Origin of the sequence: Rhizobium sp. AG207R (assembly GCF_027109195.1) — a bacterium.
Lineage (GTDB): Bacteria > Pseudomonadota > Alphaproteobacteria > Rhizobiales > Rhizobiaceae > Rhizobium > Rhizobium dioscoreae.
In genome coordinates this window covers 110739-222086 of the sequence record NZ_JAEPVT010000013.1, presented here as the reverse complement: position 1 = coordinate 222086, position 111348 = coordinate 110739, and the positions used below count along the sequence as shown (strand labels likewise).

The 111348-nt window shown below is 60.8% G+C and carries 114 protein-coding genes and 1 pseudogene (2 of these 115 running past the window's edge); 54 read left to right on the top strand and 61 right to left on the bottom strand.

Translation table 11 applies throughout. The features are described 5' to 3' along the window. Positions 1 to 738, top strand: the 3' portion of a protein-coding gene (argB, locus tag JJQ51_RS28020) for an acetylglutamate kinase (RefSeq protein ID WP_015338657.1). 150 nt of this gene lie to the left of the window's left edge; only the last 738 of its 888 coding nucleotides appear in the window; the start codon falls outside the window, past its left edge; the stop codon is at positions 736 to 738. Between the two features lie 66 nt (positions 739 to 804). Here the strand turns inward: argB and JJQ51_RS28015 are convergent, their stop codons facing one another. Next, complete coding sequence (locus JJQ51_RS28015) at positions 805 to 1575, bottom strand: isocitrate lyase/PEP mutase family protein (protein ID WP_095433830.1); 771 nt, start codon at positions 1573 to 1575, stop codon at positions 805 to 807. Positions 1576 to 1792: 217 nt separating this feature from the next. On the opposite strand from JJQ51_RS28015, the gene JJQ51_RS28010 reads away from it, so the two are divergent. After that, positions 1793 to 2497 carry a pyrimidine 5'-nucleotidase gene (locus tag JJQ51_RS28010; RefSeq protein WP_269245553.1) on the top strand — a complete coding sequence of 235 codons (705 nt, stop codon included), beginning with the start codon at positions 1793 to 1795 and terminating at the stop codon, positions 2495 to 2497. Between the two features lie 113 nt (positions 2498 to 2610). After that, a complete protein-coding gene (locus JJQ51_RS28005) occupies positions 2611 to 3276 on the top strand; it encodes a calcium-binding protein (RefSeq protein WP_269245552.1) in 666 nt (221 codons plus the stop codon). Between the two features lie 71 nt (positions 3277 to 3347). Here the strand turns inward: JJQ51_RS28005 and JJQ51_RS28000 are convergent, their stop codons facing one another. Beyond that, complete coding sequence (locus JJQ51_RS28000) at positions 3348 to 4220, bottom strand: LOG family protein (RefSeq protein ID WP_113351299.1); 873 nt, start codon at positions 4218 to 4220, stop codon at positions 3348 to 3350. Between the two features lie 215 nt (positions 4221 to 4435). Between JJQ51_RS28000 and dapD the strand changes: the two genes are divergently transcribed. The 3 genes from dapD (at position 4436) to JJQ51_RS27985 (ending at position 7232) form a co-directional block, all read left to right on the top strand. Further along, positions 4436 to 5293 carry a 2,3,4,5-tetrahydropyridine-2,6-dicarboxylate N-succinyltransferase gene (gene dapD / locus JJQ51_RS27995; protein ID WP_113351300.1) on the top strand — a complete coding sequence of 286 codons (858 nt, stop codon included), beginning with the start codon at positions 4436 to 4438 and terminating at the stop codon, positions 5291 to 5293. A 159-nt stretch (positions 5294 to 5452) separates the two neighbouring features. Beyond that, the gene (gene dapE, locus JJQ51_RS27990) at positions 5453 to 6646 is read left to right on the top strand and encodes a succinyl-diaminopimelate desuccinylase (RefSeq protein ID WP_113351301.1); all 1194 of its coding nucleotides are present in this window, start codon (positions 5453 to 5455) and stop codon (positions 6644 to 6646) included. Beyond that, on the top strand, positions 6633 to 7232 hold the full coding sequence (locus JJQ51_RS27985) for a hypothetical protein (RefSeq protein WP_113330009.1): 600 nt from the start codon (positions 6633 to 6635) through the stop codon (positions 7230 to 7232). Before dapE ends, JJQ51_RS27985 begins: the two co-directional genes overlap by 14 nt. A 12-nt stretch (positions 7233 to 7244) precedes the next feature. Here the strand turns inward: JJQ51_RS27985 and arsC are convergent, their stop codons facing one another. The 6 genes from arsC to def all read right to left on the bottom strand — a co-directional run bounded on the left by arsC (position 7245) and on the right by def (position 10726). Beyond that, positions 7245 to 7646: an arsenate reductase (glutaredoxin) gene (gene arsC / locus JJQ51_RS27980; protein ID WP_113330008.1), complete on the bottom strand. Its 402-nt coding sequence runs from the start codon at positions 7644 to 7646 to the stop codon at positions 7245 to 7247. After that, a complete protein-coding gene (gene truA / locus JJQ51_RS27975; protein ID WP_113351302.1) occupies positions 7624 to 8430 on the bottom strand; it encodes a tRNA pseudouridine(38-40) synthase TruA in 807 nt (268 codons plus the stop codon). The genes arsC and truA overlap by 23 nt, the downstream gene beginning before the upstream one ends. Continuing rightward, positions 8430 to 9377, bottom strand: coding sequence for a methionyl-tRNA formyltransferase (gene fmt, locus JJQ51_RS27970; protein WP_113351517.1), 948 nt, complete (start codon positions 9375 to 9377; stop codon positions 8430 to 8432). The genes truA and fmt overlap by 1 nt, the downstream gene beginning before the upstream one ends. 72 nt (positions 9378 to 9449) lie before the next feature. Next, a complete protein-coding gene (locus JJQ51_RS27965; protein ID WP_113330006.1) occupies positions 9450 to 9869 on the bottom strand; it encodes a type II toxin-antitoxin system VapC family toxin in 420 nt (139 codons plus the stop codon). Positions 9870 to 9884: 15 nt separating this feature from the next. Then, complete coding sequence (locus JJQ51_RS27960) at positions 9885 to 10145, bottom strand: FitA-like ribbon-helix-helix domain-containing protein (protein ID WP_113351303.1); 261 nt, start codon at positions 10143 to 10145, stop codon at positions 9885 to 9887. A 65-nt stretch (positions 10146 to 10210) separates the two neighbouring features. Then, on the bottom strand, positions 10211 to 10726 hold the full coding sequence (def, locus tag JJQ51_RS27955) for a peptide deformylase (protein ID WP_095433821.1): 516 nt from the start codon (positions 10724 to 10726) through the stop codon (positions 10211 to 10213). Positions 10727 to 10912: 186 nt separating this feature from the next. On the opposite strand from def, the gene JJQ51_RS27950 reads away from it, so the two are divergent. The 3 genes from JJQ51_RS27950 (at position 10913) to JJQ51_RS27940 (ending at position 15632) form a co-directional block, all read left to right on the top strand. Further along, positions 10913 to 12091, top strand: a complete 1179-nt coding sequence (locus JJQ51_RS27950; RefSeq protein ID WP_113351304.1) for a DNA recombination protein RmuC — start codon at positions 10913 to 10915, stop codon at positions 12089 to 12091. 101 nt (positions 12092 to 12192) lie between these two features. Then, positions 12193 to 13092 (top strand): ribokinase, encoded by a 900-nt coding sequence (locus tag JJQ51_RS27945; protein ID WP_152093765.1) that lies wholly within the window; start codon positions 12193 to 12195, stop codon positions 13090 to 13092. A gap of 194 nt (positions 13093 to 13286) precedes the next feature. Beyond that, positions 13287 to 15632, top strand: coding sequence for a methyl-accepting chemotaxis protein (locus tag JJQ51_RS27940; protein WP_269245551.1), 2346 nt, complete (start codon positions 13287 to 13289; stop codon positions 15630 to 15632). A 66-nt stretch (positions 15633 to 15698) separates the two neighbouring features. Here JJQ51_RS27940 and JJQ51_RS27935 read toward each other — a convergent pair whose 3' ends face one another. After that, positions 15699 to 16643, bottom strand: coding sequence for a nucleoside hydrolase (locus tag JJQ51_RS27935; protein WP_152093767.1), 945 nt, complete (start codon positions 16641 to 16643; stop codon positions 15699 to 15701). Positions 16644 to 16874: 231 nt separating this feature from the next. On the opposite strand from JJQ51_RS27935, the gene JJQ51_RS27930 reads away from it, so the two are divergent. Next, the gene (locus tag JJQ51_RS27930; RefSeq protein WP_113351307.1) at positions 16875 to 17306 is read left to right on the top strand and encodes an Hsp20 family protein; all 432 of its coding nucleotides are present in this window, start codon (positions 16875 to 16877) and stop codon (positions 17304 to 17306) included. Between the two features lie 157 nt (positions 17307 to 17463). Further along, positions 17464 to 17721 carry a DUF1150 family protein gene (locus tag JJQ51_RS27925; protein ID WP_069611167.1) on the top strand — a complete coding sequence of 86 codons (258 nt, stop codon included), beginning with the start codon at positions 17464 to 17466 and terminating at the stop codon, positions 17719 to 17721. A gap of 160 nt (positions 17722 to 17881) precedes the next feature. On the opposite strand, the gene trmB is transcribed toward JJQ51_RS27925, so the two are convergent. The 20 genes from trmB to mutS all read right to left on the bottom strand — a co-directional run bounded on the left by trmB (position 17882) and on the right by mutS (position 39610). After that, entirely contained in the window at positions 17882 to 18583 is a 702-nt protein-coding gene (gene trmB, locus JJQ51_RS27920) for a tRNA (guanine(46)-N(7))-methyltransferase TrmB (protein ID WP_113330001.1), read from the bottom strand. Then, entirely contained in the window at positions 18580 to 19833 is a 1254-nt protein-coding gene (gene metK, locus JJQ51_RS27915; RefSeq protein WP_269245550.1) for a methionine adenosyltransferase, read from the bottom strand. The genes trmB and metK overlap by 4 nt, the downstream gene beginning before the upstream one ends. A 187-nt stretch (positions 19834 to 20020) precedes the next feature. Continuing rightward, on the bottom strand, positions 20021 to 20440 hold the full coding sequence (locus JJQ51_RS27910; protein ID WP_041677790.1) for a helix-turn-helix domain-containing protein: 420 nt from the start codon (positions 20438 to 20440) through the stop codon (positions 20021 to 20023). 151 nt (positions 20441 to 20591) lie between these two features. Continuing rightward, on the bottom strand, positions 20592 to 22193 hold the full coding sequence (gene lnt / locus JJQ51_RS27905) for an apolipoprotein N-acyltransferase (protein ID WP_269245549.1): 1602 nt from the start codon (positions 22191 to 22193) through the stop codon (positions 20592 to 20594). A 78-nt stretch (positions 22194 to 22271) separates the two neighbouring features. Further along, positions 22272 to 23444: a hemolysin family protein gene (locus tag JJQ51_RS27900; RefSeq protein ID WP_269245548.1), complete on the bottom strand. Its 1173-nt coding sequence runs from the start codon at positions 23442 to 23444 to the stop codon at positions 22272 to 22274. A gap of 25 nt (positions 23445 to 23469) precedes the next feature. Next, positions 23470 to 23976: an rRNA maturation RNase YbeY gene (ybeY, locus tag JJQ51_RS27895; protein ID WP_269245547.1), complete on the bottom strand. Its 507-nt coding sequence runs from the start codon at positions 23974 to 23976 to the stop codon at positions 23470 to 23472. Positions 23977 to 23995: 19 nt separating this feature from the next. Further along, complete coding sequence (locus JJQ51_RS27890; RefSeq protein WP_069611161.1) at positions 23996 to 25048, bottom strand: PhoH family protein; 1053 nt, start codon at positions 25046 to 25048, stop codon at positions 23996 to 23998. A gap of 30 nt (positions 25049 to 25078) precedes the next feature. After that, entirely contained in the window at positions 25079 to 26491 is a 1413-nt protein-coding gene (gene miaB / locus JJQ51_RS27885) for a tRNA (N6-isopentenyl adenosine(37)-C2)-methylthiotransferase MiaB (protein WP_113351312.1), read from the bottom strand. Between the two features lie 61 nt (positions 26492 to 26552). Then, complete coding sequence (locus JJQ51_RS27880) at positions 26553 to 27350, bottom strand: lysophospholipid acyltransferase family protein (RefSeq protein WP_113351313.1); 798 nt, start codon at positions 27348 to 27350, stop codon at positions 26553 to 26555. Between the two features lie 30 nt (positions 27351 to 27380). Beyond that, the gene (locus tag JJQ51_RS27875; protein ID WP_095433808.1) at positions 27381 to 27809 is read right to left on the bottom strand and encodes a Fur family transcriptional regulator; all 429 of its coding nucleotides are present in this window, start codon (positions 27807 to 27809) and stop codon (positions 27381 to 27383) included. Positions 27810 to 27848: 39 nt separating this feature from the next. Continuing rightward, positions 27849 to 28343 (bottom strand): GNAT family N-acetyltransferase, encoded by a 495-nt coding sequence (locus tag JJQ51_RS27870; protein WP_113329994.1) that lies wholly within the window; start codon positions 28341 to 28343, stop codon positions 27849 to 27851. 2 nt (positions 28344 to 28345) lie between these two features. Continuing rightward, positions 28346 to 29002 (bottom strand): tRNA (adenosine(37)-N6)-threonylcarbamoyltransferase complex dimerization subunit type 1 TsaB, encoded by a 657-nt coding sequence (tsaB, locus tag JJQ51_RS27865; protein WP_113351314.1) that lies wholly within the window; start codon positions 29000 to 29002, stop codon positions 28346 to 28348. 24 nt (positions 29003 to 29026) lie between these two features. Then, positions 29027 to 29593: a NifU family protein gene (locus JJQ51_RS27860; RefSeq protein WP_069611377.1), complete on the bottom strand. Its 567-nt coding sequence runs from the start codon at positions 29591 to 29593 to the stop codon at positions 29027 to 29029. A gap of 116 nt (positions 29594 to 29709) precedes the next feature. Beyond that, positions 29710 to 30201 carry a universal stress protein gene (locus JJQ51_RS27855; protein ID WP_095433804.1) on the bottom strand — a complete coding sequence of 164 codons (492 nt, stop codon included), beginning with the start codon at positions 30199 to 30201 and terminating at the stop codon, positions 29710 to 29712. Positions 30202 to 30276: 75 nt separating this feature from the next. Then, the gene (gene trpS / locus JJQ51_RS27850; protein WP_112722011.1) at positions 30277 to 31341 is read right to left on the bottom strand and encodes a tryptophan--tRNA ligase; all 1065 of its coding nucleotides are present in this window, start codon (positions 31339 to 31341) and stop codon (positions 30277 to 30279) included. Positions 31342 to 31451: 110 nt separating this feature from the next. Then, positions 31452 to 31844 carry a VOC family protein gene (locus JJQ51_RS27845; RefSeq protein ID WP_113351315.1) on the bottom strand — a complete coding sequence of 131 codons (393 nt, stop codon included), beginning with the start codon at positions 31842 to 31844 and terminating at the stop codon, positions 31452 to 31454. A gap of 114 nt (positions 31845 to 31958) precedes the next feature. After that, complete coding sequence (murJ, locus tag JJQ51_RS27840) at positions 31959 to 33560, bottom strand: murein biosynthesis integral membrane protein MurJ (protein WP_113329991.1); 1602 nt, start codon at positions 33558 to 33560, stop codon at positions 31959 to 31961. Continuing rightward, positions 33557 to 36472, bottom strand: a complete 2916-nt coding sequence (locus JJQ51_RS27835) for a [protein-PII] uridylyltransferase (protein ID WP_113351316.1) — start codon at positions 36470 to 36472, stop codon at positions 33557 to 33559. The genes murJ and JJQ51_RS27835 overlap by 4 nt, the downstream gene beginning before the upstream one ends. A 158-nt stretch (positions 36473 to 36630) precedes the next feature. After that, positions 36631 to 36927 carry a hypothetical protein gene (locus JJQ51_RS27830; RefSeq protein ID WP_244575268.1) on the bottom strand — a complete coding sequence of 99 codons (297 nt, stop codon included), beginning with the start codon at positions 36925 to 36927 and terminating at the stop codon, positions 36631 to 36633. A 25-nt stretch (positions 36928 to 36952) separates the two neighbouring features. Further along, positions 36953 to 39610 (bottom strand): DNA mismatch repair protein MutS, encoded by a 2658-nt coding sequence (gene mutS / locus JJQ51_RS27825; protein ID WP_371864872.1) that lies wholly within the window; start codon positions 39608 to 39610, stop codon positions 36953 to 36955. Between the two features lie 197 nt (positions 39611 to 39807). Here mutS and JJQ51_RS27820 point away from each other — a divergent pair, with 197 nt between their 5' ends. Then, a complete protein-coding gene (locus tag JJQ51_RS27820) occupies positions 39808 to 42096 on the top strand; it encodes an NADP-dependent malic enzyme (protein WP_113351318.1) in 2289 nt (762 codons plus the stop codon). A gap of 77 nt (positions 42097 to 42173) precedes the next feature. Continuing rightward, positions 42174 to 43583: an adenylate/guanylate cyclase domain-containing protein gene (locus tag JJQ51_RS27815; protein ID WP_152093773.1), complete on the top strand. Its 1410-nt coding sequence runs from the start codon at positions 42174 to 42176 to the stop codon at positions 43581 to 43583. 6 nt (positions 43584 to 43589) lie between these two features. Here the strand turns inward: JJQ51_RS27815 and JJQ51_RS27810 are convergent, their stop codons facing one another. The 5 genes from JJQ51_RS27810 to JJQ51_RS27790 form a co-directional block, all read right to left on the bottom strand. Further along, on the bottom strand, positions 43590 to 44468 hold the full coding sequence (locus JJQ51_RS27810; protein WP_113329985.1) for a GNAT family N-acetyltransferase: 879 nt from the start codon (positions 44466 to 44468) through the stop codon (positions 43590 to 43592). A gap of 231 nt (positions 44469 to 44699) precedes the next feature. Further along, positions 44700 to 46985: a hybrid sensor histidine kinase/response regulator gene (locus tag JJQ51_RS27805; protein WP_269245546.1), complete on the bottom strand. Its 2286-nt coding sequence runs from the start codon at positions 46983 to 46985 to the stop codon at positions 44700 to 44702. Positions 46986 to 47040: 55 nt separating this feature from the next. Further along, positions 47041 to 47559 carry a signal peptidase II gene (gene lspA / locus JJQ51_RS27800; RefSeq protein WP_069611144.1) on the bottom strand — a complete coding sequence of 173 codons (519 nt, stop codon included), beginning with the start codon at positions 47557 to 47559 and terminating at the stop codon, positions 47041 to 47043. Continuing rightward, positions 47556 to 48416 carry a TrmH family RNA methyltransferase gene (locus JJQ51_RS27795; RefSeq protein ID WP_113351321.1) on the bottom strand — a complete coding sequence of 287 codons (861 nt, stop codon included), beginning with the start codon at positions 48414 to 48416 and terminating at the stop codon, positions 47556 to 47558. Before JJQ51_RS27795 ends, lspA begins: the two co-directional genes overlap by 4 nt. Next, complete coding sequence (locus JJQ51_RS27790) at positions 48413 to 49540, bottom strand: class I SAM-dependent methyltransferase (protein ID WP_269245559.1); 1128 nt, start codon at positions 49538 to 49540, stop codon at positions 48413 to 48415. Before JJQ51_RS27790 ends, JJQ51_RS27795 begins: the two co-directional genes overlap by 4 nt. A gap of 115 nt (positions 49541 to 49655) precedes the next feature. Here JJQ51_RS27790 and JJQ51_RS27785 point away from each other — a divergent pair, with 115 nt between their 5' ends. Together JJQ51_RS27785 and JJQ51_RS27780 are read left to right on the top strand one after the other, a co-directional pair. Next, on the top strand, positions 49656 to 50108 hold the full coding sequence (locus JJQ51_RS27785; protein ID WP_113329981.1) for an SRPBCC family protein: 453 nt from the start codon (positions 49656 to 49658) through the stop codon (positions 50106 to 50108). 36 nt (positions 50109 to 50144) lie between these two features. Continuing rightward, positions 50145 to 50603, top strand: coding sequence for a GNAT family N-acetyltransferase (locus JJQ51_RS27780; protein WP_113351323.1), 459 nt, complete (start codon positions 50145 to 50147; stop codon positions 50601 to 50603). Here JJQ51_RS27780 and JJQ51_RS27775 read toward each other — a convergent pair. From JJQ51_RS27775 to sppA, 3 genes are all read right to left on the bottom strand, one after another. Continuing rightward, entirely contained in the window at positions 50595 to 50927 is a 333-nt protein-coding gene (locus tag JJQ51_RS27775; protein ID WP_069611376.1) for a LapA family protein, read from the bottom strand. The genes JJQ51_RS27780 and JJQ51_RS27775 overlap by 9 nt on opposite strands. A 167-nt stretch (positions 50928 to 51094) precedes the next feature. Continuing rightward, the gene (locus JJQ51_RS27770; RefSeq protein ID WP_015338608.1) at positions 51095 to 51403 is read right to left on the bottom strand and encodes an integration host factor subunit beta; all 309 of its coding nucleotides are present in this window, start codon (positions 51401 to 51403) and stop codon (positions 51095 to 51097) included. A 26-nt stretch (positions 51404 to 51429) separates the two neighbouring features. Continuing rightward, positions 51430 to 52386 (bottom strand): signal peptide peptidase SppA, encoded by a 957-nt coding sequence (gene sppA, locus JJQ51_RS27765; RefSeq protein WP_113351324.1) that lies wholly within the window; start codon positions 52384 to 52386, stop codon positions 51430 to 51432. A gap of 324 nt (positions 52387 to 52710) precedes the next feature. Between sppA and lptC the strand changes: the two genes are divergently transcribed. The 6 genes from lptC (at position 52711) to ptsN (ending at position 58007) form a co-directional block, all read left to right on the top strand. After that, positions 52711 to 53397: an LPS export ABC transporter periplasmic protein LptC gene (gene lptC / locus JJQ51_RS27760; RefSeq protein ID WP_113329978.1), complete on the top strand. Its 687-nt coding sequence runs from the start codon at positions 52711 to 52713 to the stop codon at positions 53395 to 53397. Then, on the top strand, positions 53394 to 54047 hold the full coding sequence (locus tag JJQ51_RS27755) for an LptA/OstA family protein (protein WP_113351325.1): 654 nt from the start codon (positions 53394 to 53396) through the stop codon (positions 54045 to 54047). Before lptC ends, JJQ51_RS27755 begins: the two co-directional genes overlap by 4 nt. A gap of 37 nt (positions 54048 to 54084) precedes the next feature. Next, positions 54085 to 54873, top strand: coding sequence for an LPS export ABC transporter ATP-binding protein (gene lptB, locus JJQ51_RS27750; RefSeq protein ID WP_208409503.1), 789 nt, complete (start codon positions 54085 to 54087; stop codon positions 54871 to 54873). A gap of 195 nt (positions 54874 to 55068) precedes the next feature. Continuing rightward, positions 55069 to 56628, top strand: coding sequence for an RNA polymerase factor sigma-54 (rpoN, locus tag JJQ51_RS27745; protein WP_113351326.1), 1560 nt, complete (start codon positions 55069 to 55071; stop codon positions 56626 to 56628). A 250-nt stretch (positions 56629 to 56878) separates the two neighbouring features. Next, on the top strand, positions 56879 to 57454 hold the full coding sequence (hpf, locus tag JJQ51_RS27740; RefSeq protein ID WP_095433787.1) for a ribosome hibernation-promoting factor, HPF/YfiA family: 576 nt from the start codon (positions 56879 to 56881) through the stop codon (positions 57452 to 57454). Between the two features lie 88 nt (positions 57455 to 57542). Then, the gene (gene ptsN / locus JJQ51_RS27735) at positions 57543 to 58007 is read left to right on the top strand and encodes a PTS IIA-like nitrogen regulatory protein PtsN (RefSeq protein WP_113329975.1); all 465 of its coding nucleotides are present in this window, start codon (positions 57543 to 57545) and stop codon (positions 58005 to 58007) included. 92 nt (positions 58008 to 58099) lie between these two features. Here the strand turns inward: ptsN and grpE are convergent, their stop codons facing one another. After that, the gene (gene grpE / locus JJQ51_RS27730; RefSeq protein WP_112722001.1) at positions 58100 to 58741 is read right to left on the bottom strand and encodes a nucleotide exchange factor GrpE; all 642 of its coding nucleotides are present in this window, start codon (positions 58739 to 58741) and stop codon (positions 58100 to 58102) included. A 215-nt stretch (positions 58742 to 58956) separates the two neighbouring features. Between grpE and JJQ51_RS27725 the strand changes: the two genes are divergently transcribed. Beyond that, positions 58957 to 59391 carry a GFA family protein gene (locus JJQ51_RS27725; RefSeq protein ID WP_113351327.1) on the top strand — a complete coding sequence of 145 codons (435 nt, stop codon included), beginning with the start codon at positions 58957 to 58959 and terminating at the stop codon, positions 59389 to 59391. Between the two features lie 22 nt (positions 59392 to 59413). Here the strand turns inward: JJQ51_RS27725 and hrcA are convergent, their stop codons facing one another. Further along, positions 59414 to 60502 (bottom strand): heat-inducible transcriptional repressor HrcA, encoded by a 1089-nt coding sequence (hrcA, locus tag JJQ51_RS27720; RefSeq protein WP_069611131.1) that lies wholly within the window; start codon positions 60500 to 60502, stop codon positions 59414 to 59416. 172 nt (positions 60503 to 60674) lie between these two features. Here hrcA and rph point away from each other — a divergent pair, with 172 nt between their 5' ends. The 4 genes from rph to hemW all read left to right on the top strand — a co-directional run bounded on the left by rph (position 60675) and on the right by hemW (position 63885). Then, positions 60675 to 61391, top strand: a complete 717-nt coding sequence (gene rph, locus JJQ51_RS27715) for a ribonuclease PH (RefSeq protein WP_015338597.1) — start codon at positions 60675 to 60677, stop codon at positions 61389 to 61391. A gap of 209 nt (positions 61392 to 61600) precedes the next feature. Next, positions 61601 to 62017 carry a VOC family protein gene (locus JJQ51_RS27710; protein ID WP_113351328.1) on the top strand — a complete coding sequence of 139 codons (417 nt, stop codon included), beginning with the start codon at positions 61601 to 61603 and terminating at the stop codon, positions 62015 to 62017. 11 nt (positions 62018 to 62028) lie between these two features. Continuing rightward, positions 62029 to 62673 (top strand): RdgB/HAM1 family non-canonical purine NTP pyrophosphatase, encoded by a 645-nt coding sequence (rdgB, locus tag JJQ51_RS27705; protein WP_152095586.1) that lies wholly within the window; start codon positions 62029 to 62031, stop codon positions 62671 to 62673. A gap of 36 nt (positions 62674 to 62709) precedes the next feature. Next, positions 62710 to 63885: a radical SAM family heme chaperone HemW gene (gene hemW, locus JJQ51_RS27700; RefSeq protein ID WP_113351330.1), complete on the top strand. Its 1176-nt coding sequence runs from the start codon at positions 62710 to 62712 to the stop codon at positions 63883 to 63885. Positions 63886 to 64177: 292 nt separating this feature from the next. Here hemW and JJQ51_RS27695 read toward each other — a convergent pair whose 3' ends face one another. Beyond that, entirely contained in the window at positions 64178 to 65107 is a 930-nt protein-coding gene (locus tag JJQ51_RS27695; protein WP_152095587.1) for a DMT family transporter, read from the bottom strand. Positions 65108 to 65262: 155 nt separating this feature from the next. Here JJQ51_RS27695 and gcvA point away from each other — a divergent pair, with 155 nt between their 5' ends. Continuing rightward, positions 65263 to 66159, top strand: a complete 897-nt coding sequence (gcvA, locus tag JJQ51_RS27690) for a transcriptional regulator GcvA (RefSeq protein WP_173004585.1) — start codon at positions 65263 to 65265, stop codon at positions 66157 to 66159. Positions 66160 to 66237: 78 nt separating this feature from the next. On the opposite strand, the gene dnaA is transcribed toward gcvA, so the two are convergent. The 4 genes from dnaA to mutM form a co-directional block, all read right to left on the bottom strand. Beyond that, entirely contained in the window at positions 66238 to 67788 is a 1551-nt protein-coding gene (gene dnaA, locus JJQ51_RS27685; protein WP_069611125.1) for a chromosomal replication initiator protein DnaA, read from the bottom strand. 871 nt (positions 67789 to 68659) lie between these two features. Then, positions 68660 to 68935, bottom strand: a complete 276-nt coding sequence (rpsT, locus tag JJQ51_RS27680) for a 30S ribosomal protein S20 (RefSeq protein ID WP_004108374.1) — start codon at positions 68933 to 68935, stop codon at positions 68660 to 68662. Between the two features lie 193 nt (positions 68936 to 69128). Further along, positions 69129 to 69902 (bottom strand): enoyl-CoA hydratase, encoded by a 774-nt coding sequence (locus tag JJQ51_RS27675; RefSeq protein ID WP_145322240.1) that lies wholly within the window; start codon positions 69900 to 69902, stop codon positions 69129 to 69131. 34 nt (positions 69903 to 69936) lie between these two features. After that, positions 69937 to 70827 (bottom strand): bifunctional DNA-formamidopyrimidine glycosylase/DNA-(apurinic or apyrimidinic site) lyase, encoded by an 891-nt coding sequence (mutM, locus tag JJQ51_RS27670; protein ID WP_152093785.1) that lies wholly within the window; start codon positions 70825 to 70827, stop codon positions 69937 to 69939. A 246-nt stretch (positions 70828 to 71073) separates the two neighbouring features. Between mutM and ubiE the strand changes: the two genes are divergently transcribed. The 11 genes and pseudogenes from ubiE to JJQ51_RS27615 all read left to right on the top strand — a co-directional run bounded on the left by ubiE (position 71074) and on the right by JJQ51_RS27615 (position 82782). After that, positions 71074 to 71850: a bifunctional demethylmenaquinone methyltransferase/2-methoxy-6-polyprenyl-1,4-benzoquinol methylase UbiE gene (gene ubiE / locus JJQ51_RS27665; RefSeq protein WP_113329967.1), complete on the top strand. Its 777-nt coding sequence runs from the start codon at positions 71074 to 71076 to the stop codon at positions 71848 to 71850. 62 nt (positions 71851 to 71912) lie between these two features. Beyond that, entirely contained in the window at positions 71913 to 73487 is a 1575-nt protein-coding gene (ubiB, locus tag JJQ51_RS27660) for a 2-polyprenylphenol 6-hydroxylase (protein ID WP_152095588.1), read from the top strand. 209 nt (positions 73488 to 73696) lie between these two features. Continuing rightward, on the top strand, positions 73697 to 75280 hold the full coding sequence (locus tag JJQ51_RS27655; RefSeq protein ID WP_152093787.1) for an aromatic amino acid lyase: 1584 nt from the start codon (positions 73697 to 73699) through the stop codon (positions 75278 to 75280). Between the two features lie 26 nt (positions 75281 to 75306). Further along, positions 75307 to 76689 carry a dihydroorotase gene (locus JJQ51_RS27650; RefSeq protein ID WP_152093788.1) on the top strand — a complete coding sequence of 461 codons (1383 nt, stop codon included), beginning with the start codon at positions 75307 to 75309 and terminating at the stop codon, positions 76687 to 76689. Further along, entirely contained in the window at positions 76689 to 77963 is a 1275-nt protein-coding gene (locus JJQ51_RS27645; protein ID WP_442967349.1) for a Zn-dependent hydrolase, read from the top strand. The genes JJQ51_RS27650 and JJQ51_RS27645 overlap by 1 nt, the downstream gene beginning before the upstream one ends. A 3-nt stretch (positions 77964 to 77966) precedes the next feature. Next, entirely contained in the window at positions 77967 to 79067 is a 1101-nt protein-coding gene (locus JJQ51_RS27640) for a DUF917 domain-containing protein (RefSeq protein ID WP_152093790.1), read from the top strand. 30 nt (positions 79068 to 79097) lie between these two features. Next, positions 79098 to 79426: pseudogene (locus tag JJQ51_RS27635) on the top strand (TfoX/Sxy family protein). 241 nt (positions 79427 to 79667) lie between these two features. Continuing rightward, entirely contained in the window at positions 79668 to 81329 is a 1662-nt protein-coding gene (locus JJQ51_RS27630; RefSeq protein ID WP_113351340.1) for a urocanate hydratase, read from the top strand. 69 nt (positions 81330 to 81398) lie between these two features. After that, positions 81399 to 82073: a spermidine synthase gene (locus JJQ51_RS27625; RefSeq protein WP_113351341.1), complete on the top strand. Its 675-nt coding sequence runs from the start codon at positions 81399 to 81401 to the stop codon at positions 82071 to 82073. Between the two features lie 65 nt (positions 82074 to 82138). After that, entirely contained in the window at positions 82139 to 82381 is a 243-nt protein-coding gene (gene vapB, locus JJQ51_RS27620; protein ID WP_113351342.1) for a type II toxin-antitoxin system antitoxin VapB, read from the top strand. Beyond that, positions 82378 to 82782 carry a type II toxin-antitoxin system VapC family toxin gene (locus JJQ51_RS27615; RefSeq protein WP_113351343.1) on the top strand — a complete coding sequence of 135 codons (405 nt, stop codon included), beginning with the start codon at positions 82378 to 82380 and terminating at the stop codon, positions 82780 to 82782. The genes vapB and JJQ51_RS27615 overlap by 4 nt, the downstream gene beginning before the upstream one ends. On the opposite strand, the gene JJQ51_RS27610 is transcribed toward JJQ51_RS27615, so the two are convergent. The 5 genes from JJQ51_RS27610 to JJQ51_RS27590 form a co-directional block, all read right to left on the bottom strand. Beyond that, positions 82779 to 83183: a GFA family protein gene (locus JJQ51_RS27610; RefSeq protein WP_113329957.1), complete on the bottom strand. Its 405-nt coding sequence runs from the start codon at positions 83181 to 83183 to the stop codon at positions 82779 to 82781. The genes JJQ51_RS27615 and JJQ51_RS27610 overlap by 4 nt on opposite strands. 5 nt (positions 83184 to 83188) lie before the next feature. After that, positions 83189 to 83671 (bottom strand): SRPBCC family protein, encoded by a 483-nt coding sequence (locus tag JJQ51_RS27605; protein ID WP_113351344.1) that lies wholly within the window; start codon positions 83669 to 83671, stop codon positions 83189 to 83191. Continuing rightward, entirely contained in the window at positions 83655 to 83996 is a 342-nt protein-coding gene (locus JJQ51_RS27600) for an ArsR/SmtB family transcription factor (RefSeq protein WP_145322215.1), read from the bottom strand. Before JJQ51_RS27600 ends, JJQ51_RS27605 begins: the two co-directional genes overlap by 17 nt. A gap of 91 nt (positions 83997 to 84087) precedes the next feature. Beyond that, positions 84088 to 84474, bottom strand: coding sequence for a VOC family protein (locus JJQ51_RS27595; protein ID WP_113351346.1), 387 nt, complete (start codon positions 84472 to 84474; stop codon positions 84088 to 84090). Positions 84475 to 84488: 14 nt separating this feature from the next. Then, entirely contained in the window at positions 84489 to 85772 is a 1284-nt protein-coding gene (locus JJQ51_RS27590) for an MFS transporter (RefSeq protein WP_113351347.1), read from the bottom strand. Between the two features lie 98 nt (positions 85773 to 85870). On the opposite strand from JJQ51_RS27590, the gene JJQ51_RS27585 reads away from it, so the two are divergent. Further along, positions 85871 to 86746 carry a LysR family transcriptional regulator gene (locus JJQ51_RS27585; RefSeq protein ID WP_113351348.1) on the top strand — a complete coding sequence of 292 codons (876 nt, stop codon included), beginning with the start codon at positions 85871 to 85873 and terminating at the stop codon, positions 86744 to 86746. Between the two features lie 45 nt (positions 86747 to 86791). Here the strand turns inward: JJQ51_RS27585 and JJQ51_RS27580 are convergent, their stop codons facing one another. Further along, positions 86792 to 87703 (bottom strand): LysR family transcriptional regulator, encoded by a 912-nt coding sequence (locus JJQ51_RS27580; RefSeq protein ID WP_113351349.1) that lies wholly within the window; start codon positions 87701 to 87703, stop codon positions 86792 to 86794. A 119-nt stretch (positions 87704 to 87822) separates the two neighbouring features. On the opposite strand from JJQ51_RS27580, the gene JJQ51_RS27575 reads away from it, so the two are divergent. Beyond that, positions 87823 to 88587 carry an SDR family oxidoreductase gene (locus JJQ51_RS27575; protein WP_113351350.1) on the top strand — a complete coding sequence of 255 codons (765 nt, stop codon included), beginning with the start codon at positions 87823 to 87825 and terminating at the stop codon, positions 88585 to 88587. Positions 88588 to 88726: 139 nt separating this feature from the next. On the opposite strand, the gene JJQ51_RS27570 is transcribed toward JJQ51_RS27575, so the two are convergent. Continuing rightward, a complete protein-coding gene (locus JJQ51_RS27570; protein WP_173002510.1) occupies positions 88727 to 89173 on the bottom strand; it encodes a nuclear transport factor 2 family protein in 447 nt (148 codons plus the stop codon). Between the two features lie 236 nt (positions 89174 to 89409). On the opposite strand from JJQ51_RS27570, the gene coaBC reads away from it, so the two are divergent. Further along, positions 89410 to 90621: a bifunctional phosphopantothenoylcysteine decarboxylase/phosphopantothenate--cysteine ligase CoaBC gene (gene coaBC, locus JJQ51_RS27565; protein WP_113351352.1), complete on the top strand. Its 1212-nt coding sequence runs from the start codon at positions 89410 to 89412 to the stop codon at positions 90619 to 90621. Here coaBC and JJQ51_RS27560 read toward each other — a convergent pair. After that, positions 90608 to 91423, bottom strand: a complete 816-nt coding sequence (locus JJQ51_RS27560; RefSeq protein ID WP_113351353.1) for a class II glutamine amidotransferase — start codon at positions 91421 to 91423, stop codon at positions 90608 to 90610. The genes coaBC and JJQ51_RS27560 overlap by 14 nt on opposite strands. A 659-nt stretch (positions 91424 to 92082) precedes the next feature. Between JJQ51_RS27560 and otsB the strand changes: the two genes are divergently transcribed. After that, on the top strand, positions 92083 to 92877 hold the full coding sequence (otsB, locus tag JJQ51_RS27555; protein WP_113351354.1) for a trehalose-phosphatase: 795 nt from the start codon (positions 92083 to 92085) through the stop codon (positions 92875 to 92877). A gap of 51 nt (positions 92878 to 92928) precedes the next feature. Continuing rightward, positions 92929 to 94305: an alpha,alpha-trehalose-phosphate synthase (UDP-forming) gene (otsA, locus tag JJQ51_RS27550; protein WP_113329945.1), complete on the top strand. Its 1377-nt coding sequence runs from the start codon at positions 92929 to 92931 to the stop codon at positions 94303 to 94305. A 10-nt stretch (positions 94306 to 94315) separates the two neighbouring features. Here otsA and JJQ51_RS27545 read toward each other — a convergent pair whose 3' ends face one another. After that, positions 94316 to 95218: a choline sulfate utilization transcriptional regulator gene (locus JJQ51_RS27545; protein ID WP_113351355.1), complete on the bottom strand. Its 903-nt coding sequence runs from the start codon at positions 95216 to 95218 to the stop codon at positions 94316 to 94318. A gap of 99 nt (positions 95219 to 95317) precedes the next feature. Between JJQ51_RS27545 and JJQ51_RS27540 the strand changes: the two genes are divergently transcribed. The 3 genes from JJQ51_RS27540 to JJQ51_RS27530 all read left to right on the top strand — a co-directional run bounded on the left by JJQ51_RS27540 (position 95318) and on the right by JJQ51_RS27530 (position 98074). Further along, positions 95318 to 96265 (top strand): choline ABC transporter substrate-binding protein, encoded by a 948-nt coding sequence (locus JJQ51_RS27540; protein WP_269245545.1) that lies wholly within the window; start codon positions 95318 to 95320, stop codon positions 96263 to 96265. A gap of 20 nt (positions 96266 to 96285) precedes the next feature. Further along, positions 96286 to 97800, top strand: a complete 1515-nt coding sequence (gene betC / locus JJQ51_RS27535) for a choline-sulfatase (protein WP_113389996.1) — start codon at positions 96286 to 96288, stop codon at positions 97798 to 97800. 64 nt (positions 97801 to 97864) lie between these two features. After that, on the top strand, positions 97865 to 98074 hold the full coding sequence (locus JJQ51_RS27530; protein WP_113351357.1) for a TOBE domain-containing protein: 210 nt from the start codon (positions 97865 to 97867) through the stop codon (positions 98072 to 98074). 54 nt (positions 98075 to 98128) lie between these two features. Here JJQ51_RS27530 and tsaA read toward each other — a convergent pair whose 3' ends face one another. Then, complete coding sequence (gene tsaA, locus JJQ51_RS27525; protein WP_113351358.1) at positions 98129 to 98659, bottom strand: tRNA (N6-threonylcarbamoyladenosine(37)-N6)-methyltransferase TrmO; 531 nt, start codon at positions 98657 to 98659, stop codon at positions 98129 to 98131. Between the two features lie 23 nt (positions 98660 to 98682). Next, positions 98683 to 99708 carry an iron ABC transporter substrate-binding protein gene (locus tag JJQ51_RS27520; protein ID WP_113329939.1) on the bottom strand — a complete coding sequence of 342 codons (1026 nt, stop codon included), beginning with the start codon at positions 99706 to 99708 and terminating at the stop codon, positions 98683 to 98685. Between the two features lie 302 nt (positions 99709 to 100010). Here JJQ51_RS27520 and JJQ51_RS27515 point away from each other — a divergent pair, with 302 nt between their 5' ends. Continuing rightward, positions 100011 to 100403 (top strand): nuclear transport factor 2 family protein, encoded by a 393-nt coding sequence (locus JJQ51_RS27515; protein WP_113351359.1) that lies wholly within the window; start codon positions 100011 to 100013, stop codon positions 100401 to 100403. Between the two features lie 69 nt (positions 100404 to 100472). After that, on the top strand, positions 100473 to 101300 hold the full coding sequence (locus tag JJQ51_RS27510; protein ID WP_269245544.1) for a helix-turn-helix domain-containing protein: 828 nt from the start codon (positions 100473 to 100475) through the stop codon (positions 101298 to 101300). A 39-nt stretch (positions 101301 to 101339) separates the two neighbouring features. On the opposite strand, the gene JJQ51_RS27505 is transcribed toward JJQ51_RS27510, so the two are convergent. Further along, the gene (locus tag JJQ51_RS27505; protein ID WP_113329936.1) at positions 101340 to 102923 is read right to left on the bottom strand and encodes a peptide chain release factor 3; all 1584 of its coding nucleotides are present in this window, start codon (positions 102921 to 102923) and stop codon (positions 101340 to 101342) included. Positions 102924 to 103014: 91 nt separating this feature from the next. On the opposite strand from JJQ51_RS27505, the gene dut reads away from it, so the two are divergent. Further along, positions 103015 to 103485: a dUTP diphosphatase gene (gene dut, locus JJQ51_RS27500; protein ID WP_152095603.1), complete on the top strand. Its 471-nt coding sequence runs from the start codon at positions 103015 to 103017 to the stop codon at positions 103483 to 103485. After that, positions 103485 to 104378, top strand: a complete 894-nt coding sequence (locus JJQ51_RS27495; protein ID WP_152095604.1) for a GNAT family N-acetyltransferase — start codon at positions 103485 to 103487, stop codon at positions 104376 to 104378. The genes dut and JJQ51_RS27495 overlap by 1 nt, the downstream gene beginning before the upstream one ends. 77 nt (positions 104379 to 104455) lie before the next feature. Here the strand turns inward: JJQ51_RS27495 and JJQ51_RS27490 are convergent, their stop codons facing one another. Further along, positions 104456 to 104920, bottom strand: a complete 465-nt coding sequence (locus JJQ51_RS27490) for an Lrp/AsnC family transcriptional regulator (RefSeq protein WP_113351363.1) — start codon at positions 104918 to 104920, stop codon at positions 104456 to 104458. Between the two features lie 108 nt (positions 104921 to 105028). Here JJQ51_RS27490 and JJQ51_RS27485 point away from each other — a divergent pair, with 108 nt between their 5' ends. Then, the gene (locus tag JJQ51_RS27485; RefSeq protein ID WP_152095605.1) at positions 105029 to 105943 is read left to right on the top strand and encodes a DMT family transporter; all 915 of its coding nucleotides are present in this window, start codon (positions 105029 to 105031) and stop codon (positions 105941 to 105943) included. Further along, on the top strand, positions 105940 to 106242 hold the full coding sequence (locus JJQ51_RS27480; RefSeq protein ID WP_113329931.1) for an NIPSNAP family protein: 303 nt from the start codon (positions 105940 to 105942) through the stop codon (positions 106240 to 106242). The genes JJQ51_RS27485 and JJQ51_RS27480 overlap by 4 nt, the downstream gene beginning before the upstream one ends. 2 nt (positions 106243 to 106244) lie before the next feature. Here JJQ51_RS27480 and JJQ51_RS27475 read toward each other — a convergent pair whose 3' ends face one another. Genes JJQ51_RS27475 through JJQ51_RS27465 form a run of 3 tightly spaced genes read right to left on the bottom strand, consistent with a single transcriptional unit; the run spans position 106245 to position 108083 of the window. Then, the gene (locus JJQ51_RS27475) at positions 106245 to 106871 is read right to left on the bottom strand and encodes a hypothetical protein (protein ID WP_152093810.1); all 627 of its coding nucleotides are present in this window, start codon (positions 106869 to 106871) and stop codon (positions 106245 to 106247) included. Then, positions 106871 to 107503, bottom strand: a complete 633-nt coding sequence (locus tag JJQ51_RS27470) for a LysE family translocator (RefSeq protein ID WP_113329929.1) — start codon at positions 107501 to 107503, stop codon at positions 106871 to 106873. Before JJQ51_RS27470 ends, JJQ51_RS27475 begins: the two co-directional genes overlap by 1 nt. 22 nt (positions 107504 to 107525) lie before the next feature. Beyond that, a complete protein-coding gene (locus JJQ51_RS27465) occupies positions 107526 to 108083 on the bottom strand; it encodes a cysteine hydrolase family protein (RefSeq protein WP_145322182.1) in 558 nt (185 codons plus the stop codon). A 129-nt stretch (positions 108084 to 108212) separates the two neighbouring features. On the opposite strand from JJQ51_RS27465, the gene JJQ51_RS27460 reads away from it, so the two are divergent. Then, complete coding sequence (locus JJQ51_RS27460) at positions 108213 to 108830, top strand: LysE family translocator (RefSeq protein ID WP_152095606.1); 618 nt, start codon at positions 108213 to 108215, stop codon at positions 108828 to 108830. A 136-nt stretch (positions 108831 to 108966) separates the two neighbouring features. Then, positions 108967 to 109935 carry a cysteine synthase A gene (gene cysK, locus JJQ51_RS27455; protein WP_145322177.1) on the top strand — a complete coding sequence of 323 codons (969 nt, stop codon included), beginning with the start codon at positions 108967 to 108969 and terminating at the stop codon, positions 109933 to 109935. Between the two features lie 100 nt (positions 109936 to 110035). Here the strand turns inward: cysK and JJQ51_RS27450 are convergent, their stop codons facing one another. Further along, on the bottom strand, positions 110036 to 111348 hold the 3' portion of the coding sequence (locus JJQ51_RS27450) for a YifB family Mg chelatase-like AAA ATPase (protein WP_069611083.1). The gene runs 220 nt beyond the window's last position; the window shows 1313 of its 1533 coding nt (coding positions 221–1533); the start codon falls outside the window, past its right edge; its stop codon occupies positions 110036 to 110038.

Below are 111348 nucleotides of genomic sequence, written 5' to 3'. Positions count from 1 at the left end.
GCGCTCCTGAAGCAGTCCGGCGTCAATCCGATCGTCGTCCATGGCGGCGGCCCGCAGATCGGCGCCATGCTGACGAAGATGGGCATCGAATCGAAGTTCGAAGGCGGCTTGCGGGTCACCGACCAGAAGACGGTCGAGATCGTCGAAATGGTGCTCGCCGGCTCGATCAACAAGGAAATCGTCGCGCTGATCAACCAAACCGGTGAATGGGCGATCGGCCTTTGCGGCAAGGACGGCAACATGGTCTTCGCCGAAAAAGCGCGCAAGACTATCAAGGACCCCGATTCCAACATCGAACGCGTACTCGATCTCGGTTTCGTCGGCGAAGTGGTCGAAGTCGATCGCACGCTGCTCGATCTGCTTGCCAAGTCCGAGATGATTCCGGTCATTGCCCCGGTCGCCCCCGGCCGCGACGGCGCGACCTATAACATCAACGCCGATACCTTTGCCGGCGCGATCGCCGGTGCGCTCAGTGCCACGCGCCTGCTTTTCCTCACGGATGTTCCCGGCGTCCTCGACAAGCAGGGCCAGCTCATCAAGGAATTGTCCGTCGCCCAGGCCCATGCGCTGATTGCCGACGGCACGATTTCCGGCGGCATGATTCCGAAGGTCGAAACCTGCATCGACGCCATCAAGGCCGGTGTTCAGGGCGTCGTTATCCTCAACGGCAAGACGGCCCATTCCGTGCTGCTCGAGATCTTCACCGAGCGCGGTGCGGGCACGTTGATCGTTCCCTGATAGGGCACACTCATTGAGAAAATTCAGGCGCTCCGCAAACGAGATTGCGAAGCGCCGAGGGGCTCGTCAGGACGGCCGATAGATCGCTTCAGCCTCGCTTTTCAGCATTCCCATGACCGAACGATAGGGAGCCGGCCCATAGCTGATGCGGCTGACACCCAGCCTTGCCATGGTCTCATTGTCCGGCGTGGTCGGCCGCACCATGATGTTAACAGGCAAAGGCGAGCGTTCGCAGAGGGCGCCGATCAGATCCGGTTCGACCAGGCCCGGCGCGAAGAAACCGCTGGCACCGGCCTCGGCAAAAGCATCGGCGCGCTGAAAGGCATCGTCCAGCAGGAGCTGATGATGCGCCGTATCGCTTTCCTGCAGGAAAAGATCGGTGCGGGCGTTGATGAACAAGGGCATTTCCCGGCGATCGGCCATCTCGCGGATGGCGCGGATGCGTGCTGCCTGCGTTTCGATAGGATGAACGCCCTGGCCGCCGATCACCTGATCTTCGAAATTGATGCCGATGGCGCCGTGATCCATGATCTTTTCGACATTGGCGGCGACTTCCTCAGGCTCGACGGCATAACCGCCCTCGAAATCGACCGACAGAGGCAACGGGCTCGTCACCGAAATCAGCCTGGCGGTCACCGCCAGCAGCGATAGCGGGATTGCCTGGCCGTCCCCGAAACCATTAGCAGCGGCGACCGACCAACTCCCCGTTGCCAGCGCCTTAGCGCCCGCCTCCGTGACAGCCTTGGCAGAGCCCGCATCCCAAATATTGAAAAGGATCAGCGGCTCACCCTTCTTGTGCAGCCGCGCGAATTCCTGCGCCTTTTCCACCTGACTCATCGCATCCCCTCCGAAAAGCCCGGCCGGGTGATTTCTCCTCCGCGACCCAAAAGAGCGTAAGCTCTCCCTCACATGGCAAATAGAGTAAAACCCCGGAAATCAATGGTAAAATCATAGCCGGCATTAGATCGCACGGCAATCTCCCCAAAATGGTTGAGATGCGGCAGCATGAATATTTCCCTTCCCCCGTCCGGAGCGGGCGTGCCATAAGACAGGCATGAGCCAGACAAAAACGCTATCCGAGCCAGCCGATTTCTCCCACATCCGTGATTGGGTATTCGATCTCGACAACACGCTTTATCCGCATCATGTCGATCTCTTCGCGCAGATCGATAAGAACATGACGGCTTACGTCTCCGCCCTTCTGCACATGGAGCGCGAAGAGGCCCGCAAGCTGCAGAAACAATATTATCTCGATCACGGCACGACGCTGCAGGGTTTGATGATCCATCATGGCATCGACCCCAACGACTTCCTGGAGAAAGCGCACGCGATCGACTATTCGGCGCTGACGCCGCAGCCGGAGCTCGCCGCCGCTATCAAGGCACTGCCGGGACGCAAGTTCATCTTCACCAATGGCAGCGTCAAACATGCCCAGGCGACGGCCGGCGCACTCGGCATCCTCGATGGCTTCGACGATATTTTCGATATCGTCGCGGCTGACTATGTGCCGAAGCCTGCCGGCAGCACTTACGACAAATTCATGAGCCTTCATCGAGTGGATACGGAGAGGGCGGCCATGTTCGAGGACCTGCCGCGTAATCTTGCCGTACCGAAGGCGCTCGGCATGAAGACGGTGCTTCTTGTGCCGCAAAATCTCGAGACGGCCATCGTCGAATGGTGGGAGCGAACGACCGGCGAGGACGACCACATCGACTATGTGACCGACGACCTCACCGCCTTCCTGAAAGCACTGGTTTAACTGTTCATCAGGACGTGGTTACCAAAGTTTCATGCGCCTTACAGAGGTTTAATTGGTCGTTTTTGACCGCCAACCGTATCGTTTGATCATTCCTCGACACGAAAGGAAAAGCGATGAACGGGAAAAAACTTCTTCTGGCTGGACTTTCCGCAACCCTGCTTCTCGGCGGTGCCGCACAGGTGGCGCTCGCCGCTTCGCATGATGGCGACCGTGGGGGCAGGCATCATCACGGCCGCTGGCACAGACCTCATATTTCGCCCGAAGTCCTTTACGTGCGCATGCTGAAGGAATTCGGCAATCCCGGTGACACGAAGCTCACCAAGGATGAGGTCAAGGCTGGCGTCGACAAGATCTTCGACCAGATCGACGTGAACCACGACGGTGAGATCACCCCCGGCGAATATCGCGCCTACCGCCAGGAGCAGATGAAGCAGTGGCGAGCCGAACATGCCAAAGCTGAGGGCGACAAGGCTCAAGATGGCCAGGCTCAGGGCGGCGATCAGACTCAAAGCAATCAGGCTCCGGCCGACCAGTCCAAGAGCGATCAGGCTCAAAACGACAATGACAACGACAAGGGTGGCGAAGCCCATCGCCATCACAGACCGCATGGCCGCTTCATGCACGAAGCTATGGTCTTCCGCTTTGCCGATACCGATCAAAGCGGCCAGATCAGCAAGAAGGAGGCCGAAGACGCCATGAACAAGCTCTTCGACCGGCTGGATCGCAATCATGATGGCGTCGTCAACCTTGACGACATGCCGGGCCGCCCGCTGCTCTAAGCCGATCGCTCCGGCAACAAACCCATGAACAAAGGCCCGCCCTCGCCCAAGCGACGGCGGGCTTTTCGTTATCAGTGCCCGTTGTCGTGCTCGTAGAAATCGGCGACGATCTTCCAGGCCTCGTCGGCGGTATCGACGAAGCTGATAAGGTTCACATCGTCCGGCGCGATGGTGCCGAACTCCGCCAGCGCATCGAAATTGATGATGCTGCGCCAGAACTTTTCACCAAAGAGAATGAGCGGCAGGCGCTCCATACGGCCGGTCTGGATGAGCGTCAGGCATTCGAACAGTTCGTCGAGCGTGCCGAAGCCGCCCGGGAACACCGCGATCGCCTTAGCTCGCACCATGAAGTGCATCTTGCGGATCGCGAAATAATGGAAGTTGAAGCTGAGTTCCGGCGTCACATAGGCGTTCGGCGCCTGCTCGTGCGGCAACACAATGTTGAGGCCGATCGAGGGCGCGCCTTCTTCTGCCGCGCCGCGATTGCCCGCTTCCATCACGCCAGGGCCGCCGCCGGTGACGACGACGTACTCATGGAAGTCGAAGCCGGCGGAATAGCGCGAGCAGAGTCGGGCGAACTTGCGCGCCTCCTCGTAATAGACCGATGCGGCTTCGAGATTGGCGCGCTGCACGTCATTGCGAGCAGCCCAGGCATTGGTGCCGGGGGCGGGAATACGTGCGCCGCCGAACATCACGACAGTCGACTTGATGCCGCGCTCGGTCAGCGACATTTCGGTCTTCAGCAATTCCAGCTGCAGGCGGATGGGCCGCAATTCCTCACGGCAGAGGAAATCCTCATCGGCATAGGCAAGCCGGTAGGATGGCGACATCGACTGCGGCGTGCGCGGCACCGACTCGGCCCGCTGCTTGTCCGCCGAGCTCGTCTTCAACGGGTCCCAAACCCCGTCCTTGCGCCTCAGCCTGCCGTTCTTCCCCTTGCTCATCTACTCATGCCTTTCAAATCGATCATGACGGGCAGTTTCCGTCCGCGAACGGAAATAGCCAAGCTCTTGCATATGCCCCTACAACGCCTTGAATCCAAGCTCAATCGGCGCGGAAAAGACATTCCATTTTCGGCATGCATGCTATAGGACCAATCGACCGCATCCGGAGCTTTATCCGGAAAACACGATAGGCCCTGACGTTGTAAGGAATTCCCATGAGCGCTACCGATCTCGCCTCCCTCGAAAAGTCCATCGAGGCTGCCTTCGACAATCGCGACAATGTGAACACGTCGACGCGCGGCGAAGTCCGCGATGCCGTCGAAACGGCGCTCAATCTCCTCGATAGCGGCAAGGTTCGCGTGGCCGAACGTGGTGCCGATGGCAACTGGACCGTCAACCAGTGGCTCAAGAAAGCGGTTCTGCTCTCCTTCCGCCTCAACGACATGAAGATCGTCGAAGGTGGCTCCGGCGGCGCCACCTGGTGGGACAAGGTTCCCTCGAAGTTCGAAGGCTGGGGTGAGAACCGCTTCCGCGAAGCGGGTTTCCGCGCCGTGCCGAACGCAGTCGTACGTCATTCCGCCTATATCGCCCCCAACGCCATCCTGATGCCGTCCTTCGTCAATCTCGGCGCTTATGTCGGCGAAGGCACCATGGTCGACACCTGGGCGACGGTCGGCTCCTGCGCTCAGATCGGCAAACATGTGCATCTTTCCGGCGGCGTCGGCATCGGCGGTGTGCTGGAGCCGATGCAGGCCGGCCCGACCATCATCGAAGACAATTGCTTCATCGGCGCCCGCTCCGAAGTCGTCGAAGGCTGCATCATCCGTGAAGGCTCCGTGCTTGGCATGGGCGTGTTCATCGGCAAGTCCACCAAGATCGTCGATCGCGCCACCGGCGAGATCACCTATGGCGAAGTTCCGCCATATTCGGTCGTCGTCGCCGGCTCTCTGCCGAGCGGCAACGCCATGGCAAACGGCCAGCCGGCCCCGAGCCTCTATTGCGCCGTCATCGTCAAGCGCGTTGATGAAAAGACCCGCTCGAAGACCGGCATCAACGAGCTGCTGCGCGACTAATCTCGCAAAATTTGGGAAGCGCGGTTGCCATATCGCGCTTCCCTCATGCTTGCCGGGTGAGCATGCCTGTGCGATTGCTGGAATCGCGGCAAAGATTTTCGAGTCGTCACCGATCCTTTGCCATCGCTTTGCCATTTCCCGCCGGATAAGTTGCCTCCGATGACTGTTACCAATCCCATTACGAACCTGCAGACTCTGATCCGCTGCGCCTCCGTCACCCCGGCCGAAGGCGGCGCGCTGACCGCGCTTGCCGATATGCTGCAGCCACTCGGCTTCAAGATCGATCGCATGACGGCGAGCGAGGCGGGAACGCCCGATATAGAAAATCTCTATGCGCGGCTCGGCACGGACGGACCGCATCTGATGTTTGCCGGGCATACGGATGTGGTGCCGGTCGGCGATGCCGCTTCGTGGAGCCACCCGCCCTTTGCCGCCGAGATCGCCGATGGCGAGCTTTTCGGCCGTGGCGCCGTCGACATGAAGGGCGGCATCGCCTGCTTCGTGGCAGCGGTTGCGCGTCACATCGAGAAGCATGGCAGACCCGCCGGCTCAATCTCCTTCCTGATTACCGGTGACGAAGAAGGACCCGCGATCAACGGCACCGTGAAGCTGCTGCAATGGGCGGCCGAGCGCGGCGAGACATGGGATGCCTCCCTCGTCGGCGAACCGACCAATCCTGACCGGCTCGGCGACATGATCAAGATCGGTCGCCGCGGCTCGATTTCCGGCACCATCACCGTCCACGGCGTTCAGGGCCATGCCGCCTATCCGCACCTTGCCGACAATCCCGTGCGAAGCCTTATCAAGCTGACGGAATCGCTGCTCGATCCCCCCTTCGATGCCGGCACGGACAATTTCCAGCCGTCGAACCTCGAAGTGACGACGATCGACGTCGGCAATACCGCCACCAATGTCATTCCCGCCAAGGCGACTGCTACCTTCAACATCCGTTTCAACGACACCTGGACCGCCGATACGCTGAAGGCGGAAATCCTGGCGCGCCTGGATGCGGCCGCCGCCGACCAGACGTTGCGGCCCGGGCGTCCGCCGGCGAAATACGACATCGTCTGGTCGGAGCGCCCGAGCCAAGTCTTCCTGACGCGAAACAATGCGCTGATCGCCTCGCTCTCCTCTGCCATCGAAAACATCACCGGTCAAAGGCCGGCGCTGTCGACCACCGGCGGCACGTCCGATGCCCGCTTCATCAAGGACTACTGCCCCGTCGTGGAATTCGGGCTTGTCGGCCAGACCATGCATATGATCGACGAGCGTGTGGCGCTCTCGGATCTCGAAACGCTGACCGGGATCTACCAGACCTTCATCCAGCGCTGGTTCGAGAATGCCGAGCTTTAAGGAAGTCCAATACTACCTGTCCGGCCTGTGGCTGCTGATCCGGATGGATGCACGCGGCTTCCAGTATCTGGACATATCGGACCGCGGCATGATGCGCTCCTTCTGGGCAATTCTCTGGTGCTTGCCGTCGATCGGCATTTCATGGCTGTGGTGGCAAAGGGCCTATCTGACCGCCATGCCGCCGGAGACATCGACGGGCCTTGCTTTCTTTCTGCGCCTGGCCTTGGTCGAATTTGCGAACTGGTTGATCCCGCTCGTGCTTGCTGGCGTGTTGCTGCTGATTTTTCGCTTCGGCGACAAGTTCACGCCGATCGTTGTCGTCGTGAACTGGCTTGGCGTGCCGACATCCTATCTCAATGCGCTGCTCATCGCCTTGATCGCCTTCGTTCCCGGATCCAGCGGGTTGGCGGCGCTGCTGTGGCTGGCACTGATGATGGCGATCATCTTTTCGCTGGCGCGCATGCTCAGAATGATCTGCGGTACGCATCCGCTCTTCATCGGCACGCTGACGCTGGTGCTGCTCATTCCGACCATGCTGCTGACGGACTTCCTGCAGCGCTTCCTCGGCGTCTATCCGCCGGGCTGAGGCAATCGCGTTCTAACGGTTGACGACCTCACCATCTTCCTTGATAAAAGGGCCGATGCCCGGGTTCGGCAGGATATCGAGCACGAGTTCGGAGGGGCGGCAGAGGCGCGCGCCTTTCTCCGTCACCACGATCGGGCGGTTGATGAGGATCGGGTGTTCCATCATCCGGTCAAGCAGCTGATCGTCGGTGAGATCGGGATTGCCGAGACCGAGTTCGTCATAGGGCGTTCCCTTTTGGCGGAGAAGATCACGAACCGTCAGGCCCATGGCGGCAATGAGCTCCACCAGCCGTTCGCGGCTGGGCGGCGTTTTCAGATATTCGATAACGACGGGTTCTTCGCCGGACTGGCGGATCATCGCCAGCGTATTGCGAGAGGTGCCGCAGGCGGGATTATGATAGATCGTCACCGTCATCGATATCCTCCCCTTCACTGCCGGCCGAACCGGCACCGTCACGATAATCCACCTGCATGAAATAGAGCCCATCTGGTGGGGCGACAGGGCCACAGGCCTTGCGATCCTTGGCTTCCAGTGCCGCGCGCACATCCTCGGGTGTCCATTTGCCCTCGCCCGCGAGCTTCAACGTGCCGGCGAAGGAGCGGATCTGATTGTGCAGGAAGCTCTGCGCCGTGGCACGGATCTCGATCAGTTCGCCGCTGCGCATCACGTCCAGCCGGTCGAGCGTACGCACCGGGCTGTTTGCCTGGCAATGCGCGGAGCGAAAGGTGGTGAAATCATGCCGTCCCACAAGGGTCTGCGCCGCGGCGTGCATGACCTCATGATCCATATCCTTCGGCACCCACCATGCACGCCCGGCTTCCAAAGCCAAAGGTGCGCGGCGGGCGACGATACGGTAAAGATAGTGGCGGCGGATGGCCGAGAAGCGTGCATCGAAGCTTTGGTCGACCTCGACGATATCGAGAATGGCGATGCGGTCACCGGCCATCCTCAGATGGGCATTGAGCGCATTGCGCAGGGTGTAAATCTTCCATTCCTTGGAGAGGTCGGCATGCATGACCTGACCCATGGCATGCACGCCGGAATCGGTACGTCCCGCCCCGCGGATCGAAACGGTTTCGCCGGTCAAGGACAGGATGGCGCCTTCGATCGCACCCTGCACGGAGGGACCGTTTTCCTGGCGCTGCCAGCCGACATAGGGAACGCCGTCATATTCGACGGTCATTTTGTAACGCGGCATCAGGCTTGCTCCGAGGCGAGCACGGTGCCCAGCGAGATCGGCGTGCCGCGCAGGAAATCCGCCGCCGCCAAAGGCTTGCCGCCGGCCTTCTGCAACTTCGTGAGCCTGATGGCGCCGGAGGCGCAGGCAATGACGAGATCCTCTGTCAGCACCTGGCCAGGCGCTCCATTACCATCGGCCAATTCCGAACCCAGCACCTTGATGCGCTCGGGACGACCGGCGATTTCGGCCTCGAACCAGGCGCCGGGAAAAGGCGACAGGCCGCGAATATGATTGTGAACATCGGCTGCCGACTTGCCGAAATCGATGCGCGTTTCACCCTTGTCGATCTTTGCGGCATAAAGAACACCCTCGGATGGCTGCGCGGTCAATGGCAGCTCATCGTGCTCCAGCTTGTTCATGGCCTCGGCCATGGCTTTTGCGCCGACGAGCATCAGCTTGTCATGCAGTTCACCCGCGGTCATGGCGTCACCGATCTCGACTTCGCGTGTCAGCGCGACCGGGCCGGTATCCAGCCCCTTGTCCATCTTCATCACCATCATGCCGGTCTTGGCGTCGCCAGCCATGATCGCCCGTTGGATAGGGGCTGCCCCGCGCCAGCGCGGCAGTAGGGAGGCATGGCCGTTGTAGCAGCCGAGACGCGTGCCCGACAGAATTGCCTCCGGCAGCAGCAGGCCATAGGCGACGACGACGGCGACATCGGCATGCAGATCGCGAAAACGCTGGCGTTCGTCGGGATCTTTGAAATTGACCGGCGTGAACACTGGCAGCCCCAACAGCTCAGCCGCTTGATGCACCGGCGATTTCTGCAGATCCAGCCCTCGCCGGCCGCCGGGGCGCGGCGGTTGCGTATAAACGGCACGAATCTTATGTCCGGCATCGATCAGGGACCGCAATGTCGGCACGGAGAATTCGGGCGTTCCCATAAAGATGATATTGAGCGACATGCGATCCATCCGGCTAAGATATCAGGTTTCGAATGACCCCGCGGTGATGGCACGCGCCATCGGGGTCCGACGCTAGCCGCCTTCAAACGGGTTTATGAGCTTGAGATCAAGCCCCTCGAAGTCTTTTGTGTTGCGCGTCGCCAATGTCGCGCCGTTCGCAAGGCAGATGGCGGCGATCATGGCGTCCTTCGTTTCCATCCTTCGCCCAATCTTGTGGCGCTGAGCGGAGATTACTCCGTATTGATGGGCAGCATTGCTCGAAAATCCCAGAACGCGGCCCGAAAACTCTGCCTCTATCGCGTCCAGCTCCGCAATCAACGCCGCCTTGCGCTTCCCGTCAGCCAGGAGCTCCAGTCCGAACCTGATCTCGCCGATGGTGATGGTTGTCAGAAAAACGGCCTCGATGGCGACGCTATCAAGCCAGGACAATATGCGTTCACTATGCAGCCGCCCTTGCAGCTCCGATACGACATTCGTGTCCAGAACGATCATGCGCACGCCACGGGGCTAGTCGAAATGGGGCGGTTCGCGATCCGGCGCATTTCGAAACGTGTTGATCGCCTCAATTTCTTCTTCGCTCAGCTTTTCTACGCCGAGAACAACTCTCAATCGCTGCCCCGCCGACTCGCTTCCATCCCGCTCGCGCCCGAGCGACTGACGCAGCAGTTCGATCGCCTCATCCGAGAGGCTGCGGCCATGCCTGCTGGCATTGGCCTGCAACTGCTTCTTCAAGCTGTCCTCGATGCCGCGCAACAACAGATCGCCCATTCGCGCCTCCATTTGATATCAATGATATCATAGGCATCTCAGGCCGATCTTTCAATGGCCGGGGACTATAGAGCCTTCGACTTGGCGGCCTTGGTGAACTTCTTGATGACCATGTCGCGCTTCAGGCGGGAAATATAGTCGATGAAAAGCACGCCGTTCAGGTGGTCGATCTCATGCTGCACGCAGGTCGCCAGCAGACCATCGGCCTCGGTGAGCTGCTCCTTGCCGTCGCGGTCCAGATGCTTGACGGTGACGCGTGCGGGGCGCTCCACCTCGGCGTAGTAATCCGGAATCGAGAGGCAGCCTTCCTCATAGACCGAGCGCTCATCCGAAGACGCGACGATCTCCGGATTGATGAACACCAGCGGCTTCTTCTCTTCGCCTTCGCGCGCGACATCGATGACGAGCATGCGGCGGGGAACGCCGATCTGGATCGCCGCAAGGCCGATGCCCGGCGCGTCATACATGGTTTCCAGCATGTCGTCGGCGAGGCGCTGAATTTCGGTATCGATCTGCTCGATGGGCTTCGAAGCCTGGCGGAGCAGCGGGTCGGGCAAAATGATAAGTGGCTTGATCGTCATGACGTTTCCCATAACGCATCTTGTTGTGCGATGGAATCGCCAAGATGGCGGTGAGGCAGTGTTTTTTCAACGGCAGCGATCCAAACGGCCACGGATGGCCTCGAAATTTTGTTCACGGTTTGATCTGGATATTCACAACGATTTTGCTATGCTTGCGCGAAGAACTTCATCAGCGCGCCAGGTTTCATGTCTTTCATCATCTTCGGCCAAGCCATTTCCACGGTCCAGCTTCTGACCGGCCTCGTTTTCCTGCTTGCGATCGCAGTCATCGTCCTTTTCGTCCGCGGCAGGGCGCAGGCGGAGGACGATGAGCTCGATGCCGAGCATACGATGGCGGCGCTGCTGCGGTCGCAGGCGGAGATGCAGGGACGGCTTGCCACCATGGCGGAAGTCTTCGGCTCCAGACAGGCCGAGCTCAATCAGGCCATCGGCCAGCGTCTCGACGGGATGTCGCAGCGGATGACGGCGACCATCGGCGAGCAGACGCGCTCGACCCATGAGAATCTGCGTCGCCTGCAGGAAAGGCTTGCCGTCATCGATGCCGCGCAGACCAATATCCAGACGCTGGCAAAGGATGTCGTCGGCCTGCAGGCCATCCTTTCCAACAAGCAGACGCGTGGCGCCTTCGGCCAGGCACGCATGGAAACCATCATCGCCGATGGACTGCCGATGGGCGCCTATGCATTCCAGGCGACGCTATCGAACGGCTCGCGGCCGGACTGCACTGTTCGCATGCCCAATGGCTCGCCGCCGCTCGTCATCGATGCCAAGTTCCCGCTGGAGGCCTGGAACGCCATTCGTGCTGCCGCCAATCCCGATCAAGGCCGGATCGCGGCCCAGCAATTCCGTAGGGATTTGGAGCTGCATATTCGCGACATTGCCGAGAAATACCTCATTCCCGGCGAGACGCAGGATACGGCCTTTCTCTTCGTGCCGTCCGAGTCGATCTTCGCCGAGATCCACGAGAATTTCGAGGCGATCGTGCAGAAGGCCCAGCGCGCCCGCATCGTCATCGTCTCGCCCTCGCTGCTGATGCTGTCGATCCAGGTCATTCAAGCCGTGCTGAAGGATCAGCGCATGCGCGAGCAGGCTCATGTCATCCAGAGCGAAGTCGCGCATCTGATGGACGACCTCTCGCGCCTGGATGAACGCGTGCGCAAGCTGCAGGGTCATTTCGCCATGGCGCAGAAGGATGTCGACATGATCGTCACCTCGGCCGACAAGCTGGCAAGGCGCGGAGAGCGCATAGAAGCGCTGGAATTCGAGACGGCGAAAGAGCCCGCCAAGACACGCGCGGAAGAGCGGCCCAAGCCGGTCGACAACCGCACGAGCCAACTCAAGCTCAGGGTGGTTGACGAAGACTGATCGCTTCGGCAGTGTCGCGCCCAATCGATGCATGATCCGAAAAGACAAAGGCAGCCTTCGGGCAGGATCATGCAGACGCAACACCCAGGGCAGGATATCGCATGATCACTATTTTCGGCTCCATCAACATGGACCTCATCGCCACCACGGATCGTTTGCCGAAGCCGGGCGAAACGGTTGCCGGCAACGGCTTTTCCACGGCCGCCGGCGGCAAGGGCGCCAATCAGGCGCTGGCTGCCCGGCGGGCCGGCGCGACAGTGCGCATGAGCGGTGCCGTCGGCAATGACGGCTTTGCGGAACCCGCGCTGGACCTGCTTCAGACGGCAGGCACGGATCTTTCCACTGTCCGGCGGGTGTCCGAGCCGACCGGTACCGCTCTCATTCTCGTCGGCGGCGACGGCGAGAACATGATCGCAGTCGTTCCCGGTGCCAACGGCACGAACACGGCCGAAGACGCAACAGCCGCCGTGGCGGCCCTGAACCCCGGCGATACGTTGATGCTGCAGTTTGAGATCCCGGTCGCAGCCGTCGAAACCGCGCTCAACGCCGCGAAGGCAAAGGGCGTGCGCACAGTGCTCAATCTTGCTCCTCTGATCCCGGAGGCTGCCCGCCTCGGCCGCCTTGCCGATATCGTCATCGCCAACGAGACCGAATTCGAGAGACTGGCCGGCCAGGACAACATGTCGGCATCCGAGCGCGAGGCTGCCCTCGTTCGCCTGCACGGCGAAACCGGCCAGACGCTAATCGTCACGCTCGGCGGCGACGGCGTCATCGCCATCCGCGACGGCGAGCTTTCTCGCGCCAAGGGTCTCGTGATCGAGCCGGTGGACACCGTCGGTGCCGGCGACACCTTTTGCGGCTATTTTGCCGCAAGCCTCGATCAGGGCCTGGATTTCCACGCCAGCCTGCGCCGTGCCGCCGTTGCCGGTTCGCTGGCCTGCCTGAAGTCGGGCGCACAGCCTTCCATACCGGTTGCCAGCGAAGTCGCCGAAAAGCTTTAAAGCTAAAATTCCATAAGCATTGCGAAGCGCAATTAATTAAATTTTTGCGCTTCCGCATCATTCTCCTCTGGCCTGGCGCGCATGACCTTCCACACGCGGCAGGAATTCTCACGGCGGCTCCATGACAGGGCCATCCTGCGCCGACCTTGCATTCGGATAATGTGTATCCGACGCATCGCTTTTTCGAGGAAATGATGTTCATCTTTCGTATGAAGTCGCTTGCGGCCAAACTCATCTTGGTCACTGGACTGGCGATCGCACTCGTTCTGCTGATTTCCAATTTTCTGCTGATTTCTCAAACCCGCGATCGCGTCGAGACGCTGACGATGGATCAGGCGAATACCGAGGCCAAGTCCATTTCCAATGAGATTGCGGCAAATGTCGGCGAACTGGCGAGCGCCGCCCGCTCCATGGCTGGTATCCTCGGCCGCGGTCACGAAGGTCACACCTTCGATCGCAAAGGCATCATCAATATCCTCAAGGCGAATGTCGAACAGAATGCTTTTGCCTTCGGCAGCTGGTTCTGCGAACAGCTCGGCACCTTCGACGGTAAAACGACGGAGCTTGCCAACAACAAGGATCAGGGTGTCAACGACAAAGGCGCCTTTACACCCTATTGGTCAAAGACCAAGGATGGCGGCATCCAATTCTCCACGTTCGATAACGATTATACCGCTGCCTGGTGGAAGCTCGCCGCCACGAGCGGCAAGGGCGCAATCACCCCGCCCTATATGGCCGAAGGCACAGACGTTCCGACGACCATGAGCTCGATCGCCTACCCCGTCATGTCGGGCGGCAAGCTGATCGGCGTCGCAGGTGTCGACATCTCCCTTGCTTCGCTTTCCACTAAGCTTCAGAAGCTGCAGCCGTTCGGCACCGGCCGCGTGCTGCTCGTTTCGCAGGATAACAAGTGGTTGGTCGCGCCGAACGCGAACCTGCTGATGAAGGACTATAATGGTTCCGGCGCCGACACCATCAAGGCCGCGCTGACCTCCTCGTCCGCAAGCATCCTCAGAAACCTCTCCGAAGACGGTAGCGAAGAATTCGACCGTGTCGTCTATCCCTTCGCCGTTCCCGGCCTGAACGCCACCTGGGTCGTTCTGATCGACGTTCCGCACAGCGCAATTGCAGCGCCGGTCCGGGATCAGACCTATATGATGATCGTCTCCGGCTTCATCGTGCTGGCTGCAGTCATGTTGGCGCTCTATGCCGCCGTGCGCGGCTTCGTTCAGAAGCCACTTGCCGGTCTTGTCGCAAGCGTCAATCGCCTCAGCACCGGCAATTATGCCGAACCGGTCGCCGGCCAGGCCGGCGCAGACGAAGTTGGCTCGGTCGCCAAGGCTCTGGAAGGTTTCCGCTTTGCGCTTGCCGACACCAAGCGTCTCGAAAGTGAAGCCAACGACCAGCGCCTGGCTGCCGAGGGCGAACGCCGCCGCTCGGAGAGCGAACGCAACGAGAGCGTCGCCCTGCAGCGCCATATCGTCAGCATTCTCGGCCAAAGCCTCGCTGAGCTCTCCAAGGGCAACCTCACTCAACGGATCACGGACGATTTCCCCGGCGAATATGCCCAGCTCAAGCAGGACTTCAATGCCGCGCTGGCGAGCCTCGAGGAGACGGTTCATACCGTCAATGTCAGCGTCGGCAATATCGGCAGTGGCACGGGCGAAATCAGCAACAGTGCCTCGGACCTCGCCCGCCGCACCGAACAGCAGGCGGCAAGCCTGGAAGAGACTGCGGCAGCCCTCAACGAGCTGACCGCGCAGGTCAATTCCAGCGCCGAAAATGCACGCACGGCGGCCAGCAGCGTCAATGCCGCATCAGAGGATGCCGAGCATTCCGGCGAGATCGTGCAAAAGGCTATCGCCTCCATGCACGGCATCGAGCAATCGTCGCAGGAGGTGTCGCGCATTATCGGCGTTATCGACGAAATCGCCTTCCAGACCAACCTTCTGGCACTCAATGCCGGCGTGGAAGCGGCCCGTGCCGGAGAGGCCGGCAAAGGCTTTGCCGTTGTCGCGCAGGAAGTGCGCGAGCTGGCCCAGCGCTCGGCCAATGCCGCCAAGGAGATCAAGACTTTGATCAACGCCTCGGCGGGACAGGTCAAGGAAGGCGTCGATCTTGTCGGCCGCACGGGCGATGCCCTTCACAAGATTGCCCAGCAGGTCATGGAGATCAACGGCTTGATCCGTCAGATCTCCGCTTCCGCGAGCGAGCAGGCGATCGGCCTGAAGGAAATCAACTCGGCCATGAACCAGATGGATCAGGTCACTCAGCAGAATGCCGCAATGGTCGAGGAAACCACCGCTTCGAGCGTCGCGCTTGCCGAGGAAGCCCAATCGCTCAGAGCGCTCGTTGCACGCTTCCGCACCGGCCGTGCTGCCCAGGACAACGCCAGCGCATTGCGGGGGACTGCTCAGCAGATGCGGGCTCCGGTTACACCGCGCAGACCGGCAGCGGCCGTTAGTGCACCGGCACGTAAAGCAATTCCGCAGACCCAGGGCGCCAATGCACTCGCCCAGGACGAATGGGAAGAGTTTTGAACTATCGACTAAATGAGATGCAAAAGGCCGCCGGATCGCTCCGGCGGCCTTTTGCATAGATCTTGATCAGATGCGAGCGAAGCGCTCCGTCAGAAGCGCGAAGAAGCCATCGGCATCGACATCGCGCATGACCTTGGCGTTGCGCTTGCGGTCGGTAACGTGCCACCAGTCGACGACGGTCATGCCGACGGTCAGTTCCGATGTCACCTCGATCTCGACATTGCATTCGCGACCCTTGAAGAGCTCAGGCTTCAGAAGGTAGGCGATGACGGTCGGGTCATGCAGCGGACCGCCGTCCGAACCGTATTTCTCGATATCGAAGCGCTCGAAGAATTGCAGCATTTCGACCATGGCGTTGGCAGGCGGCGTGCCGACGGCGGCGATGCGCTCGACGCGATCTTTTCGCGTCAGCAGCTTATGGGTGACATCGAGTGGCATCATGACGATGGGAACGCCCGAACGGAACACGACATCTGCCGCCTCCGGATCGACATAGATGTTGAACTCGGCGGCCGGCGTGATGTTGCCGCCCTCGAAGAAGCCGCCGCCCATCATCACGAGCTCGCGCACGCGGCCGACGATGTCAGGCGCTTTTTGGAAAGCCATTGCGATATTGGTCAGCGGCCCGAGCGTGCAAAGGGTCACGGCGCCTTCCGGTTCCTTGCGCAGCGTGTCGATGATGAAATCGACGGCGTGGCCCGGCTGCAGTTCCATTGTCGGCTCGGACAGTTCGGGGCCATCGAGGCCGGTCTTGCCATGCACATGTTCGGCCGTGACCAGTTTGCGCTTCAGCGGCGCATCAGCGCCGGCAAACACCTTGACGTCGCGGCGATTGCAGAGCTCGCAGACGATGCGGGCGTTGCGGCTGGTCAGCGGCAGCGGCACGTTGCCGGCAACCGTCGTGATGCCGAGCACCTCGATCTCCTCGCGGCTGCCGAAGGCGAGAAAGATCGCCGCAGCGTCATCCTGACCGGGGTCGGTATCGATGATGATTTTTCTAGGTTCGGTCATGTCTTCAACTTTCCTCCGGTGCAGATCGACAGGCTTTGTCGCGGGTCCGGTCCGGCTTTGTCAAGCGCTCGCTCGTCATGTCACAAAACGATTTTTCACCACGGAATTCGATCTCGCAAATGCGAAGACCTCATGGCTTGCACTCGCAGGCGCGTACTCCCATATTAGGGACAACCGGGTGCTGAAGATCAGGTCCGGAACGGTCGCTTGACACCCAGGGACTTTGAGACGATGAGCCGGACGACTCCCTTTGCCAGCCCGCTGCTTCTGGGCTTCGACACTATGGAAAAGACGCTTGAGCGGATTGCCAAGGTCAGCGACGGTTACCCTCCCTATAATATCGAAAGAATGCGCGCGGACCGCCTGTCGGGCGAGCCGGAACGTCTGCGCATCACGCTGGCGGTCGCCGGCTTTTCCGAGGATGAGCTTGATGTCACCACGGAAGAGAACCAGCTGCTGATCCGCGGACGTCAGATGGAGCAGGGCGAGCGCGACTATCTCTACCGGGGCATCGCTGCCCGGCAATTCCAACGTGTTTTCGTCCTTGCCGATGGCATGCAGGTGCTCGGCGCCACGCTGAAGAACGGTCTGCTCTCCGTCGATCTCATTCGGCCGGAACCGGACCGCGTGGTAAAGAAAATTAACATTTCGGTCTCACAGTAGAACAACGGCCTAGAGCCGCATGATTCAGGCCGAATCGGTCTGAAGTCTGAATCGGCTCTAGAATCAAAGAACTAGAGCACGACGTCACCTAAAAGCCGCTCACACTTTTGGTCATCATGCTCTGGAGCCGTTGGTCCCTCATACTGGAGGTACGAGCATGTTGTTAAAAGAAGCCACCGCCCGCCTGACCCAATCCGAACTTGCCAATATCGGCACCGGTGAGGTCGCCTACATCAGAAAAATGGATTGGTCCGAAGTATCCCGCTGCTTCCCGGAAGCGCCCGATATAGATCCAGATGTGGATCTCTGGGCGCTTTTTGGCGCCGACGGCACCCCGATCCTCTTGACGGATAATCGTTCCAGCACCTTCTATCGTGCTGCCGAGGACGAATTGAAGACGGTCAGCTTGCACTGACCATGAGCGTCGCCCGACGGTGAACGTCACCGTCCGCAAGGACCGCATCGAACCGGCCCCACCTGGCAACGCGCGCGCATGATCCAGACCGCCCAACGGCGGTCGTCACGCAGGATAGTGTGAATATTTCAATCTGAAATTCTCGCCCGTCATTGGGCGATCAGACCCTCTTGAAGGTCAGATAGGCCGACGAGCGCCCTTCGCGCCTGGCCTTCGCTTCGTAGCGCGTGCTCGGCCAGCCCTCATAGGGCGTCAGCCAGTCGGCGGCGTTCTGCGCGGTCCACTCGAAGCCGCCATGCGCCTGGCAATGCTGCAGCGTCCAATTGACGTAGGTGTCGATATCGGAGGCGAAGCAGAAGAGCGCGCCGGGCTTCAGGACGCGATGGAAGCGGGCAAGATTCACCCGAGAGACGAAACGGCGCTTCCAGTGCTTCTTCTTCGGCCAGGGATCAGGATAGAGCAGATCGATCTGATCTAGGCAGCCGTCAGGCAGCCAATCCAGTACCTGCGTCGCGTCGTCATTGTAGACGCGAATATTGCGTGCACCGGCGTCGTCGACGCTAGCAAGCAACTTCTGCATCGAGTTGACGAAAGGTTCCACGCCGATGAAGCCGGTCTTTGGCTGCTCCAGCGCCCGGTGAATCAGATGCTCTCCACCGCCGAAACCGATTTCAAGGCGCAGACGCTCGGTCGGCACCGGGAAAAGGTCGTTCAGCGGCTGCGGCGCCGGGGCGGAAAGGTCGACGATGAACTGCGGCAGCAATGCTTCCAGCTTTTCAGCCTGCTGGCCGCGCAAGGCTTTACCCTTGCGCCGGCCGAAGAATGCTTCCGTCGCCCGCGACCGGCGCTCGGTATCGATCATGCGGCTTCCCGAAGCTTTACGGCGTCCTTGAGAGCCTTCACCAGGTCCGTACGCTCCCAGGAGAAGGAACCGTCACGGCCAGCCTTGCGGCCGAAGTGACCGTAAGCCGAAGTCTTGGCGTAGATCGGCTTGTTGAGGTCGAGGTGGCGGCGGATGCCGGTCGGCGAAAGATCCATGTTCTTGCGGATGGCCGCTTCGACCTGGTCCTCGGTGACGCCTTTGCCCGTGCCGTGCAGATCGACATAGATCGACAGCGGCTGTGCCACGCCGATGGCGTAGGACAGCTGGATCGTGCAGCGGTCGGAAAGACCGGCGGCAACGACGTTCTTTGCGAGGTAGCGCGCAGCATAGGCCGCGGAACGGTCGACCTTGGTCGTGTCCTTGCCCGAGAAGGCACCGCCGCCATGCGGGGCTGCGCCGCCGTAGGTGTCGACGATGATCTTGCGGCCGGTGAGGCCGGCGTCGCCGTCCGGACCGCCGATGACGAACTTGCCCGTGGGATTGATGTACCACTTGCAATCGGAGGCGATCTTCAGGTCGCCGAGCGCTTCGATGATGTAGGGCTCGACGACGGAGCGAACTTTCTTCGAATCCCAGCTGTCGTCGAGATGCTGGGTGGACAGCACGATCGAAGTGACTTCGGAGGGCTTGCCGTCGACGTAACGGACCGTCACCTGGCTCTTGGCGTCCGGGCCGAGCTTGGCAACTTCACCATCGCCCTTCTTGCGGGCGGTAGCGAGCAGCTGCAGAATCTTGTGCGAATAGTAGATCGGCGCCGGCATGAGATCAGGCGTTTCCTTGCAGGCGTAGCCGAACATGATGCCCTGGTCGCCAGCACCTTCGTCGCCCTGCTGGTCGGCGGCATTGTCGACGCCCTGGGCGATATCGGCAGATTGCGAATGCAGGAGCACGTCGATGCGGGCCTTCTTCCAGTGGAAGCCGTCCTGCTCGTAGCCGATATCCTTAATGGCGCGGCGTGCGGCAGCCTTGAACTTCGAAGGATTGATGACGTCGTTGCCATCCTTGTCCTTCTTCATCAGGCTCGGCGGCAAACGCACTTCACCGGCGATGACGACGCGATTGGTGGTGGCAAGGGTCTCGCATGCAATGCGCACGGTCCATGGGTTTACGCCGGTCTTTGCAGCCTCGCGGTAAACCAGATCGACGATTTCATCGGAAATGCGGTCACAAACTTTATCCGGGTGACCTTCGGCAACAGACTCACTCGTAAACAGATAATTCGCGCGCATGCGGGATTCCCCTCAAAGAACAAATCTCTGCTTTTGATATTCGTCTCCGCCTCGAAAAACAAGCCGCACAAGGACATAAATATATCTTTATATCCCCGTTCAAGTGATAAAATTTTGCCGTAAATAGCGAAAAGGCGGCCAAAATGACCGCCTCTCGACTTTGTCGGTTTAACCCCGCTTCGAAGGGTTATTCGGCATCCGCCTCGGCCGCGAGCGCCTTGACCAGCTCGACAACCTTGCGTCGGACCTTGCCATCGGAAATTTTCACGAAGGCGCGGTTGAGCTGCAATCCTTCGGAAGACGACAGAAAGTCGACGACGTAGTTGGAGCTGGACGCCTCTGCCATGCCGCCCGCACCGGCCGCGTGTTCGCCCGGCGCATCCTCGAAAAAGAAGGAAACCGGGACATTGAGGATGCTGGAGATATTCTGGAGGCGGCTGGCGCCAACGCGGTTGGTGCCTTTTTCGTATTTCTGGATTTGTTGAAACGTGATTCCGAGGCTTTCGCCGAGCTTCTCCTGGCTCATGCCAAGCATCGTGCGGCGGAGGCGTATGCGGCTACCGACATGAATGTCGATGGGGTTCGGCTTCTTTTTATTCTCAATCATCATTTTACCCTAACATAGGTTGAATTCAGGACCTGCCACCCGGTACCCTTCACCACCCCTATAACGCCACGTTGCAGCCGACGCCCCCAAGGCCTCCAGTCTACGTTCGAAAGGCGGACATCTAGCACTATGCAATTTTAGGGTTTTTTGGTCAATTCACCCTGAAAATAAAACCCATGCGCGAAATCACGGCAATCATGCCGACTGCTCCGATGATCAACCAAAAGTATGTTTTTCTGGCTTTATCGTCGATGCGCGATACGGTTGCGCCACCCAAAGTAGTATCTATAAAGCCTTGCTGATTATAATCGATACCGGAAAGCACCCGTCCGTGTGCATCAACAAATGCTGAAATGCCGGTATTGGCGCTTCGAATCAACGGCAGCCCCTGCTCCACCGCCCTCACCCTTGCCTGCTGGAAATGCTGGTATGGGCCAGGCGTATCGCCGAACCAGCCGTCGTTCGTGACGTTCAAGATGGCGTCGGCCTGCTGGATCTCCGGAGTCATCTCGTTCGGAAAAATGATCTCGTAACAGATCAGCGGATAGAATTTCAGGCCATCCGGCATGCTCAGCAATTCCCGTTTGGCGGCCGCTGAAAACCCTCCCGGCAGTTCCACGACGTTCTCGATGCCGAGATAGCTCAGAATGTGCTCGAAGGGCACGTATTCGCCGAAGGGGACGAGATGGGTCTTGTCGGACGCACCGATGATCTGTCCGCGACCGTCGATGACATAGATCGAATTGTAATAGCGCGGCTCGACTCCCGGCCCCATGTCTTCGACGCGGACGGCGCCGGTGATCAGGATCTGATCGTCTTCGAGCTGATCGGCAATCCGCGCCAGCGCATCGCGGTTATCGGTGAGGATGAAGGGCACGGCCGTTTCCGGCCAGACAATGATGTCGGGCCGTTTGCCGCCATTGGCAGGCGGCTGGACCGAGAGCGCCAAATGCTTGTCGAAGATGGCGGCACGGTCGGCGGCCGTATCCATCTTGGTTTCCTGGTCGATGGACGGCTGAACGATACGTACCACAGGTGCCGTCTTGGCATCGGCCAACGGCGCTTCCGGCTGGCCCAATGCGTAATAACCATAACCGAAATGAGCGGCGGCGATGAGGACAGCAAGGCCGATCGCCGGCACCCGCCCCTGGCGCGTGCCGAGCAGCGCAGGTGTCGCAAAGACGAAGACGGCAAGCACGGTCACTCCGAGCACGCCGACGACATGCGCCGACTGCATCATCAGCGGAATGGGCATGGCGCCATAGCCGATTGCATTCCAGGGAAAGCCGGTGAAAAGAAAGCTGCGCAGCCATTCCAGGATACCGAAACTGAAGGCAAGCGCGGCGATACGCCCCATGCCGTCGGACCAGAGAACCCGTGCAAGCACGGTCGCGACGCCGTAAAAGACGGCCAGAAAGGCCGGCAGGCCGAGGATTGCCAGCGGCAGCGCCCAGGCGAACTCATCGGCATCGATCAGCAGCGCATGGCCGAGCCACCAGAGGCCGGCGACAAAATAGCCGAAGCCGAACAGCCAGCCGGTGAAGAAAGCCGGCCAGAGGCGCCCGAGCAGACCGCTATCCGGGCCGGCAGCAACGCCATCCAGCAGCCAGACGAGCAGCGTGAACGAGACGAACATTGCCGCGAAGAAGCCGAAAGGCGGCAGCGCCAGCACGCCGATGGCACCGGCCAAGACCGTAAGCAACGCACGTTTGAAACCCCAGACGAGGATCACCCTGCCCGAAAGCCATTCCATGCGTCAGCTCCGTCCAATCGCGAATCAATTGGGCGCAGTCTTTCAAAAATGCAGCGATTTGTCCCGCTCTCACGCCATTTATTGGCGGGCGGCGTCACGCTCGGCCCGCGTTTCTTCGGCGATCGTTTCCGGTGCCGGCAAATCGCGCTCCGGCGTACCGGCATCGCCTTCCAGCTTGACGGTCGGGCGGCGGCGGGCGGCGTGACGCTTACGCGTGATGCGCACCCGCTTGATGCGGCGCGGATCGGCATCGAGAATATGGAATTCGAAACCGGGAAGCGCCTGCACCAGCTCGCCACGCACCGGAATGCGGCCCAGCGCGGAGAAGATCAGGCCGCCGAGCGTGTCCACCTCGTCCACCTGCTCGGCGATGTCGAAATCCGGACCGATCGCGGCTGCGATCTCCTCCAGCTCGACACGGGCGTCGGCTACGAAGACATCCTCGGAGACGCGCTTGAACATCACTTCTTCGTCGTCGTGCTCGTCATCGATATCGCCGACGACCATTTCGACGATGTCCTCATGCGACGCCAGGCCGTCCGTGCCACCGTATTCATCGATGACGAGGGCCATCTGCGTTCGGTTGACCTGCATGCGGCGCAGGAGATCGGAGGCAAGCATCGAAGGCGGCACGAACAGGATCTTGCGGATGATACCAGCCTCGACCAGCGTCTTCTGCAGATCGACCCGCGACAGATCGAAGTTCGGCTTGGCCGAGCGTGCCGGCTTTTCGGCTGCAGGTGCAGCCGTTGCAGCAGCCGCCGACTTAGCACTGCCGCTGCGGCGCTTGTTGCGGGCCTGTTTGGCGACATAGGACAGCAGGTCGCGGATATGCACCATGCCGCGCGGATCATCGAGCGTGTCGGCATAGACGGGCATGCGCGAGCGGCCGCTTTCCTCGAAGAGGATCATCAGCTCGCCGATGGTGATGTTCTGATCCACGGCCTCGATATCGGCGCGCGGCACCATGACATCCTCGACGCGCACCTCGCGGAAGCGCAGGATGTTGTGCAGCATTGCACGCTCATCGGGCGAAAAGGCATCATCACCGGCAGCGTTGGTCATCAACGCGTCGGCAAGGTCCTCGCGCAAGCGGGCGGCGTCCTGCGCCGGGCGCAGAATCCGCGCGGCACGTGCCCAGAATGAAGAGTGGGATCGCTTGCCGTTGCTACTACTGCCTACCTCGTCGGAGGAGGCTGCGTCGGCTCCGTCTTTGGCCTCGGGGGCCGATCTTGTCGTAAAGTCGCTCATTGTTCCTGGTCAGACAGGGTTCAGATCAAATGGGGTCTTGTCCCGCATAGGGATCAGATAGGCCAAGACTAGCCAAAATGCGAGTCTCCAGCCCCTCCATTCTTTCGGCTTCGCTATTATTCATATGGTCGTAGCCGAAGAGATGCAAGAAACCATGCACCATCAAATGCGTCAGATGGTCGTCAAAACTCTTTTCGAGATCCACCGCCTCACGCTCCACCGTCTCCCTAGCGATGATGATATCGCCCAGCATCGGGCCGGGCTTACCGCCCGGTTCGAGCGGAAAAGCTGGAAAGGACAGAACGTTCGTCGCCTTGTCCTGAGAGCGCCATTCCGCATTGATCTCGCGGATCGAAGCGTCGTCAGTAAAGACCAGCGACAATTCAGGGGCCATTTTTGGAAATGGCTGCTTCTCGTGCTTCTTGAGATAATTTGCAGCTTCGCCCAGCACCCGCTCGGCAAGCGACTGCAACATCTCTTCGGAGGGCCAATCGCCCTCCTCCACGCTGATCTGTATATCGAGTTCGGCCATGAGCTTTCGTAACCGCAGATCAGATCTGCGGATCGCTTTCCTCTGCCTTTGCGGCATAGGTGGAATCGTAGGCCCGGACAATGCGCGCCACCAGCGGATGGCGGACGACGTCCGTATCCTTGAAGCGGACGATGGTGATGCCCTCGACGCCATCCAGCAGCTGCAGCGCTTCCACGAGGCCGGATTTGACGCCGCGCGGCAAGTCGATCTGGCTTGGGTCGCCCGTCACAATCATCCGCGAGTTCTCGCCGAGACGCGTCAGAAACATCTTCATCTGCATGGATGTCGTGTTCTGCGCCTCATCGAGGATAACGGCGGCATTGGAGAGCGTGCGGCCACGCATGAAGGCGAGCGGCGCGATCTCAATGACGCCTGCCGTGATAGCACGCTCGACCTTGTCGCCGGGCATCATGTCGTAAAGCGCGTCATAGAGCGGGCGCAGGTATGGATCGACCTTTTCCTTCATGTCGCCAGGCAGGAAGCCGAGCCGCTCGCCGGCTTCGACGGCCGGGCGCGACAGGATGATCTTTTCAACGGCACCGCGCTCCAGAAGCTGGGCGGCGTGCGCGACGGCGAGATAGGTCTTGCCCGTACCGGCAGGTCCGACACCGAGGACGAGCTCGGACCGCTCCAGCGCCCGCATATAGGCATCCTGGGTCGGCGTCCGCGCAATGATCGTCTTCTTGCGCGTTGAAATCTGCGCCATCGTCAACTTGGCTTTTCTCTCCATGGTCGGCAGCGTCAATTGGTCGTCGGCGGCAACCGCCATGCGGATTGCCCCTTCCACATCGGAACGCTCCACATTGCCGCCTTTTTGCAGCTTGTCATAGAGATAATCGAGCGTGCGGCGTGCCTGATTGGTGGCCAGCACATCGCCTGTGATGACGACGGAATTGCCGCGAGCACGCGCATCAATGCCGAGGCGCTCCTCAAGCAGCTTCAAATTCTGGTCGAACTGCCCGAAAAGCTCACTGGCGAACCGATTATTCTCGAACGTCAGGGTGAAGTGATTGGCGTCGCTCGCGGTGCGGGGCTGGCGCGATGAAGAAGAAACCAATTCCTGTCCGTTCAAGCGGTGCGGCTCCTTGTGCCCGTCCGGAACCTAGAGCAATTCAGCAAAAAGGCTGTTGGTGCTGGTTCCGGTGATTCGTACGTTAATAATGTCACCGATTTGCGATGCTTTTGCATCAACATTCACAGACTGCAGCCAGGGAGAGCGTCCAATCAACTGGCCCGGCATCCGGCCCGGCTTTTCCAGAAGGATATCCACTGTTTTGCCCACACAGGCCTCGGCAAACGCATGCTGCTGCTTCAGCAACAATGCCTGCAAACGCTCCAGCCGCTCGGTCTTGACCTCTTCGGGCACCTGATCCTTCAATTCCGCGCCGGGTGTGCCCGGCCGCGTGGAATATTTGAACGAGAAGGCCTGTGCATAATTCACCTCCTCGATAAGCTTCAGTGTATCCTCAAAATCCTGGTCTGTCTCCCCCGGGAAGCCGACGATGAAATCGCCCGAAAGAGCGATATCCGGGCGTGCAGTGCGGATCTTCTCGATGAGCGTCAGATATTCCGCGGCCGTATGCCGCCTGTTCATCGCCTTCAGGATGCGGTCGGAGCCCGCCTGAACGGGCAGATGCAGATAGGGCATCAGCGTGCGCAGGTCGCGATGGGCGCCGATGAGGCGGTCGTCCATGTCGCGCGGGTGGCTGGTCGTGTAGCGCAGGCGTGCGAGGCCGGGGATCTCTGCCAGGCGATAAAGGAGATCGCCGAGGCTCCAGGCTTCGCCCTTTGGGCCGATGCCGTGCCATGCGTTGACGTTCTGGCCGAGCAGCGTGATTTCGCGCACGCCGCCATCGACCAGCTTCTCGGCCTCTTCGACGATCTGCGCGACCGGGCGGGAGACTTCGGAGCCGCGGGTATAGGGAACGACACAGAAGGTGCAGAACTTGTCGCAGCCTTCCTGCACCGTCAGAAAGGCAGTGACGCCGCGGGCACGTATCTTCGTCTTCTCTGCGATCGGCAGGTGTTCGAACTTGTCCTCGATCGCGTATTCGGTATCGACGACGCGCTGGCCTTCCTTGGCGCGACGCAGCGCGTCCGGCAGGCGATGATACGTTTGCGGGCCGATGACGACATCGACGGCAGGCGCGCGGCGCAGGATTTCCTCGCCCTCGGCTTGCGCGACGCAGCCAGTGACGCCGATCATCATCTCGCGGCCGTCGGCGGCCTTGCGCTTCTTCATTTCGCGTAGGCGGCCAAGCGCGGAATAGACCTTTTCGGCCGCCTTCTCGCGGATGTGGCAGGTGTTCAAAAGGACGAGATCGGCCTCCTCCATGTCCTCGGTCGGCTCATAGCCGTCGCGGGAAAGGGCATCGCTCATCCGCGTGGAATCATAGACGTTCATCTGGCAGCCGTAGGTCTTGATGAAAACCTTGCGGCTGTTGGAGCCATCGCGGGGACCGAGCTGCAAAGCGTCGGCCGCCGGGGCGTCGAGGGTTAGGCTGTCCTTGGTCATGGGCCGCTATGTAGTGGCTTTTGCTTTCGGAGAAAATGGAAAAGTTGGAATCACCTGGAAATCAGGCGATCTCGCGCCCGAGCAGGCGGCTTGCGAGCATATTGCGGATACGCCGCGCAATGGTGGCGCTCACTTCCTTGCGATTGGTGCCGGCGCGATAATCTACCGCCTCGCCAAAGCAGACGTCGACATCGATGGCACCGCACTGGATGATGCCTTTCAGATGCGGCACGAGCTCGATATCGCCAGGCCATGCCGTCAGCGGGCGATAATAGCGGCCCATGGGCGTTCCATGGACGTGGGTATAGGCGACCGCGACCGGCTGGACATGTACGACGCCGTCGGGCGCTTTCGGCAGGGCGGCAGCGGCCGCGCCGAACAGCGAGGACTTGACTTCGAGCAGGCGATTGCCATCCGAAGTCGTGCCTTCGGGGAAAAGCACCATGATCTCGCCGTCTGCCATACGGTCGGCGATTTCGTTCACCTGCGCGCCGGTCTTGCGCTTTTGCTCGCGCTCGACGAAGACGCTTTTCTGCCACTGCGCGAAAAGCCCGAAGATCGGCCAGTCCCGCACTTCCGACTTGGCGATGAAGGAGACATCGGCCACTGCTGAAAGCACGAGAATATCGAGCCAGGACGAATGGTTGGAGGCCAGCATGAGAGGCCGGCTCGTCTCCATCTTGCCGATCACATGGATGCGGACACCAAGCCAATAGCATACGATGCGATGCCAGTAGCGCGGCAGATAGCGCCGGAGCTTCCAGTCAAAGCGCAGACAGAGGATCTGCAGCGGCAGCATCACCGCGCTGACGACACAAATAACCACGGCGGCACAGCCGATGCGCAGCCAGGTCATCAAATCGCTCGCTCCTGCATGAAAGCCTTCACGTCAACCTTCGTCCTTCTTCAGCGGGATGCCGTAAAGCTCCAGCCGGTGGTCGACGAGTTTGAAGCCGTGTTCGCGGGCGATGCGCTCCTGGAGCGCCTCGATCTCCGGCGAGTGGAATTCGATCACTTGACCGCTCTTCAGGTCGATCAGATGGTCGTGGTGCTCTTCCGGCACGGTCTCGTAGCGGGAGCGCCCATCGCGGAAATCGTGGCGGGCAAGAAGGCCGGCGTCCTCGAACAGCTTGACGGTGCGGTAGACCGTGGAGATCGAGATTTTCGCATCCACTTCCACCGAGCGGCGATAGAGCTCCTCGACATCCGGGTGATCGCCGGAGCTCTCGATGATGCGCGCAATGACCCGGCGCTGCTCCGTCATGCGCATGCCGCGCTCGGCGCAAAGCTCCTCCAGGGATTTTACGGCGTCTTCCATCAATCGCTGTCTTCGGTCCAAATGAACTGTGACAAGGGACTAGCGAAGAACGCGGCGCATGACAAGCGCCGTCGATTTCTGTCCGTTTTCGCCGGCATAATAGGCCTTGCGCTCGCCGACCGTCTCGAAACCGAGCTTGCGATAGAGGCCGAGGGCCGGCTGATTGCTGCCGTCGACTTCGAGAAACATAGTTTCGCCGCCGCGATTGCGAGTTTCACGCAACGCCGCCTGCATGAGGCGCCAGCCAAGGCCGGAGCGTCCGAGTTTGGCATTGACGGCGATTGTCAGGATTTCGCCCTCGCCCGCCACATGCCGGGCCAGCACGAAGCCGGGAAGCGCCTTTTTAAGGATGGCATTGGTCTGGCGGGCAACGAAGCCGAAGGTGGTCTCCTGCGAAAGGAGACCCTGAAATTCAGTTTCGTCCCATACCCGCGGGAAGCGTTCGCCATGCAGGAGCGCCACTTCGGCGCAATCCTTCAGTTCCATCGGGACGATTTCGTATTCGGCTTTCAAGGTCAGATAGGATTCGAGCATGTCTATTGCCTGGCAACTGCGTATCCGGCCTGCGGTCTGGCATCGGGTCCGCGAAGATAAAGCGGCTTCGGCTTTTCGCCGGCAGGCTTGCCAGCGCCCAGCCGGGCGACGATGGCAATCGGAAATGCGTCTGGCCGCTCCGCAGGCGGCGCGTCGCTCAACCGGGCGACGGCCGTTCCGGTGACGATGCCATCGAATGCGCCGGCGATTGCCCGCGCTTCATCGATCGTCACGGCTCGAGCCTCGTCCAGCGGGTTGCCATCGGCAGCGAAGCTCTGGAGATAGATCTCCTCGCGCTTGGCATCGATGGCAGCCAGAACCGACTTGCCCGGATTCTGCGCTCTGGCGGTCGCGGCCATGACCTCGAGGGTCGTGACGCCAACCGCTGGAACATTGAGGGAAAGTGCAAAACCACGCGCGGCTGCAACGCCAATGCGGATGCCGGTGAAGGAACCGGGGCCGACGGTCACGACAACACGCTCAATGGCCGAAAGCGTCACACCGGCTTTCGCCAGCGCCTCGTCGACAACGTGCATCAGATGCTCGGCATGCCCCCGTCCGATCGTTTCCGTGACCTCCCCCATCACAGAATCACTGCCGCTATCATACACAGCGGCAGCGCAATCCACACCTGCCGTGTCGAGCGCCAGTACGATCATGTCAATTTTTCCGCTAGGCCGGGATTAGACGGCTTCGACTTCCTGCACTTCCGGAACGAAATGGCGCAGCAGGTTCTGCACGCCATGCTTCAGAGTTGCCGTGGAAGACGGGCAGCCCGAGCACGATCCCTTCATGTTGAGGTAGACCTTGCCGTCACGGAAGCCGCGGAAGGTGATGTCGCCGCCATCCTGGGCAACGGCGGGACGAACGCGGGTATCGAGCAGCTCCTTGATGGTCAGCACGATGGCCTCGTCACCTTCATCGAAGAATTCGCCACCGGCATCCTGCACTTCGGAGAGAACGGATGCCGAGCCCATGACCGGCTTGCCGGACATGAAGTGCTCCATGATCGAACCGAGGATGGCGGGCTTCAGATGCTGCCATTCCTGATTTTCCTTGGAGACGGAAATGAAGTCATAGCCGAAGTAAACGCCGATCACGCCCGGGATTTCGAAGAGGCGAGCAGCGAGCGGCGAAGCTTCGGCTTCCTCGGCGCTGCGGAACTCGGCCGTGCCGTTTTCCATCACCACTTTGCCCGGCAGGAACTTGAGGGTCGCGGGGTTCGGCGTCGCTTCGGTCTGAATGAACATCTTGATCTCCATGCGGCGGGCAGACGCCCGATCCCGACTTTAGAATATTTCAAAAGAAAATAGGCCTTTTGGCCATTCTATTCAAGAGAGTGTTTCTCAAGAAATGGCACACGCGATCAACTCAGCGCGTCGATTTCCTCATTGCTCAGCGTATCCGGGAGCACCGTCACCGGGATCGGGAAAGCAGCGGCACGACCGGCGATCGACGAGACGAGCGGGCCTGGGCCTTCCTTGGCGGAACCGGCGGCAAGCACGAGAAGAGCGATATCTCGATCCTCTTCAATCACGGCATTGATCTGCTCGGCGGCAGCACCCTCGCGGATGACGATTTCAGCGTCGATACCGATGTTTTCGCGCACGGTTTGCGCAGCCTTTGCGGTTGCGGCCTCGGCCTCCTCGCGCGCTTCCGCCCGCATGATCTCCTCGACCCCAAGCCATTGCTGGAAGTCGCCCTCGGGGATCACATAGAGCAGCACGAGGCCGCCATTGGAATTCTTGGCGCGCCGGCCGGCATAATGGACGGCGCGCTGGCATTCAGGCGTGCCGTCGATGACCGCCATGAACTTGCGGCGATGACCTTCGAGCCGTGAGAGACGTTTTGAAACCATGCGGCGACTCTGACACCCGAAGGCGGCGTTTTGCAAGCCCCCGTTTGGGACCGAGAGGCTTGCATGACGATATCATCAATAGAGAAAGCCGATAATGTCGCGAATCTGCTTCATGGTCACGTCGGCGCGGGCGCGGGCACGGGCGCTGCCATCGCGCAGAACGGCGTCGATATGGCCAGGGTCGGCCATCAGGCGGCGCATTTCCATCGTGATCGGCGAGAGCACATGCACGGCGAGATCGACTAGCGCCGGCTTGAAGACCGAGAATTGCTGACCGCCGAATTCCGAGAGAACGTCAGCCTTCGACTTGTCGGCAAGCGCCGCATAGATGCCGACCAGATTGTCGGCTTCAGGCCGGCCGGCAAGACCGGCGATTTCGCTCGGCAAGCCATCCGGATCGGTCTTGGCCTTGCGGATCTTCTTCGAGATGTTTTCCTCGTCGTCGAGCAGGTTGATGCGCGAGAGGTCCGATGCGTCGGATTTCGACATCTTCTTCGTGCCGTCACGCAGCGACATGACGCGCGGCGCCGGGCCATCGATCAGCGGCTCGACCATCGGGAAATAGGCATGCACCGGCTCGTCGCCGACGGTGATGTCGATGCCGTAGCCCGTGCGGCGAATATGCTCCATGTAGTCCAGATTGAATTTCATGGCGATGTCGCGGGTCAGCTCCAGATGCTGCTTCTGGTCGTCGCCGACCGGGACATGGGTGGCGCGATAGAGCAGAATGTCCGCGGCCATCAGGCTCGGATAGGCGTAAAGGCCAAGCGATGCCTGTTCGCGGTCCTTGCCCGCCTTGTCCTTGAACTGCGTCATGCGGTTCATCCAGCCGATGCGCGCGACGCAGTTAAAGATCCAGGCAAGCTCAGCATGGCCGGGCACGGCCGACTGATTGAAGACGATGTGCTTTTCCGGATCGATGCCGGCGGCAAGGAAGGCCGCGGTGATCGAACGCGTCTGGTTCGGCATGTCCTCATGGACCAGCTGCGCCGTCAGCGCATGCATGTCGACGACGCAGTAGATGCAGTCGTTATTGGCCTGCAGGGCCACGAACTTGCGGATTGCGCCGAGATAGTTGCCGAGGTGGAGGTTGCCGGTGGGCTGAACGCCCGAGAATACGAGCGGCTTGAATTCGGTCATGTCGTCCTCAAAAGGCTTGTGGAGGGCCTGGGCGAGTGGCTCTCGACCCCTGGTTTCGAGCGGCTTATGCACGGCGGATAGGTTGGGATCAAGAGGTTATATGGGCAGTCTCAGGAAGAATGCTGGATCAGGTCCCAGGTGTTGCCGTAGGGATCGGCAAAGACCGCGACCGTACCATAGACTTCATGGCGCGGTTCCTCCAGAAAATGCACGCCCTTTGCCTTCATAGCTGCATGATCGCGGGCGAAATCATCGGTCTTGAGGAAGAAGCCGACGCGGCCACCGGTCTGGTTGCCGATCGCCGCGCGCTGGCTGTCGCTGGCGGCCTGGGCGAGCAATAGCGCGGCGCCCTCGGTGCCTTTCGGTCTGACCACGACCCAGCGCTTGCCCTCCGGCTGCACCTCGTCGGCCAAGCACTCGAAGCCGAGGGCATCGCAATAGAAGGCTTTCGCGCGATCATAGTCATCGACGACGAGGGCGACGAGGAAGAGAGATTGGGGCATGGGGACTCCGTGTTATTTCCTGGCGCGCAGCATTAACTACGATTCTCGGCTCGAAATAAAAACCTATAAAACGGATTCAATCTCGCACCGTTCGATCAGGCGAAGGAGCCTTTGTTATTCCCCGTTCGCCACCTCGGCATCTGGAGCGGTCGCGGCCCGCTTGCGCTTCAAATTGCGGCGTACCATGCCCAAATCCACGCCGCCGATCAGGAAGGCGACAATGAAATACACCGCCATCGCAATCAATATGAGCAAGCCCAGGATGCCGGTTTTGATGAGCAGCGACGAGCTCCCCCCCAGAAGCGGCTCCCAGCGATCAGACAAATATACGATAACGCCGCCCATGACGGCGGAGGATACGAGCAGCATCACAGTGCGGCGCGCCAGCGACCATTCCCAGGCGAGATGTCCGCGGCGATAGAGTGTGACGAAGAGCTGCACGGCGTTCAGCCATCCGGCAACCGCCTCAGCGAGCGCAATGCCGCGTTCGGCCAGCACCGGGAAAAGCAAGATGGACAGCGCCGAATTGACGGCGACGGCGACCGCCGTGTAGCGCATCGGCGATTTCGTATCTTCGCGGGCATAAAAGCCGGGCTGCAGTGCTTTAATCAGCACGAAAGCCGGCAGGCCAAGGCCGAAGATTGCGAGGATGGAGCCGACCAGCTTTGTATTTTCCGAGTTAAAGGCGCCGCGCTCGTAAAGCACGCGGATGATATCGTCAGAGAGCAGCCAGAGGGCAATAGCGGCCGGCAGGGTCAGGAACAGCACAAATTCGATCGAGCGGTTCTGGATATTGGCAGCTTCCTTGATATGGCCTGATTTCAGCGAGCGGGCTAGTTCCGGCAGAAGCACGATTCCGACCGCGACGCCGACGACGCCGAGCGGCAACTGGTAGATGCGGTCTGCATATTGCAGGGCGGCGATCGCGCCTTCCTTGCCCGAGGCAATTGCCTGGCCGATCACCAGATTGATCTGAGTGACGCCGCCGGTGATGGCCGCCGGGATCGCAAGAAGCAGGAGCCGTTTGACATTGGGCGTGAAGCGCGGAAAGCGCAGACCGATACTGATGCCGGCATGACGCACGCCGATATAGACGACCGCCAGCTGCAGCACGCCTGCCACCAGTACCGACCAGGACAAGTACCAGGCTGTGCTCAGCGGATCGGCGCCGTAGTAGATCGCATAGAACAGCGCACTGATCATCACTAGGTTTAGGAAGATCGGAGCCACGGCGGCAGCGAAGAAATGATGCAGCGAGTTCAGCATGCCGCTCATCATCGCCGTCAGCGACATCGACATGAGATAAGGGAACATCACGGCGGCCAACCGGACCGTCAGATCGAATTTCTCGGCATCGTCGGCGAAACCAGGTGCGATGACCCAACGCACCAGGAGCGGCATGGCTAGTTCCATGACGATAGTGATCAACAGCAGGACCGAGAAGAGAACGCCGAATACTTCCTCGGAAAACCGCTTGGCGCCGTCGATGCCATTCGCCTCGATCTCTTTTGCAAAAAGCGGCACGAAGGCGGCGTTGAAGGCGCCTTCGGCAAACAATCGGCGGAAGAGATTCGGAAAGCGGAAGGCGGCGTAGAAGACGTCGGCCATCGGCCCGGTGCCGAGGGCAGCGGCCATCAGCGTTTCGCGGGCGAAGCCGAAGATGCGGCTGCCGAGCGTCGCGCCACCGACCGTGATGAATTTCTTGACTAGGCTCATGCGGCTGAACCGGCTTTCTTCTCAGTGTCTGACTTTTCGACGGCGACGCCGCGCGTGGCGGCGGGCGCGATGATGCCGGAGGGCATGCGCTCGCGCATTTCATCCTCTTCGCCGGCCATGACGGCTTTCAGGCGGGCGGTGATATAGGCTCGCCTGTTCTCGTTGGAAATCTTCTGGCCTACCAGGTCGGCGACATAGAAGGTATCGATGACCTTTTCGCCGAAGGTGGTGATCCGCGCAGACTGGATATCGAGAGACAGGTCCGAAAGAACGGCCGTGATTTCCGACAGCAGGCCTGGGCGGTCGAGGCATTCGACCTCGATGACCGTGAACTTGTTGGAGAGGCTGTTGGTGATGATGACCGACGGCGGGATGACGAAAGCCTTATTCTTGCGGCGGTTCTTCGTGCGCGTCGCGATGACCTCCGGTAGCCGCTTGCGGCCGGCCAGCACGTCCTCGATCATCTTGCCGATGGTGCCGGCGCGGCGCAGTTCGTCGGCATCATCAGGAAATTCGCGGCTGACATGGATGGTGTCGAGCGCGCGGCCATCCGATGTCGTGAAGATCTGCGCATCGGCGATATTAGCGCCCGCAGCAGCGCAGGCGCCGGCAATCACGGTCAAAAGACGCGGATGGTCAGGCGAGAGCACGGTGATCTCGGTGATGGCGTGGAAGCTGTCGGTGCGCACCATGGTGGCGAGGACTTTGCCCGCCTTGTCGGATTCACGCATGAACTGCGTATGGCGGACCTGATCTTCCAGCGGCACGGACAGCAGATAGGGCTGATAGTGCAGCTTGACGTAGGCCTTGCGCTCCTTCTGGCTCCAATCCGCGAGTGCGTGTTCCAGCGCTTCGGCAGCGGCTTCGGCGCGTTCCTTGCGCGAGACTTCGGAGAAACCTCCTGACAGCAGCAGCTCGGTTTCATAATAGAGCGTGCGCAACAGTTGGCCTTTCCAGCCGTTCCAGACGCCGGGGCCAACGGCGCGGATATCACAGACGGTCAGGATCAGCAGCATCTTCAACCGGTCAAGCGACTGCACCCGGTCGGCGAAATCGATAATGGTCTTGCGGTCGGTCAGGTCGCGCGTCTGAGCGACCATCGACATGGTCAGATGTTCCGCGATCAGCCAGACCACCAGCTCCGTCTGCTTGGGCGAAAGGCCAAAGCGTGGGCAGAGCTTGCGTGCAACTGCGGCGCCGGCTTCCGAATGGTCCTCCTCGCGGCCCTTGGCAATATCGTGCAACAGGACGGCGACATAGAGCGCGTCGCGATCCTCGATGCCAGGCATCAGCTTGTTGGTCAGCGGATGGATATCCTCGGCCTTGCCCTTGTCGATCTCCGATAGCACCTCAACGGCGCGGATCAGATGCTCGTCCACCGTATAGTGATGATACATGTTGAACTGCATCATCGAGACGATCTTGCCAAATTCCGGAATGAAGCGGCCGAGCACGCCGGCCTCGTTCATGCGGCGCAGGATGAGTGCGGGATCGCGCTTCGAGGTGAGGATGGAGAGGAAGAGCCGGTTCGCCTCCTCGTTCTCGCGCAGATCGTTGTCGATGAGGTTCAGCGAGCGGGTGACGCGCTTCAACGCGTCCGGATGGAATTCCAGCCCATTGATATCGGCAACGAAGAACAGCCGGATAAGGCTGACCGGATCGCGCTTGAAGACATCGGGATTGGCAAGCGCGATGCGGCCGCGGTCTTCGACGAATTCGACGGTGCCGGGGATCTTGCGCGAGCGGTTGGCAAAACGGCTGATGACGCCGGTGAGCCCCGGCGTGGCTTTCGCCTGCTGGTCCTCCAGTGCGGCGCAGAGGATGCGGGTGAGATCGCCGACATCCTTGGCGACAAGGAAATAATGCTTCATGAAGCGCTCGACGGCCGAAAGGCCCGGGCGGGCGTTATAGTCGAGGGCTGCGGCGATATCGCGCTGGATATCGAAGGAAAGCCGCTCTTCCGCCTTGCCGGTCAGGAAATGCATATGGCAGCGCACGGCCCAGAGGAAATCCTCGGCCTTCTCAAAGAGACGATATTCCTGTTTCGAGAGCACGCCGAGCTTTACCAGCTCGGCTGGATCGCGGACGTGATAGTAATATTTCGAGATCCAGAACAGCGTGTGCAGGTCGCGCAGGCCACCCTTGCCTTCCTTGACGTTGGGCTCGACGAGATAGCGGGTGTCGCCCGCCTTGCGGTGGCGCTCGTCACGCTCGGCGAGCTTGGCGGCGATGAATTCCGGGCCGGTATTGGTGACGATCTCCTTGTCGAAACGGGCTTGCAGCTCGCGCTCCAGCGCGATGTTGCCGCAGATATAGCGGGTTTCGAGAATGGCGGTGCGCACCGTCATGTCGGACTTGGCCTCTCGGATGCACTCCTCGACCGTGCGCGTGGCGTGGCCGACTTTGAAGCCCATGTCCCACAGCATATAGAGAATGAATTCGACCGCCTTGTGCGTCTCGCTCTCCGGCTTCGGCCGGAAGAGGAAGAGAAGGTCGATATCGGAGCCCGGCGCCAGCGTATCGCGGCCATAGCCGCCGACGGCGGTGACGGAGAAGGCGCCGGCCTGCTTCGGATAGACGTGATGGACGGTGAAATCGTAGAGGACGGTGATGATCTGGTCCTGCAGCCAGGAAATCCGGTGCGCGCAATTAAGCCCGCTGCCGTCGGCGATCAGCAACCGCCGCGCTTCTTCCCGTCCATCCTGGCTTGCCTTTTTCAACAGCGCCAGCAGTGCGGAGCGCTCTTCATTCTTATCCAGGCCGCGTTTGGTGAGGGTCTCGCACTCCGCCTTCAGCGCGGATACATCGAGAATGGTCGAAAAATCGATATGATGCGTTTCCATGCTCTGCCGATCGGCTTTCTCTTCGCTGACCGCGGTCCGTTGCCGGCGCGCCCGTCTTTTCGTCTGCATGCGCTATAGCCTCTTTGCCCAGCGATTGACACAGGCATTCTACGCCCGCATCCCCAAAGCCAGCTGGAGCCGATCATCTCGAATCGATGATCCGTCAAGATTTCTATCGGGCCAAGGTTGACGAAGCGTGACGGCCATCGACGCAGAAATCGGCAGTTTTAGGGCCTTGCCGGCTCAAGTGCCCGTCTGAGCTCGTTCAAACTATATAGTATGTTTCGCGATTGAGCGCCGATCTGCGTCACCATTTCGCGCTCGCATTCCCAATAACCGGCCTTGGCGATCTTGGAGCAGATATCGGAAATGCGGCTGCAGGACAGCGTGATATCGAGCAGGCCCCGATCGGATTCACAGTCCGGGGCTTCGCCCTCGCCGCAGATCTTGCCGCGCGCGGCGATCGGAGAGAAGCGCTCACCCAGAATGCGGACTTCGGCGAGAAGAACTTCGAGATACATCATATTGCCTTTGGAATATCGCCTGCGGTCAACTGGTCTTGGTAAGCGTTTTCTTCAGTTCATAGAGTACATCCAGGGCGGCTCGCGGCGTCAGATCGTCAAGATCGAGCGTTTTCAGCCGTTCCTCAACCTTGGACGGCTCGCGCCGGCCAACGGCTTCCTCCCGGCGGACGGCCACCTGGAAGAGGGGGAGATCATCAATGAGCTGGCTTGCCGGATTCTTGCGGTCGGCATCTTCAAGCCGCGTCAGGACATCGCGGGCGCGCGCCACAACGGAAGCCGGCAGACCGGCGAGTCGCGCCACCTGGATACCGTAGGAGCGATCGGCAGCCCCCGGCCCAACCTCGTGCAGGAAGATGACATCGCCATCCCATTCCTTGACGCGCATGGTGGCATTGGAAAGCCGGCCGAGCTTTTCCGAGAGCACGGTCAGCTCGTGGAAATGCGTGGCGAACAGACCGCGGCATCGGTTGGCTTCATGCAGATGCTCGACGGCTGCCCATGCGATCGAAAGACCGTCGAAGGTCGCGGTGCCACGACCGATCTCGTCGAGGATGACGAGGGAGCGTTCCGTTGCCTGGTTGAGGATCGCCGCCGTCTCGACCATCTCGACCATGAAGGTCGAGCGGCCACGGGCAAGATCATCGGAAGCGCCGACGCGCGAGAAGAGCCGGTCGACGATACCGATATGGGCCGAAGCGGCGGGCACGAAGGAGCCCATCTGCGCTAGAATAGCGATCAAAGCATTCTGGCGCAGGAAGGTGGATTTACCGCCCATGTTCGGGCCGGTCAGGAGCCAGATCGCGCCATCCTTGCCGTCGGCTTTCGGCGAAAGATCGCAATTGTTGGCGACGAACGGACCGCCGGCCTGACGGCGCAGCGCCTGTTCGACGACTGGATGACGGCCGCCTTCGATCGCGAACATGCGGCTGCCGTCGACGACGGGCCGGCAATAGGCCTGCTCCTCGGCAAGCAGTGCAAGCCCCGCCGCGACATCGATCACCGACAACGCGCGGGCGCCGGTCTTGATCGCCTCGGCAGCAGCCACAACGGCCGCAACCATGCGGTCGAAGGCCTCGAGTTCGATCGCCAGCGCCTTGTCGGCGGCATTGGCAATGCGGCTTTCAAGATCGGCAAGTTCTGTAGTGGTGAAGCGCATGGCATTCGCCATGGTCTGGCGATGGATGAAGCGCGCCTTGGCTTCGCTGGTGTCCGTCATCGGACCGGCATTGCCGGCGGTGACCTCGATAAAGTAGCCGAGCACATTATTGTGCTTGATCTTCAGCGACTTGATGCCGGTTTCCTCGGCATATTGCAGCTGCAGGCCGGCGATGACGCGGCGCGACTGGTCGCGCAGTGCCCGCACTTCATCCAGCTCGGCATTCGCCCCTTCCCGCAGGAAACCTCCGTCGCGCTTCAGCAGGGGCAGCTCGTCGGCAAGATTCGCCGCAAGCATGGCTTCGAGATCAGCCGGTAAAGCTTTCAGTCCGTCCAGTGCGGCGGCAAGCTCTTCCGGCAGCAAGGCGCCATCGAGAAGCCGGGCAAGATCGGCCGCCGCCGCCAGCCCCTGACGGATCGCCCAGAGATCGCGCGGGCCGCCACGATCGAGCGCAAGGCGCGACAGGGCGCGCGGCATGTCGGGCACATGCTTCAATGCCGAACGCAGATCGCTGCAGAGCGATGGCTCCTCGGTCAGAAAGCCGATCGAATCCAACCGTTCGTTGATACGGGCAGGGTCGGTCAGCGGCGACATCAGCCGCTCGGCAAGAAGGCGGGCACCGCCGCCGGTCACGGTACGGTCGATCGCCTTCAGCAGCGAACCGTTGCGATCGCCGGAGAGCGTGCGAACCAGTTCGAGATTGGCACGCGTGGCGGGATCGATGAAAAGTGTCGAGGCGCCGCTTTCGCGCTCCGGCAATCCCAGCGGGGGCCGCTCGGCGAGCTGGGTTTTTTCGACATAGGCAATTGCAGCGGCAGCCGCAGCCAATTCGGCGCGGCTGAACGTGCCAAAACCATCGAGTGTCGACACGCCGAAGTAACGCGTGATCCGTCCCTCGGCGCTGGCGCTGTCGAAGAGCACCGCCGGCTGCGGAACAGCGGTCCGGCCGAGGATATCGAAAACGGGCTTCAGCTCCGGATCATGAAACATCGTATCCGGCAGGATCAGTTCTCTCGGATCGATGCGCAGGATATCGGCGAGCAGCCGCGACGTCTCCGTTTCTGCAAGACGGAAGACGCCTGTCGAAATATCGATCCAGGCAAGCGCCAGCTGCGGCTCGGCGCCACCGCGAATACGGGTGAGCGCCATCAGATAATTGGATTCCGAGGGCGAAAGCAGCTTTTCTTCGGTGATCGTACCCGGCGTCACCAGGCGCACGACATCGCGCCGCACCACCGATTTGCCGCCGCGCTTTTTCGCTTCGGCAGGATCCTCCACCTGCTCGCATACAGCAACGCGAAAGCCGAGACCGATCAGTTTCTGCAGATAATCATCGGCAGCGTGAACCGGAACGCCGCACATCGGGATGTCCTGCCCCATGTGCTGGCCGCGCTTCGTCAGCGTGATGCCGAGCGCACGCGACGCATCGATGGCGTCTTCGAAGAACAGTTCGTAGAAGTCGCCCATGCGATAGAACAGCAGCGAACCGGGATTGTTCGCCTTGATCTCGATATATTGCTCCATCATCGGAGTGGCCGAGGCACGGCTTTCCTCCGAGGCAAGCTCGGCGGCCGAGAAAGCATCGATGCTGGCGTTAATACGTTCGTTCACGGAGGTGCAGTTTTTCCAAAAAAATGAGGTGCCACCCTATCCGCGCGCCGCTATAGAAGACAACAGCTATCGGACAAGAGGGACCGGTCGCCCACAGGAGGTTTGGAGGAACAATGGCTGACAGCAAGAGCAAGTCGCGTCCAGGAACGGGGATCACCGATCAGGAAGCACTGGACTTCCACAAGAACGGGCGCCCCGGCAAGCTTGAGATCAACCCGACCAAGCCGATGGCGACACAACGCGATCTTTCCCTTGCCTATTCGCCCGGTGTCGCCGTTCCCGTAAAGGCGATCGCTGCAGATCCGGCCACCGCCTACGACTATACTTCGCGCGGCAACATGGTCGCCGTCATTTCGAACGGCACAGCCATTCTCGGCCTCGGCAATCTCGGCGCACTCGCCTCCAAGCCGGTCATGGAAGGCAAATCGGTGCTGTTCAAGCGCTTCGCCGACGTCGATTCGATCGATCTCGAGATCGACACCGAGAATGTCGACGAATTCATCAATTGCGTGCGCTATCTCGGCCCCTCCTTCGGCGGCATCAATCTTGAAGATATTAAGGCACCCGACTGCTTCATCATCGAGCAGCGCCTGCGCGAGCTCATGGATATCCCCGTGTTCCATGACGACCAGCACGGAACCGCCATCATCGCCGCTGCCGGCCTCATCAACGCGCTGGAGCTGACCGGCCGCGACCTGAAGACCACCAAGCTCGTCTGCAACGGCGCCGGCGCTGCCGCCATCGCCTGCATCGAGCTGATCAAGTCGATGGGCTTCGCCCCGGACAACATCGTCCTTTGCGACACCAAGGGCGTGATCTACCAGGGTCGCAGCGAAGGCATGAACCAGTGGAAGTCGGCACACGCCGTCAAGACCGACAAGCGCACGCTGGCGGAAGCAATGAAGGGCGCCGACGTCGTGTTCGGCCTGTCGCAGAAGGGCGCCTTTTCCGAGGATATGATCCGTTCTATGGCCGACCGGCCGATCATTTTCGCCATGGCCAATCCCGATCCGGAAATCACGCCGGAAGAAGTCGCCCGCATCCGCGACGACGCCATCATGGCGACGGGGCGTTCGGACTATCCGAACCAGGTCAACAACGTTCTCGGCTTTCCCTATATCTTCCGCGGCGCGCTCGATGTGCGCGCCACGACCATCAATGACGAGATGAAGATCGCCGCCGTCAACGCGCTGGCGAGCCTTGCGCGCGAAGACGTGCCTGACGATGTCGTGGCAGCCTATCAGGGCGCGCGGCCGCGCTTCGGCGCGCAGTACATCATCCCTGTGCCCTTCGACCCGCGCCTGATCTCGGCCATTCCGGTGGCTGTCGCAAAAGCCGCGATCGAGAGCGGCGTCGCACGCCGCGAAATTGCCGACATGGCCGCCTATGCGCGCGAACTCTCTGCCCGGCGCGATCCGATCGCCTCAACACTGGCACAGCTCTACGAGCGTGTCCGCCGGCACCAGAAGCGCATCGTCTTTGCCGAGGCGGAAGAAGAGCAGGTCATGCGCGCCGCCCTCTCCTACGCCAATCAGGGGCTTGGCACCGCCATCCTGCTCGGCCGCGAGGATCTGATCCAGGCAACCGCCGAGCGCGCCGGCATCGATCTCAACCGCCCAGGCCTCGAGATCGTCAATGCCCGCATCTCGAAGCGCGGTGATGCCTATATCGATTATCTCTATGCCCGGCTGCAGCGCCAGGGCTACCTGCATCGTGACGTGACGCGCCTGATCCACAACGACCGCAATCATTTTGCCGCGTGCATGGTCGCACTGGGCGATGCCGACGGCATGGTGACGGGCGTGACGCGCAACTATTCGACTGCGCTCGGCGATGTACGCCGCTGCATCGACGCCAAACCGGGACACCGGGTCATCGGCATATCGATCGTGCTTGCCCGCGGCCGAACCGTCTTCGTTGCCGATACCGCCGTGCATGACATGCCGACCTCCGAAGAACTGGCCGATATCGCCGAGGAAGCTGCCGGCTTCGCCCGGCGCATGGGCTATGAGCCGCGCGTCGCCATGCTCGCTTATTCCACCTTCGGCCATCCCCCAGGCGAACGTTCCGAGCGGGTGCGTGAAGCGGTTAATATTCTCGACAAGCGATACGTCAACTTTGAATTCGACGGCGAAATGGCGGCCGACGTGGCGCTTGACCGCAAGCTCATGGAAAGCCTCTATCCCTTCTCGCGGCTTTCCGGACCGGCAAACGTGCTTGTCATGCCCGCCTTCCACTCTGCGGCGATCTCCACCAAGATGCTGCAGGAGCTCGGCGGCTCCACGGTCATCGGGCCGCTGCTCGTAGGTCTCGACAAGCCGGTGCAGATCACATCGATGGGCGCCAAGGATTCCGATATCGTCAACATGGCCGCCATCGCGGCTTATGGCGCGGGCTCGTAACCACTACCCCATAAGACTGAGCCGGCGACCCAACAAAGGTGATGGGCTGCCGTATCAATTCGGTGTAAAATAGGGGGATGAGTGAAGCTCAGGTCCTGTTCGGAGTGCTGCGCCATTCAGCGCAGCCTGACATTGTCGATGCTATCGAGCGGCTCGTTCTTGAGGCACCCGACCGCAAGCTCAACCGTGTGAATGCGCTCGCCTTTGCGGCAGGCCACGGCTTCGATGAAGAACAGGCCGTCAATGCCTTTCTGCACGCCTCGCGCCTCGGCCTGTTCGAGATGTCGTGGAATGTTCTTTGCCCCGGCTGCGGCGGAGTGTTGGATGCCAATACTTCACTCAAAACCGTGCAGAGCGATACCTATAACTGCACGCTTTGCGCAGCCGGATACGAGCCGACGCTCGACGAGATGGTCGAAGTCACCTTCACCGTCAGTCCACGCGTGCGCCACATAGAAGCGCACAATCCGCACGATCTGTCGCCGCTCGAATATTTCCGCCAGATTTATTGGGGCTCAGGCATCGACCTTCCCGACGAGGGTTACGAAGAAAAAGTCGATCAGTTCGTTTTGGAATCCCTGGAACTGCCGCCGGGCGAGAAAGCGGTCATATCGCTTCAATTGCCGGCGGAATTCACCATCATCTTCGAGCCGGTCACGCATGCGGCGCAATTCCTCGACGTGAAGGGAGAACCATCGAAGGAGCGGCAGGCTCTCTCGCTCGTTTTCGATCGCATGCATCGCCATAGCGAGGCCATAGAATTGCGGCCCGGCCCGCTACGCGTCCAGATGGAGAACCACACGGACCTTCGCGTGCTGCCATCGATCTGCGTGGCCAACGATGCCCTTCATACGCTGCTTGGACAACGCCGGCCATTTCTGACCGCCAAGCGCCTGCTTTCCAACCAGACCTTCCGTGACATCTATCGGACGGACACGATTGACATCGATCAGCGGCTGAAGATCACCAGCCTGACCTTTCTGTTCACCGACCTGCGCGGTTCGACGGAATTATACGAAAGGGTTGGCGATCTTGCGGCCTTCGATCTGGTCAAAACGCATTTCGGCATCCTGCATGAGATCGTGGCGGCAGAGGCGGGCGCGGTCGTCAAGACGATCGGCGATGCGGTCATGGCGACCTTCCCGACGCCGGACCGGGCGCTCACTGCGGCGATGCGGATGCGAGAGGCCATGCTCAGCCTCAACGAAGAGCGCGGCAATGATGATCTTCTTCTGAAAATCGGCATCCATGAGGGGCCGTGCATCGCCGTGAGCCTGAACGAACGACAGGATTATTTCGGGCAGACGGTCAATATCGCATCCCGCGTCCAGCACCTCGCCACGTCACGCGAGATCTTCGCCACCAGCTCGGTGCTCGATCATCCTCGCGCTGCCGAACTGATGACAAGGCGCGGCCTCACGCCGCAATCGCATCATGTCGCGCTGCGCGGCATCACGGATGCGATCGATATTTTCGCGATCCCTTGATAGTCCTCAGCTGGCGAAGCGACCGGCATCCGCGCCGTAATAATTCACGTAGCGGTTGGAAATGCTGGCGATCGGCAGGACGATCAGAACGTCTGTCGTGTTGAAAGCCTGATCGACCACGGCGGTCGAGCCGACCATGGCGCCGAGACGCAGATAGCCCTTGATCAAGGGCGGCAGCGACATCAGCGCCTTCTTCGGATTGACGGCCTCGACCGGCATCAGATCCATGTTGCGTGCCAGCGATGGCAGCGCACCGACGGCCCATTCGTCCTTGGCGAGAACATTGTGATAGAGGAAGGAAAGCGCCAGCGCATGCTGCTCCGGCAGAATGCCCGGGAAGGATGCGCAACCGAACATGGCGCCCATGCCATGCTTCAGCGCATAGGCCCAATTGCCCTGCCAGAGCAGTTCCACCGTACGCTTGTTGCGGTAATCCGGCAGCACGCAGGAACGGCCGAGCTCCATGAAGCGCTTATCGGGATGACGGGCGAGCAGCGCATCGATGTCGAATTCCGATGAGGAATAGAAGCCGCCATTGGCCATGGCCACTTCCTGGCGCAGCAGGCGATAGGTGCCGACGATCTGGTCTTCCGGATCGCCCTCAAGCGAGCGGTCCAGCACCAGAAGATGGTCGCAAATGTCGTCCCAGCTGTCGACATCACGCTGACGACGCATGGCGTCAGCCGGCAGTTGCGCGTTCATCTCTTCGACGAAAACGCGGTAGCGGACGGCCTGAGCGGCATCGATTTCGCGCGCCGTGCGGGCAAGGCGCGTTTCGAGATTTCCGATGCGTCCAAGCACATCGCTGGCAACTGGCTCAACCGTTGCCTTTGAAGACTGAACCATTTCGCCCTGAGCTTCGCGATTCAAAATTTCGATGGACATGGCGATTCTCCCCCTGCGGGCCGATATAGCGCCATAAACCAAATTCGTGCGACAGGAAAGTGACACGCAGCTTGGCTAAAAGCAAGAACCGTGCCCGTTGCAATTTTTCGAATGGACGCGCCATCCCCAACTTAGCGAGGACGATTGCCATAAGTTGAGCCATGTCAACCGCCGCTATCAAGCATTGATGAGCCGGCTTTGCAATTTTCATCCGCAGATAGCCGATGATTTCTAGGCGCGTTCGAAGACCGATCTCGACAGGCCGCGTAGCGCGGCCGTCAGCTTTTCGGGATCGACCGGCTTGACGATGACGGCATCGGCTCCGGCCAACAGTGCCTGACGACGTATCGAATCGCGGCTGTCCGCGGTCAGCACTATGATCGGAAGCGGCGGCAGGCCATGCCTGCGCTCATGAGCGCGCAATTGCGCAAGCACAGCCGCACCCGTACCGCCCGGCATGTTGAAATCCGTCACCAGCACCTCCGGCCGCGCTTCGCCGTCTTCGGTGCGGGCTCGAAGACCATCGAAATCCTCGACGAGGCGAACCCTGTGGCCAGCCTTGGAGAGCATGGCCCGGACCAGCATCGCATTGACCGGGTCATCCTCACCCAGCAGAATATCGAGCGCGCGGTCTTCCGACTCTGGTGTCGTTATGCCGATCTCGGAGACTGCCTCGATCAAGGCTTCGCGCTTTTCCATACCGCGCATGCGGCCTCTCAGCACATCGATCAGCGACTGTTCGCGCAGCGGCCGGATGAGCCAGGCGTCGAAAAGGTCGAGCGGATGGGTGTTGCGCTCCTCGGGATTGACCAGGAAGATCTTGCGCAGCCTTGGCACCGCAAGCGCATTTCCCTCGCTGAAGTACCAGGGCGCCATGCGATGGTCGACGATGAGATCCGTCCAGACCCCGCCCTCGCCCATCGGAAACGAAGGCAGCAGGTCATCCATGTCGCCCGGGCCGATCAGCCGGCAATGGCCGCCAAGGGTCTGGATGGTTCGCATGATGGCCGTGCTTGCCGCCCCTTGGGGAGCCAGCAGCAGGATACGAGATCCCCTAAGCATGGTATTGCGCCGATCGTATCCGTCTTCGCCGGCAATCAGGCCGACCGGGAAGGAGATGACGAATTCGCTGCCCTCGCCGCGCTCGCTGGCAACGCTGAGCCCGCCGCCGAATTCGCGCAGGATGCGGGCGGAGATTGCAAGGCCAAGGCCGGTGCCGGCGCTTCTTTCCACCGTGGTGCCGGCCTGCTCGAATTCGCCGAAGACGCGGGCCTGTTCTTCTTCGGTCATGCCGGGACCGCTATCGCGCACCGATATCGTCAAATCCGGGCCGTTGAGGTCGACACTGACAAGCACACCGCCGGTCTGGGTGAACTTCACCGCATTGCCGATGACGTTGAACAGGATCTGGCGCAGCCGGGCTGGATCGAATTCCATGCTCTCGGGAACGTCGGCCGCAACGCTCGCGGCAATTTCGATGCCCTTCTCATGGGCTCGATGCGCAAGCATCTCGATGACGCCTTCCAGCAGCGGCCGCAAAGCCTCCGTGCGCGGATGCAACTGGAAGCGACCGACTTCGATCGTGGAGAAATCAAGGAGATCTTCGACCAGCTGCACCAGCGCGTGACCCGACTGACGAATGCCCGTCAGGTAATTTGCCTGCTCCAGGGTCAGCGGCGTCTGGGCAAGCAGATGGTTCATGCCGAGAATGCCCGACAGCGGCGTGCGGATCTCATGGCTGACGGTAGCGAGCAGCCGGGATTTGGCAGCGCTGTTATATTCGGCCTTCAATCTCGCGTCTTCGCGCAGGCGGGCTGCCTGCCGCTCCTCCGTCACGTCGCGCGCGATGCTCTGTATGCATAATTGCCCGGTCGTCGCATCGCGGAACATGACATCGTGCCAGGCGAAGATGCGCCGGCCCTCGGGTGTCGCGATTTCCGCATCCTGATGCTTCGCATCGGTGACGGCACGGAATACGAGGCCAGCTTCTTCCAGCGTCAGGCCTTCGGGGTGCGACCTTCCGGTCAATCTGCTGAAGGTGGCGTTGGCGTGCAGAATCCGGCGATCGATACTGCGCGTGACCGCGATGTCGCCAAGCGCATCGTGGACGGTGGCAAGGAGGCTGGTGCTTTCCTTGTACTCCCATAGGCGATCGTGATCGCTCTCGCTGAAATCGGCAGCGACAATCTCGGGCTCGCGCGCCGCGCCTCGCGTTTTGACGATGCCGACGGCTGCCAGCGCAAGGGCTGCGAGGCCAAGAAAGCCTAAAAGCACCAGAGGACCTCCGGCGAAGCCGATCGCGAGAAAGGCGGCCCCGGCCACAAGACCGCCACCATTCAGCCAATGGCTTTGCAGCCACCAGGCTTGCGCAGGCGGCGCCGAGTGCCGGCCTGCCTCACGCGATACGGTCGATTTTGCAAGCGACGACTCGTCGGCGGCCGACCCTTCGATCGGTCCCGTTTGGTCGTGAACTGCCGCCGCGGCAAGCTTTTCCTGCAAATCTGCCAGAGTGCTCATGCAGTCTGGCTAACATGGGCATTCTTCCCGATGCCTTCAGGGATTCGCTAGAATTTTAAACTTTTGCCTTTTTGGGCATCAGAAGCTCGTCGAGAATGACGCAGCCTGCCCCGACGGTGATGAAACTGTCGGCAAGATTGAAAACGGCGAAAGACCATGTCTGCGTATGAAACAGGATATAATCGATCACGTGACCGTAGAGAAAGCGATCAAGCAGATTGCCGAGAGCGCCGGCAATGATCAGGGCAAAGCCCATATGCGCGAGCCAGCGATGATCGGGCGTGCGCCGCCAGAGCCACAGCACGAAGGCGACGATGACGAGCCGCATCCCGACGATGAACCAGCCGTCCATGCCCGAAAGCATGGAGAAGGCCACGCCTAGATTATAGGTGCGATAGAGCGCCAGCATCGGAATGACCGGCACCATCTCCTGCAGCGGCAGCCAATGATCCACCATGATCTTGATGGCCTGGTCGAGAATGACCGCAACCACGATGAAGATCAGGATCGGCAGGGGCCGTGAAAACAGGGCTGGCTTTGCAGTCGGCTGCTCATGGGTCTCGCTATCGGTCATCGGGTCTCGCTCAGGGTCAGGATATGGCGGCGTGCTTCGAACAGCATGACTGCCGTCGCGACCGCCAGATTGAGGCTATCCGCGCGGCCGGCCTGCGGGATACGGGCGAGCGCATCGGCCTCTTTCGCCAGGGCATCCGGCAAGCCGGACTGCTCGTTACCCATCAGGATGACGACGGGCTTCTTCTTGTAATCGATGGTGCGATAATCGACGGCGCCCGCCAGATGGGTCGCGACGACAGCGACACCGGCCGTCTTCTTCCAGATCAGAAACTCCTCCGGCGTCGCTTTGACGACAGGAACGGCAAAGACCGAGCCCATGGTGGCACGCACGGTTTCCAGCGAAAACGGATCGGTCGTTTCTCCGACGAGGATGACACCGGAAGCGCCGGCCGCATCGGCAGTGCGGATGATGGTGCCGAGATTGCCGGGATCGCGCACGCGATCGAGCGCCACCCAGGTCTCGCCCGCCTTCGGCTTGACGTCGCGAAGCGGCCGCCAGCGCTGCTCGAAGACGCCGACCACCATCTGCGGATTGTCGCGGCGTGTAATGGAGCCAATGACCTTTTCGCTGACCTCCAGCACCAGCCCGCCGGCCGCGACCGTCTTGGCGGCGACCTGTTCGACGAGAGGCTTGCCCTTGGCGGCCTTGGCGTAAACAAGCGTGCGGATCGTCCAGCCGAGCTCGAGCGCATCGATGACGAGCTTCAGTCCTTCGGCCAGGAAGGCGCCGCTTTCCTCGCGAGACTTCTTGACCGTCAGCGCCTTGATATCCTTGACGATCGGATTGGCAAGCGAGGTAACCTCTTTGACCTGTCCGACCTTGCGCGGGCCGTCACTACGAAAATCCTGGTTCATTTCGGCACCCAGCGGCTGAAGAGAGAGGTGGAAAGCGCCCTGCCCGGCGTGCGGCCATCGAGGCCGGCCTCGCGGATGACGAGTTCGCCGGATTCGACGGCGCCGCCGGCACCGCGCATCGTCTCGCGCATCAGCTCATGTATAGAATAGAAGCTGGCTCGGATGGAATAGGCCGTCAGCACCAGGCCGAGCGCCTTCGGCGACAGGATCTCGCGGCAGATATCGAGCATCAGCGGCAAGTGTTCGAACAGATGCCAGACCTCGCCATTCGGGCCGCGGCCGAACTTCGGCGGGTCGGTGAGAATGATGTCGTATTTGTTGCCGCGCCGCTCCTCGCGCAGGATGAACTTCATCGCATCCTCGCAGATCCAGCGGATCGGCAGTTTTTCCATGCGGCCCAAAGCCTGGTTTTCGCGCGCCCAGCCGATCGCCTTCTTCGAAGCGTCAACATGCGTCACTTCAGCCCCGGCAGCAGCCGCCACCAGGGAGGCGACGCCGGTGTAGCCGAATAGATTCAGGACCTTCAGTGGCCGTTGCGCCGCCTCGACCTGCTCCTTCATCCATGCCCAGTGCACGATCTGCTCCGGGAAGACGCCGACATGGCGAAATGCGGTGAAGCGACCGAGAAAATCGACACCGAGCAATTGCAGCGGCCATGTCTCGCCGAGCGCCTCGCGCGGAAAACGCCAGCGGCCCATGCCGTCCTCATCGGTATCGCCGGTGAAGATCGCATCGGCATTATCCCAGATATGCGCGGCAAGCGACGGCGGCCACAGCGCCTGTGCCTCAGGCCGGACGATGCGGTAGGGACCGTATTGCTCGAGCTTGAGGCCATTGCCGCTGTCGATCAGGTGGAAATCACCGGCACCGAGCGATTCCAGGATAACTGGCACGCGCTCCGGCGGACGCTCACCGGTTCGGGCGATCAGCGGGCGTTCCGGCGCGGCGACGGCAGGTGCTGCAGAACGCGACTCGGCAACACGCTCGCCATGATCGCGCGGAGGCTTGGCTGGCCTTGAAGCATGCGCGGGCTTTGCCGGCGGCTTGCCGGGCATGTCACGCCGGGGTTTCGCCCCAAGGCCGCCCGTATTTTTCTGGCCGGGCCGGCTTTCCCTATGTTTCACCATGCTTATCTCAAAATTGATATGTGCGTGCAAATAGCATCTGGCCGCCACTTGGCAAAGCGCTTTCCGATCTGCGATGATCCATGCACAAAATGTCACATTGGGAGGATTGTGCATGGACATGACCGGTGAGGAACGGATCGCAGCACCCAGAGACGCCGTTTGGGCTGCGCTGAACAATTCCGAAATCCTCAAACAATGCATTCCCGGCTGTCAAAGCCTCGACTGGGTCTCCCCGACGGAGCTGACGGCAACCGTCAAGCTGAAGATCGGCCCCGTTTCGGCTTCCTTCAACGGCGAGGTCAAGCTTTCCAACATCAATGCGCCGGAAAGCTATACGATCTCGGGAGAAGGAAAGGGCGGCATTGCCGGCTTTGCCAAGGGCGGCGCGGACGTCATACTCAAGGAAGACGGCAACGAGACCATCCTGCAATATGAGGCGAAGGCGCAGGTCGGCGGCAAGATCGCGCAGCTTGGCTCCCGCCTGGTCGATTCCAGCGCCAAGAAGCTGGCGCAGCAGTTTTTCGCCGATTTCACCGCTGCCATCAACGGCCAGGCGAGCGCCTGATTGCCAGCGGAATATTTCGGCCCCATATAGTCGATCATGACATCGAAATTCGAGACCTGGGCCGTCCGGCCTGCACGCGAACGGGACATGCAGCAGCTTGCGGAGATCTATCTCCGTGTCCGTCGCGAAACGTTCCTATGGGTCGATCCCGGCCATTTCGCCCTCGAGGATTTCGCCATTCATACCAATGGCGAACGCCTGTTCGTCTGCGAGGACGGGCATGGTGTAATTGCCGGCTTTGCCGCAGTCTGGGAGCCGGATGACTTCATCCATATGCTGTATGTTCTACCGGCCTTCCAGGGCCGCGGCGTCGGCAAGGCACTGCTTGCCGGCCTGCCGGATTGGCCTCGGCGTCGCTACCGGCTGAAATGCCTGGTCAAAAACATCCGCGCCATGGCCTTTTATAGGAGGCTCGGCTTCGAGATCGTCGGCGACGGCGCCTCGCCGGAGGGCGACTATAAAGAGATGCGGCTCGCCGACTTCACGTCACTTTGACGGCAGCTGCCCGGCGATTTCTTCGGCACGCGTGCGATGCTTATCGGCTTCGGCCTGCCAGCGCACCGCTTCCCGCGACTGATTGCGGGCACGTTTGCGATGCTTTCCCTGATTGAACCAGGTGACCGCGGCCCCGACGATCATACCGAGGATCAGCGCCACAAATAGCAAAACGAACAGCGGCGCATTCAGCGACAGCACCTGATCTTCCGGTCGGAACGGATTGAGGGCCAATGTCACGGATTGCCTGTTGGCGACGCAGAATATGATGAGGATGATGCCGAGCGGCAGCAATATCAGCAGATTGACGATCTTCTTGGCCATTGCGCAGCTCCTTTGTCCGCGGCCATGGATGTCCCGCACCCAAGCCGCCTTCAGCCGCAGAATAGAAAAGAGGCGGCTGAATTCAAGTGCCACCGCGTCGCGGCACAATCATGTCCGACAACTATTTCCGTCGGCGCATTTGGGGAAACTCGACCGGACTGGCCCGATCAGTTGTCGTCTTCCTCATCGTCGCCGGCGCCCGGATTCAGGCGCTCGCGCAATTCCTTGCCGGTCTTGAAGAAGGGAACCCATTTTTCTTCGACGAAGACCGTATCGCCGGTGCGCGGGTTGCGACCGGAGCGTGAAGGCCGGTTTTTGACGGAAAAAGCACCGAAGCCGCGAAGCTCAACCCGGTTTCCCGCTGCGAGCGCATCGGTGATCTCATCCAAGACAGCATTGACGATATTTTCGACGTCGCGGTGATAGAGATGCGGGTTGCGGGCGGCAACAATCTGCACCAGTTCCGACTTGATCACAGCTATCCCCTTAAATCATTGATTTATCAATTGGCTGCACCCTGCCAAACAGAAAGCAGGCCGTCAAGAAACAACTTATCGGTCATGATTTTCTGGAGACTCTCTCCTTTAATAAAATCATCATAACCGAGACGATTTAGCAACCAGGAAGCGGCACCCGGCCAAAAGAAGGACGAAGTTTTGTCTTCCGGCTTCCAATCGACGATCGGCAGATCCTTCTTGACCTTGCGCGTTTCGAGATAGGCGAGGATTTCGTCCTCGCCGCCGAGTGTGTCGATCAGCTTGTTCTGAAGCGCCTGGCGGCCGGTGAAGATGCTGCCGTCGGCAAGCTTCAGCACTTCGTCGCGCGACAGCTTGCGGCGATCCGCCACCAGATCGACGAACCAGCCATAGCTATCCATGACCATGTTGCGGATCATGTTCTTGGCGTCTTCGCTGGCAGGATGGAAGGGCGACGGTTCGGCCTTCAGCGGTGCCGACTTGATCTCATCGAGCGAAACGCCGACCTTGTCGAGCAGGTCCTTGACCTGCGGATACTGGAAGATGACGCCGATCGACCCGGTGATGGAGGTATCGCCCGCAACGATATCATCGCCGGCTGTCGCTATCATGTAGCCGGCAGAAGCTGCGACGGTGCGGATGTCCGATACGACCGGCTTCTTGGCGGCGACGGCGCGGATTGCCTTGAAGATGCGTTCGCCGCCATAGGTCGTTCCGCCGGTCGAAGAGATCGACACGATCAGCGCCTTGACCTGATCATTGTCGCGGATCTTCTTCAGCCGCTCCAGCAGCTCCGGATCATCCTGAATGAGCCCGGAAATCTTGACGCGGGCGATCTGCGGGCCCCGCGCATCCGGCAGGTCGGCCGAAACAAAGCGATAAAGCGCAAAACCCAATGCCACAAGGAGCAAAACGGCAACAATGCGCCAGAAACCAACCTTGCGGCGCAATTGTCGCCGATCCGCGATTGCAGAACTGTCCATCACGCCTTATTTCTCCCTGCAACAAATTGAAAGCGCCACAAACCGGATGTATGACACCTTGAAACGGGCACAATCCTTAGAGAAAAGCGTTTCCCGTTTTCGATGTCGTCGACGGACGCCGCTCTGCTGGTTCATGAGATAGGACATCGCCCGACCTGATGAAACCGGCTTATGGTATATTTTTCTGCTAAAATTCGCCTACAGCAGGAAAAAATCCATATTGGCAAGCCAGTGCAATAATGCGAAACGATCCGATAGGCTTTTTGGCACAGCCTCGCATAGCGTGAATGCGGTTCTCCGGATCATAAAAGACGGACCTGTTGCATGCTCAATACGATCGAGCCCCCCGGCGAGGCAATACGCTCGGTGCCGGAACGGAACGCGTATAAAGACGCGATTTTCCATTCTAACCGCGTAAAGCGGCTCAGGGTGCTGCTGCCGCTTGCCGCCATCATCATCTCGCTCCTTTTTATTGCCGTCTCCGTCATCCGCGCCTATCTGCCGGCAAACATCCAGATCGAGGGCGCCAAGATCGAGGATGGCAAGGTCGTCATGGAACGCCCCGCCATTGCCGGGCGCAACAAGGACGGTATCAACTACTCGCTGCTTGCCGAAAAAGCGCTTCAGGATATCAAGAATCCCAACATGATCACGCTCAAGACCATCAAGGCATCAATGCCGGTCAATACCGACGTGATCGCCCATGTTACGGCCGCGAGCGCGGATTTCGACCGCCAGGCCGATACACTGAAGCTGACCGAGCCCTTTACCATCCTGATGGACAACGGGCTGCACGCCGAATTCAAGACCGCCTTCCTGGATGTGAAGAAGGGGGACCTTTCCAGCCAGGACGAGGTTGCTATCACCCGCGGTGGTATGTCGGTTGTTGCGCGTTCGCTCAAGATGACGGATAAGGGGAGCGTAATCGAATTCGACGGGCAGGTTCGGATGAACATCGAACCTGCCGCTCTCCATAATTCAGATAGCCAACAGAAGCCGGGCGGTTCATGATAAAGTATTGGCCTAATTCAATTTTCAATTCCGGCTTGCGCAAGGCCGGCCTTCTCTGTGCTTTTGGCGCAGCCGCCTTCTTTGCGGCCGCAAGCGCCGGCGCGCAGTCGACGACCAGCTCGATGCCGGGTCTTGCCCTCTCCAAGGATCAACCGATCCAGATCGAAAGCGACAAGCTCGAGATCCATGACCAGGAGAGCCAGGCGGTCTTCACCGGCAATGTCAAGGTGGTCCAGGGCACCACGACCATGCAGGCCGGCAAGATGACGGTCTTCTATAAGAAGAAGCAGGCAGGAGATGCCAAGCAGCCCGACAATCCGGTCGCCAAGGCTGCCAAGGAGCAGAACCAGTCGCTCGTGTCGGGCGATGCCAACATCGACCACATTCTGGTCACCGACAAGGTCTACCTCGTTTCCGGAACGCAGACGGCGACGGCGGAGGACGGCTCCTTCGACATGGCCAACCAGCTTGCGATCCTCAAGGGCAAGAAGGTGGTTCTGACCGACGGACCGAATGTTTTCACAGGCTGCCAGCTCACCGTGCATATGGCGACGGGTGAAGCACAGCTGGATTCCTGTGGCGGTCGCGTCCAGATTCAGCTCGACCCGAAGTCGCAGCAAGTGCAGCAACAACAACAAAAGAAAAACTGATACCGGCCCCCTCGTGACGACATCGACCACATCCACCTTGCCCGGCGTGCCCGGGCCGTCTTCTGCGGCATCGAGCGCACCGGCCGCGGACAAGGCACGCTATAAGGGCACGCTGATCGCCCGGGGCCTCACCAAGACCTACCGGACGCGACGTGTCGTCAACGGTGTTTCGCTGGTGGTGCGCCGCGGCGAGGCAGTCGGGCTGCTGGGGCCGAACGGCGCCGGCAAGACGACGTGCTTCTACATGATCACCGGACTGGTACCGGTCGATGAAGGCACGATCGAGATCGACGGCAACAATGTTACCTCGATGCCGATGTATCGCCGGGCGCGGCTCGGTGTCGGCTACCTGCCGCAGGAAGCCTCGATCTTCCGTGGACTGACCGTGGAAGAAAACATCCGCGCCGTGCTCGAAGTCCACGAAAGGGACAAGACGAAGCGGGAGCGCAAGATCGACGAATTGCTGGAGGAATTCCACATTCGCAATCTGCGCAGCGTGCCGGCGATCGCGCTTTCAGGCGGCGAGCGGCGGCGCCTGGAAATCGCCCGCGCGCTGGCCACCGATCCGACCTTCATGCTGCTCGACGAACCTTTTGCCGGCGTCGACCCGATCTCGGTCGCCGACATTCAGAACCTCGTGCATCACCTGACGGCGCGCGGCATCGGCGTGTTGATCACGGACCACAATGTGCGCGAGACGCTCGGCCTGATCGACCGCGCCTATATCATCCATGCGGGTGAAGTCCTCACCCATGGCAGGGCGAACGACATCGTCAGCAATCCTGAAGTACGCAAGCTGTATCTGGGTGACAATTTCAGCCTCTGATAGGCTGAAATTCCTTCCTCCCATCCGCCAATATTAGCGAATGCTACCGCGCGCCGGAAATTTACTTCGGCTTCACAGTTCCGCTTGACCAAATCCAATAAAAAAGCAATTTTTGGGCCAGTTGGAATTTCGCGAGAATTTTAGTGAAAAGAGGCGCGGATTCCCGAGGAGTTCAAGGGGAGTCCCGCGTCCGCCATGGCATTATCGGCCAATCTTTTCCTGCGCCAAAGCCAGAGCCTGGTGATGACACCGCAACTGATGCAATCCATCCAGTTGCTGCAGATGACGCATTTCGAGCTCACGCAGTTCATCGCACAGGAAGTCGAAAAGAACCCGCTGCTGGAATTTGCGTCAAATGACGAGGATATAGGCAGCGGCGGCGATCGCGAGGCCAGGGACGAACGCTTCGAGACCATGGAAGAAGCCCATGGCGAGGATGGCTCCGAACGCAATGCCGGCGATCTTGCGAGCGACTGGTACGAGAGCGACAATACCGGCAACGCCAACCGGCTAAGCGACGAGCTCGACACCAATTTCAGCGACGTCTTTCCCGATGACGGCAACCCGCAGCGCGCCGATGCGCCGGAGCTGCTCAGCCAGTGGAAATCCATGCCCGGCGGCGATGCCGGTGAAGGCTACGACCTGGACGATTTCGTCGCGGGCCAGGTGTCGCTGCGCGATCATCTCAACGAACAGATTCCCTTCTCTCTTCCCGCCATGGGCGACCGGCTGATCGCCCAGCATCTCGTCGACCAACTCGACGACTGTGGCTATCTGCGCGGCGAACTCGGTGAGACGGCCGAACGCCTCGGTGCGACGCCTGCCGACGTCGAGCGCGTGCTGGAGGCCCTACAGCAACTCGATCCGCCCGGCGTGTTTGCCCGCTCCCTCAGCGAATGCCTGGCAATCCAGCTCCGGCAGAAGGATCGCTTCGATCCCGCCATGGAGCGGTTGATCGAGAATCTCGAGCTGCTTGCCCGGCGCGATTTCGCCACGCTGAAGCGGCTCTGCGGCGTCGATGAGGAAGACCTGCTCGACATGATGGCGGAAATCCGCCAGCTCAACCCGAAGCCCGGCAGCGGTTTCGAAACAGACATATCGGAGGCGATCATGCCCGATATCGTCGTGCGTCCCTCTGCGGACGGTAGCTGGCTGGTAGAACTCAATCCCGATGCGCTGCCGCGGGTATTGGTGAGCCAGTCCTATTTCGCCTCCGTCTCCAAGACCAGCCAGGACCATGCCTTTCTTTCGGAATGCCTGCAGAATGCCAACTGGTTGACCCGCAGCCTGGACCAGCGCGCCAAGACGATCATGAAGGTGGCAAGCGAGATCGTGCGGCAACAGGACGCGTTCCTACTGCATGGCGTCGACCATCTGCGGCCGCTCAACCTGAAAACCGTGGCGGATGCCATCAAGATGCATGAATCGACGGTCAGCCGCGTGACCTCGAACAAATACATGCTGACGCCACGCGGGCTGTTCGAGCTCAAATATTTCTTCACGGTTTCGATCGGCGCCGTCGAGGGCGGAGACAGCCATTCTGCAGAGGCCGTGCGCCACAAGATCCGTCTGCTGATCTCGAACGAGAGTCCGGATGCGGTCCTCTCTGACGACGATATCGTCGATACGCTGAAGAAGGGCGGGATAGAGCTTGCTCGCCGCACGGTTGCAAAGTACCGGGAAGCCATGAACATCCCCTCCTCCGTGCAACGGCGCCGGGAGAAGAGGGCTCTAGCCAAAGTTTCTGGTTTCTGACGGCCGGCAACCTTCAACCACAGGATGTCAAACTCCTAACGGTCCGTTAAGATGCAGTTGACTTTCGTATGAGGCAGGGCTAGAAGCCCGCCGCAATCGCTGCAGGACAGCACGACCATGAAACTTATCCCCACCATCCAAAAGGCGGTCGATATACGCAATTTGCCTTTGACTGCGTGAAGTGCTTGGATGAGCTTGAGGCTTGGCGTAAACTGATACGCGCAATAACCACTACAAGAAGGGAAACTCCATGAGTGTGCGTGTCTCCGGTAAACATATGGAAATTGGCGACTCCTTCCGTCAGCGGATCGAGGACCAGATCGGTATGGCCGTGACCAAATACTTCGACGGGGGGTATTCGGGTCAGGTAACTGTGCAGAAGTCCAGTTCGCGTTTTGCGGCCGATTGCAAGCTTCACCTCGATAGCGGTGTCGTATTGCATGCTGCCGGCGAAGCCATGGACCCGCAGCTTGCTTTCGACGCTGCGTCCGAGCGCATCGAAAAGCGCCTGCGTCGTTACAAGCGCAAACTCAAGGACCATCAAGCAGGCAATCACGTGAACGGTCAGGCGGAAGTCGCCTATACCGTCATGGACGGCGTTCCCGATGACGACGAGGAGATCCCTGCCGACTTCGCGCCGGCAATCGTCGCAGAGAGCACGAAACAACTGAAAACCATGTCGGTGGCGACCGCCGTGATGGCGCTCGATATGACCGACGAGCCGCTGCTGCTCTTCCGCAGCCCCGGCAACGAACACTTGAACATCGTCTACCGCCGTCAGGACGGCAACATTGGCTGGATCGACGCAGCCAATATCAAAGGCTGAGAATAGAAGATAAGCGGCGGCTGCGCATCATCGCAGCTGGCCGCCGCTTGCCCGTCATCGGTTCTCGGCGACACGAAGGATAAAGAGAATGGCATTGGCAGATTTGCTACAGCAAGATGCGATCATCCCCGCCTTGAAGGCAAATTCCAAAAAACAACTGCTTCAGGAGCTGGCCGCCAAAGCCTCCAAGCTCACCGGACTGCCCGAGCGCGAAATCTTCGATGTCGTGCTGCAGCGCGAGCGCCTCGGCTCCACCGGCGTCGGCAACGGTATCGCCATTCCCCACGGCAAGCTTGCCAGCATCAAGTCCATCGCCGGCATTTTCGCGCGCCTTGAAGCGCCCGTCGATTTCGAGGCGCTGGACGACCAGCCTGTCGATCTCGTCTTCCTGCTGCTCGCACCTGAAGGTGCCGGCGCGGACCACCTGAAGGCGCTCTCGCGCATCGCCCGCGTTCTGCGGGACCAGGATCTCGTCGCGAAGCTCCGCGCCACCGATTCCGCCACCGCCATCTACGCCTTCCTCAACGAAGAGCAGGCATCCAACGCCGCCTAACCGCTTGGATTACACTGGACCAAGGCAAAAATAAGAGCCGGATGATCCGAGATCGTCCGGCTCTCTTCTTTTATTGGCGTTGCCAAAAAAGATCAGGCGTCTTTCTCGTCCAGCGGGCTGTTGGCGCCCTGCTCGGCATTTTCGACGATCTTCGGGCCACCCTTGGCGACGCCGACCATGGCCGGGCGCAGAACGCGGTCGCCGATGACGAAACCGGCCTGCACCACCTGGACGACAGTGTTGTTCGGCACTTCCGGGTTCGGCACTTCGAACATGGCCTGATGGAAATTGGGATCGAATTTCTGCCCGATCGGCTCGAGCTGACGCACACCGTGACGCTCAAGGGCCGAGAGCATTGAACGCTCGGTCATCTCGACACCTTCGATCAGCGTCTTCAGGCCGGCATCGGCGCCATCACGGGCGTCGGCCGGAATGGCATCCAGCGTGCGGCGCAGGTTGTCGGCCACCGAGAGCATGTCGCGGGCAAAGCTTGCCACGGAATAGGACTTTGCATCCTTCACGTCGCGCTCGGTGCGGCGACGGAGGTTGTCCATCTCGGCAGCAAGGCGAAGGTAGCGATCACGCAGTTCGCCGTTCTCGGCCTTCAGCAGCTCAACCGGATCTGGCTGAGACGGCTCGGCTGCATCAACGGTTTCCGCTGCATCCTGCGCGAAATCCGCTGACGTGTCAGCCGCCGTGGCGTCAGGTCCGGTTTTTGTTGTTTCGTCGGTCATGACGGTCTCCGAATTGCTTGGTCTTTGGATGTGCCCGATATCGAGGTTTGGCCGGAAAAAATCAAGGCTTTGTCGAGAAGAACAGCCAAATCCTGGCTTTGCGGCGGCGGCAATACGGCTCGCCGCTCCCGGACGCTGTTCAAGACGTCGACTGTTCAGCCCTCCTTCCCGGTGGTATGCTGAACTGCATCTCAGCACAGCGTGAGGTGACATCAATGTCTAATGGCAAATCCCTTTCAGGCAAGTGTTTCTGTGGCGCGGTGGAAATCGCAGTCGATGGCGAGCCAATGGCGATGGGTTACTGTCATTGCGACTCCTGTCGGGAATGGTCGGCAGGGCCGGTCAATGCCTTCTCGCTCTGGCCGCCGGAAGCCGTTCACATCACCAAGGGCGCGGACAAAATCGGCAGTTATCAGAAAACCGAAAAGAGCGTGCGCAAGTGGTGCACGGTCTGCGGCGGCCATCTTTTGACCGAGCATCCGCCGTGGGGCGTCACGGACGTCTATGCAGCGGTCCTTCCCGACCTCGATTTTCAGCCTGGCATGCATGTCAACTACGAGACGACAGTGCTGCATCTGAGAGACGGGCTGCCAAAGCAGAAGGACTTTCCAGCCGAGATGGGCGGATCTGGAACTTTGCTTCCCGATTGACCGCAGCAGCTAAATCCGCTCCTCAGATTCCAGGCCGGGACAGCCGCGAAATCAGCTGAGCGGTATAATCGACCATGGGCACGATGCGCGCATAATTCAGCCGCGTCGGGCCGATAACGCCGACCGCGCCGACGATGCGATCGTCCTCGTCGCGATAGGGTGCGACGATGAGCGAGGAGCCGGACAGTGAGAAGAGCTTGTTTTCCGAGCCGATGAAGATGCGCACGCCCGGTCCGCTCTCGGCAAGATTGAGGATCTCGATGAGGCTGTCCTTCTTTTCGAGATCATCGAAGAGGAGGCGCAGGCGATCCAGATCCTCCGCGCCGCCGATTTCGGCCAGCAGGTTGGAGTGGCCACGCACGATGAGCTGTGTCGGCTTGCCGTCGTCATCGCCACCGGACCATACGGCAATACCGCGCTCAACCAGCTGATGTGACAGGCTGTCCAGCTCCTGGCGCACGCTTTCCTTGAGGCTCTGCAATTGCCGCCGCAATTCCGGCATCGTCTGGCCGGTCATATGGGCGTTGAGGAAGTTGGCGGCCTCCGTCAGCTGCGACGAGGTCGTGCCGGCCGGCAGCTCGATGATGCGGTTTTCGACCTGATCGTGCTCGCCGACGAGCACGGCGAGCGCCTTGGTCGGCTCCAGCCGGATAAATTCCACGTGCTTGAGAACGGGATCGCTCTTGGAGGTAATGACGAGCCCGGCACCGCGCGAAATGCCCGATAGCACCCGGCTTGCTTCCGACATCATCGATTCCACCGGCTGGTCACGATTGCCGCCGCGCACCTGCCGATCGATATTGGCTCGATCCTCGGCGGAGAGATCCCCGACCTGCATGAAAGCATCGACGAAGAAGCGCAGACCGACCTGAGTCGGCAAGCGCCCGGCGCTCACATGCGGCGAATAGATGAGTCCCAGCTCCTCCAGATCGCTCATGACATTGCGCACGGAAGCCGGCGACAGCGACATGGGCAGCAGGCGTGAAAGATTGCGCGAGCCCAGGGGCTCGCCATTTTCCAGATAGCCTTCGACGATGCGGCGGAAGATTTCCTTGGAGCGTTCGTCCAGTGCAGCAATGACATCCGAGACCGACGATGTCGTGAATACCATTTCGCTGTCAGATCCATTCCGTTGAGCCTTAGGCAAAATATAATCATTCAGTTAGCAATGGCAAAAGGGAAAAATGTCGCCGTCGCCGCTGAGCGTCTTTGCGGCCTGCTTTTCCTTTGCAAAAGCGGCCTGCGGGTCGTAGAAGCGGTCAACGAACATTCAGGAGAGTGGAATGCGGCCTTCAGGCAGAAAAACCGACCAGATGCGCAAGGTGTCGTTCGAGCGCAATTTTTCCAAGCATGCGGAAGGCTCCTGCCTGGTGAAATTCGGCGATACGCATGTGCTCTGCACGGCAAGCCTGGAAGACAAGACGCCGCCATGGCTGCGCAACAGCGGCAAAGGCTGGGTCACGGCGGAATACGGCATGCTGCCGCGCGCGACAGGCGAGCGCATGAAGCGCGAAGCAGCCGCCGGCAAGCAGGGCGGCCGCACGCAGGAAATCCAGCGCCTCATCGGCCGTTCGCTGCGCGCTGTCGTCGACCTCAAGGAATTGGGCGAGCGCCAGATCACCGTCGACTGCGACGTCATCCAGGCCGATGGCGGCACGCGCACGGCCTCGATCACCGGCGGCTGGATCGCGCTCTATGACTGCCTGAAGTGGATGGAAAGCCGCAACATGGTCAAGGTCGAGCGCGTGCTGAAAGATCACATCGCCGCTATCTCCTGCGGTATCTTTGCCGATCAGCCCGTCATCGATCTCGACTATCTTGAGGATTCTTCGGCGGAGACCGATGCCAATTTCGTCATGACCGGCAAGGGCGGCATCGTCGAGATTCAGGGAACGGCTGAAGGCGCCCCCTTCAGCGAAGAAGAATTCGCCACGCTGATGCATCTGGCCAAAAACGGCATTGCCGAACTGGTGGAGCTGCAGAAGCAGGCCATCGCCTGAGGATATCAACGAATGCGGAGCGTGCAGCCTGCCCCTCATCCGGTCCCTGAGTTTATCGAAGGGCGGCCCCCTTCTCCCCGTCTCGACGGGGAGAAGGGGCAAGGCGTACCTGCCGTCATCTCTCAGCTTCGCGGGAATCGGGAGGCGCCCATAATATATGAGGTCGTTCCCTCGCCCCGTGAGCGGGGAGAGGGTGAGGGGCTAATCCGTTGAGCAATGCGACACTCACAGGCGTTCTTGAAACTGCCCTCTATGCAGACGATCTCGATGCCGCCGAAGCCTTTTATAGCGGCGTACTCGGGTTGAAGAAGATATCGCGAGGCGGCAACCGCCACGTCTTCTATCGCTGCGGGCCGGGTGTGCTCCTGATCTTCAACAGTGAAGAAACGGTCAAGCCGCACGAGCCGGGCGCCCTGCCCGTGCCGCCGCATGGGACTAAGGGTCATGGTCACGTTTGCTTCCGTGTCGATGGCAACGATATCGAGGCCATGGCCGAGAGGCTAAAGGCTGCCGGTGTCGATATCGAAGCCGATTTTCACTGGCCGAATGGCGGCCGTTCGATCTATTTCCGCGATCCGGCCGGCAACAGCCTGGAATGCGCCGAACCCCGCATCTGGGGCCTATGACAGGACAGCACATGCGCAAGCTCGATACTAAGACTATCGTCGTCGCCAGCCACAATGCCGGCAAGATCCAGGAAATCCGCGATCTGATCGGGCCGCTCGGCTTTACCGCCAAGTCCGCCGCCGATCTCAACTTCATCGAACCGGACGAAACGGGCACGACCTTCGAAGAAAATGCGACGATCAAGGCGCTGGCCTCCGCCAATGCCTCCGGCCTGCCGGCACTCTCGGACGATTCCGGTCTGGTTATCGATGCACTCGGCGGCGATCCCGGCGTCTATACGGCCAATTGGGCGGAGACGGCTGACGGGACGCGTGACTTCGCCATGGCCATGCGGAAGGTCGAAACCGCCCTGGAAAAGGCCGGCGCCACCACGCCGGAGAGCCGCACGGCCCGCTTCGTCAGCGTGCTCTGCCTTGCCTGGCCCGATGGACATACCGAGCTTTTCCGCGGCGAAGTGGAAGGCACGGTCGTCTGGCCGCCGCGCGGCAGCCAAGGCTTCGGCTACGATCCGGTCTTCCAGCCGGAGGGATACCAGACCACATTCGGCGAAATGAGCGCCAAGCAAAAGCATGGCTGGAAGCCCGGCGACGAGCAGGCGCTGTCGCACCGCGCCCGCGCCTTCAAGATCTTTGTCGAAACCTGCCTGGAGGCGTAAGCTAATCCCGTGGAAATCGTGGACACACAAGATCTGATGCACGGGGCGCAATTGCTGCCCGATACCGGCGAACCCGGTTTCGGCGTCTATGTGCATTGGCCCTTTTGCGCGGCTAAGTGTCCCTACTGCGATTTCAACAGCCATGTCCGCCATCAGCCTGTCGATCAGGAGCGCTTTGCCGCCGCCTTTCTGAAGGAAATGGCGACGATGCGGATGATCAGCGGCCCGAAGACAGTGACAAGCGTCTTCCTCGGCGGCGGCACGCCGTCGCTGATGAAGCCGGAAACGGTCGGCGCAGTGCTCGATAGCATTGCTAGGACATGGCATGTGCCTGATGGTATCGAGATCACCATGGAAGCTAATCCGTCCAGCGTCGAAGCGGAGCGCTTTCGCGGCTATCGCGCCGCCGGCGTCAATCGCGTGTCGATGGGCGTGCAGGCGCTGAACGATCGCGACCTGAAATTCCTCGGACGTCTGCACAATGTCGAGGATGCGCTGAAGGCGATCAGGCTGGCGCGCGAGATCTTCCCGCGCATGTCCTTCGACCTCATCTATGCCCGCCCCAACCAGACCGTAGAGGAATGGGAACGCGAGCTGAAGGAGGCGATCTCCTATGCGGTCGATCACCTCTCGCTCTATCAGCTGACGATCGAGGAAGGCACGCCCTTCTACGGCCTTCACAAGGCCGGAAAGTTGATCGTGCCCGATGGCGATCAGTCGGCGCTGCTTTATGAAGCGACGCAGGAGATCACCGAGCGCGAGGGCATGCCGGCCTATGAGGTCTCCAATCACGCGCGCCCCGGCGCCGAGAGCCGGCACAATCTCACCTATTGGCGCTACGGAGACTATGCCGGGATCGGCCCCGGCGCCCATGGCCGCCTTACCAGAGGCCCGCAGAAGCTGGCGACCGCGACCGAGCGCAAGCCGGAAAGCTGGCTCGAGATGGTCGAGCGGGACGGGCACGGCATGGTCGACCAGGAAATGCTTGGCTTCGACGAACAGGCCGACGAATTGCTGCTGATGGGCCTGCGGCTGCGGGAGGGCGTCGATCTCGCCCGCTGGCAGCAGCTTTCCGGCCGCGATCCCGACCCGCAGCGCGAAGCGTTTTTACTGGAACACGGCTTCATAGAGCGGATCGGCAATTCCCGCCTGCGCTGCACGCCGGCGGGAATGCTGGTTCTCGACTCGGTCGTCGCCGATCTCGCCTGCTGACCACTTTCCCCTCGAGAGCGGCGTCACGAAGCGGCGGATGGGGGTGATCCCGCATGTGAGATGATGACTCGGCTGTTGACGAGATCGCCCCACCCCGGCACTACGTGCCGACCCTCCCCCTCAAGGGAAGGGTAATCGCATATGGACAGGTTAGCCCCTCATCCGTCCTCTCACAGTTCGCTTCGCTTAACTGTTCGAGTCCACCTTCTCCCCGTACGCGGGGCGAAGGGAGTTGATGAGATCGCCCCGTCTCCCCGTCAAAACGGGGAGAGGGCTGGGTGAGGGGCACCTTCTATTTCATATGCAATGGCCCTACCCTCGAGGGAAGGGTGAAGAGGCGGCCATCGATTGCCGCCAGACCCACCGCTATCAGGGCCATGCCGATGAAATGTTTCGGCTGCAGGCTTTCGCCGAGAATGAGCGCGCCGAGCAGGATGGCGCTGACGGGGATCAGGAAAGTCACCAGCATCAGGTTGGTCGCGCCGGCCGTCGCCAGGATGCGGAAGAACAACACATAGGCAATGGCGGTCGACAGGATGGCCAGGCCGGCCAGCGCCGCCCAAGTCTCGGTGGACGGCATTGCCAGCGTCCACGGGCGATCGACGAAGAGCGCGATTGGCAGCAGCATTATCGCCGAGCCCGTAACCTGACCGGCGGCCGGAATGATCGGTGCCAGCCCCATGCGGCGGAAGCGCCGCCCGAAAATACCGGCGAGTGAGTAGCTGAAAGCAGCGCCCAGCACAGCCAGCTGCGCCAGCACGTTGGAACCGAGGCTCGTCAGCACCGAGGGGCCGATCATCAGGGCCACGCCGACAAAGCCGACGATGACGCCGAGCAGGCGGTTGCCAGTCATCTTCTCATCCTCCGTCAGGAAATGGGCGACGACCACGGCAAAGAGCGGCGTGGTGGCATTGAGGATGGAGGCAAGCCCGCTGGCGATATGGGTTTGCCCCCAGACGATCAGCAGGAAGGGAATGACATTGTTGAGGAAGCCCATGCCGAAGAAGGCGAGCCAGGTCTGACGGTCTTTCGGCATCGCATGCCCGGTGGCACGCACGATGACATGCAGAGCAATGGCGGCGAGTGCGACGCGCGCCGTGACGATGGTGAAGGGCGGCAGCTCGCGCACCAGAATGCCGTTGAACAGGAAGGAGCCGCCCCATAGGACGGATAGCCCCACCAGCATGCTCCATTCGACCGCGCCCATGGATTTCTGTGCCATCTGATCATCTCCAGCATCAGCTGATTGAGTTTTACTTATTTGTTGCCAATCGCGGCATGATTGCTAACCACCGTAATTGCTGGAATAATCGCGCTATATGGAGGCTCTGGCAAACGAGTCTTTTTCGAATTATGGTTTAGCAGAGCTCAATCATCATGGATCAACTGCCATCCCTTTCGGCGCTGCGCGCCTTCGAGGCCTCCGCCCGGCATCTCAGCATGACGCTGGCTGCAAGCGAGCTGCATGTGACGCCAGGCGCCATCAGCCTGCAGATCCGCGACCTCGAAAGCAGCCTCGGGGTACGACTTTTCGAGCGGCGAGCCCGCAGCCTGGCGCTGACGAGTGAAGGCGCCGAGTATTTCGCGACAATGCGAACGGCCTTCCGCCTCATCCGCGAGGCGACAGCGGCCTTGGCGATGCGCGCCAAGGATACGGTGCTGACCCTTACCTGCACTGCCGGCTTTGCCACGCACTGGCTGGTGCCGCGGCTGCGGCGCTTCGAGGAGGCCCATCCCGATATCGACCTGCGCATCAGCGCTTCCTATCGCATGATGGATTTCCAGCGGGATGGGATCGACATTGCCATTCGCCACGGCCTCGGCGGCTACGAGGGACTGGCAAGCGAGAGATTTCTCGATGATGAATATGTGCCGGTCTGCGCGCCGGAAATGGCAGCGGCGCTTGGCCCCTCTCCCGCTGTCGATGACTTGGCCGGCCTGACGCTGATCCACGATGTCTATCGGCGCGACTGGGAGCTCTGGCTGAAGGCGGTCGGCGCCACGCGGGTGGATGCCATGCACGGACCGGTCTTCACCGATGGCATGGGCGCTTATCACGCCATGAAGGCAGGCCTCGGCATCGCGCTGATGCGCCGGTCCTTCGTGGAGCAGGAGCTGGCTGAGGGCACGCTCGTTGCGCCTTTCCCGACCGGATTTGCGAGCGCGCTTGCCTATCATCTCGTCTATCAGCCGGGTGCGCTGGAAAGGCCGGCCGTCGCGGCCCTGCGCGCCTGGTTATTTTCAGAGGTATCGCGCACGACGCCGCCGACCTAAAGTGCGCTTGGAGCGCAAAAAGAAACGGCCGGCGATCAAGCCGGCCGTAGACTATGTGGTGAATGCCGATCGCTCGGCTTATTCGTTGATGAGACGCTTCAGCAGCTCGATCTCGTGCGACAGCTTGCTGTCGCCGGCGATCAGTTCCTCGATCTTGCGCACCGCATGCAGGACCGTGGTGTGATCGCGGCCACCGAAGCGACGGCCGATTTCCGGAAAGGAACGCGGCGTCAGCGTCTTCGACAGGTACATGGCGATCTGGCGTGGCTTAACGATGACGCGCGTACGGCGGTTCGAAACCAGTTCCTGGCGCGACACATTGTAGTGGCGGGCGACGATGCGCTGGATGTCCTCGATGCGGACGCGGCGCGGCTCGCCGGAGCCGACCAGATGCGCCAGCAGCTCGTCGACGCGCTCGACCGTCAGGTTCGGCTCAAAGGAGCGGCGGAAGATAAGCTGGTTGAAGGCTCCTTCCAGCTCGCGGCCGCTGGCGGTGACGTTGCGGGCGACATGCGAGAGGATTTCGGCCGGGATTTCCAGCGACGGATCATCCTGACGGGCAGCATCGAGACGGCGCTTGAGGATCTCAAGGCGCATTTCATAGTCCGGCGCCTCGACTTCGATCGCTACACCGCCCTGCAGGCGCGAACGAACGCGGGGATCGAGCGATTCCAGCTCCCAGGGAGCGCGATCGGCAGCAACGACGACCTGCTTGGCGCTGTCGAGCAGCATGTTCAACAGATGGCAGAACTCGTGCTGGATCATCTTGCCCTGCAGGAACTGCATGTCGTCGATGATGAGCAGGTCGATATTGCGCAGCGAGTCCTTCAGCGTCAGCGCGTCATTATCGCGGATAGCGGTTGCGAAGCGCCACATGAAGTATTCCGCCGTCAGATAGACGACACGCAGGCCGCGCGGGTTCTGCACCGCTGCATTGGCGATCGCCTGCAGCAGATGCGTCTTGCCGAGACCAACGGTCGCATGGACGAAGAGCGGATTGAAACGCACGGCGCCGGAGCCGGCTTCGGCGATGGTCTTTGCCGCGGCAAGGCTGACGCGGTTCGAGCTGCCTTCGACGAACGTATCGAAGGTGAAGCGGGAATCGAGCGGAGAGCCGAAGAGCGGCGCACCCGCCGTCGCGGGCCGGGCAGCCGCAGCCGCGCTCACCGCCTGGGCAACCACCTGGCCAGCCGGCTGGGCGACGGCGCGGCGGATCGGCGCGACAGCCGTTTGATCCGGCACCGCCGGCTGCTCATCGGCGCATGGCTTCGCGCCCTGCCGGGTCGCGGTGCGCACCAGAATTTCGACTTTGAGGATCTCGGCATCCTCAGCCTGGAACAGGCTGGTGATGAGATCGAGATAGCGATTGTTGATCCAGGACTTCAGAAATGTCGTCGGGACCGTGAGGCGAACGACGCTCTTCGATACCGAATGAAGCTTGAGCCGCGCAAACCAGCTGGCATAGACATCGGGTCCGACCTGAGCCTTCAAGCGCGCGCTGACGCGCTCGAACAAGTTACTTTGCGCCACGTCACCCTTTTCCCCCGCCGCTTCTAAGCAAACCGCACCGAACGCCTGCGCATTGTCCCCATTTTCCAACGCACCCGTCGCCCTCGTATGTATCTGCATATAGTGCCGCCTTCCACAGTCTCTTTATAGGGCGGGAGCACATCACTGCCGCCCTTGGTTCTTCGCCATGGCATGACGGTCACGCTCGTTGTCCAAGCTGCGCCGCATACCGGTTCATCAGCCACGCCCGGCCTGCGGGCTTTACAGGAACACTGTGGCAAAAACCGCTCTTTAAAGCAGCCTTCGTCTCGGCGTCTGTAACCGGAGCATCAATCGGCCCTCGTATTCCGACTGACCGCTCCAATGGCTGTCAATTTTTCTCCCCTCCCTGCAGCCGCGCCAATGATTTGGGCCGCAAAGGACAGACAAGCTTCCTCGTTCCGCAAGCGTCGCCGCTTCCGGTTCTTACTCGTCAACTGTTTGAAAAAACGGAACTGAACTGCTCCGTCACAAGAGACAAAACCACCTCCACCGCCATACGTGACGGTGTTTGCCGAAGCCGTTTAAGGTGAGATCCGCGCCCCTTGTTGAAATCCATTTAGGCAGGATCGAAGGCAGATATCAACGATGAATTTTACACAAAATTAAGAGGCGGCCATTGACTCCGGAGGCCATTTTTGACTGTCACAAGCCCTTCAAAAAAGAATCGCTGTTGAATCAAAGAGATTCCTGTCGAACGCGATTCCCACAGCTTTCAAAAGAAAAAAAATAAAAAATCCCTTGACTCAGTTGTGAGCCGGCAATGCGTCATGCAGATCACCCAGCGCTGGGATATCCTGCCGCAACCCTCTGTTTCCAAAGGTATATTTCTGTCACGTCAATGACATGATCGGCCGGCCATTTTTGGCAATGCGGCATTTTTTTGGCCGAATCCAAAAAGCCCGGCGCGAGGGCCGGGCTTAACTCTAACGATTAAATCGTTAACGAAAGATTATGCAGTCGGGGCCGAAAGGGCCTTCACACGCTTGGCAAGACGCGAAACCTTGCGGGAAGCGGTGTTGGCGTGAAGCACGCCCTTGGTGGCTGCGCGAGCCAGTTCCGGCTGAGCAGCAACGAAAGCTGCCTTTGCGCGATCTGCATCACCCGATGCGATGGCTTCTTCGACCTGGCGAACGAACGTGCGAACGCGCGAGCGACGAGCCTTGTTGACATCGGTGCGGCGGGCGATCTTGCGGGTCGCTTTTTTCGCCGAGGTAGTATTGGCCATGTATGCCTCTCTTAGAATTCGAACAAAACTCCATCCTTGCGGCGCGGGCCCCATGGCCACTTCATCCAGCAATGCGGGAGCAATTGCGGAAAACCAGAGCGGCTTTCCAAACTGTGGCGGGCATATAACCGGAATGAGCCGCGTCGTCAACGCGGATTCTCGCCAAACCCGCGTAATTCCTGAATCCCGACCCTTAGCGGTTCTTGAAGGACGGCTTGCGCTTCTCGACGAAGGCCGCCATGCCCTCCTTCTGATCCTCTGTGGCAAACAGGCTATGGAACAGGCGGCGCTCGAAACGCAACCCCTCCTCAAGCGTGGTTTCGAAAGCACGGTTGACCGCTTCCTTGGCCATCAGCACCGAGGGAAGCGATAACGATGCGATCTTGGCGGCGGCGGCCAGCGCCTCCTCGAGTAGCTTGTCCGCCGGCACGACGCGCGCCACGAGGCCGGAACGTTCCGCCTCTGCCGCATCCATCATGCGACCGGTCAATACCAGGTCCATCGCCTTCGCCTTGCCGACCGCGCGCGTGAGTCGCTGTGAGCCGCCCATGCCAGGGATGACGCCGAGCGTGATTTCCGGCTGGCCGAATTTGGCGGTCTCCGAGGCGATGATGAAATCGCACATCATCGCCACCTCGCAGCCGCCGCCGAGCGCGAAGCCGCTGACCGCCGCGATAACGGGCTTGCGGGCATTGGCGATCTCGGCCCAGCCGCTGAAGAAGTCATTCTTGTAAGCGTCGACGAAATCGAGCGACTGCATTTCCTTGATGTCGGCGCCGGCGGCAAAGGCCTTTTCCGAGCCGGTGAGCACGATCGCGCCGATGGCATCATCGAGATGAAAAGCGGCATAGGCCTGCTTTAATTCGGAGAGGACCGTTGAATTCAGCGCATTCAGCGCCTGCGGCCGATTGATCCTGATGAGACCGACGGCCCCATGTGTTTCGACGATGAGGGTTTCGTAAGCCACGTCTCTCTCCCTTTTACCAGCTTTGGACCTTCAATCAGCCTTGGCAGGAAGCGCAGTAGAAAGAAGAGCGCCCCGCCTGGACGATGCGACTGACCGTACCGCCGCAACCGGGCGTACTGCAAGGCTGGCTTTCACGATCATAGACGGAAAAGGAATGCTGGAAATAGCCGAGCGAACCGTCCGTCTGGATATGATCGCGCAACGACGAACCGCCTGCGGCTATCGCATCGGCAATGACCTCGCGGATCGCCTCGACCAGCGCCAGCAGCGCTTCGGTCGGTTTGCCGGTATCCATAACCAGCGTGCCGGCGGCACGCAACGGCGACAGGTGAGAGCGCCACAGCGCCTCGCACACATATATATTGCCGAGACCGGCGATGTTCTTCTGGTCCAGCAGCGCGCTCTTCAGCGGCTGCGCCTTGCCGGCGAAACGCTTAGCCAGATAATCGGCATCGAGTTCATTACCCGTGGGTTCCGGCCCGAGATCGCGGAAGAAGGGATGGCTGGCCATCTCGGTCCGCCTGACCATGTCCATGAAGCCAAAGCGACGTGGGTCGTTATAGATGACGCGTGCATCACCGCCAGCGCTCGCCAGATGGAAGACCACATGATCGTGCTTCTCGTCCTTGGAACGGGGATGATGGAATTCGCCCGGCGTTCGCGCCTCCCGACCGGCTTCGACCCGAAACGAACCGGACATGCCGAGATGCGCGACGATCGTCTTGCCATCATCGAGATCGATCAGCAGGTATTTCGCACGGCGCGACAGCGACGCGATGCCGCGGCCCGAAGCGGCCTCAGCGAAATCGACAGGGAAAGGAAAGCGCAGATCGTTGCGGCGCAGCTCCAATTCCTTGAGAACCGCACCTTCCATGGAAGGTGCCAGCCCGCGTCTGACGGTTTCGACCTCTGGTAATTCCGGCATGGCTATCCATCTTTATGTTTCAACCGCTTATGATCTGAGCTATAGGCCAAAGCATTGCGGCTGTTGATCTGGCTGATGAGATAGCGTGGCAAACGCGATTTCGCTATGGTCCGCCGCTGAATACTGCATAATTCCTTAGACCGGAATCGATTTAAGGAGAGAATTGTGCAGCAAGTTTAAAGTGTTACAGCGACCCTTGCGCGCCATAAATGACGCGCGGCGCTGTAATGTAACGGAGTTGAGCCGATGGCAGACAGCCGCACCTCCGCCGATGGCGGCATGGAAACATCCTATGGCTTCCGCGAAGTAGCCGATGGTGAAAAGCAGGGCCTCGTCAACGAGGTGTTCCACAAGGTCGCCAAGCGCTACGACGTCATGAATGATGTCATGTCCATGGGCATGCATCGCGCCTGGAAGGATGCGATGGTCGCGGCGCTCAACCCGCGCAAGGATCCCGCCTACAAGGTGCTCGATGTTGCCGGCGGTACGGGCGATATCGCCTTCCGTATCGTCGAGGCCTCGAACCGGCTGGCGCACGCGACGGTGCTCGACATTAACGGCTCGATGCTGGGCGTCGGTGCCGAACGCGCTGAAAAGAAGAAGCTCTCCGACAATCTCACCTTCGTCGAGGCGAATGCCGAGGAACTGCCTTTCGAGCCGAATTCCTTTGACGCTTATACGATCGCCTTCGGCATCCGCAACGTTCCGCATATCGATGTGGCATTGAAGGAAGCCTATCGCGTGCTGAAGCGCGGCGGCCGGCTGCTCGTGCTCGAATTCTCCGAAGTCGATCTGCCGCTGCTCGACCGCGTCTACGACGCCTGGTCCTTCAACGCCATTCCGAAGTTCGGCAAGGCGATCACCGGCGATGCCGAGCCCTATCAATATCTAGTGGAATCGATCCGCAAGTTCCCGAACCAGCAGGACTTCGCGACGATGATCCGCGAGGCCGGCTTCTCGCGCGTGAGCTTCACCAATTACACCGGCGGCATTGCCGCGCTGCACTCCGGCTGGAAGCTCTGAAGCATGATATCCAGTCACCCGATCCGGCTTTTGGCCTCCATGTTCCGAGACCTTGAGACGATATGAGTGCTTTCAGCGCATATTTCGGCCTTGTTCGGGTCGGCTGGGTGCTCGTGCGCGAAGGCGTGGTCATGGCGCTGCCATCGGAAGGGCTGCCGCCCTCCGTCAGCCTTGCCAAATCCTTCGTCAGCATCTTTGCCCGCCGGAAGGCGAAGAGCCAGGCCCGCAGCGACCGGCTTGCCCAGGCAGTCGAGCGGCTCGGGCCTTCCTATGTGAAGATCGGCCAGTTCCTGGCGACTCGACCCGATGTCGTCGGCGTCGACATGGCGAACGACCTGTCGAAGCTTCAGGACAGGATGGCTTTTTTTCCGCACACTATGGCGACGGCAGCGATCGAGGCGTCGCTCGGGCGGCGGATCGACGATCTCTACGCCAGCTTCGGCGAGCCGATTGCCGCCGCGTCGATAGCGCAGGTGCATCCGGCGGAGGTCGACACGGCCGAAGGGCGCAAGCGCGTTGCCGTCAAGGTGGTCCGGCCTGGCGTGCGCCAGCGCTTTTCCAACGATATCAAGGCAATGTATCTCGTGGCGGGTATGCAGGAGCGGTTCATGCCCTCCAGCCGGCGCCTTCGGCCCGTGGAAGTGACCAAGACGCTCGAGCAGACCACGAAGGTCGAGATGGATCTGCGGCTGGAAGCCGCCGCGCTCTCCGAGATCGCCGAAAACACCGAGAAGGATCCCGGCTTCCGCGTTCCGAAGGTCGACTGGGAGCGTACCGGCCGCGACGTCATCACCATGGAGTGGATCGACGGCGTGAAGATGTCCGACGTCGAGGGCTTAAAAGCCGCCGGACACGATCTCAATGCACTCGCCGATACGCTGATCCAGTCCTTCCTGCGCCATACGCTGCGCGACGGCTTCTTCCATGCCGACATGCACCCCGGCAATCTCTTCGTCGATCCCACCGGCATGATCGTCGCAGTCGACATGGGCATCGTCGGCCGCCTGGGAAAGAAGGAACGCCGCTTCCTCGCCGAAATCCTGTACGGCTTCATCACCCGCGATTATGTCCGGGTGGCCGAAGTGCATTTCGAAGCCGGCTACGTACCTGCCCATCACAATACCGAGAGTTTTGCGCAGGCCATCCGTGCCATCGGCGAGCCGATCCATGGCCAGCCGGCCGAAACCATCTCCATGGGCAAGCTTCTGACCCTGCTCTTCGAAGTGACCGAACTCTTCGACATGGAAACGCGGCCCGAGCTGGTGATGCTGCAGAAAACCATGGTCGTGGTCGAGGGCGTATCGCGCATGCTCAATCCGCGCTTCAACATGTGGAAAGCATCCGAACCGGTGGTCGGCGACTGGATCCGCACCAATCTCGGCCCGAAGCGGATCATGACCGATCTGAAGGATGGTTTGAAGGCAGCTGTGAAGCTCGCCGAAGCCGCACCTGAGATTGCGGCCAAGACCGAAAAATTCCACCACGAACTGCTGCATATGAGCGAAAACGGCCTGCGCTTCGATCCGCAGACCGCCGAAGCGATCGGCAAGGCCGAGGCCAAGCACAGCCGCTCCGGCCGCTTCGCGCTTTGGGTGATTGCGCTGACGCTGCTTTACATCGCCTGGCATCTTGGCTGATCGCCAAGCTTTCTGATGCTTCTTTCTCGCCCCGGCCAAAATAGCTTGGCCGGTGCGGGAAGCCGCATGCGCGCGCAAACATAGAGTTGCGCGATGTGCGCACTCGTCCCAAAATCAGTCTGTCCGGCACGGATCAAGGTGTTCGCCATTTGGGATATCCCATTGACGATAAGGCTCGCATAGCCTTGCAAAAAAGGAGAACAGCAGAGATGGAGCGTCAGAGAGCCGGCATCGAACTCACCGGGCAACCCCTTGGGTTCAGCGATCTGGTGCGGATCGGCGCGGGGGCGGTGCTGCCGTCGGCATCGGAAAGCGGCATGGCGCGGGTGCGACTGGCGCGCAACGTTCTCGAAAGCACCATTCAATCCGGCATGCCGGTCTACGGCTCGACAACGGGTGTCGGAGCCATGAAAGATGTCGAATGGTCCCCCGAGGATCTCGATGCCTTCAATCTCGGTCTCGTGCGCGCCCATCATTTCGGCACAGGCGCCCCCTTCTCCATGTCGATCGTCCGCAATGCCATGGCGATCCGCGTCAATACGGCTCTCACCGGTCAGGTCGGTTGTTCGCAAGAATTGATCGAAGCCTATCTGCAGCTCTTGAGCTCGGATGTCATTCCCGTCGTCAGGCGCACGGGCTCGATCGGCTGCGCGGATATCGGTCTGATGGGCCAGATCGGCGCGGTTCTGACCGGCGTTGGCGAAGCCGTCTATCGCGGCCGACGCATGCAGGCTGCCGATGCCTTCGATGCCGCTGGCATCGCTCCGGTCAGGATGATGCCGCGCGACAGCTTGGCCTCGCTCAGCGTCAATGCAGTCAGCTTCGCAGCCGCTGCAGAGACGACCCGCAACGCCGCCGCCTCGATCCGTGTGCTGCTGGCAACCGGCATGATGGCGGCCGGCGCGCTCGGCGCTTCGCGCGATCCGTGGATTTCCGTGCGCCATGTCGGCACCGCGCGCGAAGCCCTGATCGGTGCCTGGCTCTGTAACGCCTCGGAAGAATGGCCCTGGCCGGTCGCCACCCATGTGCAGGACCCGTTGAGCCTGCGCATGATCGCCCAGGTCTTTGGCGCCGTCATCGAAAACCTCCTGACCGCCGGCCACAAGATTCTGGCCGCGACCGGCCGTTCGGACGACAATCCGGTCATCGTCGATGGCCGTGTGATGACCTCGGGCGGCTCTCTTCCGCTCGATGTCACCGTGCTTCTAGAAGCGGCCGTCATCTGCATGGCCCATGCCGCCCGCAACGCCTTTAATCGCTGCGTCCTGCTCGGCAACGGCCAGCGGCGCGGCCTGCCCGTCAATCTGGTGCCCGAAGGCAGGATCGCGACCGGCTTCGGCCCCATCATCAAGCTCGCCGGCGAGATCTTCTCGCGCGTTCTCTCCATGTCCAATCCGGTCTCGGCGCAGTCGCTGGTGGTTGCGGCGGGAATGGAAGACGAGGCCGCCTTCCTGCCGCTGGTCATCGAACGTTTCGAGCGGCAGATGCGGGCACTGAAGCGTCTGGCCGCCCTTGAGGCCCTACTTTCGGCACAGGCAATGGACATTCTCGGCGACAAGCCGGAAGGCGTGGCGCGCATGCTCTACGACGTCGTGCGCAAGCATGCCGACTTCTATGTCGTCGACCGTCCCCTTTCGGCCGAAGTCGAGGCGATCGAGGAGGAGCTCGGCTCGGAGTCCTTCGTCTCTGACTTGATCGCCCACAAGCCGATCATCGCCTATGATGACTTCTTCGCGCTCGGCTCGCTGGAGCGGGTCGAAGAGCGGCTTTATCACGACACCATTGCCATCTGAACCAACCGACGAGCGAGGGAATGCACATGGCCGATTTCGATCTTGTTCTGCAAGGCACTGTGGTTCTGCCTGGACGCATCGTGGAAGCCGGCTATGTCGGCGTGCGCGCCGGCAAGATCGCCGAGATCGGCATCGGCGTGCCCCCGGCCGCGCGCGAGCGGCATTTGCTCGGCAAGGCACTGATCCTGCCCGGCGCAATCGACGCGCAAGTGCATTCGCTCTCTCAGAAGGATCAGGAGGATTTCGTCTGGTCGACGCGCTCGGCAGCTGCCGGCGGCGTCACCACCATCGTCGACATGCCCTATGACGAAGGCAATCTCGTCTGCTCGGCAGCGGCGGTGAAGAAGAAGATCGACCATGCCGCGCCGCAATCGCGCGTCGACTTTGCTCTTTATGGCACGGTCGATCCGGAAGAAGGCCCGGCGCGCATCGCCGAGATGGTCGAGGCCGGTGTTTCCGCCTTCAAATTCTCCACCTTCGGCACCGACCCCAAGCGTTTCCCGCGCATTCCGCCCGCCCTGCTCGATGCGTGCTTTGCCGCCATCGCGCCCACGGGCCTGACAGCCGGCGTACACAACGAGGATGACGAAGCTGTCCGCACCTACATTGAGCAGGTGAAGGCGAGCGGCATCACCGACTATCGCGCCCACGGCCTGTCCCGCCCGCCAATCACCGAACTGCTTGCCATGCACACGATCTTCGAGACGGGCGCAGATACCGGCTGCCCGGCGCATGTCGTCCATTGCTCGCTCGGCCGCGGCTACGACATAGCCCGCGCCTATCGCCGCGACGGTTTCGAAGCGACGGTCGAGTGCTGCATCCATTACCTGACGCTCGATGAGGAAAACGATGTGAGGCGCCTCGGCGGCAAGGCGAAAATTAATCCGCCGATCCGCCCCCGCGCCGAAGTGGAAACCTTGTGGCGCAAGGTGGCGGAGGGCAATGTCTGGCTCGTCTCGACCGATCATGTCAGCTGGTCGGAAAACCGCAAAACCAATCCGGATATGCTGGCGAATGCTTCCGGCGTGCCGGGACTGGAGGTCATGGTGCCGCTCTTCGTAAAGGGTGCTCTGGAGCGCGGCGTGCCGCTGACCTGGGCGGCGAAGCTGATGGCGGAAAATCCAGCTAAGCATTTCCGCCTCGACCATATCAAAGGCGCGCTGACGCCGGGCAAGGACGCCGATATCGTCGTTCTGGAACCGCGCGAAACGATCTATGACGCGGCGGCCAGCGGCAATAACGTCGTCGGCTGGAGCCCCTATAACGGCATCCGCCTGCCCTGGACTGTGTCCGCCGCCTATCTTAGAGGCAAGCAGATCACCGAGGGACAGAAGGTGCTGGCCGAACCCGGCTCCGGCAGCTTTGTCCGTCCCTTGCCTCGCCAAGTCATTGCCGGAGATGCAGCCTGATGACCGAAACCAAGCGCCACAACCTGCCCGTAAACGCCGACCGTATCGCCGAGGATATCGATGCGCTGGCCGGCATCACTGATCCGGGCCACCCGTGGACGCGCCGCGCCTTCTCGCCGCTCTTCCTCGAAGGGCGCGCCTATATCGAAGCACGGATGAAGGCGGCAGGGCTTGAGACCCGCATCGACGCCGCCGGCAATCTGATCGGCCGGCGTACCGGCGCCAAGCCTGGCCTCGGAACGATCCTTGTCGGCTCGCATTCCGACACCGTGCCCGACGGGGGCCGTTTCGATGGCATTGCCGGCACGATCGCAGCGCTCGAAGTTGCGCGCTCCTTGAAGGATCGCGGCATCGAGCTCGACCATGATCTGGAAATCGTCGATTTCCTCGCCGAAGAAGTCAGCATCTTCGGCGTCTCCTGCATCGGCAGCCGCGGCATGACCGGGCAGATCCCCGAGGCGTGGCTCTCCCGCGTGAGCGGCGACCGCACGCTTTCTGAAGGAATTGCCGAAGTCGGCGGTGATCCCTCCGTGCTGCTCTCCCAGAAGCGGCCGGATCTCGCCGGCTTCCTGGAGCTGCATATCGAGCAGGGCCCGGTGCTGGAAGCCGAGAACAAGGATATCGGCATCGTCACCGCGATCGCCGGCATCACCCGCATCGAAATCACCGTGGAAGGCCGCGCCGATCATGCCGGCACGACGCCGATGGACCGCCGTGCAGATGCGCTGGTGGCGGCCTCGCAGCTCGTCCTCGATATTCGTCAACGCGCGGCGGAGCAGGCGAAAACGCCGGGCCATTTCGCCGCGACCGTCGGCGAATTCCGCATCGAGCCGAATGCCGCCAATGTCGTGCCATCCAAGGTCGTGCTCTTGATCGACGGCCGCGCCGAAATTCGCAGCGACATGGAGGATTTCCTGGCCTGGATCGACGGTGAGGTGAAGACCATCGCCGCCGATTATGGCGTGACGATCAACCCGCCGGTGCGTGTCTCCGACAACATGCCGACGCCGGGCGCTCCGGTACTGCTCGAAACGCTCGAACGCGCCTGCGAGACTGTCGGCGCCAAACATCGCCGTATGGCCTCCGGCGCCGGTCACGACACAGCCTGGATCGCCAAGGTCGCGCCGGCCGCCATGATCTTCGTGCCGTGCAAGGAAGGCCGCAGCCATTGCGCCGAGGAATGGGCCGAGAATGACGACATCGCCATGGGCGCCGCCGTGCTTTTCGAAGCGGTGCGCGACATGGACAAGAACCTCAAACAGAACCGGGAGTAGCCGATGGGACGCATACTCGTTGCCAAGGATGTGGAAGCGGCCGTCAAGGGCGGCTCCGTTTACGCCGCAGGCGGTGGCGGCTGGGCCGATCATGGCCGCATGCTGGGCTATGCAGCCGTCAATGTCGGCAAGCCGGAGCTGGTGTCAATCGACGAATTGAACGACAATGACTGGATCGCCACGGCCGCCGCCATCGGCGCGCCGGCCTCCACCACCCCGTGGGAAATGCAAGGCATCGATTACGTGAAAGCCGTGCAGCTGCTGCAGGACGAGCTTGGCGAAAAGCTTTCCGGCCTGATCATCGGCCAGAACGGCCGGTCTTCGACACTGAACGGCTGGCTGCCGTCGGCGATCCTCGGAACGAAGGTGGTGGATGCCGTGGGTGACATCCGCGCTCATCCGACTGGTGATATGGGATCGATCGGCATGGCGGGTTCGCCCGAGCAGATGATCCAGACCGCCGTCGGCGGCAACCGCGCCGAGAACCGCTATATCGAACTGGTCGTGAAGGGTGCGACGGCAAAGATTTCGCCGATCCTGCGTGCGGCATCCGACCAATCAGGCGGCTTCATCGCCTCCTGCCGCAACCCCTTGCGCGCGTCTTACGTCCGCACGCATGCGGCGCTCGGCGGCATCTCCATGGCGCTTTCGCTCGGCGAGGCAATCATCGAGGCGGAAAAGAAAGGCGGCAACGCCGTCATCGACGCCATCTGCAAGACAACAGGCGGCCATATCCTGGCCGAAGGTACGATCACAAAAAAGGACGTCGTCTACACGAAGGAAGCCTTCGACATCGGCACCATTACGGTCGGCAGCGGCGACAAGGCCGTCACCATGCATGTGATGAACGAGTACATGGCGGTCGAGGATGCCGGCAGCAAGCGCCTGGCAACCTTCCCCTCCGTTATCACCACGCTGTCGCCGGAAGGCGAACCCTTGAGCGTCGGCCAGCTGCACGAGGGTATGACAGTCTTCATCCTGCATGTACCGATGAATATCATTCCGCTGTCTGCCAGCGTGCTCGACCCCACGGTCTATCCCTCTGTCGAAAAAGCCATGGGTATCGAGATCGCGAAATACGCTCTCGCCGCCAAGAAGAACTGACGGGAAAGCTTGGAAGCGCGGGAGGCGCAGATGGCTCGTGACGCAGGTCTTGAAGAATTGCTGAGAGAAGAGCTCGGGCGACGGCCCGGGCTCAGGGAGAAAGGAATGTTCGGCGGCTGGGCCTTTCTGCTCAATGGCCATCTCATGTGCGGCGCCCGTGATGATGGGATGCTGATCCGCCTTGGCAAAGGCAACGATGCCTGGGCGCTGGAGCAGCGTGACGTCAAACCCATGCAGTTGGGCGGCCGAAAAATGCTGGGATGGGTGCGGCCGGGCCGGAAGCCTATGGCAATGACATGCTGCGCAAGCGGCTGCTTCTGGCTGCGCTGGACTTCGTCGAAGGCCTGCCGCCGAAGTGAACGCGTATTGAAGAACACTCCTCTTCTCCCCAGCGGGGAGAAGATGTCCGTCAGGACAGATGAGGGGGGTGAGCGACTAAGGAGCGAACGTCTGAGCGGTACGCGAAGACGATATGTGCCGCATCGCCCCCCTCATCCGACCCTTCGGGCCACCAACCGGGGTCGAGCCACGGGTCTCGACCCGTCCTTCGAACCCCCGCTGGGGAGAAGAAGAGACTATCAAACAAGAGGAAAAGCAATCATGCCGAAAGCCAATCCACGTCACCCGAAATTCCCCATCCCGGGCGGGCCGGAGCTGCGTGCCAAGGGCTGGCGACAGGAGGCCCTGTTGCGCCTGCTCGAAAACGTGCTTTCGGTCGGTGAAGATCCCGACAATCTCGTCGTCTACGCCGCCCTCGGCAAGGCAGCGCGCAACTGGGCGGCGCATAAGGGCATCGTCAAGGCGCTGACCGAAATGGATGAGAACCAGACCCTGCTCATCCAATCCGGCAAGCCGATTGGCCTCATCCGCACGCATGACAAAGCGCCGCTCGTTATCATGGCGAACTGCAACATTGTCGGGCAATGGGCGAAGGCGGAAGTCTTCTACGAATTGCAACGCAAGGGCTTGATCTGTTGGGGCGGCCTGACGGCCGGCGCCTGGCAATATATCGGCAGCCAGGGCGTGATTCAGGGTACCTACGAAATCTTCATGCGAATCGCCGAGCGCCGCTTCGGCGGCGATCTCTTCGGCCGCTTTGTGCTGACGGCGGGTCTCGGCGGAATGGGCGGCGCGCAGCCGCTCGCCGGACGCATGGCGGGGGCTGCGATCCTCTGCATCGATATCGATGCCGATCGCGCCAGGAAGCGCCAGGACATCGGCTATCTGCAGGAAATCGCACCCGATCTCGATTCCGCGCTCGCAATGATCGACGCCGCCGTCAAGGAAAAGCGGGCGCTTTCCGTCGGCCTCGTCGGCAATGCGGCCGAGATCTATCCCGAGATCGCCCGGCGCGGCATCGTGCCCGATATCGTCACCGATCAGACCTCAGCCCACGATCTCGTCTATGGATATGTGCCGAAGGGCATGAACCTGCAGCAGGTTCGGGACTTGCGCGATGACGGCCAGGGCCAGCTTATGGCGGCCAGCCGCGCCTCGATCGTCGAGCATGTGAAGGCCATGCTGGACTTCCAAAAAAAGGGTTCCGAAGTCTTCGACAACGGCAATCTGATCCGCACCCAGGCGAAGGAAGGTGGCGTTGCGAACGCCTTCGATATTCCGATCTTCACCGAAGCCTATCTCAGGCCGCTCTTCTGCCGAGCCATCGGGCCGTTCCGCTGGATGGCGCTTTCAGGCGAGGAAAGCGATATCGCCCGCATCGACGATCTGCTTCTGGAAATGTTCCCCGACAACAAGATTATCACCAACTGGATCAAGCTTGCGCGTCAGCACGTGCCTTTCGAAGGCCTGCCGGCACGCATCGCGTGGCTCGGCCACGGAGAGCGCACCGCCCTTGCCCGCCGTGTCAATGAGCTTGTGGCAGGCGGAGAGCTGAAGGGGCCGATCGCCTTTTCGCGCGACCATCTCGATGCCGGCGCCATGGCCCATCCGAACATCATGACTGAGCGCATGAAGGACGGCTCCGACGCGATTGCCGACTGGCCGCTGATCGACGCGATGATGCTCTGCTCGTCCATGGCCGATCTCGTCGTCGTCCATTCCGGCGGCGGCGGCTATGCCGGCTACATGACGAGCTGCGGCGTCACGGTTGTTGCCGACGGCACGCAAGCCGCCGACGAACGGCTCGATCATGCGCTGACCAACGACACCGCCCTTGGCGTCATGCGCTATGCCGATGCCGGTTACGAGGAAGCGCTTGATGAAGTTGCGAAAAAGGATGTGCCCTATATCCGTTTGGGATAAGCGCATCTGTTCTTAGCGGCACCGAAAGACTATGGTCCGGGCAATTCAAAATTGAGTTGAGAGTTGCCCGTGATCCCCTGGACCTTGCTTGATACTGCGAAAATCCCCGGCGGCGGCGAGCTGCGCCTGAAGCAGCGTGGCCAGGAATTTTCCATCATGCTCGGCACCAACGAGCTGATGAACAGCCGGCTGAGCGGCTCCGAACGGGCGCTTGCGACGCTTTCCTGCGAGAAGATCAAGGGCCGGAAGGCGCCACACATATTGATCGGCGGCCTTGGCATGGGCTTTACCTTGCGCGCGGCGCTCGGCGAACTCGGAGCGGACGCCAAAGTTACGGTCGCGGAACTGGTGCCGGCTGTCGTGTCATGGGCACGCGGGCCGATGGCAACGGTCTTCGACGGCTGCCTCGACGATCCGCGCGTCGCCATTCATGAAGGCGATGTGCGTCCACTCATCCGCGCTCGCAAGGCGGCCTACGACGCCATCCTGCTCGATGTCGACAACGGGCCGGATGGCATCACATCCGAAGCCAATGACGGCCTTTACGATTATCAGGGCCTGAAAGCGGCGCGCGATGCGCTGCGTTCCGGCGGTGTCCTCGCCGTCTGGTCTTCGGGACCCGACGACCGCTTCACACGGCGGCTGCGCGACAGCGGTTTTGCCGCCGAGGTGGTCAATACGCGCGCCAATGGCAAGACAGGCGCGCGCCACGTCATTTGGCTCGCGACAAGATCGGGATCGTAACGCCTCGAATTGAAATCAGACCTGAGATGCTATATATCAATGTCATATCTCAAGGGAGTTATGGCATGGACACCGCAAAGATCTTCTGGTCCGGCCGCTCGCAGGCCGTGCGCTTGCCGAAGGAATTCCGCCTCGACGGCGAGGAAGTGCGCATCCGCCGGCAGGGAAAGGCAATCATTCTGGAGCCGATCCCCGAAGATTGGGACTGGCTGGAAGCCGTAACAGGCCCGATCGATGATGACTTTGTAGAAGCAGCGACCGAGCAACCGGCTGAGCAGCAACGCCCCGAGTTGGATATCTTCAAGTGAAATATCTGCTCGACAGCAATGCCGTCATCGCGCTGATGAAAGGACACCCGGGCTTCGTCAACGAGCTTCGCAGGCACAAGCCGCAGGATTTCGCCATTCCGGCCATCGTCGCACACGAGCTGTTTTATGGTGCCTATAAGGGGCAGCGCGTTTCCGACAATCTGGCACGTGTCGATGCCTTGCAATTCGAGACGCTGGATTTCGATAAGCAAGATGCCCGTGTAGCCGGCGAAATTCGCGCAAGCCTTGCTTCCCTCGGCACACCGATCGGTGCCTATGACGTTTTGATCGCGGGACAAGCGGTCGCCCGCGATCTGATCCTGATAACGCACAATGTCAGAGAATTTGGACGGGTTCAAAAGCTGCGTTTCGAAGACTGGGAGTCCTTGCCGAGCGGCTAAAGATAACGCGTTTCTTCCGGTGCACGATCGAAGCGGTCGTCGCGGCCATCGAAGTAGCCGACGGGAAGCGAGGCGAGTTCCTCATCGGTGGCATCGTCCAGGCAGCTGATGCTGATCGCATAGAACTTGCCGCCGAGTGCGGGATTTTCACCCCAGTTGAAGGAGCTGATGCCGCAAGTCTTGCAGAAGAGATGATGAAGAATGCGCGGGCCGAACTGATATTCGCCGATGCTGTCCTCGCCCGAGATCAGACGGAAATCGGCGGGCGTGGCGACAGCCAGCCAATTGCGCTTCTTCTTGCAGATCGAGCAATTGCATTTGAAGGTGCCGCCCTGCAGATCGAGATCGGCTTCGTAAGCGACGGCACCGCAATGGCAGCTTCCGTGATAGGTCTTTTTCATCACTCTCATCCTTCCCTTGAGGTGGCTTCTGCGTAAGCGACATATTTGTCGAGCGCCTGTTCCCAGCCGCCGGTCTGAAGCTTCAGTTCGGTCTCGTCAGGCAATTCGGCCTTTCGGAAGACGAGGCGCGTCTTCTCGCCAAGCTCATGGAATTCCACGGTCACCTGCATCGGATGTTCGGCCCTACCCTCCTGATTTTCCCAGGCGAAGGTGAAGACGAGGCGCTCGGGCGGGACGATCTCCAGATAGCGGCCATGGCTCCAATATTCCCTACCTTCCGGCGTGAGAATGCAGTGCCGCCAGGCGCCCCCTTCCCGCAGGTCGACAAAGACGGATGGCGTCGTCATGTTCTGGGGCGCCCACCAACGCACCATATGCTCCGGCTCCGTCCAGAGACGAAACAGCAAGTCGCGCGGCGCGGCTATTTCGCGGGTCAGCACGATCTCGCGTAGCGGTCGCATGCTGCCGCCCTCAATTGCTGGGGTCATCCATTCCTCCCTTTTGCAATAACGCCGCATAGGCTTCCAGGCGATCGAGATTGTCGTTCCAGAACTGCCGGTAACTCTCCAGCCAGTCATCCACCTGCCGCAGCGGTTTAGGTTCCAGCCGGCAGGGCCGCCATTGTGCCTCCCTTCCCTTCGAGATCAGACCTGCTCTTTCCAGCACTTTCAGATGCTTGGAAACGGCGACCAGCGACATGTCGAAGGGTTCGGCCAGTTCCGAGACGGATGCCTCGCCGGTCGACAGCCGAGCCAGGATCGCCCGGCGGGTAGGATCGGCAAGGGCCGAGAGGGTTGTGCTCAATGTGTCCATACGGATCAATAAACCAGGAAGTTAATTAACTTATTGGTTTAATATATGGCGCAAGCAAATGATGTCAAGAAGGGCTTTCTGACGCCCGACCTCAGGGAATGACGTTGGACACTTCGATCAGGTTTTGATCGGGGTCGCGGAAATAGACCGAGAGAATGGGGCCGGTCGCACCGGTTCGGCGCACCGGGCCTTCCTCAATCGCAACGCCCTCTGCCTGCAAGTGAGCAATGACCTCATCCAGAGGCGTTGTGCTGATGAAGCAAAGATCGGCCGAGCCCGGTGTCGGCCGTTCAGCCTTAGGCTCCAGCTCATGTCCGGCTCGATGCAGATTGATCTTCTGGTTGCCGAAGGTCAGAGCCTTGCGGCCCGCCCCGAAGGTTTCGACGCCCATGCCGAGGACACGGGCATAGAAATCGCAGCTCTCCTCGATGCTCGCGACCGTGAGCACCAGATGATCGAGATGGTCGATGCGGATCATGGCGGCCTCCTGAGTCAGCGACGCGCCAGCCTGGCGACGGCAAGGGCGCTGGCGAGACAGAGTGCCAGCATAACGAGGATGAAGGCAACCACGGCATTCCAGCCATCGGCAAGCCAGAAATAGCCTCCGACCGAACCCGCAATGCTGGAGCCGAGATAATAGGCGAGCAGGTAGAGCGAAGAGGCATGGCCCTTGAAGCCATGGGCCAGCCGCCCCACAAGCGCGCTGGCAACGGAATGGGTCATGAAGAAACCGATCGTCACCAGGATGATGCCGAGAATGATCAGCGGCAAGGAGCTGGAAAGCGTCACCGCCGCCCCGAGCGCGGCGATCAGCACGCCCACCGGCAGCACGACGAAATGGCCGATGCGATCGCCGAGCAGGCCAGCCGCCCAGGATGCGACGATCCCGAAGAGATAGGCGGTGAAGATCAGGCCCAATTCGGTCTGGCTGAGATCATAGGGGTCAGCGACCAAACGGAAGCCGGCATAGTTATAGACGGTGACGAAGGAGCCCATGACGAGAAAGCCGATGGCAAAGAGCAGCGGCAACGCCGCATTGCTGAAGTGACCGCTCCAGGCCTTCAGGTGGAAGGCAACATCAAAACCCTTGCGTGGGGTGAAATTGCGCGACGGCGGCAGGAGATAAAGGAAGCCGACGGCGGCGACAAGGCCGAGAATGCCGACCGCTGCCAATGCCGGCCGCCAACTCAGATATTCGGCGATCGTACCGGTCACCACGCGCCCGGCCATGCCGCCAAAGGCGTTGCCGGCGATATAGAGGCCCATGGCGCCGCCGAGGCCGCGCGGTTCGATTTCCTCGGCCAGATAGGTCATGGCGACAGCTGGCACACCGCCCAAGAGAAAGCCCTCAAGAGCGCGGACGGCGAGAAGCATATGCCAGCTCGGCGACACCGCGCAGACGATCGTGCAGATGGCCGCGCCGAGCAGCGAAATGAACATCAGGCTGCGGCGGCCGAGGCTTTCGGAAACGGCGGCTGCGCCGAAGATCGCGAAGGCCAGGAAGCCAGTCGAAAGCGATAGCGACAGCGAGCTTGCAGCCGGCGTGACACCGAAATCCTCAGAGAAGATCGGCATCAGCGGCTGGACACAATAGAGCAGCGAGAAAGTGGCGAAACCGGAGAGAAACAGCCCAATGGTCGCGCGGCGGAAGGCAGGCGTGCTGCGCGTCAGAAACTGGCGGGTGTCGGTCGGCGGCTCGTTCCTGACGAGTGTCAATTCGGGACCAGACGAAACTTCGGAGGCAACGATTTCCTGCTTGCCAGCGGCGCGAGACATTGGTGGCACCTGACCTTTCTTGCCTCAGAATCTAGCCAGCTCGGCTCCATTAGTCCAATATATGGAACAGGCAATCTTAATAGCTTTTGGAGATAGCGATGGAGCTGCGTCATATCCGCTATTTTCTGGCACTGGCGGAAGCGGGAAACTTCACCCGCGCGGCGGCCAATCTCGGCATCGGCCAGCCGCCGCTCAGCCAGCAGATCCGGGACCTGGAAAACGAGGTGGGGGCGCAACTGTTCCATCGCGTGCCGCATGGTGCCGAACTGACGGCGGCGGGCGAGGCCTTTCTCGCGGAAGCGAAAATGGCGGTCGATGCGGCGGAAAAGGCGAAGCTAGCCGCCCAGCGTGCCAATCGCGGCGAGATCGGTCGTCTGTCGCTCGGCTTCACCGCATCCTCGGCCTTCAACATAATCGTCACATCAACCATTCGCGAGTTTCGGCGGCACTGGCCGGAGGTGCGGCTGTCACTCACAGAGATGAACACCAATGCGCTGATGGAGCGGCTGATGCGCGGTGAGATCGACGCGGCATTCATTCGCCCGGGCCTGGAGGATCCGCGGGATGTTCGCCTGAAGCGCTTTGCCGACGAACCGATGCTGATCGCGCTACCGGCCCATCATCCGCTTGCGAAAAAGGAACGCGTGCCGGTTGCGGCGCTCGCAGGCGAGCCCTTCATTCTCTTCCCGCGCATGGTGGGACTCAGCCTCTATGACGATATCGTTGGTGCTTGCCGCGAAGCGGGCTTCGACCTCGTGGTGACGCAGGAAGCCCCGCAGATCCCATCCGTCGTCAATCTCGTCGCCGCCAATCTCGGCGTTTCCATCGTTCCGGCTTCGATCGCACAAATCAAGCTCGACGGCGTCGCCTATCGGCAAATCGATGGGCCGTCGGTCGTGGCGCGGCTCGGTCTTGCCAGCCTTAAGGCGCAGCGATCACCTGTTATCGCCAATCTCATGAGCCTGATTGCGTAATTATTTGTTTTCACGCAATTCCGGACGCAAAACCGCTTCCCACTTTTACTGGAATTGCTCCCGCTCCCAATAAGGCGGATCGCCGAACGCCTTCTTCAGATGATCGGCGATGGCGCGCAGCTTGGCCGAGGGATTGCGTCCCTCCGGATGGGCCATGAAGATGAACTCCGGTTCCGGCCGGTAGCCGACGTCGATCTCGACAAGCCGCCCATCCCTCACCGAAGGCGCGGCAATGAAGGCCGGCAGCAAGGCGATACCGAGGCCGGCAATCGCGGCATCGTGGAGGACATCGCCATTGTTGACGCCCAGCGCCAGCTTCGCACGAATGACGACGGCGCCCTCTGGTCGCTCGAAACGCCAGTCCGCGACGCCGCGATTGGTGTAGAAAATCCCGCGGTGATCCTCAAGATCGGAGAGCGACGTGGGTTTGCCGTGACGACTGAGATAATCCGGCGAGGCCACGAGAAGGCGGCGGCTGCGGGCGAGCTTCCAGGCGATGAGGCGCGAGTCGGCGATCAGGCCATGGCGTATGATCGCATCATAGCCATCCGAAGCGGCATCGACCCGACGGTCGTCGAGATCAAGCGTCAGCTCGATCTCTGGATGATCGGCGAGAAACGGATAGAGGGCCGGCCCCAGATGCAGGCGGCCGAAGGTGACGGGTGCGGCAATGCGCAGAGGCCCCATCAGCGTGCCGCGCCGCTCGGCGAGATCGGCCGCCGCCTCGCGCACCTCCTGCGCGATGCGTGTGGCGCGCTGCAGGAAAGCGGTGCCATCTTCCGTCAGGGTCAGCTTGCGGGTTGTGCGGTGAAGCAGGGTTGCCCCCAATGCTTTCTCCATTTCCGACAAGCGCTCGCTGACCACGGATTTCGACAGGCGCAGGCGCCGCGCCGCCTCGCTGATCGAGCCGGCCTCGGCTACAGTTACGAACGTCACGATCCCGTCGATCTTCAGCATCGTTCGGAAACTCCGAATTCGAATTCCTCTTTTTGAAGACTAATCCGAACGATCGGAAAAGGCCATCTTCCTCGTATCGGACAAACCGAAAGATGCGTCCTCACACAGGAGATGGAACAATGAACCGTTTGAATGGAAAAGTCGCAATCGTCACCGGCGCCAGCTCCGGCATCGGCCGCGCCACGGCAAAGCTCTTTGCCGCCGAAGGCGCAAAGGTTGTCGTCGGCGCTCGTCGCGCAGCAGAGCTGGAAAGCCTTGCCGCTGAGATCAAGGCGGCCGGCGGAGAAGCAACCGTCTTGGCCGGCGATGTGCGCTCGGAAGACTACCACAAGGCGCTGGTCGCCCTTGCAGTCGAGCGTTACGGCAAGCTTGATATTGCCTTCAACAATGCCGGCACGCTCGGCGAGGCCGGTCCCAGTACCGAGGTTTCGGAGGCAGGCTTTTCCGAAGCGCTGGCGATCAACCTCACCGCGTCCTTCCTAGCCGCCAAGCACCAAATCGGCGAAATGATCAAGCACGGCGGTGGTTCCGTGATTTTCACGTCGACCTTTGTCGGCCACACGGTCAGCTTCCCGGGCGTCGCCGCCTATGCCGCCAGCAAGTCCGGCCTGATCGGACTGACGCAAACGCTCGCCGCCGAATTCGGTCCGCAGAATGTCCGCGTCAATGCCGTCCTGCCGGGTGCCGTCGATACCGATATGTATCGCGATATGAACGACACGGCCGAAAAGCAGGCTTTCATCACCAACCTGCATGCGCTGAAGCGCGTTGCCGGCCCGGAAGAAATTGCTCGCTCGGTCCTTTATCTCGCCTCCGATGACGCAAGCTTCGTGAGCGGCACGGCATCGCTCGTCGACGGCGGCCTGTCGATTACGCGAACCTGACCGAGTGTTTTGCCGACGCAATGATCGCGCCGGCAGCTTCGGAACGCGACATGATCCCGCGACGTATAAACGGTTGCGAGATCATGTCGCCGGAATGCTTTGCATGAGCCGCGAATTCTATTCCCCCACGGCTTTCCACTCAGAACATCGTATTGCTGTTCTTCGAGGTCTCGGGGATCGGCTGCACCGAATCCCAATGTTCCTGGATCTTGTTGTCCTCGAGGCGGAAGATATCGACGATGGCGCTACCGCGATCGCCCGGCTGGCGAATGGCGTGGACGCGCAGGATCACATAATCGCCGTCGACCATCACGCGCTTGATCTCGCTCTTCGACTGCGGATAGTTTTTCTTCAGATAATCCAGGAAACCGCGCAGGCCTTCAGGCCCATCGGCGGCAAGAGGATTATGCTGGATGTACTTGCCGAGATATTTGGAAGCCGCGTCGAAATCCTTGTCGTTCAGCGCCTTCTGGTAGAAATCCAGAACGATTTCCTTGTTCTTCTGCTCTTGCGGCGAATAGGCGCGCTCGGCAAAGGCCGGCATGGCGGCAGCCAAGATTGGCAGGGCGATGACCGCGACTTTCATCAGTTTCAAGACGTTACTCCTTTGGTCGTTAACACGTTCACTTTCGTCGAGGGCGAAGATGCCCGCAAATGACAAGTCGGTGATGCCAACGTGATCATTGGCTGCAAATAGCCAAAAATCCGATCGCCCGCATCGCAATCACCGACACGCCGAGCTCGATGGAAGCACGCGGCGATTGCCTATGACACACCAAAGGCTTAGGCTTGTCGGCAAAAGAACAGGCGACGGGTTCAGGCATGGTTCTCGCAGGAAAGCGCATCCTTCTCATTATCTCCGGCGGTATCGCGGCCTATAAAAGCCTCGATCTCATCCGCCGGCTGCGCGAGCGCGGCGCAAGCGTCCGGCCGGTCATGACGGCTGGTGCGCAGCAGTTCATCACGCCGCTTGCCGTCGGCGCGCTGGCCGCCGACCATGTCTTCACCGATCTGTTTTCGCGAGAGGACGAGCAAGATGTCGGCCATATCAGGCTGGCGCGCGACTGTGATCTCGTGCTGATCGCGCCGGCGACTGCCGATCTGCTCGCCAAGATGGCGAACGGGCTGGCCGACGATCTCGCCTCGACCATATTGCTCGCCACCGACCGGGCAGTCCTCGCAGCCCCCGCGATGAACCCGAAGATGTGGGCCCATCCCGCCACCAGGCGCAACGTCGAAACTCTACGCAGCGACGGCATCGCCTTCGTCGGTCCTATGACCGGCGAAATGGCCGAGAGCGGCGAGAGCGGCGCTGGCCGGATGGCGGAGCCGCTCGATATCGTCGCCGCCGTCGAGCGTCGGCTGGATGACGGCACCAAGCCGCTTGCCGGCAGGAAGGCGGTCGTCACCTCCGGGCCGACGCATGAACCGATCGATCCCGTGCGCTACATCGCCAACCGCTCGTCAGGACGGCAGGGCCATGCCATCGCAGCGGCGCTTGCTGCGCTCGGCGCCGATGTCACGCTCGTCTCCGGCCCGGTCACCATACCCGATCCGGTCGGTCTCAACGTGATCCACGTCGAACGGGCAGACGAGATGCGCGATGCCGTTCTGGCTGCTCTGCCGGCCGATATCGCCGTCATGGTGGCCGCGGTCGCGGACTGGCGCGTCGCTTCCGCTTCCGATCAGAAGATCAAGAAGCATCCAGGCGAATCGATCCCAACGCTGGCGCTCACCGAAAATCCGGACATATTGAAAACCGTCGGCCATCATACACAGCGGCCGAAACTCGTCATCGGCTTTGCGGCCGAAACCCAGGATGTCGAGAGCAATGCCCGTGCGAAGTTGGAGCGCAAGGGCGCCGACTTCATCGTCGCCAACGACGTCTCGCCCGCAACCGGCATCATGGGCGGCACGCGCAATCGCGTGAAGATTATCAGCCATCACGGCGTCGAGCAGTGGCCGGATCTCGACAAGGATGAGGTGGCGGTGCGGCTGGCGGCGCTGATATCGGAACAGCTCAAGCAGGAATAGCAGCCGGCGTCCGGATCTCTCCGGCGGCATGCTCTTCCGGCTGGAAGGGCGTGACATGGACGCCCGTATCGTCGATCAGAACGGCGCTGCCATCGGGGATCTCGCGCCAGGCATCGACATCGTCGTTCAGCGGCTCCGACACGAGGCAATAGCCTGACCCGACCGGAGAGGCATACAGCGTCGGCGCCTTGCGATCGGTCGCATAGCGGATGGCGTAGAGCGACTTACCGTCGGAGAAGGCCGCCGTGAAGCGCACCAGTACCGAACCCGTCAGATGCAGCGACAGGCCTTCGACGAAGCCGATGGTCTGCGCGATCGCCGCGGTCGGATTTGTCATGAGACCGAGTTGCATCGCCAACAGGAACAGGAGCTCGGAATCGGTGGTGCCGCTGCGGGCATGGAACAGCCGGTCGTCGAGCATGGCTTCCATCGGCCGGCGCAGGCGGTCGAAATTGGAAATCTGGCCGTTGTGCTGGAATGACCAGTTCTCGAAAACAAAGGGATGGCAATTGTCGCGGCGTGTGCCGCCGCCTGTGGCAGCACGGACGTGGGCGAGGAAGAGCGGCGAACGGATCTGCCGCGCCAGGCTCTTCAGATTGCAATCGGACCAGGCCGGCAGGATATCGCGGTAACGGCCCGGTTCCGGCCGATCGCCATACCAGGCGATGCCGAAGCCGTCACCATTGGTCGCCGTCTTGGCGCGCGTGGCGCAATGGGATTGTTCGATCAGGGAGTGGGCGGGCGAAGACACCAGCTCCTCCAGATAGAGGGGGTCTCCACGATAGGCTGCCCAGCGACACATGCGTCTTCTACTCCGATTCCCGCTGTCTTTCTGTCCCGCGGGAGAATGGCAAATCCAGAGCGTGATGCCGAAAAGTGTAGGCGGTTTTCGGACGACATCACGCTCTACTTCTTCGATTCCAGAGCGGCTCAGATTTTAGGTCGAGCCGACCTAAAATCATCCGGCTCTAGGACGATTGTTTATGCGGAATGGGTAATAAAGTCTTAATTTTCCATCCCGTGCAGCGCAAGATGACAGATATTTGACGCTTCGTCCGTTCACGTTTCGCATCGCAACATTTTCTTCGTGAAGGCCGCTACGGCAGGGCTCTGCTCGAGATGCGGCGGGCAACACATTTCACTGCGACAATAAGTGTGAAGCTCCCCGAGGCCGTGCCTCTTGCATCAAGTCAAATTTGAGCTACGTTAAGCTTGTCTGAAACGTAACGAAAGGAAGGTGATCCAATGTCTAGTGAGATTTCGGTCTTTGTATACGGCATGGAAATGGTTGTGAGCGTTGCGAGGCAGCCCTCGCTCTGATCAACACCTTCCCGAAGCGTTCGCCGCTTCAGGTCAGTTACGGGCCAAAGCTCATGGGGGGTCGCTTAAGGCGGCCCCTTTTGATTTTGAGCTGTTATTTTTTGCCTTGCCAAACGAGAAGAGCGCCTTAGCTAACCCAGCATGTCTTCTCAGGAACAGCCCGAACAGGGTGAAGCCAAACAGAGGCCGCTGAACGAGCCGGCCCTTACCGCACTCTCATTGTATCCGCAGGACTGGGCCTTGTTCCTCGATATTGACGGAACCCTGCTCGATCTCGCCGAAATGCCGGAAGCGATCGTCGTGCCCGACTATCTGCCCGGCACGCTGCATGCGCTCTCTCGTCAGCTTGGAGGCGCACTCGCCTTGGTGACGGGCCGCGCCATCGAATTCGTCGATCCCCTTTTTGCCCCATTCCGCTTTCCCGTCGCCGGCTTGCATGGCGCGGAACGCCGCGATGCGGCGGGACGGCTGCGGCGCGCGCATATTCCGCCTGCCTTCCAGGAGATGAAGCAGGTCATTCGGCACGAAGCGCTCGCCTGGCCCGGCGCCATTGTCGAGGACAAGGGGGCTGCGGTCGCGGTTCACTTTCGGCACGCACCCGCATACGAGGCCGAAATCGGCGAAGTCATGCAACGCCATCTGGAGGAAGCCGGTCCCGATTGGAATCTGCAGCGCGGCAAGATGGTCCTCGAAATCTGCCCTTCCCACGCCAGCAAGGGACATGCCGTCGAGGCGTTTCTTGCCGAAACGCCCTTCGAAGGGCGCCGCCCGGTCGCGATCGGCGACGACGTGACCGACGAGACGATGTTTGCCGCCGCCAACCGTCTCGGCGGCCAATCCGTGCGCATCGGCGATGCCAACGGAAAAACGCTTGCGCGTGCATCCATTGGCTCGCCTGCGCGTTTAAGAGACGTGCTGGGAACACTCGTCAAGTAATCCGTCGATCACATCGACACCGATCCCAGCCTTCTCGAAAGGAAGTTACCGTTGAGTCGTCTCATCATCGTTTCCAACCGCGTTTCCGTGCCCGATCACAAGGGCGCAGCAGCTGCGGGCGGCCTTGCCGTGGCGTTGCAGGCAGCCCTTGCCGAGCGCGGCGGCATCTGGATGGGCTGGTCCGGCAAATCGAGCGGCGACGTCGAGCCTGAGCCGCTGCAGATGACGCAGGACGGCAACATCACCTATGCGCTGACCGATCTTACCCAGACCGATGTCGAGGAATATTATCAGGGCTTTGCCAACCGCGTGCTCTGGCCGATCTGTCATTACCGGCTCGATCTCGCCGAATATGCCCGCAAGGAAATGACCGGCTATTTCCGCGTCAACCGCTTCTTTGCCCACCGGCTCGCACCGCTGATCGAACCTGACGACATTATTTGGGTGCACGACTATCATCTCATTCCACTGGCGGCAGAGCTGCGGCAGATGGGCTTGAAGAACCGCATCGGCTTCTTCCTGCACATTCCCTGGCCGCCGGCGGACGTCGTGCTTGCCATGCCGGTGCATGAGGAGATCATGCGTGGCCTTTCTTCCTACGACCTGCTCGGTTTTCAGACGGACCATGATCTTGAGAACTTTGCAGGCTGCCTGAAGCGCGAGGGAATGGGCATCGAGAAAAGCCCCGGCCATTTCAGCGCGCACGGTCATGACTTTCGCGGCGGCGCCTATTCGATCGGCATCGAGACGGCGGGCTTTGCCGAATTCGCCCGCAGGGCCGCGTCGCATAGCATGGTGCAGAAGGTGCGGCAAAGCATTGAAGGCCGCGACCTGATCCTCGGCGTCGACCGGCTCGATTATTCCAAGGGCATCACGCAGCGCATCGATGCCTTCGAGCGCTTCATTACCAACAATCCCGCGCATCGGCGCAGCGTCACCTATCTGCAGATCACGCCGAAATCTCGCTCGGAAGTGCCGGAATATGAGGCGATGCAGCACGCGGTCGCCGAACAGGCCGGCCGGGTCAACGGTGCGATCGGTACGGTCGATTGGGTGCCGATCCGCTACATCAACCGCTCGATCAGCCGCCCGATCCTGGCCGGCCTCTACCGGCTTGCGAAGGTCGGGCTGGTGACTCCCTTGCGCGACGGCATGAATCTGGTCGCCAAGGAATATGTCGCGGCGCAAGACCCGGACAATCCCGGCGTGCTGGTTCTATCCCGCTTTGCCGGGGCGGCGCGTAAGCTAAAAGGTGCTCTGCTGGTCAACCCCTATGATGTCGACGGCACCGCCAACGCGCTGGCGCGGGCCATCAACATGCCGCTGCAGGAGCGGCAGGAACGCTGGCGCGGCATGATGGATTATCTGCTTGAAAATGACGTATCGCGCTGGTGCGAGACGTTTCTTGCCGATCTTACGGCGGAATAGAGCATGATGATCATCCGGTGGCGGCTTCAGTGAGCAGCCATTGCGCCAGCCGCTCCGCCTGCGGGTTTGCGGCGGCCGGCGGCAGCAGCCAATAACCGCGCTCCGGCGCCTCCAGCATCGGGCCGGCCGTCACTAGCGTCCGGGCGGCAAGCAGAGAATCGACAAGGCCCATCCAGCCAATGGCAACGCCCTGCTCGCTGAGCGCTGCCTGCACAACCAGCGAATAGGTGTTGAAGCGCAGATCGCCGCGGCCGGCATAGGCGTCGCGGGCAATGCCGAAGGCAGAAAGATAGCTTTCCCAGTCGAACCAGGGCGATGGCATCTCCGAATCGAGATGGACGAGCGTGGTGCCTGCGAGCTGCGAGGGATCGGTGAACGGGCCGTGACGCTCCGCGAAACCCCTGGTACAGATCGGCACGACCTTTTCCGGCAAAAGCAAGGTGGCGGCGGGACCGAATTCGCTGCGCGTGCCGAAGAAGACGGCGATATCGCCACTTTCCGGCGCGCCACGATCCAGCCGCTGTGTGGCGACGATCTGGATATCCACTTCTGGGTGAAGCAACCGGAACGCATGCATGCGCGGAATGAGCCACAGCGCGGAAAAAGCATAATCCGTGCGCAGGCGAACGGATGGCCGTTCCGCCTCGGCGCGGAAACTGCGCACCAGATGGTCGACGCTGCCGACGGATTTTTCGACGATCTCGAACAGGCGCTGCCCTTCCGGCGAGAGCACAACGCCGCGATGCTGGCGGCGAAACAGGGGCACACCCATCTGCTCCTCGATGCGGCGGATCTGATAGCTGACGGCCGGTTGCGTCAGGCCAAGCGCTGCAGCGGCGCCGGAGAGGCTGCCGGAGCGGCCCACTTCCAGGAATATCCGCAGCCAACCGAGATCGACAAAACGTTCAGCCATAAAATTTCCTTTTGGCATCTATCGAAAAATGCCTGCTTCACAGCGGCGACTCTAGTGATGTTCAATAAAATAATCCAATAACAAGAGGGAACTTTCGTCATGCGCATGTCTGCAATGGGCCGGCTCGCCGCCGGCGCTCTTCTTTCCGTCCTTTCCCTTGCCGGCATCGCCCGGGCTGATGGCGACAGCTGCAAGACGATCCACCTTTCGGACCCCGGCTGGACCGATATCACCTCGACCAACGGCGTGACCGGCGTGCTCTTAACCGCGCTCGGCTACGAGCCCGACATCAAGACGCTCTCCGTGCCCATCGGCTACCAGGCGATGAAGACAGGCGAGATCGACGTTTTCCTCGGCAACTGGATGCCGGCGCAGAAGGCCTTCGTCGACGATCTCAACAAGGCGAAGGCAGCCGAAGTGCTAAACCGTAACCTTCAGGGCGCGAAGTTCACGCTCGCCGTTCCTACCTACGTCGCCGACAAGGGCATCAAGGATTTTTCCGACCTGCAGAAGTATGGCGACGATTTCGGCCGCAAGATCTACGGCATCGAGCCGGGCGCGCCCGCGAATGCCAATATCCAGAAGATGATCGACGCTAACGACTTCGGCCTGAAGGGTTGGGAACTGGTGGAATCGAGTGAGCAGGCCATGCTGTCGCAAGTGGAGCGCGCATCGAAGGACAAGCAGGCGATCGTCTTCCTCGCCTGGGCGCCGCATCCGATGAACGAGCGCTTCAAGATTGCTTATCTTTCCGGTGGCGATGCCTATTTCGGCGCGAATTACGGCGGCGCCGAGGTCTACACGCTGGCGCGCACCGGCTGGTCGGCGCAATGCCCGAACGCCGCCAAGCTCTTCCATAACCTAACCTTCGACATCGGCATGGAGAATTCGCTGATGGGATCGATCCTCGGTGGCGAGAGCGCCAAGGACGCGGCCACTGCCTGGCTGAAGGCGCATCCGGACGCCTTGACGCCCTGGCTTTCCGGCGTCACCACTATCGACGGCAAGCCTGGCCTCGAGGCCGTCAAAGCCGCCATCGGCCTCTGACCCGCAAGAAAGACATCTGCATGTCCCGCCCAAATATCCTTATCCTCATGGTCGATCAGTTCAACGGGACGTTCTTCCCCGACGGCCCGGCCGAGTTCCTGTATGCGCCGGTCCTGAGGGCCCTGGCGAAGCGCTCCGTTCGCTTTGCCAATAGCTATACGGCAAGCCCGCTCTGCGCGCCGGCACGCGCCTCCTTCATGTCCGGTCAACTGCCGAGCCGTACGCGCGTCTATGACAATGCCGCCGAATTCTGCTCGGACATTCCGACGTTCGCCCACCATCTGCGCGCCGCCGGCTACCAGACAGCACTCTCTGGCAAGATGCATTTCGTCGGTCCGGATCAGATGCACGGTTTCGAGGAGCGGCTGACGACGGACATCTACCCCGCCGATTTCGGCTGGACGCCGGACTATACGAAGCCCGGCGAGCGCATTGACTGGTGGTATCACAATCTCGGTTCCGTGACCGGGGCAGGTGTCGCCGAGATCACCAACCAGATGGAATATGACGACGAGGTTGCTTATCACGCGACCCGCAAGCTCTACGACCTCTCTCGCCGCCAAGACGAAAGGCCATGGTGCCTGACGGTCAGCTTCACGCATCCGCACGACCCCTATGTCGCGCGCCGCCGCTTCTGGGATCTCTACGAAGATTGCCCGGCGCTCGATCCCGAAGTCGGCGAAATTCCATTCGAGCAACAGGACCCGCATTCGCAGCGGCTGATGAAGGCCTGCGACCACACTGCCTTCGACATCACGCCGGAGCAGATCCGCAGGGCACGCCGCGGTTATTTCGCCAATATCTCCTATGTCGATGAGAAGATCGGCGAGATCCTGGAAACGCTCGAGCGCGGCCGTATGGCCGACAACACGATCATCCTCTTCGTCTCCGACCATGGCGACATGCTCGGCGAGCGCGGCCTGTGGTTCAAGATGAACTTCTTCGAAGGTTCCGCCCGCGTGCCGCTGATGATCGCAGCCCCCGGCTGGCAGCCGAAGAGGATCGACCAGCCGGTGTCGACGCTGGACGTGACGCCGACGCTCGCCGCCCTTGCCGGCATCGACATCGCATCGTTGCGCCGCTGGACCGATGGTGAGGATCTGACCTCGCTCGCTCTTGGAACCGGAGGTCGCAGTCCCGTGCCGATGGAATATGCCGCGGAAGGCTCGGAAGCACCGCTGGTGGCCTTACGCGACGGCAATTACAAGCTGACCCTTTGCGAGAAGGATCCGCCGATGCTCTTCGACATCGACGCGGACCCGAAGGAGCTGACCAATCTGGCAGGCAACCCGGCCTATGCGGAGACGCTGGAGAGATTGACGGCGCAGGCCATCGCCCGCTGGGATCTCGCAAGTTTCGACACTGCCGTGCGCGAAAGCCAAGCGCGGAGATGGGTGGTCTACACGGCGCTGCGCAACGGCGCCTATTACCCGTGGGACTACCAGCCTCTGCAAAAGGCTTCGGAGCGCTACATGCGCAACCATATGGACCTCAACGTGCTGGAGGAAAACCAGCGCTATCCGCGCGGCGAATAGGATTTCGATGGCCGGTCGCCGGAGACGACGATATTGTCGCGCCGGTCACAAGGAAGAAACATCCATGAAAATCAGTGCTAGAAACCGCCTCAAGGGCAAGATCGTTGAAATCACCAAGGGCGCGACGACGGCGCATGTCCGCATCGATATCGGCAACGGCTCGATCGTCACCTCCTCGATCACCAACGAGGCTGTCGACGAGTTGAGCCTGACGGTAGGCTCCTCAGCCTATGCCGTGATCAAGGCGTCTGACGTGATGGTTGCAGTCGACTAAAGCAATTGCAGGATAAGTGCGCAGCGGTTTTCCGTCAGGAATTGCGTGAAACAATTAAGCATCGCGCTTCTGGCAGTAATGCACCGTCTCGCCGTCGCCGGTCTGGAAATCTCCGGGCTGTGGCGGCGCGATCGGTTTGAACAGAGTGCGATCCGGCTTCAGATCGAGTAGCGGCGTACCATCCAGACAATCGAGGCCACGCACCAGCAGCACGGCACCTTCGACGGCTTCCAATTTGACGATAGAGGTGCCGATGGGGTTCGGCCGCACTGGCGAGCGCAGCGAAAAAGTGCCGTGTACCTTGCCGTTGCTGGCCGGGCTCTGCAGCACGAGATCCCGGCGAGACCGATCCAGCCAATAGAGAACCTCCAGCCGCTCGAAAACATCCACGCCCTTCAACGCTGCCACCCAGGGCTCGAAGATCTCGATCCGGCAGATCGGGCCGTCGTGCCGACCCTGACGCGGCGTTTCCATGCGCGATGTCCAGGGTGTCGAAATGCGGCCGATGAAGGTAAGGCCGGCATCCGAGGCTGCGGGCGGCTCGACAGCCACCTCGTTTTCGCGAATTTCGTTCTCCCGGACCATGAACGCCTTCCTTATCAGAGTGGTTACTTCATGCCCTTCAGCAAGGCCGCCAGCTGATCGTCGGTCAGATCGACCTGGTAGAACAGCTTGTAGAATTCCTTCACATCGTCGGAAAAATCGCTGCGGAAGAGCTTCGGATAGAGCAACTTCTCCATCCAGCGCACGCCGAGCAGCCGATTGACGCCGGGCGGGGAATCGAACCAGCCGAAAGGCAGAGACGGCGGTACGAAGATCTTGCCGTCCTTGACAGCCTTGATGCCGGCCCATTGCGGGTCGCTCTTCACCGAAGCGGCAAAGGCAGGGCTCTCGGCGATGATGATATCTGGGTTCCAGCCGGCGACCTGCTGCGGCGTTACCTTGGCGAGGCCACCCTTGCCGGCAGCGGCGGCGACATTCATCGTGCCAACGGCATCGAGGATCTCGAGATTGATCGAGCCGGAAAGCCCGGTTTCGAGGCCATCGGCACCACGGCCATAATAGACGCGTGGTCGTGGATCGTTCGGCAGCGTCGCGAGCTTGTCGTTCAGATCCTTGATTGCTGAATCGGCATAGTCGGCAAGCTTGTTCGCACGGTCCTCGACACCGATCAGTGCGCCGACGTCGCGAAGCGTATCGGCCGTGCGGGCGAAGCTGCCATCCACAAGGATATACGGAATGTGCGTTTCCGATTGCACCTTGTCGGCGAGCGCCTTGTAGGTCGGGTCGACCGTGCCGGCATCGAGAATGATGTCCGGCTTGGCATCGATGACTGCCTGCGTGCTGATCGTGCCGTCCTTGCCCGTCAGGCGCCCGATTGTCGGCAGCGACCGCACCGATGGCGTCAGATAGGCCTTGGCGGCATCATCAGGGGCATGAACCCAACCCACCAGTTTTTCGGGCGCCAGCACATAGACCAGCGCTGTTGCCGGCGGCCCGGCCACCAGAATGCGGTTGATCTTATCCGGCACAGATACCGTGCGTCCGGCCGCATCGGTGATGATTCGCGCCTCGGCTGCGACCGGCATCAGGCCGACAACGGCCAGAGCAAGAACCGCAAGAAATTTCATCATGAAAGCTGCTCATTCTGATCGAGGGGACCTCGGGGCGGCACTATGGCATAGCGCTATATCGGATGGAACATCGCGATGGCACTATTCCAAAATGAAACGCATCCGAACCAATCACCTCGACTTGAGAGCTCATGGACCATGCTTTCATTACATCGCATGTAATTGAGAGCGGCATCCGTCTCGGGGTATCTAATGACCATCTTCTTGCAGGAAGAGCTTTTCAGCCCTTCAACGAAAGAAAGCCTTCCGGGATGACGTCGATGGCCACGACATCATTCCAAAGGCAGGCTTAGGAGAATTCCATGACGACCATGTCATTCACCAAGACAGAAGCCCCGCAATGGCTGCTCGCCTTCTGGCGCGAAATCGACGACAAGACCTTCGGCGAAGGCTTTGATTGTCTCGCGGAAGACGCCACATGCAATCTCGGCATTGCCGATTGGAAGGGACGCGAAACCATTCGCCGGAACTTGCGCGCCTTCATCGACACCGGTTTCACGGCATTGCATGCTGTCACCGAATATTGGGACGCCGGATCGCTCAAGGTGTTCCGAGGAACCGTCACAATGAGCCCGAATGATCGCACACAGGCGGTGGTCAAGCCGGTCATGACGCACTTTTTCTACATGGACGAGGCAGACCCGACGAAAGTGCGCCACTGGTACGGCGCAGTCGGGCCGGTTGCTTTCTCATAAGAACTGAGACTGGCGGGGCTCTTGATTAAGGTCCCGCCACGCCAAACGAACGAAGCGAGGCTTTGCAGGATGAGTTCCCTTCGCGCCGAACTGAGATTGCCGAACGAGCTGGGACCGCAGCTGAGTGCATGGCGCGACACCCGCGGCAAGAGCCAGCTCGAGCTTTCCCTCGACACCGGCATTTCGCAGCGCCAGATCAGCTTCATCGAAAGCGGCAGGAACACGCCCGGCCGCCAGAATGTCCTGCGTCTTGCCGATGCCCTAGACGTGCCCTTCCGCGAGCGCAACACGCTGCTGCTCGCCGCCGGCTATGCGCCGATCTATTCCGAAGGAAGTTTTGACGATCAGGAGATGCAGGGTGTTAGCAATGCGCTGAAGCGCATGCTGCGCCAACACGAGCCTTTTCCGGCCATCGTGATGGATCGCTACTGGAATGTGCTGATGACTAATGATGCAACGCTTCGCTTCTTCGGCCAGTTCACCGATATGGCTGCACGTCCAAAGCCGCGCAATCTCCTGCATCTCATGTTCGACCCCTTGGGCATGCGGCCCTTTATTGCGGATTGGGAGAAGACGGCAGAAAGCCTTTTGGGGCGCGTCTTCCGCGAGTCCGTTGGCCGTGTCATCGACGGACGGACAAAGGAGCTGATCGATAATCTGCTCGCCTACCCCGATGTGAATTCCGAATGGCAGACATCGCCGGCGCTCGAGAATGCGCCGCTGATCCCTTTGTCCTTCGTGAAGGACAGGCATGTCCTGAGATTTTTCTCTTTGGTGACGACGGTCGGCACCGCGCAGATGATCACGACGCAGGAGCTGCGGGTCGAATGCATGTTTCCGCTGGATGAGGCCACCGAGGCGCGCTACGCGGAGCTGATGAGTACAATAGCGCCGTGAGCCACAGGCTCGTCGCCTGCGGCTGCAACGTCTTCGATATCAAGCCGCCTTGACGGCGTGATATTCCTTGATCGCGGCCATCTTGATAGCCGGGTAACGTTCCGCTTCATAGCGCAGCGAGAAGCCGTCCTGGGCGAGGAAGACCGGATCGCCATCGAGATCGCGGGCGATGTCGCCGCGACGGGCGGTGACGAACTTTTCGAGATCGGCGGACTGGTCGGCCGAGATCCAGCGGCAGACCGAGAAGCGCGACATTTCGAACGACACCGGCAGGCCGTATTCGGCCATCAGGCGCTCCTTCAGCACATCGAGCTGCAAGGCGCCGACGACGCCGACAATGGCGGGCGAGCCATCTTCGGGCGAAAAGAGCTGCACGACGCCTTCTTCTGCCATCTGCTGCAGCGCTTCCTTGAGCTTCTTTGCCTTCATCGCATCTTCAAGACGAACACGGCGCAGGATTTCCGGCGAGAAGTTCGGCACGCCCTGAAAGACCAGGGATTCGCCTTCCGTCAGCGTATCGCCGATGCGCAGCGTTCCGTGGTTCGGAATGCCGACGACATCGCCGGCATAAGCGGTATCGGCGAGCTGGCGCTGCGAGGCGAAGAAGAATTGCGGCGCGGTGAGACCGAGCTGCTTGCCGGTGCGCGACAGCCGCGCCTTCATGCCGCGCTCCAGCTTGCCGGAGCAGATGCGGGCAAAGGCGATGCGGTCGCGGTGGTTCGGGTCCATGTTGGCCTGGATCTTGAAGACGAAGGCCGTCATCTTGTCGTCGGTGGCGTGCACCGTCCTGATGTCGGCGACCTGATCGCGCGGCGGCGGCGCGAATGCACCGAGCGCATTGATGAGATCGCGAACGCCGAAGTTGCGCAGCGCCGAGCCGAAGAAGACGGGTGTCATGTGGCCTTCGAGGAAGGAGACCCGATCGAAGGGGCGGCAGGCTTCGATCGCCAGTTCCGTCTCGTCGATAAAGGCCTGGCGCTCGTTTTCCGGCAGCCGGTCGGCGACCGCCTGTGGGCCGTTCACCTTGGTCGCCTCGACCTCGGTATCGGAACCGCGCACCGTATTGTCGGCCAGATGGTAGGAGCCGCAGAAAGTCTTGGAGCGACCGATCGGCCAAGTGACCGGAGCCGTATCCAGCGCCAGCTTCTCTTCGACTTCATCGAGAATTTCGAAGGGATCGCGGCTTTCGCGGTCCATCTTGTTGATGAAGGTGATGATCGGGATGTCGCGCATGCGGCAGACTTCGAACAGCTTCAGCGTTCGCGGCTCGATACCCTTGGCGGCGTCGATGACCATGACCGCGGCGTCGACGGCCGTCAGCGTGCGGTAGGTATCGTCGGCGAAGTCTTCGTGACCGGGCGTATCGAGGATGTTGAAGACATTGCCTTCATATTCGAAGGTCATGACGGAGGTCACGACCGAGATGCCGCGCTCGCGCTCGATCTTCATCCAGTCGGAGCGCGTCTGCATGCGATCCTTCTTCGCCTTGACTTCGCCGGCGAGCTGAATGGCGCCGCCGAACAGCAGCAACTTTTCGGTGAGCGTTGTCTTGCCCGCGTCCGGGTGAGCGATAATAGCGAATGTGCGGCGGCGGGAAACCGCCTCGGCGAGACTTTCAGCCATGCGTGTGAATCCTGTGAATTGCGGCCGTATCTAGCGACTCAAAGCCCCAAATGCAATTGACCTCCGGCTTTCAAACGCAAACTATTGCCGTATGACCATTCACACCGACATCACTCCGACCCTGAACCTCGTCCGCCTGCCGCATGGGGAGGGCCTGGAACTACCCGCCTACGAAACCAAGGGCGCGGCCGGTATGGACCTGCGCGCTGCCATCGACGACGGTGCGACGCTGACGATCGCACCGTGGAATCGGATTCTCGTTCCAACGGGTTTTGTCTTCGAAGTTCCTGAAGGCTTCGAGGCGCAGATCCGCCCGCGTTCAGGGCTTGCCTTCAAGCATGGGATTACCTGCCTGAACTCGCCCGGCACGGTTGACAGCGACTATCGCGGCGAAGTGAAGGTGCTGCTGGCCAACCTTAGCGAGGAGCCGTTCGAGATCACCCGCGGCATGCGCATCGCGCAGATGGTTATAGCGCCAGTCATGCAGGTGCGTATCGCCGAGATTGCGGAGATCAGCGAAACCACGCGCGGCGCAGGCGGTTTCGGCTCGACCGGCGTGTGATGTCGGAGATTGCCCAGACGCATGGCCTGACCTTACGACAGGACTATTTCGGCGATCCAGCTGCGTGGAAGGGTCTTGTCGACCTGCTTGAAGATACGTTCTCCATCGACGTCGGTATTCAGGATCGATTGGGTGGCCCTGATCCCACAAGCATGCCGTTTGGCTATTTCGATGCCGATCGCCGTTGCATCGCCAATTTCACCGCCTTCTCCATGCCGCTGATCGTCAACGGCCGTGCCGTCAGGGCAGCGGGATATCAGTCTGGCGCGGTGCGGCCTGAATGGCGTGGGCGCGGGCTCTATCGCGATCTCATGCAGCGTGCCTTTGCTCGCACCCAGGCGGAGGGCTACGAGCTCGATCTCCTGCTCACCGACAAGCCTGCGCTTTATGCGCGTTACGGCTTTCGCTCTCTACCGCAACATGTCTTCGTCGCGGAGATGCCGAAGTTTGGAAAAGCCGACTCGGCTGCCCGGCAACTGTCGCTCGAAGCGCCCGATGATCTGCGCCTGATCAAGACGCTGCTGCAAAACCGGCAGCCGGTCTCTGCCCAATTTGCCGTTGTCAGACAGACGGAGATGTTTCTGCTGAATGCCTCCTTTAACGCCGCGATCCGCCTGACGGCATTGGGGGATGACGTGGTCATCGCATGGACGTTCGACGGCGCGACTCTCTGGCTTCTCGATGTCGTGGCAACGGCCATCCCCTCTCTGGCGACCATCCTGTCCGCGCTTGATATCGAACCCGATCGCATCGAGATCTGCTTTTCACCGGATCGGCTGGATTGCCCGGTATCGCTGCAGCCCTACGAAGGTTACACGACGCTAATGGCACGCGGTAAAGCGGCCCATGATATTGCCGGGCCGCTCATGCTTTCGCCCATGGCGGAATTCTAGAGCCGTTAAGCGGCTCTAGCTTGTTGGATTCTGCAATTCCCAACGGAAAACTGCTGCCCACTTTCCCAAGGATTGCTCTAGCGCGAAAGCGGCGGCAGCCGGCGCTTGACCGGTGTCGCCTTTATCATCGATGTGTTCGTCTCGGCCCGCTCGGTGATCTTGTCCAATATCCCATCGAGCTCGCTCATCGACCGCACCACCAGGCGCCCGATGAAACAATCGTCGCCGGTGACCTTGTCGCATTCGATGAATTCGGGCGTCTCCTGAATGATCCGCTCGACGACATGCAGCTGGCCAGGCAGAGGCCGAATGCGGACGATCGCCTGCAGGGGATAGCCGATCGCCTCCGGCGCGATATCGACGGTGAAGGCCGAGATGATGCCGCGCTCCTCCAAGCGCCGCAGACGTTCCCCCGCACTCGGCGACGACAGGCCGGCCGCTTCCGCCAGTTCCTTCAGCGATATGCGGGCATTGCGCGCCAGCGACTCCAGCATCCGCTGATCGATCTCATCCAGACCCAGGCTTGCATTAGGAACACCCATCATTCACCCTCATTTATTTAGGCATATGAGCTCTATTGCCTTACTAAACCTATATCACCGGCTCCGATACCGCAATATGATTGGCGTAGATAGACGGGAGCAAAGGCAATGAGCGAGATTAAGCGCGGCACGGTGGAAATGACGGCGGCGATGCTGATTTCAGGCACCATCGGCTGGTTCGTGCTGATATCCGGGCAAGCCGTGACTGGCGTCGTCTTCTGGCGCTGCTTCTTCGGGGCGCTGACACTGCTCGTTATCTGCGGGACCATGGGCCTGCTGCGTCCCGGCATCCTCAATCTGAAGACATTCTCCATCGCCGTCGGTGGCGGGATCGCCATCGTGCTCAACTGGCTGCTGCTTTTCGCGGCCTATTCCCACGCCTCCATTTCCATCGCCACGACCGTCTACAACACACAGCCCTTCATGCTGTTGGGGCTCGGCGCTCTGTTCCTCGGCGAGCGGATCACTTTCACCAAGCTCTTCTGGTTAGGCCTCGCCTTTGCCGGCATGGCCGTGATCGTCGAAGGCAAGCCGGCGGGGGCAGCGAGTGGTGGAAGCTATGCGATCGGCATCCTGCTTTCGCTGGGTGCGGCCTTCTTCTATGCGCTGGCGGCGATCGCCGCCAAATGGCTGAAAGGCACGCCGCCACACCTGATCGCGCTCATACAGGTCTCTACTGGCATCCTCATGTTGGCGCCCTTTACCGATTTCTCGGCCGCACCCCAGGATGCCGGGGGATGGTCGATCCTCGTCACCATGGGCGTGGTCCATACCGGGTTGATGTATGTGCTGCTCTATGGCGCCATTCAGAAGCTGCCGACGCATCTGACGGGGGCGCTCTCCTTCGTCTATCCAATCGCCGCCATCGTGGTCGACCGTTTCGCCTTCGGCCATGTGCTTGGCATCGCTCAAATCCTTGGCGCGGTCATCATTCTCGCGGCTGCTGCCGGCATGAATCTGGGATGGACGATCCCCCTGCGCTGGAATAGAAACCACCATGTTTCCAAGGGAGCCGCCGAATGATCACCTGCTATCTGCGCTACGTCATCGACCCTTACAAGCTTGCCCAGTTCGAGCATTACGCCAAGCTCTGGATTCCGCTGGTCAACCGTATGGGCGGCACGCATCACGGCTATTTCATGCCGCATGAAGGCGCCAGCAACATCGCCTTGGCGCTCTTCAGCTTCCCGAGCCTTGCTGCCTATGAGGAATATCGGCTGAAAATACCCGAGGATGCGGAGTGCCAGGCAGCTCTTGCCTATGGCGAGGAAACGCGCTGCATCCTCAGCTACGAACGCAGCTTCATGCGGCCGGTGTTCTAGGTTTACTTAGCCGGATTCGGACAGACTTCGGAGAGACCGTCGAGGTCTTCCGCCATCTTTTCGAATGTTGCCGCCGATCCCGCCTTGCCTCCGCCGATCCGCAGCACATAGAGGCTGTCGAAATCCTTGCCATGCCATTTCGGCACCGCTTTTTCATCGCCACCATTCTCGCTCATCAGCTGGCGGGCGAGATCGACGATCTGCTTATGCTCCCAGGCGACGAAGATCAGCTTGCCGGCATAGGCAGGCTTCTTCAGCTCGGCTTTCAGATCATCGATATCCTTATAGCCGAAGCTGGTATCGACAGGCATTCCAAAGGCAATTGCCGTCGGTTCGATAGTCGCGAGCGGCCGGATGTAATCGTAGGAAGTGCCAGAATCGTCCTTTCGCTTCGACGGATCCGGCGCAAAGATCGCAGCAGGCTTGCCGAAGAGCTTGCTTAGCACCGAGGGCAGAGCCAAAGACCGGTTGAGACCTTGGCAGCTCAGTTGGCCGAGACCTGCTTCCGGCTTTTCGCCATGGCGCATGAAGACGATCGTCTGCACGTCCTTCTCCGCTGCCGAGGTAGGCGGCGCGAAGGTTGCTAACATCAGAAGACCGGCGGTGACTGCTGTTGTCACAACTCGCATTAGCGCTGAGCCTCAAAAGCCATGCGCACAGCGAGCCCGGCAAGCACAGTGCCCATGAGCCAGCGCTGCACCAGCGCGAAGGACGGACGGCGGGTGAGGAACATCGCGATCCAGCCGGCACTCAGCGCGAAGATAGCATTGAATGTCACGCTGATGATGATCTGTGCAAAGCCGAGAATGATCGACTGGGTGAAGACGCTGCCGGCGCTAGGATCGACGAACTGCGGCAGCAGCGACAAATAAAGGATCGCCACTTTCGGATTGAGCAGGCTGGTCACCAGCCCCATCGTGAAGAGCCGGCGCGCGCTATCCTTCGGCAGCTCGCGCACCTGAAAGGCCGAACGGCCACCGGGTTTCAGCGCATTCCAGGCGAGCCATCCAAGATAGGCGGCACCCGCCAGCCTCAGCGCATCATAGGCAAAAGGCACGGCAAAGACGAAAGCGGTAATGCCGAGTGCGGCCGAGAGCATGTAAAAGAGGAAGCCGCAGGCGACACCGCCAAGGGAGATCAGGCCTGCCGCAGGTCCCTGCGAGATGGAGCGCGACACCAGATAGATCATGTTCGGCCCGGGTGTCAGCACCATGCCGAGAGCGATCAGGGCAAAGGTGATCATGCTGGTCAGATGCGGCATGGAGGCTCCGGCAGGAAGGGCTTCAGAAGGAGATTTCGGTGGATGCGACCAGCTTGATTTCATGCGGCCCGGCATCGAAGCCGTCAAGCAGCATATTGTGGTGGGTGACAATCTCTTCGAAGCTCAGTTTGCCCATATCCGCCGTGGTGTGTCCGTCGGAGATCAGCGAGACATCGAAACCGAGTGAGACGGCGCGCCGCACGGTCGTATCGACGCAGAACTGCGTCATGCAGCCGCCGACGATGAGATGAGTGACGCCACGCGCTCGCAGCTTTGCCTCCAGATCCGTCTCGAAGAAGGAATCACAGCTCGTCTTGTGCACGACGGCATCGCCGGCTTCCGGCGCGATCTCCCGGCGCAACTGCCAGCCTTCGCTGCGTTTGGCCAAACGATGGGTGGGGCCGCCGTCATGCTGGACGATGAAGGTGGGAATGCCGGCGGCACGCGCCTTGTGCTTCAGCGCCGCCAGCCTAGTGACAACCCCCTCCAGTGCGGCATCTATCACGGGCTGACGATCCGGCGTGCCGAGGCCCGTCAGGATGGAGTTCTGAAGATCGATCAGGAGCAATGCGGAAGACATGATATCCTTGTGCAAAGCAGTTGCGACGCGGCGTTAATGCCTTGGTAATATGTTCGCTGCACCGGCGCAATCGCTTGAAAACGCAAAGGTGGTGAGATAGAGCGAATACCATCTTAGGAGGAGAATTCCATGACTCTCGCGGCCTTGTTTGCCTATTGCTGCGCCCTTTTCATCGCCGCTGCGATCCCGGGTCCTGGTATCACGGCAATCGTGGCGCGCGCCCTCGGCTCCGGCTTTCGCGAGACCTTCTTCATGGGCCTCGGCCTCGTGCTCGGCGACACGATCTACCTGACGGCCGTCATCCTCGGGCTTGCCTTCGTGGCGCAGACCTTCACCGAGGTCTTCATCGTCATCAAGATCGCCGGTGCGCTTTATCTCGGCTATATCGCCTGGAAGCTCTGGACGGCGGGCCTGCTTGCGGCCGATATCGCCGCGAAGAAATCGAACAGCGCCGGCATGTCCTTCCTCTCCGGCCTGCTTGTCACGCTCGGCAACCCCAAGACCATGCTTTTCTATGTTGCGCTGGTGCCGACCCTGATCGATATCGGCAGCATCGGGCTGCGTGAATATGCGACGCTGGTGGCGGCGACCTTCATCGTCCTTCTGATCGTTCTGGTGCCCTATATGCTGCTGGCGTCGCGAGCGCGCACCTTTCTCAAGAAGCCGAGGGCGCTGCAGATCCTGAACCGGGTCGCCGCCAGCATCCTCGGCGCGACCGCTGCCTTCATCGCCATGCGCACCGCCTGAAAAAAACATCCTCAAGTAAGACCGTTATGAGATTCTTTTCTCACGTGCTTTACGCGAGGAACGGCTGCGCACTCTGGTTTCCGCGGGCGTTTGATCCTATTGTCATTGCATAATTCCAATATAGGGAGAGCTACCCATGTCCGACACCCGCAAACCCGGCCGCGGCCGCGTCTATGCCTCGATCACCGAGACTATCGGCGATACGCCGATCGTGCGCCTCGACAAGCTGGCGAAGGAGAAGGGCGTCAAGGCCAACATCCTGGCAAAGCTCGAATTCTTCAATCCAATCGCTTCGGTGAAGGACCGTATCGGCGTCGCTATGATCGAGAGCCTGGAAGCCCAGGGCAAGATCGCTCCCGGCCGGTCCGTGCTGATCGAGCCGACCTCGGGCAACACGGGCATTGCGCTCGCCTTTGCCGCTGCCGCCAAGGGCTATAGGCTGATCCTCACCATGCCGGAAACCATGTCGATCGAGCGTCGCAAGATGCTGGCGCTGCTTGGCGCCGAGCTGGTGCTGACTGAGGGACCGAAGGGTATGAAGGGCGCGATCGCCAAGGCCGAAGAGCTGGCCGCGTCGCTGCCGGATGCGATTATTCCGCAGCAGTTCGAAAATCCGGCCAATCCGGAAATCCATCGTAAGACGACGGCCGAAGAAATCTGGAACGACACCGAAGGCAAGGTCGATATCTTCGTTTCCGGTATCGGCACCGGCGGCACGATCACCGGTGTCGGCCAGGTGCTGAAAGCACGCAAGCCCGACATCAAGGTCATCGCGGTCGAGCCGGCGGATTCGCCAGTTCTGTCCGGCGGCAATCCCGGACCCCACAAGATCCAGGGCATCGGCGCCGGCTTCGCACCAAAAGTTCTCGATACGCATGTCTATGACGAGGTAGTGACCGTCAGCAATGACGAGGCATTCCAGCAGGCGCGGCTCGTCGCCAAGCTCGAAGGCGTGCCGGTCGGCATTTCCTCCGGCGCGGCGCTTACGGCGGCTATCAAGATCGGCCAGCGTCCCGAAAACGAAGGCAAGACTATCGTCGTCGTCATCCCGTCCTTCGCCGAGCGCTATCTCTCGACGGCGCTCTTCGAGGGTCTCGGTGGCTGACAAAGCCATTCGCCATCTTGATTTGGAAAAAGGGGTGTTTCGGCACCCCTTTTCATTTAGGCCGGCTGGAGACGATCAGATGCTGTAGAGTCCCGCATTGTCAGGCATGCGCGGTCAGCCGCTCTCCGGCGATGCGATAGGAGATGGCTTCGGCGAGATGGATGCGCCCGACGGTCGGCTTGTCGTCGAGATCGGCGAGAGTGCGCGCCACCTTGAGAATGCGATGATAGCCGCGGGCGGAGAATTTCATCTTCTCGGCGGCATCGCGCAGCAATTGCAGGCCGGCGGCATCCGGCTCGGCGATGGTTTCGATCATCGCCGTCGAGCAGCGGGCATTGGTGCTGACATCCTTCATGCCGGCTCGTTCGAAGCGTTCCCGCTGCCGCTCGCGGGCGCGTGCCACGCGGAGTGCGACATCGGCGCTGCTTTCCGAGGCTGTCGGCCGGATGAGGTCGGCGGCGGAGACCGCCGGCACGTCGATGCGGATATCGATACGATCGAGCAAGGGGCCGGAAATGCGGCCCTGATAATCGGAAGCGCAACGCGGCCCACGGGCGCAGGTATGACCCGGCTCCCCGGCCATGCCGCAGCGGCACGGGTTCATCGCCGCGACAAGCTGGATGCCGGCCGGATAGGAGACACGGTGGTTTGCTCTGGCGATGACGCATTCGCCGGTTTCCAGTGGCTGGCGGAGCGCATCGAGCGCCTGCGGTGAAAACTCCGGCAGCTCGTCCAGGAACAGAATGCCGTGATGGGCGAGCGAGACTTCACCCGGCCGGGCGCGCAGGCCGCCGCCGACGAGCGCCGCCATGGTGGCGGAATGATGGGGCGCGCGATAGGGCCGCCGGTCCGAGAGCTTGCCGCCGGAAAGCTGGCCGGCGATCGAATGGATCATCGACACCTCCAGCAACTCGTTGGTCGACAAGGGCGGCAGGATCGACGGCAGGCGCGAGGCGAGCATGGATTTGCCGGAGCCGGGAGGCCCGACGAAAAGCAGATTATGGCCACCGGCGGCCGCCACTTCCAGCGCGCGCTTGGCGCTTTCCTGGCCCTTGATATCGGCAAGATCGGGTAGATTGGCGGCATTGGCGCGAACGGATGGCTCCGGCCGCGAGAGAACCTGCGTACCGCGGAAATGATTGGCGAGCGCAATCAGGCTGCGCGGCGCCAGAATATCGATCTCCTTGCCGGCCCAGGCCGCTTCCGGTCCGCTTTCGGCCGGGCAGATCAGCCCCTTGCCCATGGCATTGGCGGCGATCGCGGCGGGAAGAGCGCCGGCAACGGGCGCGATCGTGCCGTCGAGATTGAGTTCGCCGATGACGGTGTAGGAGGACAGGGCATCGGCTGGGATCGCGCCGAGCGCCGCCATCAGACCAAGCGCGATGGCAAGATCGAAATGACTGCCCTCTTTGG

Bases quoted from the DNA above. Each gene is read 5' to 3' on its own strand.
- JJQ51_RS28015 (WP_095433830.1), bottom strand. From the start codon at position 1,575: ATGAGTCAGGTGGAAAAGGCGCAGGAATTCGCGCGGCTGCACAAGAAG.
- JJQ51_RS28010 (WP_269245553.1), top strand. From the start codon at position 1,793: ATGAGCCAGACAAAAACGCTATCCGAGCCAGCCGATTTCTCCCACATC.
- JJQ51_RS28005 (WP_269245552.1), top strand. From the start codon at position 2,611: ATGAACGGGAAAAAACTTCTTCTGGCTGGACTTTCCGCAACCCTGCTT.
- JJQ51_RS28000 (WP_113351299.1), bottom strand. From the start codon at position 4,220: ATGAGCAAGGGGAAGAACGGCAGGCTGAGGCGCAAGGACGGGGTTTGG.
- dapD (WP_113351300.1), top strand. From the start codon at position 4,436: ATGAGCGCTACCGATCTCGCCTCCCTCGAAAAGTCCATCGAGGCTGCC.
- dapE (WP_113351301.1), top strand. From the start codon at position 5,453: ATGACTGTTACCAATCCCATTACGAACCTGCAGACTCTGATCCGCTGC.
- JJQ51_RS27985 (WP_113330009.1), top strand. From the start codon at position 6,633: ATGCCGAGCTTTAAGGAAGTCCAATACTACCTGTCCGGCCTGTGGCTG.
- arsC (WP_113330008.1), bottom strand. From the start codon at position 7,646: ATGACGGTGACGATCTATCATAATCCCGCCTGCGGCACCTCTCGCAAT.
- truA (WP_113351302.1), bottom strand. From the start codon at position 8,430: ATGCCGCGTTACAAAATGACCGTCGAATATGACGGCGTTCCCTATGTC.
- fmt (WP_113351517.1), bottom strand. From the start codon at position 9,377: ATGTCGCTCAATATCATCTTTATGGGAACGCCCGAATTCTCCGTGCCG.
- JJQ51_RS27965 (WP_113330006.1), bottom strand. From the start codon at position 9,869: ATGATCGTTCTGGACACGAATGTCGTATCGGAGCTGCAAGGGCGGCTG.
- JJQ51_RS27960 (WP_113351303.1), bottom strand. From the start codon at position 10,145: ATGGGCGATCTGTTGTTGCGCGGCATCGAGGACAGCTTGAAGAAGCAG.
- def (WP_095433821.1), bottom strand. From the start codon at position 10,726: ATGACGATCAAGCCACTTATCATTTTGCCCGACCCGCTGCTCCGCCAG.
- JJQ51_RS27950 (WP_113351304.1), top strand. From the start codon at position 10,913: ATGTCTTTCATCATCTTCGGCCAAGCCATTTCCACGGTCCAGCTTCTG.
- JJQ51_RS27945 (WP_152093765.1), top strand. From the start codon at position 12,193: ATGATCACTATTTTCGGCTCCATCAACATGGACCTCATCGCCACCACG.
- JJQ51_RS27940 (WP_269245551.1), top strand. From the start codon at position 13,287: ATGTTCATCTTTCGTATGAAGTCGCTTGCGGCCAAACTCATCTTGGTC.
- JJQ51_RS27935 (WP_152093767.1), bottom strand. From the start codon at position 16,643: ATGACCGAACCTAGAAAAATCATCATCGATACCGACCCCGGTCAGGAT.
- JJQ51_RS27930 (WP_113351307.1), top strand. From the start codon at position 16,875: ATGAGCCGGACGACTCCCTTTGCCAGCCCGCTGCTTCTGGGCTTCGAC.
- JJQ51_RS27925 (WP_069611167.1), top strand. From the start codon at position 17,464: ATGTTGTTAAAAGAAGCCACCGCCCGCCTGACCCAATCCGAACTTGCC.
- trmB (WP_113330001.1), bottom strand. From the start codon at position 18,583: ATGATCGATACCGAGCGCCGGTCGCGGGCGACGGAAGCATTCTTCGGC.
- metK (WP_269245550.1), bottom strand. From the start codon at position 19,833: ATGCGCGCGAATTATCTGTTTACGAGTGAGTCTGTTGCCGAAGGTCAC.
- JJQ51_RS27910 (WP_041677790.1), bottom strand. From the start codon at position 20,440: ATGATTGAGAATAAAAAGAAGCCGAACCCCATCGACATTCATGTCGGT.
- lnt (WP_269245549.1), bottom strand. From the start codon at position 22,193: ATGGAATGGCTTTCGGGCAGGGTGATCCTCGTCTGGGGTTTCAAACGT.
- JJQ51_RS27900 (WP_269245548.1), bottom strand. From the start codon at position 23,444: ATGAGCGACTTTACGACAAGATCGGCCCCCGAGGCCAAAGACGGAGCC.
- ybeY (WP_269245547.1), bottom strand. From the start codon at position 23,976: ATGGCCGAACTCGATATACAGATCAGCGTGGAGGAGGGCGATTGGCCC.
- miaB (WP_113351312.1), bottom strand. From the start codon at position 26,491: ATGACCAAGGACAGCCTAACCCTCGACGCCCCGGCGGCCGACGCTTTG.
- JJQ51_RS27875 (WP_095433808.1), bottom strand. From the start codon at position 27,809: ATGGAAGACGCCGTAAAATCCCTGGAGGAGCTTTGCGCCGAGCGCGGC.
- JJQ51_RS27870 (WP_113329994.1), bottom strand. From the start codon at position 28,343: ATGCTCGAATCCTATCTGACCTTGAAAGCCGAATACGAAATCGTCCCG.
- tsaB (WP_113351314.1), bottom strand. From the start codon at position 29,002: ATGATCGTACTGGCGCTCGACACGGCAGGTGTGGATTGCGCTGCCGCT.
- JJQ51_RS27860 (WP_069611377.1), bottom strand. From the start codon at position 29,593: ATGTTCATTCAGACCGAAGCGACGCCGAACCCCGCGACCCTCAAGTTC.
- JJQ51_RS27855 (WP_095433804.1), bottom strand. From the start codon at position 30,201: ATGGTTTCAAAACGTCTCTCACGGCTCGAAGGTCATCGCCGCAAGTTC.
- trpS (WP_112722011.1), bottom strand. From the start codon at position 31,341: ATGACCGAATTCAAGCCGCTCGTATTCTCGGGCGTTCAGCCCACCGGC.
- JJQ51_RS27845 (WP_113351315.1), bottom strand. From the start codon at position 31,844: ATGCCCCAATCTCTCTTCCTCGTCGCCCTCGTCGTCGATGACTATGAT.
- murJ (WP_113329991.1), bottom strand. From the start codon at position 33,560: ATGAGCCTAGTCAAGAAATTCATCACGGTCGGTGGCGCGACGCTCGGC.
- JJQ51_RS27835 (WP_113351316.1), bottom strand. From the start codon at position 36,472: ATGCAGACGAAAAGACGGGCGCGCCGGCAACGGACCGCGGTCAGCGAA.
- JJQ51_RS27830 (WP_244575268.1), bottom strand. From the start codon at position 36,927: ATGATGTATCTCGAAGTTCTTCTCGCCGAAGTCCGCATTCTGGGTGAG.
- mutS (WP_371864872.1), bottom strand. From the start codon at position 39,610: ATGATGGAGCAATATATCGAGATCAAGGCGAACAATCCCGGTTCGCTG.
- JJQ51_RS27820 (WP_113351318.1), top strand. From the start codon at position 39,808: ATGGCTGACAGCAAGAGCAAGTCGCGTCCAGGAACGGGGATCACCGAT.
- JJQ51_RS27815 (WP_152093773.1), top strand. From the start codon at position 42,174: ATGAGTGAAGCTCAGGTCCTGTTCGGAGTGCTGCGCCATTCAGCGCAG.
- JJQ51_RS27810 (WP_113329985.1), bottom strand. From the start codon at position 44,468: ATGTCCATCGAAATTTTGAATCGCGAAGCTCAGGGCGAAATGGTTCAG.
- JJQ51_RS27805 (WP_269245546.1), bottom strand. From the start codon at position 46,985: ATGAGCACTCTGGCAGATTTGCAGGAAAAGCTTGCCGCGGCGGCAGTT.
- lspA (WP_069611144.1), bottom strand. From the start codon at position 47,559: ATGACCGATAGCGAGACCCATGAGCAGCCGACTGCAAAGCCAGCCCTG.
- JJQ51_RS27795 (WP_113351321.1), bottom strand. From the start codon at position 48,416: ATGAACCAGGATTTTCGTAGTGACGGCCCGCGCAAGGTCGGACAGGTC.
- JJQ51_RS27785 (WP_113329981.1), top strand. From the start codon at position 49,656: ATGGACATGACCGGTGAGGAACGGATCGCAGCACCCAGAGACGCCGTT.
- JJQ51_RS27780 (WP_113351323.1), top strand. From the start codon at position 50,145: ATGACATCGAAATTCGAGACCTGGGCCGTCCGGCCTGCACGCGAACGG.
- JJQ51_RS27775 (WP_069611376.1), bottom strand. From the start codon at position 50,927: ATGGCCAAGAAGATCGTCAATCTGCTGATATTGCTGCCGCTCGGCATC.
- sppA (WP_113351324.1), bottom strand. From the start codon at position 52,386: ATGGACAGTTCTGCAATCGCGGATCGGCGACAATTGCGCCGCAAGGTT.
- lptC (WP_113329978.1), top strand. From the start codon at position 52,711: ATGCTCAATACGATCGAGCCCCCCGGCGAGGCAATACGCTCGGTGCCG.
- JJQ51_RS27755 (WP_113351325.1), top strand. From the start codon at position 53,394: ATGATAAAGTATTGGCCTAATTCAATTTTCAATTCCGGCTTGCGCAAG.
- rpoN (WP_113351326.1), top strand. From the start codon at position 55,069: ATGGCATTATCGGCCAATCTTTTCCTGCGCCAAAGCCAGAGCCTGGTG.
- hpf (WP_095433787.1), top strand. From the start codon at position 56,879: ATGAGTGTGCGTGTCTCCGGTAAACATATGGAAATTGGCGACTCCTTC.
- ptsN (WP_113329975.1), top strand. From the start codon at position 57,543: ATGGCATTGGCAGATTTGCTACAGCAAGATGCGATCATCCCCGCCTTG.
- grpE (WP_112722001.1), bottom strand. From the start codon at position 58,741: ATGACCGACGAAACAACAAAAACCGGACCTGACGCCACGGCGGCTGAC.
- JJQ51_RS27725 (WP_113351327.1), top strand. From the start codon at position 58,957: ATGTCTAATGGCAAATCCCTTTCAGGCAAGTGTTTCTGTGGCGCGGTG.
- hrcA (WP_069611131.1), bottom strand. From the start codon at position 60,502: ATGGTATTCACGACATCGTCGGTCTCGGATGTCATTGCTGCACTGGAC.
- rph (WP_015338597.1), top strand. From the start codon at position 60,675: ATGCGGCCTTCAGGCAGAAAAACCGACCAGATGCGCAAGGTGTCGTTC.
- rdgB (WP_152095586.1), top strand. From the start codon at position 62,029: ATGCGCAAGCTCGATACTAAGACTATCGTCGTCGCCAGCCACAATGCC.
- hemW (WP_113351330.1), top strand. From the start codon at position 62,710: ATGCACGGGGCGCAATTGCTGCCCGATACCGGCGAACCCGGTTTCGGC.
- JJQ51_RS27695 (WP_152095587.1), bottom strand. From the start codon at position 65,107: ATGGCACAGAAATCCATGGGCGCGGTCGAATGGAGCATGCTGGTGGGG.
- gcvA (WP_173004585.1), top strand. From the start codon at position 65,263: ATGGATCAACTGCCATCCCTTTCGGCGCTGCGCGCCTTCGAGGCCTCC.
- dnaA (WP_069611125.1), bottom strand. From the start codon at position 67,788: ATGCAGATACATACGAGGGCGACGGGTGCGTTGGAAAATGGGGACAAT.
- rpsT (WP_004108374.1), bottom strand. From the start codon at position 68,935: ATGGCCAATACTACCTCGGCGAAAAAAGCGACCCGCAAGATCGCCCGC.
- mutM (WP_152093785.1), bottom strand. From the start codon at position 70,827: ATGCCGGAATTACCAGAGGTCGAAACCGTCAGACGCGGGCTGGCACCT.
- ubiE (WP_113329967.1), top strand. From the start codon at position 71,074: ATGGCAGACAGCCGCACCTCCGCCGATGGCGGCATGGAAACATCCTAT.
- ubiB (WP_152095588.1), top strand. From the start codon at position 71,913: ATGAGTGCTTTCAGCGCATATTTCGGCCTTGTTCGGGTCGGCTGGGTG.
- JJQ51_RS27655 (WP_152093787.1), top strand. From the start codon at position 73,697: ATGGAGCGTCAGAGAGCCGGCATCGAACTCACCGGGCAACCCCTTGGG.
- JJQ51_RS27650 (WP_152093788.1), top strand. From the start codon at position 75,307: ATGGCCGATTTCGATCTTGTTCTGCAAGGCACTGTGGTTCTGCCTGGA.
- JJQ51_RS27645 (WP_442967349.1), top strand. From the start codon at position 76,689: ATGACCGAAACCAAGCGCCACAACCTGCCCGTAAACGCCGACCGTATC.
- JJQ51_RS27640 (WP_152093790.1), top strand. From the start codon at position 77,967: ATGGGACGCATACTCGTTGCCAAGGATGTGGAAGCGGCCGTCAAGGGC.
- JJQ51_RS27630 (WP_113351340.1), top strand. From the start codon at position 79,668: ATGCCGAAAGCCAATCCACGTCACCCGAAATTCCCCATCCCGGGCGGG.
- vapB (WP_113351342.1), top strand. From the start codon at position 82,139: ATGGACACCGCAAAGATCTTCTGGTCCGGCCGCTCGCAGGCCGTGCGC.
- JJQ51_RS27610 (WP_113329957.1), bottom strand. From the start codon at position 83,183: ATGAAAAAGACCTATCACGGAAGCTGCCATTGCGGTGCCGTCGCTTAC.
- JJQ51_RS27605 (WP_113351344.1), bottom strand. From the start codon at position 83,671: ATGACCCCAGCAATTGAGGGCGGCAGCATGCGACCGCTACGCGAGATC.
- JJQ51_RS27600 (WP_145322215.1), bottom strand. From the start codon at position 83,996: ATGGACACATTGAGCACAACCCTCTCGGCCCTTGCCGATCCTACCCGC.
- JJQ51_RS27595 (WP_113351346.1), bottom strand. From the start codon at position 84,474: ATGATCCGCATCGACCATCTCGATCATCTGGTGCTCACGGTCGCGAGC.
- JJQ51_RS27590 (WP_113351347.1), bottom strand. From the start codon at position 85,772: ATGTCTCGCGCCGCTGGCAAGCAGGAAATCGTTGCCTCCGAAGTTTCG.
- JJQ51_RS27585 (WP_113351348.1), top strand. From the start codon at position 85,871: ATGGAGCTGCGTCATATCCGCTATTTTCTGGCACTGGCGGAAGCGGGA.
- JJQ51_RS27580 (WP_113351349.1), bottom strand. From the start codon at position 87,703: ATGCTGAAGATCGACGGGATCGTGACGTTCGTAACTGTAGCCGAGGCC.
- JJQ51_RS27575 (WP_113351350.1), top strand. From the start codon at position 87,823: ATGAACCGTTTGAATGGAAAAGTCGCAATCGTCACCGGCGCCAGCTCC.
- JJQ51_RS27570 (WP_173002510.1), bottom strand. From the start codon at position 89,173: ATGAAAGTCGCGGTCATCGCCCTGCCAATCTTGGCTGCCGCCATGCCG.
- coaBC (WP_113351352.1), top strand. From the start codon at position 89,410: ATGGTTCTCGCAGGAAAGCGCATCCTTCTCATTATCTCCGGCGGTATC.
- JJQ51_RS27560 (WP_113351353.1), bottom strand. From the start codon at position 91,423: ATGTGTCGCTGGGCAGCCTATCGTGGAGACCCCCTCTATCTGGAGGAG.
- otsB (WP_113351354.1), top strand. From the start codon at position 92,083: ATGTCTTCTCAGGAACAGCCCGAACAGGGTGAAGCCAAACAGAGGCCG.
- JJQ51_RS27545 (WP_113351355.1), bottom strand. From the start codon at position 95,218: ATGGCTGAACGTTTTGTCGATCTCGGTTGGCTGCGGATATTCCTGGAA.
- JJQ51_RS27540 (WP_269245545.1), top strand. From the start codon at position 95,318: ATGCGCATGTCTGCAATGGGCCGGCTCGCCGCCGGCGCTCTTCTTTCC.
- betC (WP_113389996.1), top strand. From the start codon at position 96,286: ATGTCCCGCCCAAATATCCTTATCCTCATGGTCGATCAGTTCAACGGG.
- JJQ51_RS27530 (WP_113351357.1), top strand. From the start codon at position 97,865: ATGAAAATCAGTGCTAGAAACCGCCTCAAGGGCAAGATCGTTGAAATC.
- tsaA (WP_113351358.1), bottom strand. From the start codon at position 98,659: ATGGTCCGGGAGAACGAAATTCGCGAAAACGAGGTGGCTGTCGAGCCG.
- JJQ51_RS27520 (WP_113329939.1), bottom strand. From the start codon at position 99,708: ATGATGAAATTTCTTGCGGTTCTTGCTCTGGCCGTTGTCGGCCTGATG.
- JJQ51_RS27515 (WP_113351359.1), top strand. From the start codon at position 100,011: ATGACGACCATGTCATTCACCAAGACAGAAGCCCCGCAATGGCTGCTC.
- JJQ51_RS27510 (WP_269245544.1), top strand. From the start codon at position 100,473: ATGAGTTCCCTTCGCGCCGAACTGAGATTGCCGAACGAGCTGGGACCG.
- JJQ51_RS27505 (WP_113329936.1), bottom strand. From the start codon at position 102,923: ATGGCTGAAAGTCTCGCCGAGGCGGTTTCCCGCCGCCGCACATTCGCT.
- dut (WP_152095603.1), top strand. From the start codon at position 103,015: ATGACCATTCACACCGACATCACTCCGACCCTGAACCTCGTCCGCCTG.
- JJQ51_RS27495 (WP_152095604.1), top strand. From the start codon at position 103,485: ATGTCGGAGATTGCCCAGACGCATGGCCTGACCTTACGACAGGACTAT.
- JJQ51_RS27490 (WP_113351363.1), bottom strand. From the start codon at position 104,920: ATGGGTGTTCCTAATGCAAGCCTGGGTCTGGATGAGATCGATCAGCGG.
- JJQ51_RS27485 (WP_152095605.1), top strand. From the start codon at position 105,029: ATGAGCGAGATTAAGCGCGGCACGGTGGAAATGACGGCGGCGATGCTG.
- JJQ51_RS27480 (WP_113329931.1), top strand. From the start codon at position 105,940: ATGATCACCTGCTATCTGCGCTACGTCATCGACCCTTACAAGCTTGCC.
- JJQ51_RS27475 (WP_152093810.1), bottom strand. From the start codon at position 106,871: ATGCGAGTTGTGACAACAGCAGTCACCGCCGGTCTTCTGATGTTAGCA.
- JJQ51_RS27470 (WP_113329929.1), bottom strand. From the start codon at position 107,503: ATGCCGCATCTGACCAGCATGATCACCTTTGCCCTGATCGCTCTCGGC.
- JJQ51_RS27465 (WP_145322182.1), bottom strand. From the start codon at position 108,083: ATGTCTTCCGCATTGCTCCTGATCGATCTTCAGAACTCCATCCTGACG.
- JJQ51_RS27460 (WP_152095606.1), top strand. From the start codon at position 108,213: ATGACTCTCGCGGCCTTGTTTGCCTATTGCTGCGCCCTTTTCATCGCC.
- cysK (WP_145322177.1), top strand. From the start codon at position 108,967: ATGTCCGACACCCGCAAACCCGGCCGCGGCCGCGTCTATGCCTCGATC.